The 115343-nt window shown below is 50.1% G+C and carries 113 protein-coding genes, 3 tRNA genes, 4 riboswitches and 1 other annotated feature (2 of these 121 cut by a window edge); of the genes, 100 read left to right on the plus strand and 16 right to left on the minus strand.

Translation table 11 applies throughout. From position 1 onward, the window contains the following. Nucleotides 1–423, plus strand: partial view of a 16S rRNA (adenine(1518)-N(6)/adenine(1519)-N(6))-dimethyltransferase RsmA gene (gene rsmA, locus DXB70_RS00795; protein ID WP_118522242.1) — the 3' end only. It extends 435 nt beyond the left edge of the window; the window shows 423 of its 858 coding nt (coding positions 436–858); the start codon falls outside the window, past its left edge; it ends in the stop codon at nt 421–423. 92 nt (nt 424–515) lie between these two features. Here the strand turns inward: rsmA and DXB70_RS00800 are convergent, their stop codons facing one another. The 3 genes from DXB70_RS00800 to DXB70_RS00810 all read right to left on the minus strand — a co-directional run bounded on the left by DXB70_RS00800 (nt 516) and on the right by DXB70_RS00810 (nt 3445). After that, entirely contained in the window at nt 516–1316 is an 801-nt protein-coding gene (locus DXB70_RS00800) for an ATP-binding cassette domain-containing protein (protein ID WP_118672503.1), read from the minus strand. After that, nucleotides 1310–2230, minus strand: coding sequence for a branched-chain amino acid ABC transporter permease (locus tag DXB70_RS00805; RefSeq protein WP_022358461.1), 921 nt, complete (start codon nt 2228–2230; stop codon nt 1310–1312). The genes DXB70_RS00800 and DXB70_RS00805 overlap by 7 nt, the downstream gene beginning before the upstream one ends. A 168-nt stretch (nt 2231–2398) precedes the next feature. Next, nucleotides 2399–3445, minus strand: coding sequence for an ABC transporter substrate-binding protein (locus tag DXB70_RS00810; protein ID WP_118672504.1), 1047 nt, complete (start codon nt 3443–3445; stop codon nt 2399–2401). Nucleotides 3446–3634: 189 nt separating this feature from the next. Beyond that, nucleotides 3635–3885: a binding site (T-box leader), on the minus strand. A gap of 294 nt (nt 3886–4179) precedes the next feature. Between DXB70_RS00810 and DXB70_RS00815 the strand changes: the two genes are divergently transcribed. Together DXB70_RS00815 and DXB70_RS00820 are read left to right on the plus strand one after the other, a co-directional pair. Continuing rightward, nucleotides 4180–4252, plus strand: a tRNA-Phe gene (locus DXB70_RS00815). Nucleotides 4253–4274: 22 nt separating this feature from the next. After that, a tRNA-Gly gene (locus DXB70_RS00820) sits at nt 4275–4345 on the plus strand. A 183-nt stretch (nt 4346–4528) separates the two neighbouring features. Here the strand turns inward: DXB70_RS00820 and DXB70_RS00825 are convergent. From DXB70_RS00825 to DXB70_RS00835, 3 genes are all read right to left on the minus strand, one after another. Next, nucleotides 4529–5662 (minus strand): SLC13 family permease, encoded by a 1134-nt coding sequence (locus tag DXB70_RS00825; RefSeq protein ID WP_118672505.1) that lies wholly within the window; start codon nt 5660–5662, stop codon nt 4529–4531. A gap of 102 nt (nt 5663–5764) precedes the next feature. Next, nucleotides 5765–5837, minus strand: a tRNA-Gly gene (locus tag DXB70_RS00830). A 150-nt stretch (nt 5838–5987) separates the two neighbouring features. Then, nucleotides 5988–6620 (minus strand): YitT family protein, encoded by a 633-nt coding sequence (locus DXB70_RS00835; protein WP_243099867.1) that lies wholly within the window; start codon nt 6618–6620, stop codon nt 5988–5990. Between the two features lie 276 nt (nt 6621–6896). On the opposite strand from DXB70_RS00835, the gene DXB70_RS00840 reads away from it, so the two are divergent. Further along, the gene (locus tag DXB70_RS00840; protein ID WP_118672506.1) at nt 6897–7838 is read left to right on the plus strand and encodes a DMT family transporter; all 942 of its coding nucleotides are present in this window, start codon (nt 6897–6899) and stop codon (nt 7836–7838) included. 206 nt (nt 7839–8044) lie between these two features. Next, nucleotides 8045–8854, plus strand: coding sequence for a hypothetical protein (locus tag DXB70_RS00850; RefSeq protein ID WP_118672507.1), 810 nt, complete (start codon nt 8045–8047; stop codon nt 8852–8854). A gap of 297 nt (nt 8855–9151) precedes the next feature. Here the strand turns inward: DXB70_RS00850 and DXB70_RS00855 are convergent, their stop codons facing one another. Next, nucleotides 9152–9862 carry a response regulator gene (locus DXB70_RS00855; RefSeq protein ID WP_118469028.1) on the minus strand — a complete coding sequence of 237 codons (711 nt, stop codon included), beginning with the start codon at nt 9860–9862 and terminating at the stop codon, nt 9152–9154. 1 nt (nt 9863) lies between these two features. Beyond that, nucleotides 9864–11129, minus strand: a complete 1266-nt coding sequence (locus DXB70_RS00860) for a DUF4118 domain-containing protein (protein ID WP_118672508.1) — start codon at nt 11127–11129, stop codon at nt 9864–9866. A gap of 295 nt (nt 11130–11424) precedes the next feature. Between DXB70_RS00860 and DXB70_RS00865 the strand changes: the two genes are divergently transcribed. From DXB70_RS00865 to DXB70_RS00955, 19 genes are all read left to right on the plus strand, one after another. Further along, a complete protein-coding gene (locus DXB70_RS00865) occupies nt 11425–12297 on the plus strand; it encodes a methionyl aminopeptidase (protein WP_118672509.1) in 873 nt (290 codons plus the stop codon). Between the two features lie 424 nt (nt 12298–12721). After that, nucleotides 12722–13663, plus strand: coding sequence for an AEC family transporter (locus tag DXB70_RS00870; RefSeq protein ID WP_117796527.1), 942 nt, complete (start codon nt 12722–12724; stop codon nt 13661–13663). Between the two features lie 303 nt (nt 13664–13966). Beyond that, nucleotides 13967–14308: a hypothetical protein gene (locus DXB70_RS00875; RefSeq protein WP_147354031.1), complete on the plus strand. Its 342-nt coding sequence runs from the start codon at nt 13967–13969 to the stop codon at nt 14306–14308. 19 nt (nt 14309–14327) lie between these two features. Further along, the gene (locus tag DXB70_RS00880) at nt 14328–16343 is read left to right on the plus strand and encodes a V-type ATP synthase subunit I (RefSeq protein WP_118493581.1); all 2016 of its coding nucleotides are present in this window, start codon (nt 14328–14330) and stop codon (nt 16341–16343) included. A 2-nt stretch (nt 16344–16345) separates the two neighbouring features. Continuing rightward, complete coding sequence (locus tag DXB70_RS00885; protein WP_022358667.1) at nt 16346–16813, plus strand: V-type ATP synthase subunit K; 468 nt, start codon at nt 16346–16348, stop codon at nt 16811–16813. 45 nt (nt 16814–16858) lie between these two features. After that, complete coding sequence (locus DXB70_RS00890; protein WP_118493578.1) at nt 16859–17452, plus strand: V-type ATP synthase subunit E; 594 nt, start codon at nt 16859–16861, stop codon at nt 17450–17452. Between the two features lie 27 nt (nt 17453–17479). Beyond that, complete coding sequence (locus DXB70_RS00895) at nt 17480–18454, plus strand: V-type ATPase subunit (RefSeq protein WP_107000827.1); 975 nt, start codon at nt 17480–17482, stop codon at nt 18452–18454. Next, a complete protein-coding gene (locus DXB70_RS00900) occupies nt 18447–18767 on the plus strand; it encodes a V-type ATP synthase subunit F (protein WP_107000826.1) in 321 nt (106 codons plus the stop codon). Before DXB70_RS00895 ends, DXB70_RS00900 begins: the two co-directional genes overlap by 8 nt. A gap of 24 nt (nt 18768–18791) precedes the next feature. After that, on the plus strand, nt 18792–20561 hold the full coding sequence (locus DXB70_RS00905; RefSeq protein ID WP_118493575.1) for a V-type ATP synthase subunit A: 1770 nt from the start codon (nt 18792–18794) through the stop codon (nt 20559–20561). Then, the gene (locus tag DXB70_RS00910) at nt 20562–21935 is read left to right on the plus strand and encodes a V-type ATP synthase subunit B (protein ID WP_118637748.1); all 1374 of its coding nucleotides are present in this window, start codon (nt 20562–20564) and stop codon (nt 21933–21935) included. It begins immediately after the preceding gene. Nucleotides 21936–22048: 113 nt separating this feature from the next. Further along, on the plus strand, nt 22049–22720 hold the full coding sequence (locus DXB70_RS00915) for a V-type ATP synthase subunit D (RefSeq protein ID WP_118637750.1): 672 nt from the start codon (nt 22049–22051) through the stop codon (nt 22718–22720). A gap of 331 nt (nt 22721–23051) precedes the next feature. After that, a complete protein-coding gene (locus tag DXB70_RS00920; protein ID WP_118672510.1) occupies nt 23052–24293 on the plus strand; it encodes a family 10 glycosylhydrolase in 1242 nt (413 codons plus the stop codon). A 215-nt stretch (nt 24294–24508) separates the two neighbouring features. Continuing rightward, a complete protein-coding gene (locus tag DXB70_RS00925; RefSeq protein WP_118672511.1) occupies nt 24509–25429 on the plus strand; it encodes an NTP transferase domain-containing protein in 921 nt (306 codons plus the stop codon). Between the two features lie 195 nt (nt 25430–25624). Then, entirely contained in the window at nt 25625–26272 is a 648-nt protein-coding gene (locus tag DXB70_RS00930) for a hypothetical protein (protein ID WP_118672512.1), read from the plus strand. Between the two features lie 335 nt (nt 26273–26607). After that, nucleotides 26608–29088, plus strand: coding sequence for a hypothetical protein (locus DXB70_RS00935; RefSeq protein ID WP_118672513.1), 2481 nt, complete (start codon nt 26608–26610; stop codon nt 29086–29088). A 290-nt stretch (nt 29089–29378) separates the two neighbouring features. Then, a complete protein-coding gene (locus DXB70_RS00940; RefSeq protein ID WP_022359474.1) occupies nt 29379–30671 on the plus strand; it encodes a UDP-N-acetylglucosamine 1-carboxyvinyltransferase in 1293 nt (430 codons plus the stop codon). A gap of 96 nt (nt 30672–30767) precedes the next feature. Then, a riboswitch (SAM riboswitch) is annotated at nt 30768–30911 on the plus strand. Between the two features lie 78 nt (nt 30912–30989). Then, on the plus strand, nt 30990–32177 hold the full coding sequence (gene metK / locus DXB70_RS00945) for a methionine adenosyltransferase (RefSeq protein WP_022359473.1): 1188 nt from the start codon (nt 30990–30992) through the stop codon (nt 32175–32177). A gap of 268 nt (nt 32178–32445) precedes the next feature. Next, nucleotides 32446–33921 (plus strand): HAMP domain-containing sensor histidine kinase, encoded by a 1476-nt coding sequence (locus tag DXB70_RS00950; RefSeq protein ID WP_118492943.1) that lies wholly within the window; start codon nt 32446–32448, stop codon nt 33919–33921. 49 nt (nt 33922–33970) lie between these two features. Then, the gene (locus DXB70_RS00955) at nt 33971–34660 is read left to right on the plus strand and encodes a response regulator transcription factor (RefSeq protein ID WP_022359471.1); all 690 of its coding nucleotides are present in this window, start codon (nt 33971–33973) and stop codon (nt 34658–34660) included. Nucleotides 34661–34855: 195 nt separating this feature from the next. On the opposite strand, the gene DXB70_RS00960 is transcribed toward DXB70_RS00955, so the two are convergent. Then, nucleotides 34856–35668 carry a radical SAM protein gene (locus DXB70_RS00960; protein ID WP_107000820.1) on the minus strand — a complete coding sequence of 271 codons (813 nt, stop codon included), beginning with the start codon at nt 35666–35668 and terminating at the stop codon, nt 34856–34858. A gap of 2 nt (nt 35669–35670) precedes the next feature. Further along, on the minus strand, nt 35671–37965 hold the full coding sequence (gene pflB, locus DXB70_RS00965; RefSeq protein WP_118672602.1) for a formate C-acetyltransferase: 2295 nt from the start codon (nt 37963–37965) through the stop codon (nt 35671–35673). A gap of 93 nt (nt 37966–38058) precedes the next feature. Then, a riboswitch (ZMP/ZTP riboswitch) is annotated at nt 38059–38138 on the minus strand. Nucleotides 38139–38452: 314 nt separating this feature from the next. On the opposite strand from pflB, the gene DXB70_RS00970 reads away from it, so the two are divergent. Next, nucleotides 38453–40051, plus strand: a complete 1599-nt coding sequence (locus tag DXB70_RS00970) for a hypothetical protein (protein ID WP_146143916.1) — start codon at nt 38453–38455, stop codon at nt 40049–40051. Between the two features lie 96 nt (nt 40052–40147). Here DXB70_RS00970 and DXB70_RS00975 read toward each other — a convergent pair whose 3' ends face one another. Then, the gene (locus DXB70_RS00975) at nt 40148–40960 is read right to left on the minus strand and encodes an amidohydrolase family protein (RefSeq protein WP_022359467.1); all 813 of its coding nucleotides are present in this window, start codon (nt 40958–40960) and stop codon (nt 40148–40150) included. A 411-nt stretch (nt 40961–41371) separates the two neighbouring features. On the opposite strand from DXB70_RS00975, the gene DXB70_RS00980 reads away from it, so the two are divergent. Next, on the plus strand, nt 41372–43018 hold the full coding sequence (locus tag DXB70_RS00980) for a DEAD/DEAH box helicase (protein ID WP_107000818.1): 1647 nt from the start codon (nt 41372–41374) through the stop codon (nt 43016–43018). Between the two features lie 387 nt (nt 43019–43405). Here DXB70_RS00980 and DXB70_RS00990 read toward each other — a convergent pair whose 3' ends face one another. Both DXB70_RS00990 and lepB read right to left on the minus strand, forming a co-directional pair. Then, nucleotides 43406–44725, minus strand: coding sequence for an aspartate kinase (locus tag DXB70_RS00990; RefSeq protein ID WP_107000817.1), 1320 nt, complete (start codon nt 44723–44725; stop codon nt 43406–43408). Nucleotides 44726–44760: 35 nt separating this feature from the next. Further along, nucleotides 44761–45273 carry a signal peptidase I gene (gene lepB, locus DXB70_RS00995; protein ID WP_227589452.1) on the minus strand — a complete coding sequence of 171 codons (513 nt, stop codon included), beginning with the start codon at nt 45271–45273 and terminating at the stop codon, nt 44761–44763. Between the two features lie 549 nt (nt 45274–45822). Here lepB and glgB point away from each other — a divergent pair. The 13 genes from glgB to DXB70_RS01060 all read left to right on the plus strand — a co-directional run bounded on the left by glgB (nt 45823) and on the right by DXB70_RS01060 (nt 60534). Beyond that, nucleotides 45823–48345, plus strand: coding sequence for a 1,4-alpha-glucan branching protein GlgB (gene glgB, locus DXB70_RS01000; RefSeq protein WP_243099870.1), 2523 nt, complete (start codon nt 45823–45825; stop codon nt 48343–48345). A 21-nt stretch (nt 48346–48366) separates the two neighbouring features. Then, nucleotides 48367–49257, plus strand: a complete 891-nt coding sequence (locus DXB70_RS01005; protein WP_118469049.1) for a mechanosensitive ion channel family protein — start codon at nt 48367–48369, stop codon at nt 49255–49257. A 43-nt stretch (nt 49258–49300) separates the two neighbouring features. Further along, nucleotides 49301–49864, plus strand: coding sequence for an HD domain-containing protein (locus tag DXB70_RS01010; protein ID WP_118672514.1), 564 nt, complete (start codon nt 49301–49303; stop codon nt 49862–49864). 146 nt (nt 49865–50010) lie between these two features. Beyond that, the gene (gene cysE, locus DXB70_RS01015; protein WP_022359459.1) at nt 50011–50691 is read left to right on the plus strand and encodes a serine O-acetyltransferase; all 681 of its coding nucleotides are present in this window, start codon (nt 50011–50013) and stop codon (nt 50689–50691) included. Between the two features lie 82 nt (nt 50692–50773). Beyond that, nucleotides 50774–52345, plus strand: coding sequence for an SPOCS domain-containing protein (locus DXB70_RS01020; RefSeq protein WP_118672515.1), 1572 nt, complete (start codon nt 50774–50776; stop codon nt 52343–52345). A 467-nt stretch (nt 52346–52812) separates the two neighbouring features. Continuing rightward, complete coding sequence (locus DXB70_RS01025) at nt 52813–53085, plus strand: GIY-YIG nuclease family protein (protein ID WP_022359457.1); 273 nt, start codon at nt 52813–52815, stop codon at nt 53083–53085. 157 nt (nt 53086–53242) lie between these two features. Further along, nucleotides 53243–54697: a metallophosphoesterase gene (locus tag DXB70_RS01030; RefSeq protein ID WP_118672516.1), complete on the plus strand. Its 1455-nt coding sequence runs from the start codon at nt 53243–53245 to the stop codon at nt 54695–54697. A 24-nt stretch (nt 54698–54721) separates the two neighbouring features. Then, nucleotides 54722–55219, plus strand: a complete 498-nt coding sequence (locus tag DXB70_RS01035) for an 8-oxo-dGTP diphosphatase (protein ID WP_107000811.1) — start codon at nt 54722–54724, stop codon at nt 55217–55219. Nucleotides 55220–55597: 378 nt separating this feature from the next. After that, nucleotides 55598–56614: a LysR family transcriptional regulator gene (locus DXB70_RS01040; RefSeq protein WP_118672517.1), complete on the plus strand. Its 1017-nt coding sequence runs from the start codon at nt 55598–55600 to the stop codon at nt 56612–56614. Continuing rightward, the gene (locus DXB70_RS01045) at nt 56614–57111 is read left to right on the plus strand and encodes a pyridoxamine 5'-phosphate oxidase family protein (RefSeq protein WP_107000809.1); all 498 of its coding nucleotides are present in this window, start codon (nt 56614–56616) and stop codon (nt 57109–57111) included. The genes DXB70_RS01040 and DXB70_RS01045 overlap by 1 nt, the downstream gene beginning before the upstream one ends. Beyond that, nucleotides 57108–58829, plus strand: coding sequence for a metallophosphoesterase (locus DXB70_RS01050; protein WP_118672518.1), 1722 nt, complete (start codon nt 57108–57110; stop codon nt 58827–58829). The genes DXB70_RS01045 and DXB70_RS01050 overlap by 4 nt, the downstream gene beginning before the upstream one ends. Further along, on the plus strand, nt 58792–59670 hold the full coding sequence (locus DXB70_RS01055; RefSeq protein ID WP_117796508.1) for a radical SAM protein: 879 nt from the start codon (nt 58792–58794) through the stop codon (nt 59668–59670). The genes DXB70_RS01050 and DXB70_RS01055 overlap by 38 nt, the downstream gene beginning before the upstream one ends. A gap of 6 nt (nt 59671–59676) precedes the next feature. Further along, nucleotides 59677–60534, plus strand: coding sequence for an EamA family transporter (locus DXB70_RS01060; RefSeq protein WP_118672519.1), 858 nt, complete (start codon nt 59677–59679; stop codon nt 60532–60534). On the opposite strand, the gene DXB70_RS01065 is transcribed toward DXB70_RS01060, so the two are convergent. Then, entirely contained in the window at nt 60531–61478 is a 948-nt protein-coding gene (locus DXB70_RS01065; protein ID WP_118672520.1) for a DNA glycosylase, read from the minus strand. The genes DXB70_RS01060 and DXB70_RS01065 overlap by 4 nt on opposite strands. A 410-nt stretch (nt 61479–61888) precedes the next feature. On the opposite strand from DXB70_RS01065, the gene DXB70_RS01070 reads away from it, so the two are divergent. From DXB70_RS01070 to DXB70_RS01100, 7 genes are all read left to right on the plus strand, one after another. Then, nucleotides 61889–62362, plus strand: coding sequence for a zinc ribbon domain-containing protein (locus DXB70_RS01070; protein ID WP_337636500.1), 474 nt, complete (start codon nt 61889–61891; stop codon nt 62360–62362). A 120-nt stretch (nt 62363–62482) separates the two neighbouring features. After that, nucleotides 62483–62872: a thioesterase family protein gene (locus DXB70_RS01075; RefSeq protein WP_022360593.1), complete on the plus strand. Its 390-nt coding sequence runs from the start codon at nt 62483–62485 to the stop codon at nt 62870–62872. Between the two features lie 238 nt (nt 62873–63110). Continuing rightward, the gene (locus DXB70_RS01080; RefSeq protein ID WP_118522228.1) at nt 63111–63827 is read left to right on the plus strand and encodes an MBL fold metallo-hydrolase; all 717 of its coding nucleotides are present in this window, start codon (nt 63111–63113) and stop codon (nt 63825–63827) included. Next, entirely contained in the window at nt 63824–64201 is a 378-nt protein-coding gene (locus DXB70_RS01085) for a VOC family protein (RefSeq protein ID WP_022360591.1), read from the plus strand. Before DXB70_RS01080 ends, DXB70_RS01085 begins: the two co-directional genes overlap by 4 nt. An 89-nt stretch (nt 64202–64290) precedes the next feature. Next, nucleotides 64291–65601, plus strand: coding sequence for a dihydroorotase (locus tag DXB70_RS01090; protein ID WP_118672521.1), 1311 nt, complete (start codon nt 64291–64293; stop codon nt 65599–65601). A gap of 14 nt (nt 65602–65615) precedes the next feature. After that, nucleotides 65616–67115 (plus strand): 4-alpha-glucanotransferase, encoded by a 1500-nt coding sequence (gene malQ / locus DXB70_RS01095; RefSeq protein WP_118672522.1) that lies wholly within the window; start codon nt 65616–65618, stop codon nt 67113–67115. 142 nt (nt 67116–67257) lie between these two features. Then, nucleotides 67258–68895 (plus strand): ATP-binding cassette domain-containing protein, encoded by a 1638-nt coding sequence (locus DXB70_RS01100; RefSeq protein WP_118672523.1) that lies wholly within the window; start codon nt 67258–67260, stop codon nt 68893–68895. 127 nt (nt 68896–69022) lie between these two features. On the opposite strand, the gene DXB70_RS01105 is transcribed toward DXB70_RS01100, so the two are convergent. Beyond that, entirely contained in the window at nt 69023–69385 is a 363-nt protein-coding gene (locus tag DXB70_RS01105) for a helix-turn-helix transcriptional regulator (RefSeq protein WP_022360587.1), read from the minus strand. 286 nt (nt 69386–69671) lie between these two features. On the opposite strand from DXB70_RS01105, the gene DXB70_RS01110 reads away from it, so the two are divergent. The 8 genes from DXB70_RS01110 to DXB70_RS01145 all read left to right on the plus strand — a co-directional run bounded on the left by DXB70_RS01110 (nt 69672) and on the right by DXB70_RS01145 (nt 80594). Further along, entirely contained in the window at nt 69672–70598 is a 927-nt protein-coding gene (locus tag DXB70_RS01110; RefSeq protein WP_118469111.1) for a sugar phosphate nucleotidyltransferase, read from the plus strand. A gap of 36 nt (nt 70599–70634) precedes the next feature. Continuing rightward, nucleotides 70635–71825: a dicarboxylate/amino acid:cation symporter gene (locus DXB70_RS01115; RefSeq protein ID WP_118672524.1), complete on the plus strand. Its 1191-nt coding sequence runs from the start codon at nt 70635–70637 to the stop codon at nt 71823–71825. Between the two features lie 273 nt (nt 71826–72098). Beyond that, complete coding sequence (locus tag DXB70_RS01120; RefSeq protein WP_118672525.1) at nt 72099–72869, plus strand: exodeoxyribonuclease III; 771 nt, start codon at nt 72099–72101, stop codon at nt 72867–72869. Beyond that, complete coding sequence (locus DXB70_RS01125; protein ID WP_118672526.1) at nt 72866–74734, plus strand: ABC-F family ATP-binding cassette domain-containing protein; 1869 nt, start codon at nt 72866–72868, stop codon at nt 74732–74734. The genes DXB70_RS01120 and DXB70_RS01125 overlap by 4 nt, the downstream gene beginning before the upstream one ends. Before the next feature lie 469 nt (nt 74735–75203). After that, a complete protein-coding gene (locus tag DXB70_RS01130) occupies nt 75204–77225 on the plus strand; it encodes an alpha amylase C-terminal domain-containing protein (protein WP_243099872.1) in 2022 nt (673 codons plus the stop codon). A 28-nt stretch (nt 77226–77253) separates the two neighbouring features. Then, a complete protein-coding gene (locus DXB70_RS01135; protein ID WP_243099874.1) occupies nt 77254–78435 on the plus strand; it encodes a S8 family peptidase in 1182 nt (393 codons plus the stop codon). Between the two features lie 271 nt (nt 78436–78706). Then, nucleotides 78707–78824, plus strand: a riboswitch (FMN riboswitch). Between the two features lie 181 nt (nt 78825–79005). Further along, nucleotides 79006–79617 carry an ECF transporter S component gene (locus DXB70_RS01140; protein WP_022360580.1) on the plus strand — a complete coding sequence of 204 codons (612 nt, stop codon included), beginning with the start codon at nt 79006–79008 and terminating at the stop codon, nt 79615–79617. Nucleotides 79618–79799: 182 nt separating this feature from the next. Then, complete coding sequence (locus DXB70_RS01145) at nt 79800–80594, plus strand: creatininase family protein (protein WP_118492926.1); 795 nt, start codon at nt 79800–79802, stop codon at nt 80592–80594. A gap of 46 nt (nt 80595–80640) precedes the next feature. Here DXB70_RS01145 and DXB70_RS01150 read toward each other — a convergent pair whose 3' ends face one another. Beyond that, the gene (locus DXB70_RS01150) at nt 80641–81507 is read right to left on the minus strand and encodes a class I SAM-dependent methyltransferase (RefSeq protein ID WP_117796499.1); all 867 of its coding nucleotides are present in this window, start codon (nt 81505–81507) and stop codon (nt 80641–80643) included. Between the two features lie 555 nt (nt 81508–82062). Here DXB70_RS01150 and DXB70_RS01155 point away from each other — a divergent pair. From DXB70_RS01155 to opp1B, 46 genes are all read left to right on the plus strand, one after another. Then, nucleotides 82063–83451 carry a cell wall-binding protein gene (locus DXB70_RS01155; RefSeq protein ID WP_107000795.1) on the plus strand — a complete coding sequence of 463 codons (1389 nt, stop codon included), beginning with the start codon at nt 82063–82065 and terminating at the stop codon, nt 83449–83451. A gap of 423 nt (nt 83452–83874) precedes the next feature. Further along, nucleotides 83875–84192: a 30S ribosomal protein S10 gene (rpsJ, locus tag DXB70_RS01160; protein WP_022360576.1), complete on the plus strand. Its 318-nt coding sequence runs from the start codon at nt 83875–83877 to the stop codon at nt 84190–84192. A 105-nt stretch (nt 84193–84297) separates the two neighbouring features. Continuing rightward, the gene (gene rplC, locus DXB70_RS01165) at nt 84298–84933 is read left to right on the plus strand and encodes a 50S ribosomal protein L3 (protein ID WP_022360575.1); all 636 of its coding nucleotides are present in this window, start codon (nt 84298–84300) and stop codon (nt 84931–84933) included. Between the two features lie 29 nt (nt 84934–84962). Next, the gene (gene rplD / locus DXB70_RS01170) at nt 84963–85583 is read left to right on the plus strand and encodes a 50S ribosomal protein L4 (protein ID WP_022360574.1); all 621 of its coding nucleotides are present in this window, start codon (nt 84963–84965) and stop codon (nt 85581–85583) included. Next, complete coding sequence (rplW, locus tag DXB70_RS01175; protein ID WP_022360573.1) at nt 85583–85882, plus strand: 50S ribosomal protein L23; 300 nt, start codon at nt 85583–85585, stop codon at nt 85880–85882. Before rplD ends, rplW begins: the two co-directional genes overlap by 1 nt. Nucleotides 85883–85973: 91 nt before the next feature. Then, entirely contained in the window at nt 85974–86813 is an 840-nt protein-coding gene (gene rplB / locus DXB70_RS01180; RefSeq protein WP_022360572.1) for a 50S ribosomal protein L2, read from the plus strand. Between the two features lie 14 nt (nt 86814–86827). Beyond that, nucleotides 86828–87109: a 30S ribosomal protein S19 gene (gene rpsS, locus DXB70_RS01185; protein ID WP_022360571.1), complete on the plus strand. Its 282-nt coding sequence runs from the start codon at nt 86828–86830 to the stop codon at nt 87107–87109. Nucleotides 87110–87135: 26 nt separating this feature from the next. Then, complete coding sequence (gene rplV / locus DXB70_RS01190) at nt 87136–87522, plus strand: 50S ribosomal protein L22 (protein WP_022360570.1); 387 nt, start codon at nt 87136–87138, stop codon at nt 87520–87522. Nucleotides 87523–87534: 12 nt separating this feature from the next. Further along, nucleotides 87535–88191 carry a 30S ribosomal protein S3 gene (gene rpsC, locus DXB70_RS01195; protein WP_022360569.1) on the plus strand — a complete coding sequence of 219 codons (657 nt, stop codon included), beginning with the start codon at nt 87535–87537 and terminating at the stop codon, nt 88189–88191. Then, complete coding sequence (rplP, locus tag DXB70_RS01200; RefSeq protein ID WP_022360568.1) at nt 88191–88628, plus strand: 50S ribosomal protein L16; 438 nt, start codon at nt 88191–88193, stop codon at nt 88626–88628. The genes rpsC and rplP overlap by 1 nt, the downstream gene beginning before the upstream one ends. Continuing rightward, on the plus strand, nt 88618–88818 hold the full coding sequence (gene rpmC / locus DXB70_RS01205) for a 50S ribosomal protein L29 (RefSeq protein WP_022360567.1): 201 nt from the start codon (nt 88618–88620) through the stop codon (nt 88816–88818). Before rplP ends, rpmC begins: the two co-directional genes overlap by 11 nt. Before the next feature lie 39 nt (nt 88819–88857). Next, nucleotides 88858–89112, plus strand: a complete 255-nt coding sequence (gene rpsQ, locus DXB70_RS01210; protein WP_107000794.1) for a 30S ribosomal protein S17 — start codon at nt 88858–88860, stop codon at nt 89110–89112. Nucleotides 89113–89139: 27 nt separating this feature from the next. After that, nucleotides 89140–89508, plus strand: coding sequence for a 50S ribosomal protein L14 (gene rplN, locus DXB70_RS01215; RefSeq protein ID WP_022360565.1), 369 nt, complete (start codon nt 89140–89142; stop codon nt 89506–89508). 12 nt (nt 89509–89520) lie between these two features. Next, the gene (gene rplX, locus DXB70_RS01220; RefSeq protein WP_022360564.1) at nt 89521–89826 is read left to right on the plus strand and encodes a 50S ribosomal protein L24; all 306 of its coding nucleotides are present in this window, start codon (nt 89521–89523) and stop codon (nt 89824–89826) included. Between the two features lie 23 nt (nt 89827–89849). Beyond that, complete coding sequence (rplE, locus tag DXB70_RS01225) at nt 89850–90389, plus strand: 50S ribosomal protein L5 (RefSeq protein ID WP_022360563.1); 540 nt, start codon at nt 89850–89852, stop codon at nt 90387–90389. 14 nt (nt 90390–90403) lie between these two features. Continuing rightward, nucleotides 90404–90589 (plus strand): type Z 30S ribosomal protein S14, encoded by a 186-nt coding sequence (locus DXB70_RS01230; protein WP_022345134.1) that lies wholly within the window; start codon nt 90404–90406, stop codon nt 90587–90589. A gap of 284 nt (nt 90590–90873) precedes the next feature. Further along, nucleotides 90874–91275 (plus strand): 30S ribosomal protein S8, encoded by a 402-nt coding sequence (rpsH, locus tag DXB70_RS01235; protein ID WP_022360562.1) that lies wholly within the window; start codon nt 90874–90876, stop codon nt 91273–91275. A gap of 178 nt (nt 91276–91453) precedes the next feature. Beyond that, a complete protein-coding gene (rplF, locus tag DXB70_RS01240; RefSeq protein ID WP_022360561.1) occupies nt 91454–91996 on the plus strand; it encodes a 50S ribosomal protein L6 in 543 nt (180 codons plus the stop codon). A 17-nt stretch (nt 91997–92013) separates the two neighbouring features. After that, nucleotides 92014–92382, plus strand: coding sequence for a 50S ribosomal protein L18 (rplR, locus tag DXB70_RS01245; RefSeq protein ID WP_022360560.1), 369 nt, complete (start codon nt 92014–92016; stop codon nt 92380–92382). A 19-nt stretch (nt 92383–92401) separates the two neighbouring features. Then, on the plus strand, nt 92402–92911 hold the full coding sequence (rpsE, locus tag DXB70_RS01250) for a 30S ribosomal protein S5 (protein WP_022360559.1): 510 nt from the start codon (nt 92402–92404) through the stop codon (nt 92909–92911). A gap of 15 nt (nt 92912–92926) precedes the next feature. Beyond that, nucleotides 92927–93109, plus strand: a complete 183-nt coding sequence (gene rpmD, locus DXB70_RS01255; RefSeq protein ID WP_022360558.1) for a 50S ribosomal protein L30 — start codon at nt 92927–92929, stop codon at nt 93107–93109. A gap of 23 nt (nt 93110–93132) precedes the next feature. Further along, on the plus strand, nt 93133–93573 hold the full coding sequence (gene rplO, locus DXB70_RS01260) for a 50S ribosomal protein L15 (protein ID WP_022360557.1): 441 nt from the start codon (nt 93133–93135) through the stop codon (nt 93571–93573). Between the two features lies 1 nt (nt 93574). Continuing rightward, a complete protein-coding gene (gene secY / locus DXB70_RS01265) occupies nt 93575–94891 on the plus strand; it encodes a preprotein translocase subunit SecY (RefSeq protein WP_107000793.1) in 1317 nt (438 codons plus the stop codon). Between the two features lie 108 nt (nt 94892–94999). Beyond that, a complete protein-coding gene (locus DXB70_RS01270; RefSeq protein WP_022360555.1) occupies nt 95000–95644 on the plus strand; it encodes an adenylate kinase in 645 nt (214 codons plus the stop codon). Between the two features lie 3 nt (nt 95645–95647). After that, a complete protein-coding gene (gene map / locus DXB70_RS01275; RefSeq protein WP_117796496.1) occupies nt 95648–96397 on the plus strand; it encodes a type I methionyl aminopeptidase in 750 nt (249 codons plus the stop codon). A 253-nt stretch (nt 96398–96650) separates the two neighbouring features. Beyond that, nucleotides 96651–96923, plus strand: a complete 273-nt coding sequence (locus DXB70_RS01280; RefSeq protein ID WP_117796495.1) for a hypothetical protein — start codon at nt 96651–96653, stop codon at nt 96921–96923. 1 nt (nt 96924) lies between these two features. After that, nucleotides 96925–97143: a translation initiation factor IF-1 gene (infA, locus tag DXB70_RS01285; RefSeq protein WP_022360552.1), complete on the plus strand. Its 219-nt coding sequence runs from the start codon at nt 96925–96927 to the stop codon at nt 97141–97143. A gap of 249 nt (nt 97144–97392) precedes the next feature. Further along, nucleotides 97393–97506, plus strand: a complete 114-nt coding sequence (gene rpmJ, locus DXB70_RS01290) for a 50S ribosomal protein L36 (RefSeq protein WP_003497809.1) — start codon at nt 97393–97395, stop codon at nt 97504–97506. A gap of 131 nt (nt 97507–97637) precedes the next feature. After that, nucleotides 97638–98006 (plus strand): 30S ribosomal protein S13, encoded by a 369-nt coding sequence (gene rpsM / locus DXB70_RS01295; RefSeq protein WP_022360551.1) that lies wholly within the window; start codon nt 97638–97640, stop codon nt 98004–98006. Nucleotides 98007–98081: 75 nt separating this feature from the next. After that, nucleotides 98082–98483, plus strand: coding sequence for a 30S ribosomal protein S11 (gene rpsK / locus DXB70_RS01300; RefSeq protein WP_022360550.1), 402 nt, complete (start codon nt 98082–98084; stop codon nt 98481–98483). A gap of 18 nt (nt 98484–98501) precedes the next feature. After that, nucleotides 98502–99095 (plus strand): 30S ribosomal protein S4, encoded by a 594-nt coding sequence (gene rpsD / locus DXB70_RS01305; RefSeq protein ID WP_107000789.1) that lies wholly within the window; start codon nt 98502–98504, stop codon nt 99093–99095. A 126-nt stretch (nt 99096–99221) separates the two neighbouring features. Then, nucleotides 99222–100184: a DNA-directed RNA polymerase subunit alpha gene (locus tag DXB70_RS01310; protein ID WP_107000788.1), complete on the plus strand. Its 963-nt coding sequence runs from the start codon at nt 99222–99224 to the stop codon at nt 100182–100184. A 178-nt stretch (nt 100185–100362) separates the two neighbouring features. Next, complete coding sequence (locus DXB70_RS01315; RefSeq protein ID WP_022360547.1) at nt 100363–100899, plus strand: L17 family ribosomal protein; 537 nt, start codon at nt 100363–100365, stop codon at nt 100897–100899. A 380-nt stretch (nt 100900–101279) separates the two neighbouring features. After that, nucleotides 101280–102587, plus strand: a complete 1308-nt coding sequence (spoIVB, locus tag DXB70_RS01320) for a SpoIVB peptidase (protein WP_347559573.1) — start codon at nt 101280–101282, stop codon at nt 102585–102587. A gap of 214 nt (nt 102588–102801) precedes the next feature. Next, nucleotides 102802–102877, plus strand: a riboswitch (cyclic di-GMP riboswitch). A gap of 428 nt (nt 102878–103305) precedes the next feature. After that, nucleotides 103306–104112, plus strand: a complete 807-nt coding sequence (gene spo0A / locus DXB70_RS01330; protein WP_118672527.1) for a sporulation transcription factor Spo0A — start codon at nt 103306–103308, stop codon at nt 104110–104112. Nucleotides 104113–104319: 207 nt separating this feature from the next. After that, a complete protein-coding gene (locus DXB70_RS01335) occupies nt 104320–104988 on the plus strand; it encodes a hydrolase (protein ID WP_107000785.1) in 669 nt (222 codons plus the stop codon). 233 nt (nt 104989–105221) lie between these two features. Further along, the gene (gene glgA, locus DXB70_RS01340; RefSeq protein WP_022358456.1) at nt 105222–106667 is read left to right on the plus strand and encodes a glycogen synthase GlgA; all 1446 of its coding nucleotides are present in this window, start codon (nt 105222–105224) and stop codon (nt 106665–106667) included. Nucleotides 106668–106744: 77 nt separating this feature from the next. Beyond that, nucleotides 106745–107206, plus strand: a complete 462-nt coding sequence (locus DXB70_RS01345) for a divergent PAP2 family protein (protein ID WP_117796491.1) — start codon at nt 106745–106747, stop codon at nt 107204–107206. Between the two features lie 99 nt (nt 107207–107305). Further along, entirely contained in the window at nt 107306–107962 is a 657-nt protein-coding gene (locus DXB70_RS01350) for a Maf family protein (protein WP_118469080.1), read from the plus strand. A gap of 393 nt (nt 107963–108355) precedes the next feature. Then, complete coding sequence (locus tag DXB70_RS01355) at nt 108356–109351, plus strand: peptidylprolyl isomerase (protein WP_107000783.1); 996 nt, start codon at nt 108356–108358, stop codon at nt 109349–109351. A gap of 149 nt (nt 109352–109500) precedes the next feature. Next, the gene (locus tag DXB70_RS01360) at nt 109501–110361 is read left to right on the plus strand and encodes an energy-coupling factor transporter ATPase (RefSeq protein ID WP_107001012.1); all 861 of its coding nucleotides are present in this window, start codon (nt 109501–109503) and stop codon (nt 110359–110361) included. Between the two features lie 2 nt (nt 110362–110363). Further along, nucleotides 110364–111227, plus strand: a complete 864-nt coding sequence (locus tag DXB70_RS01365) for an energy-coupling factor transporter ATPase (protein ID WP_107000782.1) — start codon at nt 110364–110366, stop codon at nt 111225–111227. After that, nucleotides 111224–112024: an energy-coupling factor transporter transmembrane component T gene (locus tag DXB70_RS01370; protein ID WP_118471526.1), complete on the plus strand. Its 801-nt coding sequence runs from the start codon at nt 111224–111226 to the stop codon at nt 112022–112024. Before DXB70_RS01365 ends, DXB70_RS01370 begins: the two co-directional genes overlap by 4 nt. Nucleotides 112025–112174: 150 nt before the next feature. Beyond that, entirely contained in the window at nt 112175–113077 is a 903-nt protein-coding gene (locus tag DXB70_RS01375) for a LysR family transcriptional regulator (RefSeq protein ID WP_118672528.1), read from the plus strand. A gap of 170 nt (nt 113078–113247) precedes the next feature. Further along, nucleotides 113248–114873 (plus strand): nickel ABC transporter substrate-binding protein, encoded by a 1626-nt coding sequence (gene nikA, locus DXB70_RS01380; RefSeq protein WP_118481853.1) that lies wholly within the window; start codon nt 113248–113250, stop codon nt 114871–114873. An 11-nt stretch (nt 114874–114884) separates the two neighbouring features. Beyond that, nucleotides 114885–115343 carry the beginning of a nickel/cobalt ABC transporter permease gene (gene opp1B, locus DXB70_RS01385; RefSeq protein ID WP_117796486.1) on the plus strand. 483 nt of this gene lie beyond the right edge of the window, so the window shows 459 of its 942 coding nt (coding positions 1–459); it begins with the start codon at nt 114885–114887; the stop codon falls past the right edge of the window.

Genomic DNA, 115343 nt, shown 5'->3' on the forward strand with positions numbered 1-115343 from the left:
AATATTACGGTTATGGTGCAGAAAGAGGTCGCAGACCGGATGCAGGTTGGTCCGGGCTCGAAGGATTACGGCGCGCTGTCGCTGGCGGTTCAGTATTATGCCGAGCCATACATCGTGGCAAATGTGCCGCCGAACTGTTTCATTCCGCGTCCGAATGTCGGCTCAGCGGTCATCCGTCTGACCCGCCATGCGAAGCCGCCGGTGGAGGTAAAGGATAAAGATTTAATGTTCCGTCTCATCCGTGCGTCCTTCAACCAGCGCCGGAAAACCCTGCAGAACGGGCTTTCCAACGCGCAGGATCTCTCCTTTAGCAAGGAAGAGATCGCAGCCGCAATCGAGTCGCTGGGACTTTCCCCGTCCGTGCGCGGCGAGACGCTGACGCTGGCGCAGTTTGCAGCGCTTTCGGATGTGCTTGGGAAATAGAAATTGGATAAGAGAAATATAAAAAAGTCCCATCCTTATGCAGATTCAAATCTGAAAGGATGGGACTTTTTGAATTTTTTGCTTTTTTAAAATTATTCCGACAATAAAATCCGGTCATTATCCAGCGCGTGGCCTGCGCCGGTCTTGAAGCGGGCGATCAGATCCTCGACAGTCATGGAAGCGCGCTCTGCGCCGCCGACGTCGAGCACGATATTTCCGTTTGCCATCATGAGCGTGCGGTTTCCGAGCTCCAGAGTCTGGTTCATATTGTGGGTGATCATCAGGCAGGTGATTTTCTCCTCAGCAACGATATTTTTCGTCAGCTCCAGTACTTTTTCAGCTGTTCCCGGATCGAGGGCGGCAGTGTGCTCATCGAGCAGCAGAAGCTTCGGCGTGATGAGGGTTGCCATGAGCAGGGTGAGCGCCTGGCGCTGACCGCCGGAGAGAAGTCCGACCGGCTGGGTCATCCGGTCTTCAAGCCCCATATTTAAGAGGGAGAGGCGTTCGCGGAACGCATCCTTATCTTTCTTGGAAATGCGGGAAAATGGCGATTTCCCCTTTGCGGTCCGCAGATAGGCGAGGGCAAGATTTTCTTCGATCGTCATGCCCGGCGCCGTTCCCTTTAACGGGTCCTGGAAGAGGCGGCCGACCATCAGGCTGCGCTTGTGCTCCGGCATATAGGTGATGTCCTCGCCGTCCAGCTCGATAAAGCCGTCATCGACGTAGAAGCTGCCGGCAATCGCATTGAACAGGGTCGATTTTCCGGCGCCGTTGGAACCGATGATTGTCACGAAATCGCCGTGATCCAGATGCAGGGACAGCCCGGAGAGCGCCTGTTTGGCGTTGACAGTTCCCGGATTAAAGGTTTTTGATATCGACTGAATATTTAACATGCTCCGTGTCCTCCCTTCCGGCGTGCCGCTGCATTTTTACGTGTCTGGAATGCCGCCCATTTCCGGATCGTCGGAAATGCGATTGCCAGCGCTACGATCACAGCGGTGACCAGTTTCAGCCCCTGTACAGGCATGATTTTTGTATACAGGACGATAGCGTAGATAAAACGGTAAATAATCGAACCGATGACGGTGGCGATGACACCTCTTGCCACGCCGCGGCGTCCGAGGACGGTTTCACCGATGATCAGGCAGGCAAGACCGATCACGACGATACCCGTGCCGCCGTTGATGTCGGCGGTATTCTGGTACTGACCGACCATTGCGCCGGAGAGTGCGGTCAGCGCATTGGCGATGCATAAGCCGACCGTAATGGTAAATGTCGGGTTGATCGAGGAGGCGCGCACCATGTCAATGTTGTTGCCGGTTGCCCGGATGGAGAGTCCCAGACGGGTACCGAGAAAATAGACGAGCAGTGCGCCCGCAAGCACAGTTACGCAGATTGCCAGAAGTGCTTCATACCAGTCACCCCCGATACCGGTTTTCTGAAGCAGGGAAAAGATGGTCTCTGTCTTTAAAAGACTCACGTTGGCACTCCAGCCCATTACCATCAGATTGATGGTGTAGAGTCCCATATTGGTGATGATACCGGCGAGAATGGACGGCACGCCGAGACGGGTCTGCTGAAATGCGGTGACAAATCCGGCGCAGATGCCTGCAAGCATGGCAGCCGGAACCGCGAGAAATGGATGCCCTGCCGCAGCCATTGTGACGGATACCGCTGTGCCGAGGACGAAACAGCCGTCCGTCGTCATATCCGCGATGTCCAGTATGCGGAAACTCAAGAACAGCGCCATCGGCACCAGCGCATACAGAAATCCCAGTTCCAGAGCGGTTTGTAAAATATGAAGCATGGGAAATTACCTCCGTAGAATGATCGGTACTCCCAGAACGTTCATAAGGCAGATGCGCCAGCCGCGTGGTAAGCGGGGGATACGGCTGGCGTCTGGTCTGTCTTACGGTTCTGAGAGTACATGAAAGTCAGTCAAATGAAAATCAAAGTGCTGCCGGATGAGGGTGTATTAGTCCTCAGTGGTCCTAACCTCTACAACATCGCCAAAGTCTTTGAATACAGCTGTGTCAATATTCAGGGCTTTGGCAGTCTCGGTATTTACGGTTACGATGCCGCCTTCTGCGGTGTAGTAGTCTTCCATGCTGTCCATGCCTTTGGTGATTGCCTGATAAGCAAGGTCAGCGGTCTGTGTACCAAGAGCCGTGTAGTTGACGCCGCAGGTGGCAAATGCGCCATTGCGGACGAAGGAATCAGCGCCGGCATAGTGCGGGATGCCTGCATCGGCCAGATCCTTGAAGATAGCCAGTTCAGCTGCCATGATGACATTGTCGGTAGGAGTGAAGACAGCGTCTACTTTGTCAGCAACCAGGGAGGAGGCAGCGGTAATTACTTCGTCGTTGGTATTTGCAGTCTGCTCGGTGTAGGAGATGCCTTTTTCATCTAAGTATGCCTTTGCATCCGCGATCGGTTTGGTTGAGTTTGCCTCGGATAAGGAATATAAAAGCCCCACATTTTTAACATCTGGGTTTGCGGCAAAAATCATATCCATGATTTTCTCGGTGTTCAGCGCATCGCTGGTACCGGTTACATAGTCGATGCCGGTCAGCTCAGCGGCTTCCGGATCGGAAACAGCGGCGTAGACAACCGGTGTCTGGGTCTGCTGTGCGGATACGGTCGCTACCTGTGCAGCCAGGGTTGCAATCGGGATGATGGCGTCAACGCCGTCAGCAACCGCCTGATCACCAATCTGCTTTAAGGTTGTCTGGTCATTCTGGCCGGAGTACAGTTCGTAGTAAATGGCTACATTGTTATCCTCGGCGATTTTATCTAACTCTGCCTCGACTGCATTTGCAATCTCATCGAGGGAAGCGTGGTCGAGCTGTTTGACAATCGCTACATTATAAATTTTTTTGTCCGCGGAAGCTTCCTGAGAGGTTTCGGCGGTGGTGTCTGCTTCGGAAGCGTTGCTGGATGTGCTGGAAGAGCATCCTGCGGTTGTCAGTGTCAGGGCTGCGGTGCATCCAAGTGCAAATAATTTTTTCAGATTCTTTTTCATAGTCATTTTCTCCATTCTTTATTCTTATTTTGATATTTGTTTTGGATGGCAGATGTATCAGTCTGCCTTGCCGGAGCAGAGTAAAGAATGTGTCTGGAAAGAAGATTCTCTTTGGTTTGGCGCCGCGCGCCGTGATGAAAGATTTTACTGAGAATGTTTCCAGAAACTAAAAAACGCCTCTGTCCCCATACATGGGACAAAAGCGTAAACTTCTGCGATACCACCCAAATTGACATTTGTGAAAATGTCCACTCGCTTACACGTACCATCATACGTGCCCCGATGGATAACGGGTGGGGTCCCGTCAGCCTCTACTGAAGCAATCGTTCAAGGCTGCCCTCGGAAGTCCATTCACTGACGGTAAGGCGTTCCGTTTCCACCATCCGGAACTCTCTGTGGCGATACATAGGTCAGATACTCCTCTTCCTCATCGGTTTATCTGTGTTCTTCGTTACATGCATTATAAACACACCCAAAAGGATTTGTCAACCATCAAAATCAAAAAGATGCAGGAAAATGAAAAAAGGTCGGTTTTTTTCATTGTTTACGGAAAATTTGGAGATGAAGATGTGGACGCTGGCTGTGCGGCAGGAACAGCAAGTTGAAAAAGTTTTTGAAAAAATTTAGAAAAGTAGAAAAAAACAGTTGACATTTAAAAGTCTCTCTAGTATAATAACACATGTCGCTGAACAAAAGGCGAAAGCGAACATGAGAATCACAGGATTCCTCAGGATGCCCAGATAGCTCAGTTGGTAGAGCAGAGGACTGAAAATCCTCGTGTCACTGGTTCGATTCCGGTTCTGGGCATTACAATTTCATAATTTATCATGCGGGTGTAGTTCAATGGTAGAACACCAGCCTTCCAAGCTGGATACGTGGGTTCGATTCCCATCACCCGCTTTTTTGTTGTCTAAAATTAAGAAAGCCCCCAGAGTTGCCGCTCTGGGGGCTTTCTTGTTTCATAGGAAATTACGTCCTATGAAACAAAAAACGCTCCGCGAGGATGTGCACTCGCGCGAAGCAGAAACATGTCGCAAGCGACCGCGCGAGACGCCCGGATGTGCCAAGGCACATTCTTTTTTATCAGATGCTATAAAAAACCAGAAAATATACCGCCATCAGGACTGCTAGAAATCCCGCATTTGCAATCGTGAACCAGCGGAAGTAGATTCCTTTTTTCTCTGGGCAGGAGCGGACGATATATTTGTAAGAAATAAGACTCGCCATGGATGCGATCAGGGTGCCGAGACCGCCGAGGTTAGTTCCGATCAGAAGGGAAACTCCTTTTTCGGTAAATCCGGACAACAGGATGGCGGCCGGAACGTTGCTGATTACCTGGCTGGCCAGAACGGAGACTATCACTTCGTGTCCCATGATCATACTGGAAAGTAGGGAGCTTACCGCAGGAATGTGTTTCAGATTCCCGATGAAGATGAAGAATCCGATAAAAGTCAGGATGAGAGAGTAATCTACCTGACAGAAGATCTTCGGGTCTGCCAGACAGCCAATCGCCAGAATGCAGATAAACAGGATTGGAAGAGGCAGAAGACCGGCTACGGTGCAAAGGCACAGGAAAAACATTCCCAGACAGCAGAAAAGGCAGCGTTTAGGAAAGGTCTCATCGGAGGTTGTATCTCTACCGGCTGTATCTAGTGAGATAGTCTCCCTTGGTGTAAACATTGTGACGAGCAGCAGCAAAACCAATGAAAGCAGCGAAAATGGACCGATGCTCCGGATAAATGTATCAAGTGAAAGCTCAAAGTGGGAATACAGATACAGATTCTGGGGATTCCCCACCGGAGTTGTCATGCTGCCGAGGTTGGCTGCCAGTGTCTGGCAGACGACAACCGGAACGATCCGGTCTTTGCGGTTTACCATCCGCAGTAGTTCCAGAGCGAATGGAACGAAGGTAATTAAGGCCACATCGTTGGTGATCAGCATGCTGGAAAAGAAACACAGAAGAATCAGAAGCTGTTCCAGCTGCCTGAGTGAATGGATTCGAAGCAGTAGTAATTCCCCGAGCTGTCGAAAGAAACCGATGTTTTGGAGACCTGTGGTTGCTGTCATCAGGCCAAAGAGCAGGATCAGTGTGTGCAGATCCAGATATTTCAGGTATCCGGCAGACGGTGGTATGATAAACATGGAAAGGACAGCCAGAGCTAGGGCGATGGTTAAAACGGTATCCTTTTTGAGAAAAGAACTTACTTTTTGTATCATGGTAAAATACTCCCTTGAAAAGAAAAAGTGTAACTGCGACCAGTAACGAAAATAGCGGAAACCCTCATGAAAATGAAAAGGTTTCCGCTATAAAATAAAAAGAGCGCGAGACGGGACTCGAACCCGCGGCCTCGACCTTGGCAAGGTCGCGCTCCACCAACTGAGCCACTCGCGCATTTCTGAAGCATCGCTTCAACGAGTTATATAATATCATAGGTCGGTTGATTTGGCAAGGGTTTTTTTGAAAAAAATCAAAAAATATAGAAAATTCTTGTTGCTCTATAGATCAGGTACTTTTGGAACCAAGAGAGCCGTATGAAACCGATCAAGTTTCCATATTGTTCACTGGATGTGTTCCCACGGTTTGCACAAACCCGATGATCTGTCCGGACAGAAGCACAGTGAGGATGGAGTATGCCATGCGGTTTAACGGAATGTAGCTCAGTGAAAGCCCCAGTACAGCAAAATCGGACAGGAGGTAGATCCACTGGATTTTGATGTGCGTCACGTGGGAAAGGCTCATCGCAAGCGCATCGTCCCCGCCCGGGGCACCGCCGATCCGCACGCAGAGCCCGGCACCGACTCCGACGAAGACCGCGCCGAGCAGGGATGCGGCAAGCGGCATATCGGCAAGCTGCGGCCACAGGGGCGGAAACTGCTCACAGATCCGGTAAGACAGGGAGAAGCTGGCGCTGGAAAGAATGGAGTAGGCGATGAACTGCCGTCCCAGAAGCTTCCATCCCATCGCGTAGCAGGCGAGGTTCATGACGAAGCCAGATACGGATGGGGAGATATGGAACCAGTGATCAAGCAGAAGCGTCATTCCTAAGACACCGCCCTCGGTGACACCGGAAAAGGAATGGACATGGTACAGCCCAAATGCCAGAAATGCACTGCCAAACAGTGCAATCAGGCAGGATTTTAGTTTTAAATCGAGGGAATGGAATAATTTCAGCAAAATAACAGGCTCCTTGTGAATAATTTACTAATTTACATATAAGTAAAGGTTTTTCTATTCTAGTATGGAAACGGATTTGTGTCAAGATGGGCGGACTCTCTGCAGAAATGATGCAAAACGGGAGAAAGCAAAAAAAACATGTGGATTTACGGTTTCCATGAGCGTGAACAGCAGCCGTGTGAAATGTGAAAACGAAAAAATCCGGGGGGATTCATAGACAAAAATGTGGGATGTGCGTATACTGGAAGATAGGAAGACGGAAAGGGGAATGAAAACATGGTAGAAAATCATTCGGACATCCGGAAGCAGGAATACCGCGGAATTGCCTGCCTGGTGCTGTCTGCGTTCTGTTTTGCGCTGATGAGTATGTTTGTACATTTGGCGGGCGATCTGCCGTCGATGCAGAAGAGTTTTTTTCGCAATCTTGTGGCGGCGCTGTCAGCGGTTGTTTTGCTTTTGCGGGCGGGAGAGCCGTTTCGTATCCGCAGGGAAAATCTGCCGTATTTTCTGATGCGGTCAATTTTCGGCACGATGGGAGTGCTGTGTAACTTTTATGCGGTGGATCATCTGGTGCTGGCGGACGCATCGATTCTAAATAAAATGTCGCCGTTTTTTACAGTGCTGTTCAGCTGGCTGATCTTAAAGGAAAAAGTTATGCCAATTCAGCTTTCGCTGATCTTCGGTGCATTTCTCGGCAGTATATTCGTGGTAAAGCCGACATTCTCCAATCTGGCACTTGTGCCGTCGCTGCTGGGCTTTTTCGGCGGCATCTGCGCGGGCGCGGCGTACACGATGGTGCGGAAACTGGGAGAGGCAGGAGAAAAGGGACCGGTGATCGTGCTGTTTTTCTCGGTATTTTCCTGTGTGGTTGTGCTGCCGTGGCTGATTTTTGACTATCATCCGATGACCTGGCAGCAGATGGGGATCCTGCTTTTGGCGGGCTGCGCGGCGGCGGGCGGACAGTTTGCGATCACGGCGGCATACCGCTATGCCCCGGCGAGCCGTATTTCCATCTACGATTATTCGCAGCTGATCTTCTCGACGATGCTCGGTTTCTTCATCTTCGGGCAGGTGCCGGACGGCTGGAGTTTCCTCGGATATGGAATTATCTGCCTGATGGCAATTTTCATGTTTATATATAATAACCGGAAAAGAAAGAATACTCAAAAGCAGGCACTTTTGGAATCGAAAGAGCCGTCAGATGTAATAAAAATGTAAGGGAAAGTATCCGCCGATATGGTTTACAAGCGATGCCAAATTATATATACTGAAGATAAAGTCGGAGTGGTTTTCGTGTCCAGAAACGTGAATTTCAGGAACAAAAGCTGGGTTGCCGACACAGCTCGAAAATGGGTTATAGATAGGGCAGAAAGTTATATAGGGAAATACGACATAAGCCCGGCAGCAGACAGGAGGAAACAGGGATGAAAAAATTAGCAACCGCACTTGTGAGTGCAGCAGCCATTATGACGATGTCAACAACCGCATTTGCAGCCGAAAATCCGGCGGAGGTATTTGACCGGGTGATGGAGAAGAACAATACGATTCAGTCCGCGGAGATTCAGAGCGGCGTCCATTCGGTCATACTTGCAAAGGATGTCATTCCGGACGGTCAGATGAAAGTTGATATGGCGATGCATGCAGAGATGGATATGCAGGATACCACCGATCTCAAGTATCTGGCACAGGTCGCTTCCTCGATTCTGGGACAGGACAGCTATTCACAGGTTTTTTATACGGACGGCTACTATTACGTAGATGCCAACGGTGTCAAACTGAAATACCCGATGCCATTAGAGCAGATCATATCCTCCGTCCAGACCGGAGTCAACACCAGCAATATGGAATCCAGCTATATGAAGGGCATTTCCTTAAACGAGGTCAATGGAAAACGTGTGCTGGCATATGAGGCAAATCCAAAGAAGCTAAACAAGAACGTCAAAGAAGCCCTCGGAACCGTGATGAACACACTCGGCACCGATGTCAATCTGGACATGAACATCCAGGAAATGAAAGGCGCTTACGTGCTGGATGACAACGATTACATTATCTATATGACAAACTATATCGCATACAACATGGAAGTCCTCGACCAGCCGATGACCTGCATTACTCTGATGGAGACCGAAGTCCAGAACCCGGGCGAGCCGGTCGTAGTGACACTTCCATCCACGGATGGCTATGAAGACTTAATTGGTTTATACGATGGAGTCATTGAAAGCGAAGTAGAATAAAAAACAGACAAAAACAAAAATAGACAATCAAAAGCCAGCCGAGCAAAGCAAAGGCTGGCAGGCAAAAGCGATCCATAACATAACAAGAGGAAAGTGGCGTCCGGGAATCTGTAGAGCCAGCGTTCCAATTATCGATTGTACGCATCCCACGCCAGCTGTCCGGCTGGGGCGGACATTTTTGTCCGATCCAGACGAACAGATGTAGCGAAAGCAAGCGAACAATGATAATTGGAGACGCAGGCGGCGCAGATTCCCGGACGCCTCTTTTTGCATCACGACAATCAATCAATCTATCTATTACTGCATCTCATCCTCAATCATCCGATACCCAATCCCGATCTCCGTAAACACATACTGCGGTTCCGCTGGATTCTGCTCCAGTTTCCTTCGAATATGTGCCATATTCACGCGCAGAATACTGTTATCATCGTCCGCATACGGCCCCCAGATATTCGAAATAATCGTATCATACGTCATGACTCTGCCGGAATTCTGTGCCAGCAGGGAGATAATCTTAAACTCGATCTGCGTCAGATGGACATCCCTTCCATCAACCGATACCAGATGTTTTTCAAAATCGATCGTCAGTCCCTTTGCATGGAATGGGCGCTTATAAAGCGGAGAAGCTGTGTTTAAGCGGTTGCTGTGGCGCAGGGCAGTCCGGATGCGCGCGAGAAGCTCGGAGGTGCCGATCGGCTTGGTCAGATAATCATCCGCGCCAAGGTCGAGCGCACGTACCTTTTCCTGTTCCTGCGTGCGGGCGGAGAGGACGATGATCGGGACGCTGGACCAGGTGCGGACCTGGCGGATGATCTCTATGCCGTCCATGTCTGGAAGCCCCAGGTCGAGGAGAATCAGATCCGGGCACTGGGACGTGATGATCGGAAGTGCTTCTTTTCCCGTGTGTGCGGTGGAAATGCGGTAATCCTGTGCGGACAGGGAGGTGGAGATGAAGTCGCAGATGTTTTTTTCATCTTCTACTAATAAAATAGAAAGTTTATGTGTCATGTTATTTGTCCTCCTTTGGAAGGGTAAAGTAAAATTCGGCACCGCGCGTGTGGTTGATTGCCTTGATTTCGCCGCCGTGGGCGAGAATGATCGTTTTACAGATGGAAAGCCCGATTCCCATGCCCTTTCGTCCATCCGGCGAAGTGCTGGTCGTCGAAGAAGAGCCGTCAAAGATGGTTGCCAGCTTCTCCGGCGGGATGCCGACGCCGTAATCGCGCACGTGGAAAATCGCATAGTCGGAAAGTGATTCCACATAGCACTCGATCGGCTCGGTGCTTTCAGCATGGACAACGGCATTTTCCAGCAGGTTGATGAGAACCTGTTCGATGAGGACGGCGTCCATCGGGACCATCAGGAATTCCTCCGGCACGCGCACATGGATATTGGCATCTGGAAGTCTCTTTTTTAAGCGGATCATCGCCTCGGAGAGAACTTCCTCGACCGGTTCCGAGGTCTTAGTTACCTTTGCCGTCTCATTGTTGATACGCGTGACGGAGAGCAGGTTTTCAACCATGTTTAAGAGCCAGTTAGAGTCCTCAAGAATATGGCGCACCAGTGCATTTTTCTCAACCTCCGGGAGGCTGCTGCCATTTTCCAGATATACGGTACTGGAACCGATGATGCTGGTAAGCGGGGTGCGGAGGTCGTGGGAGATTGCCCGCAGCAGGTTCGCCCGCATCTTTTCCTTTTCCGCTTCCATCAGCATCTTTTCACGTTCTGCCAGCACGCGCGCCTGTGTTTTCATGTTGCTTGTGATGGCGCTTGTAATGCTGGAAATTGAAAACATTGCCACGAAGGTAATCGGATAGCCGGTCATCGTGAAATCCAGCGCGAAATACGGATACGTGAACAGAAAATTGACGCAGACAACGCCGACAAAGGAGGAGAACAGGCCGAAGCTGTATCCGTCTGTAAAACGCGCTACCAAAAAGACAGCCAGAATGTAGGTTAGCGCGATGTTGGCAGTCGGATTTTTGAGCGCATGAAAAAAGCAGAACGCGATGATCGTGGCGGTACCCATGAAAAACAGGGTAAGTCCCCAGCTCTGTATGTATGCCGGAAGCGCACAGAATTTTTCAACGATCGGGCGGGTCCGGAACCAATTTTTTAAGGCGTCAATTTTGGATGGATGTGTTTTGCCGCCATTGGAAATGCTGGTATCCGGAGAGCTGGGTTCGGCTGAACCTTGAAGGCTGCTGGCTGATTCTGTTTTCAGGAAAGTTTCATTGGAAGTTCCAGAAACAGAAGGTTTACTTGAATGTTTCATTTAAATAAAGAAAGTCTCCTTTCAAAAAATTCATATGGATGCTTCTATTATACAATGTTTCTTCTGAAAAATAGAGAGGAAGACTGTTAAAAAGTTGAAAAAATCGTGAAAATTTGGGATAAAAACAGTAACACAATTATTGAGAATCTGGCTGGATAAGGGCGATTTCATTGCATTTTCAGCGTCAGTGTGTTAAACTCCAAACAGTCTCCCGATTGAGGGAAGCAGGCTGACCCGCCTGTTAGAGAGTGACAAACGGGCTGCCGGAGTGCAGGGCGAAAGGAATGAAAATAAGATGAAAAAATTAGGAAGAAATGATCTGTGCTGGTGTGGAAGTGGAAAGAAGTACAAACATTGCCATGAGGCATTTGATGAGAAGCTGATGGAGGCGGCGGATGCCGGATATCAGATCCCGGATCACGACATGATCAAGACCCCGGAGCAGATCGAGGGGATCCGCGAGAGCTGCAAGATCAATGTGGCAGTTCTGGACTATGTGGCTGAGCATATCAAAGCTGGCGTCACAACCGAGGAGATCGATCAGTGGGTATACAATGAGACGACCCGCATGGGCGGAATTCCGGCGCCGCTTGGCTATGAAGGATTCCCGAAGAGCGTGTGCACATCCATCAATGACCAGGTCTGCCATGGCATTCCGTCAGCGGATGTCGTATTAAAGGATGGCGATATCATCAACGTGGATGTTTCGACCATTTATCACGGCTATTATGCGGATTCTTCCCGTATGTTCTGCATCGGAAATGTCAGCCCGGAACATAAAAAACTGGTGGATGTTGTCAAAGAGTGTGTGGAATTAGGTCTGGAGCAGGTAAAACCGTGGGGCTTCATGGGCGATATGGCGGAAGCGGTCCAGAAGCATGCGGAAGAAAATGGCTATTCTGTGGTTCGTGAGATTGGCGGTCACGGCGTCGGCATCGAGTTCCATGAGGATCCGTGGGTTGGATATATTGGCCAGAGAGGCACCGGCATGATGTTTGCACCGGGCATGATGTTCACGATCGAGCCGATGATCAATGAGGGAACCGAGGAAGTATTCGTGGACGGCGATGACGACTGGAGTGTATACACGAAGGATGGAAAAGCATCCGCCCAGTGGGAGATTCAGGTGCTGGTAACCGAGGATGGCCATGAGGTGCTTTCCTGGTAGTTTGCAGAGTACATAAAAAGAGACGGCGTCAAACCGTCTCTTTTTTGTACCCAAGGTGGGGGTTCTTCACAGCCGAAGGGGGATAAAAGACTGCGAAGAAATATCTATATAAAGGAAATTGTTGTTAGTCGAGCCAGATAACGATTGCGCGCATCTTGTAGTGTCATCTGCCTCATTGATGTTATGCCATTATAATACTGGATAATTGTGTCCATATTTTGACCAATATCTAAAATAAATCTAAACGAGTATTACATAATTCGAAACTTTTTCGGAACTGTTTATGAGGCTGGCACGCTTGAATTTTTCTTGTCGATTTCTTGGATGGGGTATATAATAAATCTGGTGATTAAAGGGGTGCGGCCTGACTGGATAGAAACCGCGTCCAGAACAAAGCAATTAAGAAGAAAGTGGCAGGAATTATATGGAAAATTTTTTATTTGCACTTAATACAGTCCTTCCGTTTCTGCTCTATATCGCATTTGGATATGGAGTCAGGATGTCGGGGCTGGCGGATGAGGATTTTATGAAGCGCCTGAATAAGGTGATCTTTCAGGCATTCTTTCCGATTCTGATGTTTAACAACCTGTATTCCATTCCGGAGGGAATGACATTAAATCTGCGCCTGGTGGCAGTCGCCATTATCAGCGTGCTGCTTTTGCAGGCGGTTCTGCTTGCTGTGGTTCCGCGTCTGGTAAAGGAAAATGAGCGGCGCGGCGTTATCATCCAGGCGATTTACCGCAGCAATTTCGTCCTGTTCGGCATTCCGCTGGCAACCAGCGTGTTCGGTGAGGAGGGAACACTGCTGGCGACGATGATGGTGGCGATCGTGATTCCGGTCTACAACATAACGGCGGTCGTGATTCTGGAATTGTTCCGGGGCGGCAAGGTCCCGGTTTCTGTTTTGATTAAGAATATCCTGAAAAATCCGATGATCCGCGGCGCGCTCCTGGGCTTTATCTTCCATATATTAGGAATTAAACTTCCGGTTTCCGTGGAAGGACCGATCAAGCAGTTTGCCAATCTGACAACGCCGCTGGCACTGTTCGTACTGGGCGGAACGCTGCATTTCAATGCGATCGGCGGCAATCTGAAATATGTGGTTCCGTCGATGACCTTCAAGATGGTGATCCTGCCGGCAGTGATTCTGGCGGTTGCGACGCTGCTCGGCTTTTCCGGTGTGGAACGTTTTGTTTACTTTGAAATGTACGCGACTCCGGTTGCGACGGCGTCCTATGCGATGGCGCAGAACATGGGCGGCGACGGCGAGCTGGCGGGACAGTTTGTCGTGTTGAGCACGGTCGCCTCGGTTGTGACGATCTTTTTGTGGGTCTATTTCCTTAATTCGATCGGGTGGCTCGCATAAAAATAAATATATAATAGGGGACTGCCAGACAGTGGTTTGTGGAAGAGCAACAATTGTCTGGCAGCTTTTTTTGTGGAAACAAACACTGTTTTTCATGAGAACCGAAATTTTTTTTCATAAATTAAGATGTATGTATAATCTTTTCAAAATTAAAACATTTAATAGACAAAACTGATTGAAAAAGTTATAATAGTATACAAATGCGAGAAAACTTATTTATTTTCCATGTGCTTTTGATGCTTCGAATCAGCGAATTGTATGGAATGGGAGGATGTGAAACATAATAAGGATATTGCATTATTGTTGAAAAAAATTAGGGGAAAAGGTGGTGGTTCAATGATCAAGGAGACGATCCAGGCGGTCGAGGACGCAGAGGCGAAGGCATCGGAACTGGTCGCGCAGGCTTCGGAGGATGCACGCCGCGTTAAGGCGGAGGCGGAGGCAGAAGCGGATCGAATGCTCGCAGATGCACAGAAAAGGGGGAAAGAAGCAGCTGTGAAGCAGGAAGAAGAACTGACTCTCAGAGGGAAGGAGTACGTAAAACAGGCACTGGCAGAAGCTGAGGCGGAGTGTCAGACGCTCAGAGAGACGGCGGACAGACGGAAACCGGAGGTGGTTGACCGGCTCATAGCGGAACTGGTCTAGTGAATGGAGGGATGTAGATATGGCAGTATTGCAGATGCAAAAGCTATGTATCTGTGCCCTGAAGAAGGACCGTAAGTCCCTGATGGAGTTTCTGCAGGCTGCCGGAGTGCTGGAGCTCTCTGCGGAGGCGGAGCCGGACGAGGTATTTAAGCGGACGGACACGCTGGAGGATCGGCAGAAGTTTGAGCGGAATGCGGCGACGGCGGATCGCGCATTGGAAGTGCTTGCCGCGGTGGTTCCGGAGGAAACATCGATGCTTGCTGGGCTTGCCGGAAAGCCGCTTGCAAAGGCAGGCGCGTACCGGGAGACGGAGGCGAACGCAGAGGCGCTTTTAGGTCAGGCGGAACGCATTTTGAACCTGCAAAAGCAGATCACGGAGGAAAAGACTGCGGCGCTTAGACTGCTGGCGGAGGCGGAAAGCCTGAAACCGTGGCAGAAGCTGGAGATTCCACTTGCGTATCAGGAGACGAAACGGTGTGCTATCTTAGCTGGCGCGGTCGGCGGAGGCGCTTATACGCAGGAAGAAATTTACGCTTCGGTGGCAAAACAGGAGCCGCAGCTTGAAAAATGGGAGCTGGAGGTTGTCGGAAGCGATGCCGACCAGACCTGCATTGCGGTAATTTGCCTGAAAGAGGACGAGGAGAAGCTGGAGACAGCACTCCGGTCGATTGGATTTGCCCGTCCGGCGCGTCCGGTGGAGGAAGTTCCGGCAGCTTACGCTAAGAAACTCAAAGCGCAAGCGGCAGAGCATGAGGGACGCGCGGCGGCGACGGAAGAAGAACTGAAACAGTGCGCTCCGGCGAGGGAAGATTTGAAACTGTTATCCGACTATTACCGCCTGCGGGCACAGAAGTATGAGGCGCTCGGCGAGATCTTACAGTCGGAAAAAACGTGTATGATCACGGGATTTATCCCGAAGCGCGATGCGAAAGGACTGGAGGAGAAGCTGAATAGCCGGTTTGAACTTGCAGTGGAAAGTTCGGATGTGCCGGAGGATGAGGAAGCACCGGTGCTTCTCTCCAACGGAACCTTCGCGGCGTCGGCGGAGGGCGTGACCGCGTCCTTTGGCTTACCGGCGAAGGGGGAGATGGACCCGACCGGCATCATGGCAGCGTGCTATGTATTTTTGTTTGGTCTGATGCTTTCAGATGCGGCATACGGATTTATTGTATTTTTGATGTGCTTCCTGGCACTTAAGAAATTCCCAAGGATGGAAGAAAACCTGCGGAAATCACTGCGGCTCTTTATGTACTGCGGACTTTCGACCCTGTTCTGGGGCGTCATGTTCGGCGGTTATTTCGGAGATGCGGTGGACATCGTGAGCCGGACATATTTTGGACATACGGTGACGATACCGGCGCTCTGGTTTGTCCCGCTAAATGACCCGATGAAGCTTTTGGTTTATTCGATGTTATTTGGCGTGATTCACTTATTCCTGGGGCTGGGACTGAAAGGATATATGCTCTTAAAGGATGGCAAGGTTGTGGATTTTATCTGCGACGTGGTACTCTGGTACCTCCTGCTTCTGGGGCTGATCCTGATGCTGCTTCCGACGGAACTGTTTGGTTCCATCGCGCAGATGAATATCGTATTCCCGCCGGTGCTTAATTCGCTGGCAAAGGGAATGGCGATCGTGGGCGCGCTGGGAATTCTGGTGATGTCGGCGCGCGACAAGAAGAATCCGCTCCTGCGGCTGGCGCTTGGCGCATATGATTTGTACAATATTACCGGATGGGTGTCGGATGTGCTTTCCTACTCGCGCCTTCTGGCGCTCGGACTGGCAACCGGCGTTATCGCATCGGTTATCAACCAGATGGGAAGTATGGTTGGAAATAATGTATTTGGCGTGATTGTATTTATACTGGTATTCTGCTTCGGACACCTGTTTAACCTGGCGATCAACCTGCTCGGCGCGTATGTGCATACCTGCCGTCTGCAGTACGTCGAGTTTTTCGGAAAGTTCTATGAGGGTGGCGGAAAGGCGTTCCGTCCGTTTAAGCAGATAACAAAATACGTGGAAATCAAGGAGGATTAAATATGAGCGGAATTGTATTTGCATTGTTGGGAGTTGCAGTGGCGGTTATTCTTGCAGGTATGGGTTCAGCCTACGGCGTAGGCGTGGCAGGTCAGGCAGCAGCCGGAGTCGTAACCGAGGATCCGGATAAATTCGCGAAGGTGCTTCTGCTCCAGCTGCTTCCGGGTACCCAGGGTATCTACGGTCTGCTGGTTGGTTTCATCGCTCTTTCTAAGATTGGTCTTCTTGGCGGCGGCGCTGACATGAGCATGTCGATCTCCCAGGGACTCTTATATCTGGCAGCATGCCTTCCGATCGGCGTGGTTGGTCTGGTATCGGCGAGACATCAGGGAAGAACGTCGGTTGCTTCCATCGGTATCGTAGCGAAGAAACCGGAACAGTTTGGTAAAGCGATGCTGTTCCCGGCGATGGTTGAGACCTATGCGATTCTGGCACTTCTGGTTTCGATTCTGGCAATCAATGCACTGTAATCTGGCACGGCGGAAAGAATCAAAATCAGTTAAGGAGTGAAGCGTATGAATGGATTAGATAAGATTATTGCTCAGATCCTTGACGATGCAAAGCAGGAATCGCTTGCGATTCGGGAAAAAGCAGCCGGTGAAGCGGAGACGACTCTTGCGGCAGCCGGTGAAAAGGTAAAAAAGCTGGAGGAAGAGCAGGCGAAATCGGCGGCGCAGCGTGAAAAAAGCTATGAGGAACGGCTTCGTTCTTCGGCGGCGCTAAAGAAGCGCCAGGCGATCCTTGCGGAAAAGCAGGCGATCATCGAGGAAATGCTTGCGGCGGCACACAAGGAGCTGCTGGCAAAGCCGGATGAGGCGTATTTTGCATGGATGGAGCAGCTTCTTTCCCGGTTCGTGACGGATCGGGCAGGAGAAATCTATGTTTCAAAACGTGATTTAGAGCGGATGCCGGATGATTTTCCGGCAAAGATAGAGAAGGCAGCGCAGGAAAAGGGCGGAAGCCTGGTACTGAAAAAAGAACCGAGGGAGATCGACGGGGGCTTTGTTCTGGTGTATGGCGGTGTCGAGGAAAATTGTTCTGCCGGGGCGTTGTTTGCGTCGCAGCGGGATGAGCTGGCGGACAAGGTACATGCGATGCTGTTTGGATAACGGCGGGAGAAGGTAAGGAGGGCTTATATGTCTGATACAAAATATGCCTACGCGGTCGCCCGGATCCGGGCACTGGAAAATGGGCTTTTTTCCTCCGCACAGATTGAACAGCTGCTGTCCGTAAAAAGCTACGAGGGGGCGCTGCGTTTCCTGACCGAACACGGCTGGGGGGATGCAGATACACCGCTCAGCGCGGAGGCGATCCTGACCCGGGAGAAGGCGAAATCCTGGGAGACGGTCCGCGACCTTTTGAAGGGCGACGACGCGATCCTGGCAGTGCTTTCCTACGGGGATCTCTACCACAATTTAAAGGCGGCGATCAAGGATGCAGCGGCGCCGGGCAGCCACGGCAATGTCTATTTTGACGACTGCGAGGTGGACGGCGCGCGGATGTCGAAGATCGTGGCGGAGAAGGACTGGCAGGCGCTTCCGGCACATATGCGGGAGGCGGCGAAGGAAGCCAGCGAGACATTTCTGCACACGGGCGACGGGCAGCTCTGCGATATCATTGTTGACCGGTCGGCGCTCGCAGCTATCTATGAGTGCGGAAAGAATGCGTCCGACGCGATCATCCGCGATTATGCCGAGACAACGGTCGCGGTGGCGGATATCAAGATAGCGGTGCGCTCCCAGAAGACGGGAAAACATCTGGATTTTATGCGGCGCGCGATGGCACCGTGCGATAGCTTGAATATCGAGCGCCTGTCACAGGCGGCTCTTGGCGGTGTCGGCGCGATCTGCGAGTATCTGGAAGGAACCCGCTATGGGGGCGGCGCGCAGGCATTAAAGGAATCGCCGTCGGCGTTTGAGCGGTGGTGTGACAATCAGCTGATCGAGACGATCAAGCCGCAGAAATACAACCCGTTTACGGCGGGACCGCTGGTTGCCTATATACTGGCGAAGGAAAATGAGATCAAAACGGTCCGTATCATCCTGACCGCCCGTCTGAACGGTCTTGAGGAGGAACAGATTCGGGAAAGGATAAGGGAGATGTATGTATAAGGTTGCAGTAGTCGGAGATTACGACAGCATCTACGGATTTGCGGCGCTGGGACTGGAGACATTTCCGGTGTCCGATGTAAATGAGACGGAGAAAGTATTTCTGGAACTGGCTTCTGGTTCCTACGCGGTGATCTATATCACCGAGGCGGCGGCTGCCGGGATTGAGACAGCCATCGACCGCTACCGGGAACAGCCGCTTCCGTCCGTGATCCTGATTCCGGGGATTTCCGGGAATACGGGAAAAGGCGTGGAGTCGGTCAAGCATTCGGTGGAACAGGCAGTTGGATCGGATATTCTGTTTGGAGATGCATGATAGAAAGGTGGGTGAAACCTTCCAATGAGCAAAGGAACGATAAAGAAGGTAGCAGGACCGCTGGTTATCGCCAGCGGGATGCGGGATGCCAATATGTTTGACGTCGTCCGCGTCAGCGACGAACGTCTGATTGGCGAGATCATAGAGATTCACGGAGATGAAGCGTCGATTCAGGTATATGAGGAGACTTCCGGTTTAGGACCTGGCGAGCCGGTAGAGTCGATGGATGTGCCGCTTTCGGTTGAACTGGGACCGGGACTCCTGACGAGTATCTACGATGGAATCCAGCGACCGCTGGACGATATCATGAAGGAGACGGGCAGCAACAACTTAAAGCGCGGCGTTGAGGTTCCGTCCTTAAAGCGTGATAAGAAATGGCAGTTTGTGCCGACCGTGAAAGCGGGCGACAGCGTGGAAGCAGGCGACATCATCGGTACCGTGCAGGAGACGCTGATCATTGAGCATAAAATTATGGTGCCGTATGGTGTAAAAGGTACGGTCAAAGAGATCAAGAGCGGTGAATTTACGGTGGAGGAAACCGTAGCGCTCATTGAGACGGAAAACGGCGAAAAAGAGCTTACGATGATGCAGAAATGGCCGGTTCGGCGCGGACGTCCGTACCAGACGAAGCTGCCGCCGATAAAACCGCTGATCACCGGACAGCGTGTCGTTGACGCATTTTTCCCGATCGCCAAGGGCGGCGTGGCAGCGGTGCCGGGACCGTTCGGAAGCGGCAAGACCGTCATCCAGCATCAGTTAGCGAAATGGGCAGAGGCGGACATTGTTGTTTACATCGGCTGCGGTGAGCGCGGCAACGAGATGACGGATGTTTTAAATGAGTTCCCGGAGTTAAAGGATCCAAAGACCGGGCACTCCCTGATGCAGCGGACTGTGCTGATTGCCAATACTTCGGATATGCCGGTAGCAGCCCGCGAGGCATCAATTTACACGGGTATTACGATCGCAGAGTATTTCCGCGACATGGGTTATTCGGTGGCACTGATGGCGGATTCCACCTCCCGATGGGCGGAGGCGCTGCGAGAGATGTCGGGCCGTCTGGAAGAGATGCCAGGCGAGGAAGGTTATCCGGCCTACTTAGGAAGCCGTCTGGCACAGTTCTATGAGCGTGCAGGTCATGTCATCTGCCTTGGCAGGGACGGACGCGAGGGCGCCCTGTCCGCAATCGGAGCCGTATCCCCGCCAGGCGGCGATATTTCCGAGCCGGTTTCCCAGGCGACGCTGCGTATCGTCAAGGTATTCTGGGGACTCGATTCAGCGCTGGCATACAAGCGCCATTTCCCGGCGATCAACTGGCTGACCAGCTATTCCCTGTATGTGGACAATCTGGGAAAATGGTTTGATGAGAATGTATCGGATGAGTGGATGAGCTGCCGCCAGGGTCTTATGAGCCTTCTGCAGGAAGAGGCAGAGCTGGAGGAGATCGTAAAGATGGTCGGCATGGATGCATTGTCCCCGATCGACCGCCTGAAAATGGAAGCGGCGCGCTCGATCCGTGAGGATTTCCTGCATCAGAACTCCTTCCATGAGATTGACACGTATACACCATTGCAGAAACAGTTCCGCATGATGAAGCTGGTGCTGGCGTTCTATGAGCAGTCGAAGAAAGCGCTGGAAGGCGGCGCTTCCATCCAGAATCTCATCAAGATGCCGGTGCGCGAGCAGATCGGACGTTTTAAATATACGAAAGCAGAAGACGTGGAGAAAGAGTATCAGGCGGTCCTCGATGAACTTGCGAAAGAGGTTGCCGATGCGGCTGGAAAGGGGGCATTCTAAATGCCGAAAGAATATAGAACCATACAGGAGGTTGCAGGTCCTCTGATGCTGGTGCAGGGCGTGGAAAATGTTACCTATGACGAGTTGGGCGAGATCGAGCTGGCGAGCGGCGAAAAGAGACGCTGCAAGGTGCTGGAGATCGACGGCGGCAATGCGCTGGTACAGCTTTTTGAGAGTTCCACGGGTATCAACCTTTCAAATAGTAAGGTGCGTTTTTTAGGAAGAACGATGGAACTTGGCGTATCGGAGGATATGCTGGGACGCGTCTTTGACGGTCTGGGCAATCCAATCGACGGCGGTCCGGAGATCCTGCCGGAGGAACGCCGCGATATCAATGGTCTGCCGATGAATCCGGCGGCGAGAAGCTATCCGCAGGAGTTTATCCAGACGGGTGTTTCCGCGATCGATGGTCTGAATACACTGGTCCGCGGTCAGAAACTGCCGATTTTCTCGGCGTCCGGTCTGCCGCATGCGAATCTGGCAGCCCAGATTGCGAGACAGGCGAAGGTGCGCGGCACGGACGAACCGTTTGCCGTTGTCTTTGCGGCGATGGGTATCACCTTTGAGGAAGCGCATTTCTTTACTGAGAGCTTTAAGGAGACGGGCGCGATCGACCGTACCGTCCTGTTTATCAACCTGGCAAACGATCCGGCGGTTGAGCGTATCGCGACCCCGCGTATGGCGCTGACGGCTGCCGAGTATCTGGCATTTGAGAAAAATATGCACGTTCTCGTTATCCTGACGGATATCACGAACTACGCGGATGCACTGCGAGAAATTTCGGCTGCCCGCAAGGAAGTTCCGGGACGCCGTGGTTATCCGGGATATATGTACACGGATCTTGCATCCCTGTATGAGAGAGCCGGACGCCAGAGAGGCAAGAATGGTTCGATCACGATGATTCCGATCTTAACCATGCCGGAGGATGACAAGACGCACCCGATCCCGGACTTAACCGGATATATCACCGAGGGACAGATTATCTTAAGCCGTGATCTGTACCGTAAGGGCATCACACCGCCGATTGACGTACTTCCGTCGCTGTCCCGTCTGAAAGATAAGGGAATCGGCGAGGGCAAGACGCGTGCCGACCATTCGAACACCTTAAACCAGCTCTTTGCGGCGTATGCGCGCGGCAAGGAAGCGAAGGAACTCATGGTGATCCTGGGCGAGGCGGCATTGTCCGATGTTGACTTAATCTATGCAAAATTTGCGGACGCCTTTGAAAAAGAATATGTTTCACAGGGCTACAATATGGACCGCGATATCGAGGAGACGCTGCGGATTGGCTGGAAACTGCTTTCCATCCTGCCGAGAAGCGAGCTGAAACGTATCGATGAGAAGTATCTGGATCTGTATTATGGGAAAGAGTAAAAATGCCTGTGCATGGCGGATGCGCTTGAAAACGAAAGTGGCGTGTCATAACGCGGCTGCGGGAGCTGGCGGATCTGTCGTGACAAAGTGATTGCAGGAGAGAGGTGGTACGCATGGCATCGACACAGGTCAACCCGACCCGAATGGAGCTTACGAGGCTGAAAAAGAAGCTGGCGACAGCCACGCGGGGACATAAACTGCTGAAGGATAAGCGGGATGAGCTGATGCGCCAGTTCCTGGATCTGGTCCGGGAAAATATGGCGCTGCGCCAGAAAGTGGAGTCGGGCATCCGGAGTGCGAATGTGAATTTCGTCATCGCTAAAGCCGGGATGTCCGAGCAGGCGTTAAATACCGCGCTTGCCGCGCCGAAACAGGCGGTTTATCTGGAAGCAGACAAGAAAAACGTAATGAGCGTCGATATTCCGGTGTTCCATTATAAGACCCGGACGGCGGATGAGAACGATATTTACTCGTATGGATTTGCGTTTACTTCGAGCGATCTGGACGGGGCAGTCAAGTCGCTGGCGGACATTCTGCCGGATATGCTGCGGCTGTCTGAGACAGAGAAAGCCTGCCAGCTCATGGCAGCCGAGATCGAGAAAACGCGCCGGAGAGTCAATGCGCTGGAACACGTAATTATTCCGGAGGCGCGCAAAAATATCAAATATATCACGATGAAGCTGGATGAAAATGAGAGAAGCACGCAGATCCGCCTGATGAAGGTGAAGGATATGATGCTGGAGGAGAAGCATCATTATAAGGAGAAGCGGGAGCTTTGTTCGTGATGATGAAAATGCCTCTTCTGGCGGCTTTAGGGCTGTCAGGGGAGGCTTTTTGCACATAGTTGTGAAAATGACGGGACGAGCCCACGAGGTTCGAACCGCCCTTTCGATATACCTTTGTTCGCTTGCTTTCACTACAGATGTTCGCCCATGACGGACTGCGTCCGTCCTGTTCGGACACCTGTGTTCAAGATGCGTACAAAGATATATGAAAGGCGGTTCGGACCTCGCGGGCTCGTCCCTGTGTATTGGAAAAATAAAAGAGACAGAAAAAAGTAAAGTATTTATTGGAAATATTTGGTAGAATAGGAGGAAATGAGGGGAGGAATTTTGCATGGCAAAGCAGGTACAGAGGGCGATCGGCTGGGTGGCAGCATTTCTTTTGGCGGTGGGGATGTTGTTCCTGCCGGTTTCGAAGGCGTATGCGGGTCCGGTATCGGGCGGCAGTCCTGGAAGTGGAGAGATGAGAGGTGTCTGGGTTTCGTATCTGGACTGGAATGGATGGGCGAAGGATGAGGCTGGATATAAGAAAGCGATGGATCAGACACTGGACCTCTGTGTACAGAAGGGGTTAAATGCGGTTTTCCTACAGGTTCGCCCGGATGGAGATGCGATGTATCCGTCACAGTATTTCCCGTGGTCGAAATTTGCCTCTGGAAAACAGGGAAAGAATCCGGGGTATGATCCGCTGGCATATGCGGTGCAGGCGGCGCATCAGCGGGGCTTGCAGCTTCATGCGTGGATCAATCCGTACCGGATCACGGGGTATCTGAACCGTTATTCGGATCTGTGTGCGTCAAATCCGGCGATCGCGTGGGCGAAGGACGGGGACAGTTCGAATGACCGGTGGGTATTGTGCCAGAATGGTGAGTATTATTACAATCCGGCGATTCCGCAGGTGCGCCAGCTGATTATTGACGGTGTGAAAGAGATCGTGACGAATTATGAGGTGGACGGCATCCATTTTGATGATTATTTCTATCCGAATCTCGATGACAGCAAGGCGGAAACATGGTTTGATTATCCAGAGTACCAGGCGGGCGGCACATCGCTGAGTGTGGCGGCGTGGAGACGGAATAATGTCAATGAGCTGGTAAGGGGCGTTTATAGTGCGGTCAAGTCGATCCGTCCGCATGCATTGTTCGGTATCAGCCCGGAGGGATATTTACAGAACCTCCGAAAAGATACCCGCCAGTTTACAGATGTGGATGCGTGGATGACCCAGAGCGGCTATGTGGATTACCTGATGCCGCAGATTTACTGGGGATTTGAGGCGAAGCAGAACGGCCAGGCAGCGGGCTATGCGTTTGCAAACTGCCTGAATGAGTGGGTGACGCTGAAAAAGAAGGGCAATGTGAAGCTGTATGTCGGTCTGGCGCTCTATAAGACCGGAACAGATGCAGTGGACGGCAACGAGGTGCCGGAGTGGCAGCGGTATCATGATATCATGAAGCGCGAGGTGCAGGCTGGACGGGCAACCGGACAGGTGAGCGGTTACTGCTTCTATGATTTATCGTCCCTGACGCGTGCGGCGGCAGCGGAGGAAGTGGCGAACGTGACGGCGCTGTTCCATTAAGCGCTCCATGATAGCTTGTTGTGGAAATGGCAACAAAAATGTTGCCGGTCATGTGTGCGAACCGTAAAACAGAAATGATTGAAGAAAATGGGAACCCCTGTGGATGATTGCAACCACAGGGGTTCTGTGCTATACTAGATATACGATTGCAGTAAAAATGTTGTTGTTCACATAATGTTCAGATGGCAGCAAATATACGGACGAGGAGAGGGAAGATGAAAAAAACAGCACTTGTCATTATGGCAGCCGGAATCGGAAGCCGTTTTGGCGGAGGGATCAAACAGCTGGAGCCGGTGGGTCCGAATGGGGAGATCATTATGGATTACTCCATCCATGACGCGCTGGAAGCGGGATTTGACCGGATTATCTTTGTGATCCGCCATGATTTGGAGGAGGACTTCAAAGAAGTGATCGGGAACCGGATTGAGAAGATTGCGCCGGTGACATACGCATTTCAGGAGCTTTCGGATGTACCGGAGGGATTCAGTGTCCCGGCAGATCGGAAAAAACCGTGGGGAACCGGACAGGCGATTTTGAGCATCCGCGGACTGGTCGAAGAGCCATTTCTGGTGATCAATGCGGATGATTATTATGGAAAAGAAGTGTTCCGAAAGATTCATACATACATGGTGAAACAGATGGACGTGAACGCACCGGTGTATGATATCTGTATGGGTGGCTTTATTCTGGCAAATACGCTCAGCGAGAACGGCGGCGTGACACGCGGCGTCTGTGAGGTGGGTGAGGGAGAGATTTTAAAACGCGTAACCGAAACCTACAATATCCAGAAGACAGCGGACGGCATGACGGCGACGGACAAAGAGGGAAATCCGGTTTCGGTTCAGGAGAACCAGCATGTATCGATGAATATGTGGGGACTCACACCGGGCTTTGTGGAGGAGCTGGAAAAAGGATTTCCAGAGTTTCTTGCGGGGCTGAAAGAGGGCGACGTGAAGTCGGAGTACCTGCTTCCGACGATTATCGATCAGATGATCCACGACGGGCGCGCAAGGGTGAAACTTCTGGAGACGCACGACTGCTGGTTTGGTGTGACCTACCGTGAGGATAAGGAGAGCGTGACGGAGTCGATCCGGGCGCTGATCCGTGATGGCGTGTACCCGGAAAAACTGTTTTGATAATTTGAGGAACAGTTTAAAGAAACAGAATTATTTGAAAAGATAAAACATCATGAGAACGATACTGCGAAATGGTGCAGCTGATTCGGCTGTGCAGAGGATAACGTGAAAAACGGTACGTGAGAATAACATGATACGCATAAATCCTGCATAGGATACCATGTAAGCCTTGAATTAAGGGGGAATGGCAGTCCGATGCAGGATTTTGCATATTTTAAGAGTCTTTATCCGGCTGCATGTAAGCAGATGCAGCTTTGCGTGGAAGCGGTCTGTGATGAGCTGGAGTATGAGGGGAGTCCCATCTATGATGAATATCCGGATCGGATCTTTCTGGAAAAACTGACAAAACGGGCACTGGAAAAATGGCAGAAGGTTTATCTGGCTGGAACGGAAAGGACGGATACACTGACGACCTATATAAAGGCGGCGGACGTGGGCACCGTATCCACAGAAGAAGGAACGGCGATGGTGGAAAATTCCCTGAAAATAGATTCTCCTGGTGGAGAAAGAGAAGAGAATCTGGCGGGAACCAGCATACAGCCGCATCTTCCTGGAAATGATGTATGGTATGGACCACTTCGGGGCGAACAGAAGGGCGGAAACGCTGGATATATGGTGTGGGAGGCGGATGAGCCGAATCTGACCGCGCAGGAGCGCCGTCCATGGAGTCCGCCGCCGGGACCGCGCCCGGGGGGACCGGGGAATCCGTGGGGACCGCCGCCCCCGCCGCCGGGATCGCGCCCGGGGAGACCGGGGAATCCGTGGGGAGCGCCGCTTCAGGATTTTCTTCAGGTTTTATTAATGAATGAGCTGCAGGAGCGAAGACGGTGTCGGAAGTGCTGAAATTGCAATTTTCAGGTGTAAATTTTTTGAATTAAAATGCGGTAACATCCAGTTGTGACAACGAATTTTACCGATTTGGAAAAAGAACAATCGGGTTACTGGGCACGTATGTGTGAACAGTAACACAATCGGAGTTCTTACAAATCATAGAAATTCTGGAATTTGAAGCCTGCTTGTGTTATACTAAAACAAAGGCTGCCGCCGGGACAGATGGGTGCCTGCGGCAGTTTTTGGCGTGCATGACAAAACGGAAACAGTTCGGCGGGTAGATTTTCCTGTACCTGTGAAGATACGGAACTGGTATGGTGGAGCGATAAAAGGAATTGATTTGATATATGAAGAAAAACCTGAAAAAGATACTGATTTTACTGATCTTATTTGTGCTGGCAGCAGCCGGTTATTTTACCTGGTCCTGGATGCAGCTGCGGGAGGATGGGGCAGTCTATACTTCGATTGAGGACGCGAACCTTCCAGTCGCTTATGTGAATATTCTGGGGCGGCGGATGAACGAGCTGGACGGTTTCGTGGAGGACAGCCAGAAAGCGGCTGGACGCGGGGATCTGACGCTGCTTCCGGCAGACCGGAAACTGTCGGTGACGATCGACAAGCTGGACTCCCAGATTACGGGGATGCAGTATGAGATCCGCAGTCTGGACGGCGAACGTCTGGTAGAACGGACAACGCTTGACCACTGGGAACAGTCAGGGGAAGAGGTTTCTGCGGAGCTTCCGATCCAGAACCTTCTGACGGAGGAAAGCGAATACCGCTTAACGATTGCGATCGCGACGGAAAAGCACCCGGCGATCTATTTTTACACGCGCGTGATGTGGCAGCAGGAGAGCCGTGTGCAGGAGATGGTCGATCTGGCGGTGTCCTTTTCTGAAAAGACGTTTGATTATGATTCAGCGAGGGAGCTGACGACCTATCTGGAGACGGATCCGAATGCGGACAACAGTTCGTTGGGACATGTGACGTTAAAAAGCGATTTCAGCCAGCTGACCTGGAAAGGGCTTTCGATGGAGCGGGTCAGCGAACCGGAAATTCATCTGCGGGAGCTGCAAGGCATCATTGGGACGATCGATTTAAAGTATGTTGTAAGTGAGATGAAGGATGGCAAGGCGGCTGCTTATTACGATGTGATCGAGAGCTTCACGATGAAGCTGGGCGCACAGCGCATCTACATGATGAATTATGACCGCCGCGCGGACCAGATTTTTACGGGGGAGAGCAGCGCCTATTCTGGCGACCGGATTCAGCTGGGGGTTTCGGATGCGGAGGATCTGCAGTCGATGCAGGATGAAGCGGGAAAATACCGTGCCTTTGTGGCAAACCGGGCGCTCTGGATTTATGATACAGGAAAAAAAGAGAGCACAAAGGTATTTGCGTTCCGCAAGAGCGAGAATGATACGAGGGTCAATTATGATACCTACGGAATCAAGATTCTGGATGTGAGCGAGGCAGGTCAGATTGATTTTGCCGTGTACGGCTATATGAGCCGCGGTAACCACGAGGGAACGACGGGAATCGCGCTGTACCGCTATGAGAGTGCGGGAAATGCCCTGACAGAGCGGCTGTATCTGCCGGCATCGACCGATTACGGCAACCTGCGCCAGGATATCAACCAGCTGTGCTACTTAAGCGGCGGGCAGACGCTGTATGTGCTGATGAACCATGCGGTTTACAGTGTCGATCTGACGGGAAAAGAGTACATGGTGGTGGCAGATGGCCTGACGGAGGAAAATTTTGCAGTCAGCACGGATGCCTCCCGGATTGCGTGGCAGGATGGGGCGGATATTTACCGTTCGACCAAGCTGCATGTCATGAATCTGGAGACAGGCAAGAAGGATGAGATTTCCTTCCAGGAGCAGACCGTGATCCGGCTGATCGGATTTGTCGGAACCGACTTAGTCTACGGGCTTGCCCATCCGAACGAGCAGCTTACGATGGACGGACGCGTGACGGGGCTTCCGCTGTATGCGGTCGAGATCGTCGGCAGCAATATGGAGATGGAGACCCGCTATGAGAAGCCGGGTGTCAGCCTGGTGGATGTGCGGATTCAGGACAGCCGGGTTCATCTGTCACGGATGCACCAGATAGGAAGCGGCTATCAGCCGATGGACGAGGACACGCTGGTCTGTAATGAGGAAGTGTCGAAAGATCCACTGGATGGAATCGCTACGTTAAATGACAGCGCAAAGGGGCGTCTCTACTGCGTCAAGCTGGATGCAGGCAAGACGGCACGGAGCACGAAGGTGCATGTTCCGAAGCAGGTGGCAGCAGAAGAAAATGATGTGATTGTGCTTCAGAACAATGGCGCGGCTGCACAGCGGATTTACAGTGCCTACAGCGAGGGACGCCTGAAAGGCTCGTATGCGGAATTTTCCAGCGCGGTGCAGGCAGCTTACGATGGCATGGGACTCGTAACGGATGAAAATGACCGGGTTGTCTGGGTGAGAGCAAACCGGAGCGACGCGAAGACGATCCGCAACGTCCAGAATATGGCGGGAACCGTCAGCCGCTATCTGTCGGATATGGCGGACGGAAAGACGACCTCCTCGGATGGCACAGAGTTAATCGACGCACGCGGGCTGACGCTGAACCAGATCCTCTACTTTGTCTACGCGGGCATGCCGGTGGTGGCATATCTGGGAGACGGAAGCTATGGTTTGATCTGTGGATACGACGCGTACAACATCTCCTGTCTCTGGTATCCGGGCACGGAATTTGCCTACACGGATAAGATGGGACTCAACGATGCAGCGGCATTTTTCGAGGGAAACGGAGGCAATGATTTCATTTGTTTCCTTTCCAATTAAGGGAAAAACGGAAATTACTGTTCACGGGTAGGCACTTTTGGAACCGAAAGTGCCGTAAGAAAACGTGGTGGCAGCAGGAATTTGCCGTATTAAAATGCGAAGCCACGGCAAATTCCATTACTGGGCACATATGCGTGAACAGTAATAAACGGAAAGCCAGTGCTTTACAAATTGAGATGTTATGATATAATCATGTAGATAACATGATATAAATTTAAGAAAATATTAAAGATTTGAGGCGCCGTCTGGCGCGTGTAAGTATCGTAAGATAATAGATTTTGAGGTGCAGAATGGAACAATTTATTATGAAGGGCGGAAATCCGCTGGTAGGCGAAGTGACTATCAGCGGAGCGAAGAATGCGGCGCTGGGAATCTTGGCGGCATCGATTCTGACGGACGAGGATGTTTTAATAGAAAATCTGCCGGACGTGCGTGATATCAACGTGTTTCTGGAGGCTGTTTCGGAGATTGGCGCGATGGTAGACCGGATTGACCGGCACACTGTCCGCATCAATGCGAAGGGGATTCATGCGATCCATGTGGATGACGAGTACATCCGCCGGATCCGAGCTTCCTACTATTTTATTGGCGCCCTGCTTGGCAAGTATAAAAGCGCACAGGTTCCGCTTCCGGGCGGATGCAACATCGGCAGCCGTCCGATCGACCAGCATTTAAAGGGCTTCCGTGCCCTCGGTGCGAAGGTACAGGTGGAAAATGGCGCGGTGCTCGCACATGCGATTGATTTAGTTGGTACCCATATTTATCTGGATATGGTGTCGGTCGGCGCGACGATCAATATCATGATGGCAGCGACGCTGGCAGAGGGCGAGACGATCATCGAGAATCCGGCGAAAGAACCGCATGTCGTCGATGTGGCGAACTTCTTAAACAGCATGGGAGCCAATGTCAAGGGTGCCGGAACCGACGTGATCCGCATCCGCGGCGTCCACAAGCTGCATGGAACCGAATATTCGATCATCCCGGACCAGATCGAGGCAGGTACATTTATGTGTGCGGCAGCGATCACCCGCGGCGACGTGATGGTACAGAATGTCATTCCGAAGCATCTGGAAGCAATTTCTGCGAAGCTTATCGAGATGGGCTGTGAGGTGACGGAGTTTGATGAGGCGGTTCGTGTTGTGGGACGCCCGAGCCATGTGCATACCGATATCAAGACACTTCCGTATCCGGGATTTCCGACTGATATGCAGCCGCAGATCACTGTGACACTGGCACTGGCAGAGGGAACCAGTGTGGTGACTGAGAGTATTTTTGAAAACCGTTTTAAATATGTGGACGAACTTGCCCGTATGGGTGGACGCATCAAGGTTGAGGGCAATACCGCGATCATTACCGGCGTGAAGAAGCTGACTGGAGCACAGGTGGAGGCACCAGATCTGCGCGCAGGCGCTGCCCTGGTCATTGCGGGGCTGGCAGCGGAAGGATATACGACTGTCGATGAGATCGGTTATATCCAGAGAGGCTATGAGCATTTTGAGAAGAAGCTGCAGGGACTTGGCGCGGTGATCGAGAAAGTCGATTCCGAGAAAGAGGCGCAGAAGTTCAGACTCAAAGTGGGCTGATAAAAAAGAATGCGGTGTCACATATTGCTTGACAGACACCGCGGAGTATGTTATCGTACTGTTGAAACTTTTAACAATTAAAAAGTTCGTATATATCCCTTATTCAGAGTGATGGAGATACAAAGGATCTATGAAGTCACGGCAACCCCGTTACATGGGACTGAAAATTGGTCTCAGCAGGGAACGGAAGGTGCCAGCCTGAGCGAGGAACCGGGAGATCGGTTTATCGAGCAATAAGAGGATTTGATCGAGATAATCAAGTCCGTGTTGCTGCGGACTTTTTTTATGTCTTACGACAAACTTATCAAAGGAGGAAATATGGAGAGATTACTTTTTACATCTGAATCAGTAACCGAAGGACATCCGGATAAAATGTGTGATCAGATTTCCGATGCGATTCTGGACGCGCTCTTAGAGCAGGATCCGATGAGCCGTGTGGCTTGTGAGACGGCGACGACAACCGGTCTGGTTATGGTTATGGGCGAGATCACAACGAAAGGCTATGTGGATATCCAGAAGGTAGTCCGCAATACCGTCCGTGAGATCGGTTATGACCGTGCGAAATACGGTTTTGACTGTGATACTTGCGGCGTGATCGTGGCACTGGATGAGCAGTCCCCGGATATCGCGATGGGAGTTGATAAAGCGCTGGAGGCAAAAGAGAACAAGATGACCGACGAGGAGCTGGAGGCAATCGGTGCCGGCGATCAGGGTATGATGTTTGGTTATGCGACCAACGAAACGGATGAATATATGCCATATCCGATTTATCTGGCACACAAACTGGCACGCCAGCTGACCAAGGTCCGCAAAGACGGAACCCTGCGATACCTGCGCCCGGACGGCAAGACACAGGTAACCGTAGAGTACGATGAGAACGGCAAACCATCCCGTCTGGATGCAGTGGTTCTTTCCACCCAGCATGACGAGGAAGTAACCCAGGAGCAGATCCATAAGGATATTAAAAAATATGTATTTGACGAGATTCTGCCGGCAGAGATGGTTGATGAGAATACAAAATTCTTTATCAATCCGACCGGACGTTTCGTTATCGGCGGTCCGCACGGAGACAGCGGCCTGACCGGACGTAAGATCATTGTGGACACCTACGGCGGCATGGCGCGTCACGGCGGCGGCGCATTCTCCGGAAAAGACTGCACAAAAGTGGATCGTTCTGCTGCATACGCAGCCCGCTATGTTGCGAAAAACATCGTAGCAGCCGGACTGGCAGACAGATGTGAGATTCAGCTTTCCTATGCGATCGGTGTTGCACAGCCGACCTCCATCATGGTAGATACATTCGGAACCAGCAAGTTGCGTGAGGATCAGCTGGTTGAGATGATCCGCAAGCACTTTGACCTGCGTCCGGCTGGCATCATCAAGATGCTTGACCTGCGCCGCCCGATCTACAAACAGACGGCTGCATACGGACATTTCGGCCGCGACGATCTGGATCTTCCGTGGGAGAAGCTGGATAAGGTGGATGAATTAAAGGCGTATCTGTAAGAGTAGGAAACGCTGCTGGGATATCTGCCCGTAAAAAATCATAAGATCAGAACGAGGGGGCTGCCGCTTTTGCGGCAGTCTCTTTTATTACACAAAAAGGCACATGCTTTTTTATTTATAATACTTTTAGAAACGTAATCTGCAAAATATGATACACTATTTGTGGAAGATATCAGGAGCAAAAGCGCAGAAGTCCGACGCAGTTTTGCGGGAGGATTTTTGTAGGGGCAATCTGGTATCAGACCGGGCAATGACTGGAGGAAATAGGATGAAGATACGCACACGTCTGGCGATTGCTTTTGTGACGATTACGGTCGTTCCGATTGTGCTCATATTTGTGGCGGCGTTCGGACTCGTAAACTATCAGGAGCATCTGTTTCAGAAAACATACGGGCTGTCGGAGCAGATCGATCTGCTCTCCGGCAATCAGACACAGGTGTTTAACCGGCTGACGCAGGGAATCCAGGAGGAGATCCGCGAGGCGGTCGGGGAAAATACAGATTTATTTGAAGAACCGGCTTATTTGAGCAAGGTCAATGAAGAACTGCGCGATAAATATTCGTATCTGGTCATCCGCAAGGGCAAGGACATCACATTCTGCGGAAGCGAGGATGGACGCGAGCTCTGCGAACGGCTGGCGCCGTACGGTGATCAGGGAAGTATGGCAGGCAGTATTTACATGGATGGCGAGGAACAGCATCTGGTCAAACAGATCGATTTCCGGTTTTCAGATGATTCACAGGGCAGTGTGTTCATCGTGACGAACGTCGGGGATTATGTGCCGGAGATCAAGGCGCTGCTCGGAGAGATGCTGCTTCTTGGCGTGCTGATCATCAGTTTTATGGGCGGTCTGCTGATCATGTGGATCTACCGTTCTCTGCTGCGTCCGCTGCACAAGCTGCAGGAGGCGACCAAGCAGATCCGGGATGGAAATCTGGACTTTACGCTCGATGTGGATGATGAAGATGAGATCGGAATGCTCTGCCAGGATTTCGAGGAGATGCGTCTGCGTCTCAAGGAATCGCAGGAAGAAAAACTCCAGTACGACAAGGAGAGCAAAGAGCTGATCAGCAATATTTCCCATGATCTGAAGACTCCGATCACGGCGATCAAGGGGTATGTGGAAGGCATTCAGGATGGCGTGGCTTCTTCACCTGAGAAATTGAATAAATATATTCGGACGATTTATAATAAAGCAAACGATATGGATCGACTGATTGACGAGCTGACGTTCTATTCGAAGATTGATACGAACAAGATTCCGTACAACTTTTCAAAGATCAATGTGGCGGAATATTTTGGTGATTGTGTTGAGGAAGTTGGTCTGGATATGGAGACGCGCGGCATCGAGCTGGGATATTTCAACTATGTGGACGAGGATGTGGTCGTGATCGCGGACGCGGAGCAGATGAAGCGAGTGATCAACAACATTATCGGAAATTCGCTCAAATATCTGGACAAGAAAAAGGGTATTTTAAATATCCGCATCAAGGATGACGGCGATTTTATCCAGGTCATCATCGAGGACAACGGAAAGGGAATCGCGGCGAAAGATCTGCCGTATATTTTCGACCGTTTCTACCGGACGGACTCGTCGAGAAATTCGTCCAAGGGCGGCAGCGGCATCGGGCTTTCGATCGTAAAGAAGATTATCGAAGATCACGGCGGACGCATCTGGGCGACCAGCAAGGAAGGCATCGGAACGGAGATCCATTTCGTTTTGCGCAAGTATGTCGGGGCATAGTGATTTGAAGTTTGGTCGTTTAAATAAAAACAGCAGGAGGAATTCACAGATGAGCAGAATATTAATCGTAGAAGACGAGGAGAGTATTGCAGAGCTGGAAAAAGACTATCTGGAGCTTTCTGGTTTTGAGGTTGAGATAGAAAATAATGGAGAAACGGGACTGAAACGCGGCATGGAGGAAGATTTTGACCTTCTGATTCTTGATCTGATGCTGCCAGGGGTCGATGGCTTCGAGATCTGCAAGAAGATCCGGGAAGTAAAAAACACACCGATCATCATGGTATCTGCGAAAAAGGACGATATTGACAAGATCCGCGGTCTGGGACTGGGCGCGGACGATTATATCACGAAACCATTCAGTCCGAGCGAGATGGTGGCGCGTGTCAAGGCGCATCTGGCGCGTTATGAGCGCCTGATCGGCAGCGGTATGCCGGAAAACGAGATCATCGAGATCCGGGGACTCAAGATTGATAAGACTGCCCGCCGCGTTTACATCAACGGCGAGGAGAAGAACTTCACGACGAAGGAATTTGACCTGCTGACCTTTTTAGCACAGAACCCGAACCATGTATTTACCAAGGAAGAACTCTTCCGCGAGATCTGGGATATGGAGTCGTTGGGAGATATCGCGACGGTTACCGTGCATATTAAGAAGATCCGTGAGAAGATCGAGTTCAACACGGCGAAACCGCAGTATATTGAGACGATATGGGGCGTTGGATACCGGTTTAAAGTCTGATGACTGGATAAGCCACATAAAAACGACCCTTGGGAAACGCAAACAGGAGCGCTTTCCAAGGGCCGTTTTATATTTCATAGGAAATTGCGTCCTATGAAATATAAAATGCTCCGCGAGGATGCGCACTCGCGCGAAGCAGAAACATGTCGCAAGCGACCGCGCGAGACGCCCGAATGTGCCAAGGCACATTCTTTTTCATCCCAACAGGATTTGGTCTGCCTGTTTCAGATCGTTCTCGTCCGGGATACGGATGCCGGACAGGGAATAGGGAATGCCAAGCGTTTCCCATTTATAGATGCCGAGCGTGTGGTAGGGGAGAATTTCTACCTTTTCCACATTTGAAAGTGTGTCCAGAAATGCACGGATTCCATGCAGGTTGGCTGGATCATCGGTAATGCCGGGGACTAAAACATGCCGGACCCACATGGGCTTATGAATCTGGTCTAAAAACCGGGCAAAGGAAAGAATGGATTCGTTGGAGTGCCCAGTCAGAAGACGATGTTTTTCTGGATCGATGTGTTTCAGATCCAGAATAACAAGATCGGTGTGCTCTAAAAGCGTGGTCAGGCGGGAAAAGAAAGGTTCGGCGGTGGTAAATGGCTGTCCCGCGGTGTCCAGTGTGGTGTGAATGTGCTGTTCTTTGGCAAGCTGGAAAAATTCACACAAAAAGTCAGCTTGAAGGAGCGGTTCTCCGCCGCTGACGGTGATGCCGCCGCCCCCGCGCCAGTAACTCCGGTAGCGGAGTGCCTGGCGAAGAAGTGCTTCCGGGATGATTTCCTGCGAACTGGTGTGTTTAGATGGACAAGAAACACCTTCGGAAAGAGCGGATGCGCCGGAAGTGCGGGTGGAGGCGTCCGGGAGGGAAAGTCCCTTTGGCAGTACCCATGTATCCGGATTGTGGCAGTAGCGGCAGCGCATGAGACAGCCCTGCATGAATACCACGAAGCGGACACCGGGACCGTCTACGGAGCCGAAGGTATCGATGGAATGAATATAACCGGTATGCATCGTTACAGCACCTCATGGCAGGTACGGGCGATCACGTCGAGCTGCTGTTCTCTGGTCAGATTGATAAATTTAACGGCATATCCGGAAACACGGATGGTGAAGTTGGCATATTCCGGTTTTTCCGGGTGTTCCATCGCGTCTTTCAGTTTTTCGATTCCAAAGACATTTACATTTAAATGATGCGCGCCCTGATCAAAATATCCGTCCAGGACGTGAACCAGGTTGTTTTTCCGTTCTGTCTCGGAGTGACCGAGCGCCCCCGGTGCAATCGTTTCTGTGTTGGAGATGCCGTCGAGCGCATATTCATATGGAAGCTTTGCGACCGAGTTTAAAGAAGCGAGCAGACCGTTCTGCTCTGCGCCGTAGGAAGGAGTTGCGCCTGGGGCAAACGGGGTGAATGCCGGCCGTCCGTCCGGAAGTGCGCCGGTTGCCTTACCATATACAACATTGGAGGTAATCGTGAGGATGGAGGTGGTTGCCTCGGAATTCCGGTAGGTGTGGTATTTTTTTACTTTATGTAAAAAGGTTTTTAACAGCCATACGGCAATCTCATCGGCGCGGTCGTCATCATTTCCGTAGCGTGGGAAATCGCCCTCTGTCTCAAACTTGCGGGCGATGCCGTATTCATCACGGATGACCTTCACTTTTGCATACCGGATCGCGGAGAGAGAATCGACCACGTGGGAGAAACCGGCGATTCCGGTGGCAAAGGTACGCCGGACATCCGTGTCGATCAACGCCATCTCAGCGGATTCATAGTAATATTTATCGTGCATATAGTGAATCAAATTGAGGATATTCACATAAATGCCCGCCAGCCAGTCCAGCATCTGATCGTATTTATGCATGACTTCCTGATAATCGAGGTATTCGGATGTGATCGGCGCATACGCCGGACCAACCTGCATCGGGCGTCCGTCTTTGGTAGTGTATTTCTCGTCTCTGCCTCCGTTGATGGCATAGAGAAGGCATTTGGCAAGATTGGCACGGGCACCGAACAACTGCATTTCCTTGCCTGTCTGGGTGGCGGAGACGCAGCAGCAGATACTGTAGTCGTCCCCCCAGATGGGACGCATGACATCGTCGTTTTCATACTGGATCGAGGATGTGTTGATGGAGATTTTGGCAGCATATTTCTTAAATGCCTCTGGCAGGCGGGAAGAGTAAAGGACGGTCAGGTTTGGTTCCGGGGACGGTCCCATATTTTCCAGCGTATGTAAAAAGCGGAAATCGTTTTTCGTTACCATCGGACGCCCGTCTTGTCCCAGACCGGCAACCTCCAGCGTTGCCCAGACCGGATCGCCGGAGAAAAGTTGGTTGTAGGATGGAATCCGGGCAAATTTTACCATGCGGAATTTCATTGTCATATGGTCGATTAATTCCTGTGCCTCGGCTTCGGTCAGTGTTTTTTCTGTTAAATCCCGGTTGATGTAGATATCAAGGAAGGTGGAAACGCGTCCGACACTCATGGCGGCACCGTTCTGGGTCTTAACGGCAGCGAGGTAACCGAAGTAGAGCCACTGGACGGCTTCTTTGGCATTGGAAGCCGGACGGGAGATATCAAAACCATAGATGGCAGCCATCTCCTGAATGCCCTTTAGAGCGCGGATCTGCTCGGCGAGCTCTTCCCGCTGGCGGATGATGTCATCAAACATGGCACCATTTCCGCAGCGTTCCAGATCCTTTTTCTTTTCCTGAATTAGGAAATCGATTCCGTACAGGGCGATCCGGCGGTAGTCGCCTACGATTCGGCCGCGTCCGTAGGTATCCGGAAGCCCGGTGACAATATGGCAGTGGCGGGCGGCTTTCATTTCCGGGGTATATGCATCGAAGACGGCCTGGTTGTGGGTTTTGTGGTATTCGGTAAAGATTTTATGAAATTTTGGATTGACATGGTAGCCGTAGGTTTTGGCGGCTTCCTCCGCCATCTTGATTCCGCCGAATGGCATAAATGCCCGCTTGAGTGGTTTGTCGGTCTGAAGTCCGACGATGCGTTCCAGATCTTTAAGCTCCGGATCGATATATCCCGGACCGTAGGCGGTCAGGCTGGATACGATTTCAGTTTCGCATTCGAGCACACCGCCCTTTTCGTGCTCTTCCTTCTGAAGCTTTTGAAGGCGTTCCCAGAGCAGATGAGTGGCACTGGTCGGGGCAGCGAGAAAGCTTTCATCGCCATCATATTGCGTATAGTTGTTCTGGATGAAATCGCGGACGTTCACTTCGTCGGTCCATTTGGAGCCCAGAAAATCTCTCCAGGCCGTTTGGAAGATAGGTGTGTTTTGGAATGTTTGATACATAGCAGACATGTGTTTCCCTCCTGGTTGAAAAATTTCGATCCCAGCAGAGACAGTGAGAGTGAAAAAAAGTAAAAAAAATACCCACGGTCTGTGCTGTGACGCCCAGACGGTCGGCAATTTCCAGTCATACTTCATGTGGTTAATCCACTTATCCGTCAGTTGTATGACTGCTATGTTTAAGATATATCAGAACCGAAGAGGAATGTCAAGCTATATTTTGGGGAAGAGGTAACGGTTCAAATCCGTAGCTGTTCATAGTAACAAAAAGAGTGCCGGAAAGAGTGGACATTTGGCAAATGACTTGATAAAATGAGTAAAGTTTTAGGGCAGATGGGAATGAAAAAGGGATAAAAAGTTGCTGGGCACGATGCTTGAACAGTAATGATGAAACCTGAATTTGACAGAAATGACAGAAGTGAGGAAGAAAATGCTGGAAAAATTTTGTGTCGGGCTGGTGCGGATTTTGTTGGGAGGAATTCTTTTTTTCATGACACTGCTCAGCGCGGTTGTGACCTGCCGGGTCTATGGAGGTTCTGAGATTGTACAGTATGGAAGGGACAGTCTGTTTCTGCACCTGTTTTTTGGTGCGGGTGTGATTGGACTGACGGTGTTTTACAGGCGGAGAAAGGAACGAAAGTGCCGGAAGAACCAGTGGCTTCTTTTAGCGGCTGCTGCCTATCTTTTTTGGATTCTCCTTGTCCCGTCCTGGGGCGGTTCTGACTCCCATCAGTGTATGGCGTCCGCGCAAGGACTTCTGCAGGGCGATTTCAGCGCCTGGGAGCCGGTGGCGTATTCATATGGGACAGCGGAAGGACCGCTTGGGTATGCGTACACTTACCCGTCTCAGAACGGGCTGATTCTCTATATGGCAGTGCTGGCATTTTTCTTTGGAGATGCGGCGTATGTAGTTTTCCAGATTTTAAATATCGGATTTTTTATTCTGGGAATCGTGAGCCTGCAGCGGATGACGGTCTGGGGAAACGAAAGGTGCAGCTTGCTTTTGTGGATGGCGTGCTGTCTGCCATTTTCTTTCTATATCCTCTTCGTGTACGGCACGATGCCAGGATTTGGACTTTCGTGTCTGGCGATGGAACGTCTGGTGCGGTATGTGGAAGAGGGGCGGGGAAGAGACTTCTGGATTGGCGCGGCAGCAGTAGCGGCGGCGGTGATCCTCAAGTCGAATTATGAGATTGTGCTGGTGGCGCTGTTTTTGTATCTGGCATCCTCGGGAGTCTTTCGAAGGAAAGCACGCCTGCTGGTGGCAGCGGTGCTTCTGATTACAGTGTATGTGATTGGAAACCGGGGGATTCAAACAGGAATTTCTTCTGTGACCGGACGCACGGTATCGGACGGTGCGCCGATGATTGCCTGGGTGCAGATGGGACTGGAGGAGAGCAAACGTGGACCGGGCTGGTACAATGGCTATCAGGTAAAACTCTTTCAGAAGGCAGATGGGGATGCGGATCTGGCGGCCGCATGGGCGCAGGCAGATTTGCGGAAAACGATTTCAGATATGGCAGAGGAACCGGCGAAAGCCGCTGATTTCTTTGTTCGGAAGATCGAGTCAATCTGGGCGGAACCGACCTTTCAGAGTCTCTGGATCCAGGAGGTGGGAAATACCTCCTGGGCGGAGGGAAGCCCGCCATGGGAGCTTTTCAAGGAAGAAGGGGGTCTGAACCGGCTCTATGTTTTTGCGGCGAATCTGGTGCAGACGTTTGTGTATGCGATGGCATGTGTATGGGTGATTGCCGGGATGAGTGCCAAAGGAAGCCGAAGTAAGCATGTCCTGATGAACCGAACATGGGAAAAGAGGATAGAAGCAGAAAAGGCAGAAAAAACTGTGAAAGCTGTGAAAAAACAGGGAATGGAAACGGTCTGGGAGAGGCAGGAACGTGGAGAAACGGACAGATGGGGGATGCTGCTTCCGGGAATCGTGTTTATTGGGGGATTCCTGTTCCATCTGGTCTGGGAGGCAAAGGGGCAGTATTCGGTGGTGTATTTTATGCTGCTGCTGCCGTATGCGTATCTGGGGATGGAAAGAGTGGCGGATGTATTTTTAGATGTGACAGGTGCCGGGAAAGAATGATGTTTTGAGATAAAAAAGATACTGGGAACAGCCTGAAATAAGCCGTTTTCAGTATCTTTTTTATGGTTTAAAAGAGCTATGATTTCTAAAAATCCATTAAAAATTGCAATGATAAATCCGCTCCGCCGCCTGATAGAACACAGTTTCCCAGTATTTTTCCGGAATCAGCCGTTTCGTAATTTCGATGTAATCTTCATAGTTGGCGAGCGGCCAGTCGGTGCCGAACATGAGCTTATCATAGTCGCGGATGTAGGCAAGCCAGGTTTTCAGGGTGCTGATATACCCGCTCTGCTCTTCCAGAAACTCCGGAATGTCAAATTTGCCCTCTAAAAGCCCAGAGAGGTCGGCGGCGACATTTTCATTTTTCTCGACAACGGCGGCGGCATCCATCAGCCACGGGTTGCCGAAGTGGCACATGACGAACTGGACATCCGGATGGCGGACGGCGGCTTCATCGAGGGTCAGCGGATGGCTGTATTTGATGAATGCTTTGGAACCGGCGGTCTGTCCGGTGTGGATGGCAACCGGCTTTTTATACGCCTTGGCGAGGTCGTAGATCGGTTCGAAGCGCTCGTCGGTAACGTAGATGGAATCATATCCCGGATAGAGTTTGATGCCGACGCAGGTATTCCGTTTTAAGTTTTCTTCGACAAGATCGCATGTCTTCTGAATCTTTTCCGGCGTCAGTTTTCGTGCTTCGACGCCGACGCAATAGCGCAGAAAATCCGGGTATGTGTGATTATCCGGGTGAACGCCGCGGTTTCCCATGACGATGCCGCCGACGATATTATATTTCTGAAAGCATTCCCGCAGATGCTCTTCATTATTGATATGACCGGCTTCGATGGCAATCTCATCGAAATGCGGGTAACCGGGACAAAAGTGCAAATGTGAATCAATGATTTTCATAATGATAACAGGCGCCTGTATCAAAAACCTTTTGGAAAAAGAACGGCGCTGTCCTCCTTTCTGCTGTGATGTATGTCTGGAAGTTTTGAGAAAATCCGGTGCAACAAAACTTCGGGTGTATATAAATAAGAAATGCAGTGACAGTCCGGCAGGTTCATAGAGCATGCAGCAACTGTATGAAATCAACTGTTAGTGTAGTCCCAAATGGGGTGGATGTCAAATTTTTCTCCATCTGTTTGACATCCACACTATGATCTGGTATAGTGATAGCTATGCGTATTGCAAAGGGGCAAACTGCCTCTTTCTTTTTTTGTAAATATTCCGGAAGAATGCAAAAAAGATAACTAATATGATATATGAAATGTATCTCCGGAATGTGCAGACCGTTAATCAGACAATGAAAGGAATAGAATGGAAACAATCAGATTTGAAGATTTAGAGTTAGATGCAAAGATCATGCGTGCGATCACCGATATGGGGTTCGAGGCGGCTTCTCCGATTCAGGGACAGGCGATTCCGCTGGAACTGCAGGGACTGGATATCATCGGACAGGCACAGACCGGTACCGGTAAGACGGCTGCGTTTGGTATTCCGCTGTTACAGAAGATCGATCCGAAGAATAAGAAGCCGCAGGCGATCATTCTCTGCCCGACCCGTGAACTTGCCATCCAGGTATCTGAGGAGATCCGCCGCCTGGCAAAATACATGCACGGTGTCAAGGTTCTGCCGATCTACGGCGGACAGGAGATCGGACGTCAGATCCGTTCCCTCAAGGATGGTGTGCAGGTTATCATCGGTACGCCGGGGCGTGTGATGGATCACATGCGCCGCAAAACCGTCAAGATGGATCAGATCCACACGGTTGTCCTCGACGAGGCGGACGAGATGCTGAACATGGGCTTTTTAGAGGATATGGAAACCATCTTAAGCGCACTGCCGGAGGAGAGACAGACGCTGATGTTCTCAGCGACGATGCCGCAGGCGATTCAGCGGATCGCGACGAACTTCCAGAAAGATCCGCAGATTGTGCGCGTGGTCAAGAAAGAGCTGACCGTTCCGAAGGTAACCCAGTATTATTATGAAGTAAAACCGAAGAATAAGCTGGAGGTTATGTGCCGTCTGCTGGATCTCTATGATCCGAAGCTCTCAGTGGTATTTTGCAACACGAAAAAGCAGGTCGATGAGCTGGTACAGGGCTTACAGGGACGCGGTTATTTTGCAGAAGGACTTCACGGCGATCTGAAACAGGAGCAGCGTGACCGTGTCATGCGTGCATTCCGTACCGGACGGACGGACATTCTGGTGGCAACGGATGTGGCAGCCCGCGGTATCGACGTCGATGATGTTGAGGCGGTATTCAACTATGATGTACCGCAGGATGACGAGTATTATGTACATCGCATCGGACGTACCGGCCGTGCCGGACGCGAGGGCAAGGCGTTTAACCTCGTAGTCGGCAAAGAGGTTTACAAGCTGCGCGAGATCCAGCGCTACTGCAAGACCCGCATCATTCCGCAGGCGATTCCGTCTCTGGACGATGTGACCTCCATCAAGGCAGATAAGATTCTCGACCAGGTGGGCGAGGTGCTGCAGGACAGCGATCTGAGCAAGGTGATCGATATTGTAGAAAAACGTGTGCTGGAAGAGGACTACACGACGCTCGATCTGGCAGCAGCGCTGCTCAAAATGATGATGGGCGAAGAGGGCGAGGAGCTCTTAGAGGAGAACCGCCCGCTGCGTGAGCTGGAGGATCTCGAGGATGAGAGCCGCCGCAGCCGTGGTGGAAGAAACGGCAGAGGAAGCCGTGGCAGAAATGAGGACGTAGCGCGTCTCTTCATCAACATCGGAAAGAACCAGGGCATCCGTCCGGGCGATATCCTCGGTGCGATCGCCGGAGAATCCGGCATGCCGGGACGTATGGTCGGAAGTATTGATATGTTCGATAATTACACATTCGTCGAGGTGCCGAGAGAGCATGCGGACGTTGTACTGCAGGCGATGCGCGGTGCGAAGATCAAGGGCAAGAACGTGCATATGGAGAAGGCGAACCGGAAGTAAAGAGCATATTGAAATTATATTTGGCATATGCTATAATGCCATTAGGCGAAAAGACAAAAGTGTTCAAAGTGGCACAAAAACAAATCCCTCAGGTGCGGGCACACCTGAGGGATTTTATTCCATTTGGGCGAGGTGGCTTAAGCCTCTGGCTGACTACCTAACGATGTCCGTCCAACCACTTGCATATGTAATAGGCGATTACACTTGCCACGACGGACACAAGAAAAGACAGAAATATATTCAAAATGGCACACCCCCTTTCTGCACCTGTCTAGGGGTGGTAGCTGTATTAGTATATCATAAAGATAAAATTATAAAAAGTCATCTTTGAGATGTTTTGTTTGTCTCAAAGATGACTTTTTATCTTAATAACTTTAAAATTTGCTCTTACAGCTCCGCCGTAATAAAAATATCATAAATCGCTTTCACAGCCGCCTCGAAATCTGCGTTCTTCACGCCGATGATGATGTTGAGTTCACTGGAACCCTGGTCGATCATCTTGACGTTGATGCGGGCGTGTGCCAGAGCGGAGAAGATGCGTCCGGCAGTGCCGCGGGTGGACTTCATGCCGCGTCCTACGACGGCGATGAGTGCTAAATCGGACTCAAGCTCGATGGAATCCGGCTGTACCGCGCGGTGGATGTTGGAGATAACGAACTGCTCATGCTGTTCGAATTCGGACTGGTGTACGAAGATGGTCATCGTGTCGATTCCGGACGGCATATGCTCGAAGGAAATACCGCAGTCCTCGAAGACACCCAGAACTTTTCTCCCAAACCCAATTTCGGAGTTCATCATCGCTTTCTCGATGGTAACAGAGCAGAAACCAGTCTTTCCGGCGATACCGGTGATGGTGTATTTCGGCTTCCGGCAGGTATTCTCGACGATGAGTGTACCCGGATCCTCCGGCTTGTTGGTGTTGCGGATGTTGATCGGGATGCCCTCGCGGCGTACCGGGAAGATGGCATCCTCATGAAGGACGCTGGCACCCATGTAAGCCAGTTCACGCAGTTCTTTGTAGGTGATGGTCTCGATCGGAACCGGATTTTCCACGATGCGCGGGTCGGTTACCAGGAAACCGGATACATCGGTCCAGTTCTCGTAGAGGTCTGCGTGAATCGCGCGGGCTACGATGGAGCCAGTGATATCCGAACCACCGCGGGAGAAGGTGTGTATCGTGCCGTCCGGATTGGACCCGTAGAAGCCTGGGATGACGGCGCGCTCAGTGTGCGCGAGGCGTTCGGACAGCTCTTCATTGGTTTTCTCGGACAGGAATGTACCATTCTCGTCAAAGAAGATTACCTCGGCTGCATCGATGAACTCATAGCCCAGGTAATGGGACATGATGATACCGTTTAAATACTCACCGCGGGAAGCTGCGTAATCGCTGCCTTTTTTTGCGATAAAGTTTTCCTCGATGGTCTTGAACTCATAATCGAGGTTTAAATTCAACTCCAGACCGTCGATGATCTGCTCATAGCGCTCTTTGATGGCGGAGAGAAGCTTGCCGTAGCTTGCGCCGGTGGAAGCTGCCTCGTAGCAGGCATAGAGCATATCGGTTACTTTGGTGTCATTTTTGTTGCGTTTGCCCGGAGCAGACGGTACAACGTAGCGTCTGGATTTATCAGCACGGATAATATCTCCGACTTTTTTGAACTGTTTTGCGCTGGCGAGGGAACTTCCGCCAAACTTTACTACTTTCTTCATGATGTTCTTTGTTCCTTCCTAAAGTAAATATTGGGTTAATTCAGTTTCTGGATCTTCGGAAAATACTGGAACAGTACCTTGGCAACCAGTTTGTCGCGCTTGACGTATTTGTGCGTCCAGCGGCGGGCGTCGTTGGAATAGTTCCGGTTGTCGCCCAGCATGAAATAGCAGCCATCCGGCACTTCGTAGTGCTGCGGTTCCTCCGGTTCCATCGGTTCATGCAGATACGGTTCGTCGAGCGGTGTATCGGAACCATTTAAGTATACCTTGCCGTCTACGATGTCGATCGTGTCGCCCGGCATACCAATGATACGTTTGACATAGTACGTTTTGATGCCTTTCGCTTCATCATCCGGATAAATGAAAATGGCGATGTCACCCCGCTGCGGATCTCCGAATTTGTAGCTTAACCGTGAGCCGATGACGCGGTCGCCAGCCATGATGGTCGTTTCCATCGAGCTGGTCGGGACTTCGCTGTTGGCGATGATGAAATGGTTGACGCAGAATGCGATAATAGCGGCGGCAACCAGGACCTGAATCCAGCTTATGACCTCGTCCTTGAGATTGAAGCCTTCCTTGCGGCTCTTGCCCTTCTTGGATTTTGCGGCATTTCCGGTACCTGAAGCGTTGTCGTTCTCTTCGGGCGTATCTTCCAAATCGTGTTCCGAAGAGTTCTGGCCTGGCTGGTTGATGCCGATTTTTCCGGCGCGGAGTTCATCGAGCATCTCATCCAGTTCCTGATCGGAACGCCCGGAGAAATTGCTTCGGGACGAAATATGGTCTCTATCTTGATCTTCCATATATATCTCCTCTCTCTGCTGTTGCTGTCTGTGTGACGTTATCTTATGGCACTTTCAGTTCCAAAGGTGTCTGCTACGGCAGTAACGTTTGTGCAACGCATGAGCAGTAATAGGCTACTGTAAATGGTAACCTTCTGCCATAATAGTGTATATGAGATGCCTTGATTTATCAAGTTTTTTCACGAAATTTCGGGAAAATTCATAAATGTTTTGAAGTGTATGATTGTATTATTGGGCGCGGGATGCTAAAATGAAGCTAAAACCAAAAACCACAAAGGAACGCAAGGGGGCGTATGTATGGATAAAACATTATACGATCTGATGGACTGGGCTGGAATTGAAGAAATTGTCTATTCGGAAGCGGCAAACCCGCACCGGATGCTGGGAGCCCATATGACGCCGGAGGGAATGCTGGTACAGGCGTTTATTCCGACGGCGCGCGATATTACGGTCAAACTTTCGGCAACCGGCAAGCAGTACCAGATGGAGATGGCGGACGAGACTGGCTTTTTTGCGGCGCTGATTCCGCGCAAGACTCTGGCGGATTATACCCTCCTTGTGTTTTATGATAATGGTACGTTAAGCGAGATACACGATCCGTATTCCTTTGCACCGCAGTTTACGGAATCGGATTTGAAGAAATTTGAGGCGGGCGTCCACTACAGCATTTATAATAAGATGGGCGCGCATCCGATGACGGTCAAAGGTGTGAGCGGCGTCTATTTTGCAGTCTGGGCGCCGGAAGCGATGCGCGTGAGTGTTGTCGGTGATTTCAACCTGTGGGATGGCAGACGCAGCCAGATGCGGCGGTTGGGAGATTCGGGCGTGTTTGAGATTTTTATCCCGGAGCTAAAAAAGGGCGCTGTTTATAAATATGAAATTAAGTTCAAGAACGGCGACCCGGCGCTGAAGGCGGATCCGTATGCGAACTATGCGGAACTTAGACCGAACACGGCATCCATCGTCTGGGATCTGGACGAATATAAATGGAACGATCAGGACTGGATGAAGAAACGGGCGGCGCTCGACACGAAGACGGCGCCGATGTCGATCTATGAGGTGCATCTCGGTTCCTGGATGCGAAAACCGACCGAGGTGGATAAGAGAGGACGCGAGATTGTCGGATCAGAGTTTTACAATTACCGTGAGATCGCGGTCAAGCTGGCGGAATATGTGAAGGAAATGGGGTATACCCATGTGGAACTTCTGCCGGTCATGGAACATCCGCTGGATGCTTCGTGGGGCTATCAGGTGACGGGATATTACGCACCGACCAGCCGCTTCGGCACACCGGATGATTTCATGTATTTTATGGATTACCTGCACGGACAGGGGATTGGCGTTATCCTTGACTGGGTTCCGGCACATTTCCCACGTGATGCATGGGGCATGGCGCAGTTTGACGGAAGCTGCCTCTATGAGCACAAGGATCCGAGACAGGGGGCGCATCCGCACTGGGGTACGCTGATCTACAACTACGGTAGACCGGGGGTTTCAAACTTCCTGATTGCGAATGCGATGTTCTGGGCGGACCGCTATCACGCGGACGGCATCCGGTTTGATGCGGTGGCGTCGATGCTGTATCTGGATTATGGCAAGAATCCGGGTGAATGGATTGCCAATATGTACGGCGGTCATGAGAATCTGGAGGCGGTTGAGTTCTTAAAGCATCTGAACTCTGTCTTCAGGGGACGCAAGGACGGCGCGATTCTGATTGCCGAGGAATCGACGGCATGGCCGAAGGTTACCGGTGACGTGAAGAACGGCGGTCTTGGCTTTGATTATAAATGGAACATGGGCTGGATGAACGATTTTCTGGGCTATATGGAGCAGGATCCATATTTCCGGTGCCACCACTACAATGAGCTGACCTTCAGCATGATTTACGCCTACAGTGAAAATTTCGTCCTCGTCTTCTCACACGACGAGGTGGTTCACGGAAAAGGTTCCCTGGTCAATAAGATGCCGGGACAGACGTTTGAGGACAAGTTTGCGAACCTGCGGGCGGCATACGGTTTTATGATGGGACATCCGGGCAAGAAACTCCTCTTCATGGGACAGGATTTCGCCCAGATGGATGAGTGGAATGAGAATGCATCGATCGAGTGGGAGCTGCTGCAGTATCCGATCCACAGCCAGATGAAGGAGTATGTGAAGGAGTTAAATCACTTTTATACCAGCCATCCGGCACTCTATCAGAAAGATTATCAGACGGAAGGCTTCGAGTGGATCAACTGCATGGATGCAGCGGACAATATCATTGCATTTCTCCGGCGCGGCGCGGATGAGACACTGCTCTTTGTCTGCAACTTTGCCCCGCAGCTGCATGAGAAGCTGACGGTCGGCGTACCGTTTAAGGGAAAATACAAAGAGATTTTCAACAGCGATGCGGAGAAGTTCGGCGGAAGCGGAAAGGTCAATCCGCGTATGAAGTCCTCGAAGGCAGAGGAATGTGATGGAAAGGAAAATTCCATCACGATCCAGCTGGCGCCGCTTGGCATCAGCGTCTTCAACTGCACGCCGACGGAGCCGGAGAAGAAAGAAAAACCGGCGAAGACGAAAAAGACGACCCACAGCACTAAGAGTGTAAAAGAAAAGGCTGAAACCGATCTCCAGAGCATGATGGCGGATGCAGCGGCGGCATTCAATGGAAAAGCCGGGGGGACAGCTGCTGCGGCAGCAGAACGCCTGGCGGGTATTTCAGATAAGCTGGCAGAGGCGAAGGCGGGGCTTTCCTCCAAGATTATCAGTCTGTCCTCGATTGCGAGACGACAGGCGGGATTGGAAGAAGGTCTGGATAAAAAGGTGGGAAAAGAGTAAGTACAGGAAGGAATGAAATAGATGGCAACAGCGGCAGAGCTGACAGGCGAGGAGATCGCGGCGGTAGCAGAGTCACTATCGGATCCGGCAAATTTGAACGTGGATACGATGGCTGCGATCATGCACCGGATTGGCCCGGGGCTTATGGCATTGGGACAGAAGGTACTGGTGGCGCTCATCATTTTCCTGATTGGACGTAAGGTCATTTCGATGATCGAGAAGATGCTGTCCCGCTCGATGGAGCATGCCGGTATGGATGTGGGTGTGACTCGTTTCCTGCGGGCGCTGACCCAGTTTGTGATGAATGTATTCCTGCTTTTTATGATTGCAGGGCAGCTTGGCATGGACAGCGCCTCGATTGTGGCGGTTCTTGGCGCGGCAGGTCTTGCGCTGAGTTTGGCGCTCCAGCAGAGTCTTGGAAACTTTGCGGGCGGACTCTTGATTTTAATTATGAAACCGTTCCGGGTGGGGGATTATATCATTTCCCCGTCCGGGGAGGGAAGGGTTTCGATGGTCGGGCTGGTTTACACGACTATCCTGACAACCGACAATAAAGCAATTACCATCCCGAATGGCACCCTTTCAAACTCAACCGTGACCAACGTGACGGCGATGGACAAGCGGATGCTGGAACTCAAGGTCGGTATCGCCTATGAGGCAGATATCCGGACGGCAAAGGCGGTGTTAGAGCGCGTTTACAGGGAACATCCGATGGTGAAGAAGGACGAGGACATCAAGGTATTTGTGGACAGCCTGGGCGACAGCAGCGTGGTGCTTGGTATCCGGGGCTGGGTAGAGACGTCCGATTACTGGCAGACGAGATGGGACATTCTGGAACGGATCAAGCTGTCATTTGACGAGGCGGGCATCGAAATTCCATACAACAAGATGGATGTACATTTAAAACAGTAGCAATCGTTTAAACAGTATAAGCAATATAGACAGAGGAACAACCATGATTGACAGGGCGGCAAAATTCGCAGAACAGGCGCATAAGGGCGCACACCGGAAGGGAACCAGAATTCCGTATATCGTTCATCCGCTGGAGACGGCGCTGATTGCGTCGATGCTGACGAACGATGAGGAGATACTGGCAGCGGCACTTCTGCATGATACGATCGAGGACACGGGTGTGACCTACGAGGATTTGAAACAGGAGTTTGGCACCCGGGTTGCGGATCTGGTCTTGGCGGAGAGCGAGGATAAGTCCAAAACCTGGATTGAGCGCAAGGGGCACACGCTGGAACATCTGAAAACAGCGAGCCAGGCGGAGAAGATCCTGACGATGGCGGACAAGCTGAGCAATATCCGCAGCATGGCGCGTGACTATCTGTTGGTCGGGGAGGAGCTCTGGCAGCGGTTTAATATGAAGGACAGAGAGAAACAGGCGTGGTATTACACGTCGATGATAGACCTTTTGAAGGATTTGAATGAGACACCGGAATATCAGGAATATGTGCGTCTCTGCGTCAAGGTATTTGGCGGGATCGCAGGGTGTTGTAGTTTACAAAAAATATGAACGGCAGCATAAAAACAACATAGGATGACAATGAGAAACTGCAGCAGCCAATCAGAAAGAATGGCTGTCGGAGAAGAGAAGGACGATAGGTTCTGGGATTTTGCGGAAACGGAAAGGTCATTCAGTTCAGTAAAAGGGGAAGAGACATGATTTTAAAAGATATTTGGATGGATGTAAAAGCGGTTCAGGAGCGAGATCCGGCTGCGAGAAATGCATTGGAGGTACTACTTTTATATCAGGGCGTACATGCCCTGATCTGGCACCGGGTGGCGCACTGGTTTTATGAGCACCATATGTTTTTCATTGCGCGCCTGATTTCACAGGTGGCACGTTTCTTTACATTGATTGAGATTCATCCGGGTGCACAGCTCGGACACGGTATTCTGATTGACCACGGCTGCGGCGTTGTCATCGGTGAGACGGCGGTGGTCGGCGACAACTGTACGATTTACCAGGGTGTGACGCTGGGCGGTGTCGGAACACAGAAGGGTAAACGTCATCCGACGCTGGGAAATAATGTGACGGTCGGTTCCGGCGCAAAGATTCTCGGTTCTTTCGAGGTCGGTGATAACTGTTCCGTAGCGGCAAATGCGGTTCTGCTCCGCCCGCTCGAGGAAAATACCACGGCTGTCGGCATTCCGGCGCGTCCGGTCAAGAAGGACGGCGTGGCGCTGCCGAAGAAGCAGAAGATGATCATCGGCGAGGACGATCAGCGTATTTTAGAGCAGATCGACGCGCTCCGGAAAGAGCTTCAGGAACTTAGAGAAGAGTCGGCAAATCTGCGGAAGGAACTGGAGGCAGTGCGGGCAGGACAGGAGAAAGCCTGACACAAAATTATTCATAACGCCCCTTTCGGCTGCATAAATTTCTTTGAGAGAAATGCGTGCGGTTTGGAAAGGGGCGTTTTTTATGATAGAGCTGATCAAAAAAGAGATACATATGAACCGGCAGAGGGGGACGGCGGTGTCGCAGCTGACGCTGGATGATGATTTTATTGTGCCGGATGCGCTGGATGATGCGGTGCAGATACTACTGTCAGACGGGGAGGTTCAGATAGAGAATTCACGGATTCAGGGAGAAAAGGTGCTGATCCGGGGAAAGCTTGTGTTCCGGGTGCTGTACCGCCGGGAGTCGGGCGGGCTGCAGGCGATGGGCGGGGAGATCCCATTTGAGGAAACGGTCAATGTGCCGGAGCTTTCGGAGCGCGACTATACGCAGATCGTATGGAATATCGAAGATTTGAATATTACCATGATTCATTCGCGCAAGCTGAGCGCCAAAGCGGTGCTGACGCTTACGGTGCGGGCGGAAAGCCGCGTCGATGCGCAGGCTGCCGCGGACGTCGAGACGGATGATGTGGGGCTGCAAGTCCTGAAGAGAAGCGTTCCGGCAGCGACGCTTGCAGTGCGGCGCAAAGATATCTACCGGGTCCGGGAGGAAGTAAGCGTATCGGCAAATAAGCCGAATATTGAGACGATTCTCTGGCAGGAGATGCGTCTTCGGGATGTTTCGGTGCGCCCGTTGGATGGAAAACTGCACCTGGACGGTGAATTGTCGGTGTTCCTGATTTACAGCGGCGAGGGCGAGCACACGCCGGTTCAGTGGTTGGAGGAGAGTATTCCGTTTTCCGGTGAGGTGGAACTCTCGGAGGCGGTGGAGGAGATGATCCCGGCGGTCGGGGTCCGGATTCTTCATGCAGAGGCGGGCAAAAAGCCGGACAGCGATGGGGAGATGCGCGAAGTGGAAGTGGAGGCGGTGCTGGAGCTGGACATCCGCCTTTATAAAGAAGAATCAGTGGAACTTTTAAGCGATCTCTATTCGACCGGCTGCGAGGTCGTGAGCGAGCAGGGGGAGGTGTGCTTTGACCGGCTTTTGACGCGCAACAGCTGCAAAATGCGGGTGGGGGGAAGCGTTTCTTTTCAGAAACCGGAGCGAATTCTGCAGATTTGCCACAGCAGTGGGATTGTCCGGCTGGATGAGAGCCGCCCGTCAGAAAACGGTCTGGCGATCGAGGGAGTGCTGGAAGTCAGTCTCCTGTATCTGACGGATGATGACGCGGCGCCGGTCGGGGCAATTTCTGAGGTTCTGCCATTTTCCGGCACGGTCGAGGCGGAGGGGATCCGGGAAGACTGCGTCTGGCAGTTGAATCTGGGGCTGGAACAGCTCGGCGCGGTGATGCTGGGCGGTGGTGAGGCGGAGGTCAAGGCGCAGCTCACGGTGGAACTGCTTGTATTCCAGCCGATGCAGGAAGAGGTGGTTACATCCGTGCAGACACAGCCGTTCGATTTAAAGCGCTGGGAGCAGCAGCCAGGGATTGTGGGTTATATTGTGCAGCCGGGGGATTCTCTGTGGAAAATTGCAAAAAAATTCCACACGACGGTGGATCAGGTGCGGGAAATGAATGAAATCGACGGGGAGGAAGCCGGTGCAGGGGCGCGGCTGCTTCTGATCAAAGAGGTAACGGCGGGTAACTGTTCATAGGTAGAAATTTTAGAGAGAAAAAATCGTTTCTGTTCACGGGTGAGCACTTTTGAGACCGAAAGTGCCGTAAGGAAACGTGGTGGCAGCAGGAATTTGCCGTATTGAAATTCGAAGCCACGGCAAATTCCGTTACTGGACACGTATGCGTGTACAGTAACAAAAAATCCAGCCGGAATGGTTGCATTTGGGGGAAAACTTTATATACTATTATTGTAACGGTTCAATATCTTTACAGTTACAAGCAAAAATCCATGCAGATTTGACTTTGACAAAGGATTTTTGCCTTGTAAGCCAGGAAAACGCATCCGGCCGGTGCTTGATGATAGATCCGGGGAAGGAGTTTCCCGAACCGGGCGGTGTCCGTGCATTGCAAGGCGCGGCGCCGTTTACATAGGGCATCCGGATGCGTTTTCCTGTGTACTGAGAAATTTTTGTCGGGAGTGCGAACCATAAAGGCAGGATGAGACATGAATTATACATATCTTTTGCGCTGCGCGGACGGAACCTTGTACTGCGGGTGGACGAACCATCTGGCAGCGCGGGTGGCGGCGCACAATGCCGGGAAAGGTGCAAAATACACGAAAACCCGCCGTCCGGTAGTGCTGGCATACTATGAAGAATATGCGACGCGCAGCGAGGCGATGCGCCGGGAGGCAGCGATCAAGAAACTGACCAAAAAGGAAAAAGAGGCGATGGCAGCGCTGGGACGGACGGAGCTTCCGGTGGATGACGAGACGTAGATATATCGCGCCGGGGCAGATTATGTACGAAGAATTGGTACAAACCATAGCGGTAAAGGCAAGAAACAGCAGTGAAAATAGAAATTGAAAGATGGAGAGAAAACAGGAGCGGATAGGTACAGTGAGAAAAGGTAGAAGAAACAAAGGATGTATAGTGATGGCAACAGTCCTTCTGGCAGCGCTGCTTGGCGGCTGTTCGTTTCTATCGAAGGAGGCAGACGCGACGGAGGTTTCCAGCGAGGCGGAAACGGAAAGTCCGGGTGCCACACAGGAGTCGGAGACTGAGACAGCTGAGACAGAGGAGACACAGGAGAGCCATGAGGCTGCCGAAGACGAAGAAAGCGGGGAAGAGGAAACCGAGGACCATTTCGTGGAAAAGAAGATCGTGGTGGCAACGGATATGCACTATTTTGCCGAGAAACTGGCAGGAAACCGCTGTGATTCCTTTGTCGGAATGGCGAGGGGCGGAGACGGGCGTGTGCTGGAGTACGGCTGGGAGGTCATGGACGCCTTTCTCGATGATATGAAGAAGGAAGATCCAGACCTCCTGATTCTGAGCGGAGATCTGACGCTGGACGGAGAGAAAGCGAGCCATGAGGAACTGGCAGAACTTCTGGAAGGACTCAGCGAGGCGGGAATTGAGGTCGCGGTTATACCGGGAAACCACGATATCAATAACCCGGATGCCCGCCGCTATACGGCGGATGGAGCGGAAAAGGTGGAGTCCATCACAGCGGACGAGTTCCGGGATATCTATGCTGATTTTGGCTATGTAGCGGCGGACAGCCGGGATCCGGCATCGCTGAGTTATCTTTATAAGATAGACAGTGCAAACTGGGTGCTGATGCTGGATTCCTGTCAGTATGAACCGAAAAATGAGGTCGGCGGCATGATCCGCCGGGAAACGTATGAGTGGATGGAGCCGATTCTGGAAGAGGCGGAGCGGGAAGGCGCCCGCGTGATATCCGTCAGCCATCATAACCTGCTGGATGAGAGCGGAGTGAGCCGGACCTTTTATGACAACTGTACGATCGAGCACAACGAGGAACTGGTGCGGATGCTGTCGGATCATGGCGTGCGCCTGCACTTGAGCGGACATCTGCATATCCAGCATTATAAGGAAGACGAGGACACGGGCATCTATGAGGTTGTGACGGGTTCCATGGTGATGGCTCCGTGCCATTACGGGATTGTCCGCATCTGGAACGACGGGACCTACCAGTATGATGCGAAACCTGTCGATGTGGACGGCTGGGCGATACGCCACTCGTACCACAACCGAGATCTGGCAGATTTTACGGCTTATTCGGAGTCGATCCTGCGTCGGGCGGCAATCCGCGATGCAATTCGGGATCTGAATCGCCATATCGAGGATCGCCATGCATTTTTTACGGACGAGAAGAAACAGGAAATGGCTTCGTACTACGCGGATCTGTGCGTGAATTATTATGAAGGACGGATGTACCAGATCGAGGAAGCCGCAAAGGAAAATCCAGTGCTGGAAGATTGGAACAAGATCGGCTATGTCAGCGAACTGAGCGATTTTCTGCAGAATATCCTGGAGGACGAGGCGAAGGACTACGGGCATCTGAAGATTCCGAGCGTACATTAAATAAAAATGGAGGTACCAGGAGGCATGGGAGAGACAAAAAAACAGCGTTCGCCGCTGACAACGCTCTGCTACATTGAAAAAGACGATTCATATCTGATGCTGCACCGCATTAAGAAGAAACAGGATGTGAATGAAGGAAAATGGATTGGCGTCGGCGGACATTTTGAGGAGAATGAAAGCCCGGAGAACTGCCTGTTGCGCGAAGTGAAGGAGGAGACAGGGCTGACTCTGACTTCCTGGCGCTTCCGCGGAATCGTGACGTTTATCGCGAAAGGCTGGCCGACGGAATATATGTGCCTGTACACGGCGGATGGATTTGAGGGAACGCTTCGCGAATGTGACGAGGGCGAGCTTGCCTGGGTGGCGAAAAAGGATGTATCGGCTCTGCGGCTCTGGGATGGCGATCGGATCTTTTTGAAGCTTCTGATTGAAAGGGATACGTTTTTTTCATTGAAATTGTCATATGATGGGGACGAGCTGATAGAAACTGAGCTGGACGGGGTAAAAATTACATACAAATAAGCACGCAACTGCGGGTTGGTTGGGGAACGAGGGTTCTGCAGTGCGTGCTCATGAGGAATAATCAATATATGGGAACCGATTTTGGGGAAAATCGGGGTGGTTGGTTATGCCAGAAAGATAAGAAGATGAATTATTTTCTCTTGTTCCTTATCTTTAACTTGATTATATATCATTCATCGTATATAATCAAATATAAATAAGAAGATAATTATTATAAATTTTTTGTTATAGAATCATAAGTGGACAAAAGTGCCGGAAACCCTGTAGATAAAGGGGAAAGAATGGAACAGAATGAGAATGTTCACGGGCGGGAAGTTTCGGGATGAAATATCCCGCAGGATGCAGCGATGAGAAAAAGCAGGGTACATAGGAGGAAACATGTTCGACGGAAAAGAGTATGTATACGCGGTCTACGAGGAAAAGAGTTTTTCGAAGGCGGCGCAGAAACTGTATATTACGCAGCCGGCGTTAAGCACGGCGATCAAGAAGGTGGAGAAAAAGATAGGAACTCCGATTTTTGACCGGAGCACCTCTCCGATCGGACTGACGCCGGGCGGTGAAGTTTATATCGACGCGATCGAAAAGCTGTTTGCGCTGGAACAGAACACGCTCAATCAACTGAATAACTTAAATGGGCTTCTGGCGGGCAAGCTGTCGGTTGGCGGAACGATCTTTTTTACCTCGTTTGTACTTCCGGGCGTGTTGAGCGAGTTTTCCCATCGGTATCCGCAGATCAAGATTGATCTGCAGGAGGGCACGACCACACAGCTGACCGATAAGCTGGTTGCCGAGGAACTGGATCTTTTGATCGATAACTCGGAACTGGATGACAAAAATTATGAAAAGTATTATTATAGCACGGAGAGAATTATTCTGGCTGTTCCGAAGAATTTTCCGATCAATGAGGAGCTGACCCAGTATCAGCTTACCGCGGAAGATATCCGGGCAGGACGCCACAGTCAGGCGGAGTTTCCGGTACTGCCGTTGCCGCTCTTAAAGAGTACTCCGTTTATCTTCGTCAAAGAGGAAAACAGCATTTACAAGCGCAGCATGAAAATGTGCAGCCGCCAGAATTATTCGCCGAATATTATCATGAAACCGGACCAGGTTGTCTCTGCGTTCAACATGGCAGGACGGGGCGTGGGCGCGACCTTCATCCCGGATGGCCTGATCGTCAATCTTCCATATGAAGTGCCGCTGTGCTTTTACAAGATGAATGAAGAGCTGGCGGTCCGTTACGTTTATTTGTACAAGAAGAGAAATAAGTATCTCACGAAGGCGATGGAGGAGTTTATCCGCGTGGCAGTTGGCGACGAGGCGTTCCAGAAGGTACGGGAGCAACGGGAGAAAGAGAATCAGGAGAAGAAAGGTTCGGATAAGAAGGGGGATAAATAATGCGAAGAGGAGAACGTGCGATTGAGTCGAAAGACGGGCAGAAAGCCATTTTGGAACACTGCCGGGTGTGTAGTCTCGCCTTTTCTGGGGATGAATACCCGTATGTGATCCCGTTAAATTATGGTTTTGTGTGGAACGAAGACCAGGAGATGCCGGTGCTGTATTTCCACGGCGCTCCGGTGGGAACGAAGATTGAGCATATGGAGCGCGACAACCGGGTGGCATTCTGTGTGCAGAATGAAAAAGAGATAAAGATTCTGGAACCGGCATGCAGAAGCACGATGATTTATGAGAGTGTCTGCGGGACTGGACGGTTATCCCGTGTGGCTGCTCCTGGGGAGAAAGGAGAGGCACTGACAAGGATCATGCAGCAGTATGACCCGGAGGGCGGACCGTATGAGTTTGCTCCGGAGGTAGCGGCGAGAACCACCGTCCTCTGCCTGCGTGTGGAAACTCTGACAGGTAAGAGCAATGCGCCGAAACCGGAGCAGCCATGAAACAGTTAAGACAGATGTCGATTCTGGTGCGGGGGGCACAGCTTCTGCTGCTGGTCCTCGCACTTTTTCTGGTTGTATGGCTGGTGCCGGATGCAGGGAAAAAGCATGCATCCGGGACGGAAGCTTCGGAAGCTGAGACAGATGGCGGCGATGTGGCGGAGAATGAAAAAAATAGAGCCGCCGGGAATCTGGAGGAGGATGAATCATCCGCCGGGGAAGTGATACAGGATGATGCAGATGAGAACGCTTCGGATGGAGAAACGGCTTTAAAGCGCCGGACTTCCCGGAAACAGCTGTATAAAAGAAAAAAAGAGCCCCAGAAGGCACAGGAAGAGACAGTTTATATGCCGCCGACCATTTGGCTGGCGACGGATCTTCACTATCAGTCCCCGCAGATGACAGATTTCCAGTCGGCGTTTGATACCTATACGATGGGAAATGATGGGACGATCGTGCCGTATCTGGATGAGATTACGGAGGCATTTCTGGAGGAGGTGCGGACGGCGCATCCATCGGCACTGGTTTTGAGTGGAGATCTCTCCCAGAATGGTGAGAAAGCAAACCATGAAGCGCTTGCAGAGAAGCTAGAGCGGGTGCAGGCAGCGGGAATTCCGGTGCTGGTGATTCCGGGCAACCATGATATTAACCACCCGTGGGCGGCAACGTATTTTGATGATCAGGTATCCCCGGCAGAGGGAACAAGTTCGGAAGAGTTTTACCAGATTTACCATAAGTTTGGCTATGATCAGGCGGTGTCCCGGGCTTCGGATTCGCTGAGTTATGTTTACCGCCTGGATGAAAAATATTGGCTGATGATGCTGGACAGCTGCATATGTGAACCGGTCCATGAGACGGGCGGAAAGCTAAGCGAAGAGACGGTTGCGTGGATGAAAACGCAGCTGGAGGAGGCGAAAAAACAGGGTGTGACGGTCATTCCGGTTTCACACCACAATCTGTTGGATGAGAGTACACTCTATCCGGAGGAATGCACGATTGAAAATACGAAAGAAGTGACCGCGCTTCTGGAAACATATGGAGTTCCGGTGTATTTGAGCGGGCATCTGCATTTGCAGAGAATCAAGAAGCATACGTCAAATTTGAACACACCGGGCGGATATGGAATCCGGGAGATAGTGACTTCCCCGCTTCCAATGGCGCCGTGCCAGTACAGTATCCTAAACTGGCAGGCGGATGGCAGTCTGTCCTACCATACAAAAAAGGTAGACATAGCAGGCTGGGCGCAGCGCTACGGGGAAGAAGACGAGAATCTTCTCAATTTTGATGCTTATGCGGATCAGTTTCTGGTAGATGTGATTTCGGAACAGGCGTTTAAGGCGCTGCAGTCGGCATCAAAGGATATCAAAGAAGAGATGGCAAGGCTCTATGCCGATATGAACCGTGATTATTGTTCGGGCACGAAGATTGATGTGGCAAAGATCAGAAAAAGCGAGGCATATCAGTACTGGATCCGTTACAGCGGCAATGATTTCTGGCTGGCAAGGCTGCAGGCGATCCTGCACGATGCCCGGACGGACAACACGGTGCTGGAGCTGAAAGCGGGTGTGGATTTCCCGCTGCCGGGGGAGACGATAGAAAACCCGGAGAATGCAGAAAAAGAGGAAACTGTCGGAGCAGATGCGGGCAGTCCGGCAGAGGAGATACAGAAAAAGGAGGAATCATATGGACTACGAGGGAATTGTATACAGACCGCCGAGTGAGGCGCGCAGCCTGATCATTCAGGTGACGATCGGATGTGCACACAACACCTGCGGCTTTTGCAATATGTATAAAGAAAAGAAGTTCCGGATCCGGAGCCTGGCGGAGATTCTGGCAGATTTGACGGAGGTTTCGCACAATCCGTATGCGCCGTATATCGAGAAGGTATTTTTGGCGGACGGCGATGCGCTGGTTATGAAAACAGAGGATCTTCTGGTAATTCTGGATGCGATCCACCGCCTGTATCCGGGCGTGAAGCGGGTGGCTTCCTACGGAACGGCACAGGATATTTTGCGGAAATCGGAAGAAGAGCTGATCCGCCTGCGCGAGGCGGGACTCGGAATCGTCTATGTGGGCGCGGAATCCGGCGACAATGAGATTTTAAAATATATCAATAAAGGCGTGACGGCGGAACAGACCATTGAGGCAGGGCAGAAGCTGAAACGCTGCGGCATCGCGACCTCAGTGACGCTGATTTCGGGGCTTGGCGGACGCAGCAAGGTGGAAGAACATGCCCTGTCCTGTGCGAAGCTCATCACGGCGATGAACCCGGAGTACGCATCCTTCCTGACGCTGCGCCTGTACGAGGGCACGCCGATGTATGCAGATGTCGTGGAAGGGCGGTTCCAGCGGATAACCCCGGATGAAATTGTGGATGAAATGGAAATTTTCCTGAAAAATGTGGATTCTCCGGGCACTGTATTCCGGACGAACCATGCGTCGAACTACGTGATTCTGGCGGGAACCTTAAACGGGGATATCCCGGCCATGCTTAAAAAACTGGAGGAGGCAAAGAGAACGCATCATTACCGGAAATTCCGGGAGACTGGCGATCTCTTATAAGTAGGTATGATTTATCTGATTTTTGCGATTCTTTTCAGCGCGTCCCTGGCGCTGGCGCTGCGGATCAGTGAGACGTTCAGCGATAACCGATATGGGATTTTGGTTGGAAATTATGTGACCTGCCTGGTGGTGGCGTTTGTTCTGCTTCCAGATAAAAATATCTTTGCGGCAGGCAGCCGGACGGCGGTTCTTACGGGAATCGTGAATGGATTTTTGTTTACAGGAAATCTGGTTCTAATGCAGAAATGCATCCGTGAAAATGGGGCAGTTCTGTCGTCGGCATTTGCGAAGCTTGGTATCGTGATTCCGGTCACGGCGAGTATCCTGTTTTTAGGTGAGATCCCGACGCTGTTCCAGCTGGTGGGAATTGTGCTGGTTATTGTGGCGATCTGGGTCATCAACAGCGAGGGGGACCGCGGCTGCGGACGCAGACGGAGGATGGGTTCGGCGGGACTTCTGCTCGTTTTATTTGTCGTCAGCGGTATGGCAGACGGGATGTCCAAGGTAACGGAGAGGATCGGCGAGAGACGGTTTGATGCGCTGTTTCTGTTCTATACGTTCCTGACCGCACTGGTTCTGACTGTGGTTCTGGCATTTCTCGAGCAGCAGAGAACCCGCCGCAAGATTGGAAAGATGGACTTTTTGAGTGGTGTGGCAGTCGGATTTCCAAACTATTTTTCAACCTCGCTGCTGCTGGCGAGTGTGTCGAGACTGCCGGCGTTTATCGTGTATCCGAGCTTTAGTGTCGGTACGATCCTGGTGGTCAGCCTTGTGAGCGTGCTGGTGCTCGGGGATCCAATCAGCCGGAGACAGATTGGGGGATGCGGGATTATTTTGGTGGCGTTGGCGCTGCTGAATCTTTAGAATTTTCCGTTTCGGATGCTGCGCTCATAATAAAAGATATACTGCTGCATTACCCCTGCGTATCCTTTATAGCTTCCAAAAAAATCCTGGATAATAGTAGTGTACAGGCGGCTTTTTGGAAGGCGGCGGTAGCGGATGGGGTGTTTGGGAAGGTATTCTTTGGTCAGGATCTGTTCGATCCAGGTATCGACGGGGAAGGCGTCGATGTGGTGGAGTCCGAAGAGGCAGACGCAGTTGGCGACCTTGGGACCGATGCCATAGAGGCTGGTAAGTGCGGTCATGGCTTCGTCCGGCGGCAGGGCTGCGAGGGATTCTAAGGATACGGTTCCGGCGAGGACATCCTGGATGAGGCGGTGGATGTATTTGGCGCGGTAGCCGAGTTTTAAGGTTAATAGGTCGTCCAGGCTGGCAGATGCCAGTTCTTCGGGCGAGGGAAAAGAATAGTAGGTGCGGATGGAACCGTCGGACAGGGCGGCGGTTCTCTTCGCACCGTATTTTTTTGCCAGGGCTTCGACGGCTTCGCGGATCTTTGGGATGGTTTTCTGCTGGGAGATCAGGAAGGTGATCATCATTTCCCAGAGATCCTGACGGAGAATCCGGATGCCGGAACCGGCGTCTGCCGCCGCCGCGAGGTAGGCATCGTCTGCGCGGATGGAGGCGATGAAAGAGCCGTAATCGGTGCCGAGATCGAAGTATTGTTTCCAGAAAGGAAGCGCTTCGTCCGGGCAGTCGAAGAAGAAACCGTCCGGCGTCCCGGAAATTTCCAGATAGTGTGTCCCGCTGATGAGTGACCAGATCCCCGGTTTTTCCGGAACCGGAAGCATACGGAAACATTGACCGGAGGCGGCGATCTGGGCGAGGTTCAGGTTCAGGCAGGAGATGATGTGGGAGTTGGGAAAATTGTGCTTTTCGATTGCAGGCAGGTTTGTTGTATGTGTGTTCATGGCAGGGCATCCTCTTTTTTTAAAATATTCGTAACTGTTCAGTACCTTCACAGTCACGCGCAAAAATTCATTAAAAATTGCCTACGGCAATGGAATTTTTGCCTGCTGACCTATGTTTTCGTACGGTCAGCGCAGTAAATGCGCAGACCTACTGAAGAGTTACAAATATTCTTTGCTTATATCAATGGAATATCAAGTTATAAAACCTTGAATCATAAAGTATCAAATCATGTAATTCTTATGAGACGTATCATAGCATAGAAGACCTTTGACTGCAAACGGTTACCTTTTATCAGAAAGGAATTACATCAGAATTGCATCAGAATTGCATCAGAGCGTAAAAAAATCTTGCGAAAGACGCGCTACTTAGGTATGATGTATATATGTGCGCACTCGCGCGAAGAGGAATCATGTCGCAAGCGACCGCGCTCGGCGCGAGAATGTGCCAGGGCACATTCTTTGTTCTATGGCAGGAGGGGAGACGGATGTTTTTTATCGGTGGCATCAGTTCCGGCGTAAAGCCGCTGGAGTACCTGAAAACAGTGATCTGCGGGCGCTGCGGCGCTTATGGGCGGTATCAGGTGTACATGACCTATATGTATTTTAGTTTCTTTTTTATCCCGATTTTTAAATGGAACCGGCGCTTTTTCGTAGAAATGTCGTGCTGCGGTGCGGTCTATGAGCTGGATCCGGAGGTGGGAAAGAGGCTGCTTCGGGGCGAGGAGGTCGAGATCACGGAAAGCGATCTGACACTTCGGCAGGATGGAAATGGAAATCCGTGGACGGGAAGTGATGCATCACACCGTCATAAGGTCTGTCCGTCCTGTGGATTTGAGACGGATGAGGATTTTTCGTACTGTCCAAAGTGCGGCAAACCGCTGTAAGGCGGGAAAATACAGACGGATACCGCTAAAAGAGTGATGGCGGCTGTGGAAGCACGGGACGGTTACAAAAATTTGATACAGCGCAGATTTTGGCGCAAAAAAGAAAGAGAGGCAGACAATATGTTAGAAGCTGGTATCAAGGGAAGACAGGAAGTTATGGTTACGGATGAAAATTCCGCAGCAGCAGTGGGAAGCGGTCTGTTACCGGTGTTTGCAACTCCGGCGATGGTTGCACTGATGGAGAAAACCGCGTGGATGAGCGTGGCTCCGTACTTAAACGACGGTGAGGGAACCGTTGGTACAAAGCTGGAAATTGCCCATAATGCAGCGACCCCGGTCGGCATGCAGGTTTGGTGCGAGAGTGAGCTGGTAGAAGTAGACGGCAGACGTCTCGTATTTAAGGTAGAGGCATTTGACGCGAAAGGTTCCATCGGCGGCGGCACACATGAGCGTTTCATCATCAAAAATGAGAAATTCTTAGCAAAAGCACAGAGCAAGAAAGAAAACTAAAGGTTGCGAAGAGAGCACAGCCGGCTGAAAGCGCTGCGAGTATCGTATGCGGGATACTTTTGGCTGGCTGTTGTTTCGTGTAATAGGAAATTCCTTGAAATTTCCTATTACACAAAAAGGCACTAACGTGCCAATGATGCGCACTCGCGCGAAGCAGAAACATGTCGCAAGCGACCGCGCTCGGCGCGAGAATGTGCCAAGGCACATTCTTTTTCATTATAGAAGGGAATTAATTCGTTTGAAAATCACATATATTCATCACAGCTCGTTTTCAGTTGAGCTTGAAAATGCCGTGATTCTGTTTGATTATTTTAAGGGAACTCTCCCGGAGTTCCCGGCAGGGAAGCCCCTCTTTATCTTTGCGAGCCATTTCCATGCCGATCATTATGCTCCGGTAATCTTTCAGCTGGGAGAGAAACGGGAAAATGTTTTTTATATTCTCTCAAAAGAGATTGGGAAAAAGATACCGGAGGAATATCGTAAACGATATAAAGACAGGATACGGCTGGTAAAGGCAGGAGAAAGATTTTGCCTGAATATTTCTGAAGAAAGCCTTATCGTCGAGACGTTCCATTCCACCGACGAGGGCGTCGCCTTCTGGCTCTCCTGCGAAGGAAAGGAGATTTATCACGCCGGTGACTTAAATAACTGGTGGTGGGAAGGCGAAGATATGGCATGGAACCGGAATATGGCGGCTTCTTATAAACAGGAGATGAAAAAGCTTTCCGGGCGCACGGCGGATCTGGCATTTATCCCGGTCGATCCGAGGCAGGAGCAGTGGTTTTATCTGGGCGCTGCCGGTTTTATGGAGCAGGCGGACACAAAATGGATTTTCCCGATGCATTTCTGGGAAGATTATACGATTATACCAAAATTAATCGAACATCCATCCAGTGAAGGCTGGCGGGATCGGATTGTAGAGATTCACAAGGAAGGAGAGGAGTTTATCCGATGAAATTTACATTTGCACACAACAATTTCAATGTCATCGATCTGGACAAGTCACTGAAATTTTATGAGGAAGCACTGGGACTTAAGGAGGTACGCCGCAAGGAGGCGGCAGACGGAAGCTTTATACTCGTTTATCTGGGCGACGCCACGACCGGCTACCAGCTGGAGCTGACCTGGCTGCGCGACTGGGAGAAGGACTCCTACAACCTGGGCGACAATGAGTTCCATCTGGCATTTGAGACGGAAGACATGGAGGCGGCACATGCCAAACATAAGGAAATGGGATGCATCTGTTTTGAAAATCCGGCGATGGGTATTTATTTCATTAACGATCCGGATGGATATTGGCTGGAGATCGTGCCGGCAAAGAGGAGTTAAGGGCTGAGTTTGTCTGAAAAAATGTTTTGACGTGACTGTGAAAGTACTGAACAGTTACGTTTTAACATATGAGTTAAAAAGGGGTTAGAATGGTAAAAATAATTAAAAACGGCAGAGTCATCGATCCGGAGAGCAGATTCGACGGAAGGGCAGATTTGTGGATTGAAAATGGGAAAATCCAGAAAATCGTGAAAAAAGATACAAAAGCAGAATCAGATGGGGCATCTGACGCACCGTCCATCCCGGCAGATGCCGAGGTGCTGGACGCAGAAGGGCTGATCGTCGCGCCGGGACTGGTGGACGTCCACGTGCATTTCCGCGATCCGGGTCTGACCTACAAGGAGGACATCGAGACGGGCGCGGCGGCTGCAAAGGCGGGCGGCTTTACGACGGTGGTCTGTATGGCAAACACGAAACCGGTTGCCGATACGCCGGAGATTGTCCGGTATATTCTGGAAAAGGGCGCGAAAACGGGAATTCATGTGGAAACCTGCGCGGCAGTCTCAAAGGGATTTCAGGGAAAAGAACTGACCGATATGGACGCCCTCAAAGAGGCGGGTGCGATCGGATTTACGGATGACGGAATCCCGCTGATGAGCGAAAAATTGGTCAAAGAGGCGATGGAGACGGCGAAACGCCTCAATGTGCCGCTCAGCTTCCATGAAGAGGATCCGGCATTTATTTTCAACAACGGCATCAACCGCGGTCCGGTGTCCGAGCAGCTGGGAATCGGTGGTTCCCCGGCGCTGGCGGAGGATTCGATGGTGGCGCGCGACTGCATGATCGCGCTTCACACGGGCGCAGATGTGGATATCCAGCACATCAGTTCCCGTAATGCGGTGCAGATGGTCGGTCTGGCGAAAAAGCTGGGCGCGCATGTCTGGGCGGAGGTGACACCGCATCATTTTACACTGGACGAGACGGCGGTTCTGGAGTACGGAACACTGGCGAAAATGAATCCGCCGCTGCGGAGTGCTGCGGATCGCGAGGCGTTGATTGAGGCAATCAAGGACGGCACGATTGATATGATTGCGACGGATCATGCACCGCACAGCGCCGAGGAGAAGGCAAAACCGCTGACCGAGGCGCCGAGCGGCATCATCGGGCTGGAAACCTCCCTGTCATTGGCGGTTACCAGGCTGGTAAAAGCTGGTCACATTGATTATCTGACTCTGTTTGAGAAAATGAGCCTGAATCCGGCGAAACTGTACCGGATGAAGGAGGCGGGACGCATCCGTGAGGGCGGCATGGCGGATCTGGTTCTTTTTGACGACCAGACACCATATACCGTAGAAAAATTCCATTCCAAGGCGTCTAACTCCCCGTTTGTGGGAGCGAAGCTCTATGGAAAGGTTCACTATACCATCTGCAGCGGTGAGACAGTATATCGGGCAGAATAGGAGGAAACGAAGCGATGAAGACAATGTTAAAACGCGGCGCAGGCGTGCTGATGCCGATTTTCAGCCTGCCGTCGCCGTATGGAATCGGTACGTTCGGACGGGCGGCGTATGAGTTTATTGATCAGTTAAAACGCGGACGCCAGACGTACTGGCAGGTGCTTCCGATGGGACCGACCTGCTACGGGGACAGCCCGTACCAGTCCTACTCTGCATTTGCGGGAAATCCGTATTTTATTGATCTGGATACGCTGAAAGACGAGAAACTTCTGACCCAGGATGAGATAGACGCCTGCTGGTGGTGCGACAAGCAGGATCAGGTCAAATATGACGCGCTGTATTATTACCGTTTTCCGCTTCTGCGCAAGGCGTATGAGCGGAGCAGCCATAAGGAAAGTGTGGAATATCAGGCATTTCTGGAAGAAAATGAAGAATGGCTAGACGACTATGCGCTCTACATGGCAGTCAAGGGTAAATATGAAGGAAAAGGCTGGATGGACTGGGACGAGGACATCCGGTTCCGCCGTCCGGAGGCGCTTTCGGCATGCCGCGAAGAGCTGGCAGAAGAAATAAATTACTGGAAGTTCTTACAGTTTAAGTTTTTTGAACAGTGGAAAAAATTAAAACAGTATGCAAAAGAAAAAGAACTTCGGATCGTCGGCGATATTCCGATTTACGTGGCGCTCGACAGCGCGGATGTCTGGAGCCACCCGGAGCTGTTCCAGCTCGACGAGGAAAATCTGACGCCGCTCAAGGTATCGGGTGTGCCGCCGGATGCATTTTCAGAGGATGGACAGCTCTGGGGCAACCCGCTTTACGACTGGGAGAAAATGGAACAAACCGATTTTGCCTGGTGGCGAAGCCGGATGAAAGCGTCCGCGAAGCTCTACGATGCGGTGCGAATCGACCATTTCATCGGCGTGGTGCAGTATTATGCAATCCCGTATGGCGCTGTGACTGCGAAAGACGGCGAGTGGGAGAAAGGTCCGGGCAAAAAGCTGACCGACGCACTTGACGAGGCGGCAGGCGAGACGAAGATCATCGCGGAGGATCTGGGTGTCTTCTGTCAGGAGGTCAAGGATCTGCTGGCAGAGACGGGCTATCCGGGCATGAAGATCATTGAGTTTGCGTTCAGTGGCGACCGTTTCAACGAGCATCTGCCGCACTGCTATGACCCGAACTCCGTAGTCTACGGTGGAACGCACGACAATGAGACGCTGGCGGGGTATTTCAAACCGGAAAAACGTCAGTGGTGGGAACTTCAGTACATTGCCGATTACCTCGGTGCAGCACACCAGAGTGAGGTGGTAGACCGCGTGTTCCGCGCGGCATACGGTTCAGTCGCGAGCGTTGCCATTTTCCAGATGCAGGATGTGTTGAAGCTCGATAACTGGGCGCGCATGAATACGCCGGGAACCCTCGGGGAAAACTGGCGCTGGCGTCTGGTTCCGGGGCAGTTTACGGATGAGCGGGCAGATTATTTGTCCTGGCTGGTGGATACGTTCGGAAGATTTTAGTTTTTGGCGGATGGGAATAAAAACCCGTAAAATGCTTGCAAATTCGGGAAAAACCTGTAAAATATACATGGATTGCACCCGCCCGGGGCAAAGATGCACCTGGGGAGTATGAACGATTTGAACAGTATGAAAGGAAATTGCCATGATTAGTACAAGCAATGTAACACTGCGAGTAGGAAAGAAGGCGTTATTTGAGGACGTAAGCATTAAATTTATTGAGGGAAACTGCTACGGACTCATCGGTGCCAACGGTGCCGGAAAGTCTACCTTTTTACGAATCCTGTCCGGACAGCTGGAACCGACCAATGGTGAGGTTATCATCACACCGGGACAGAGACTTTCATTCTTACAGCAGGATCACTTTAAATATGACGCATATCCGGTACTTGATACCGTTATTATGGGAAATGCGAGACTCTACGAGAACATGAAAGAGAAGGAAGCTATCTACATGAAGGAAGACTTCTCCGAGGAGGACGGCGTCAAGGCTGCCGAGCTGGAGGGCGAGTTCGCCACGATGAACGGCTGGGAGGCAGAGTCCGACGCGGCGAACCTTTTAAATGGTCTGGGAATCGAGACGGATCTCCACTACAAACAGATGGCAGATCTGACCGGTGCCCAGAAGGTCAAAGTTCTTCTGGCACAGGCACTGTTCGGAAACCCGGACATCCTGCTTCTCGACGAGCCGACAAACCACTTGGATCTCGATGCGATCGCATGGCTCGAGGAGTTCTTGATCAACTTTGAGAATACGGTTATCGTGGTATCCCATGACCGTTACTTCTTAAATAAAGTCTGCACCCAGATCGCAGATATCGACTATGGCAAGATTCAGCTCTATGCCGGAAACTACGATTTCTGGTACGAGTCCAGCCAGCTGATGATCAAGCAGATGAAGGAAGCCAACAAGAAGAAGGAAGAGAAGATCAAGGAGCTGCAGGAGTTCATCCAGCGATTTTCTGCCAATGCTTCCAAGTCTAAGCAGGCAACCTCCAGAAAACGTGCTCTGGAGAAGATTGAGTTAGATGAGATCAAACCGTCCAGCCGTAAGTATCCGTACATCGACTTCCGCCCGGAGCGCGAGATCGGTAATGAGGTATTAAGCGTTGAGAATCTCTCCAAGACAATCGACGGTGTGAAGGTTCTTGATAATATTTCCTTCATTCTCGGACGCGAGGACAAGGTTGCGTTTGTAGGACCGAACGAGCAGGCAAAGACCGTTCTCTTCAAGATTCTTTCCGGCGAGATGGAGCCGGATGAGGGATCCTATAAATGGGGTCTGACCACCAGTCAGGCATATTTCCCGAAGGACAATTCGAAAGAGTTCGATAACGACGACACGATCGTAGACTGGCTGACCCAGTACTCTCCGGTTAAGGATGTGACCTATGTCCGCGGATTCTTAGGACGCATGCTGTTTGCCGGTGAGGACGGCGTGAAGAAGGTCCGCGTTCTTTCTGGTGGTGAGAAGGTGCGCTGCATGCTTTCTAAGATGATGATCTCCGGTTCCAATGTCCTGATTCTGGACGAGCCGACCGACCATCTGGATATGGAGTCCATTACCGCTCTGAACAACGGTATGATCAAGTTCCCGGGCGTGCTGTTATTCTCCTCCCGTGACCACCAAATCGTTGAGACGACCGCAAACCGTATCATGGAAATCGTAAACGGCAAGCTGATCGATAAGATTACTACTTACGATGAGTATCTGGCAAACGATGAGATGGCGAGAAAACGTCAGGTATTTACTGTTACGGATAGTGAGGAAGAGGACGACTAAGAGCTGGAATCAAAGTGATTTAGACAAAAGTCTGAAAGATAAAAGACAGCCCCAGACGCTGCATGTGAGCGATGCCTGGAGCTGTCTTTTGCACATCTATGGTGTCAATGTCCCGTTTTTAGCGCGATCAATCCTTCTTATGGCGTGATTCCAGATAAACCAGGTAATTGATGTATTCGATCAACTGCTTTTTCGTGGAAGTCTGGAAGGATGAGATACGCCCATTGACCTCTCCATAGGTGACATTTTTAAGAAATGGTTTCGCCATTTCGGGCGGATTCTTCGGGTAGGAGGTTCGACCGAGAATATAATCGGCGCTGACCTGGTAATAATCTGCCAGTTTTATCAGATGCCGAAGAGGCAGATCCGTCCGGTTTGTTTCATAGCGGGAATAGATTTGCTGAGTTGTACCCAGCAGACTGGAAATTTCCGCCTGCGTTTTTCCTTTGTCCTCCCGTAAATCACGGAGCCGGTCACCAGCAGCAATCATTTAAAGCACCTCCCGCATACATCAAATATTTGTGAAAACAATCTATCATACAAGTATGCGCAGAACTAAAAGATACAATTAACTGGTGTAGAAACAGTAAAAAATACATTTATAAAAATGTAAACAAAAAAGAATATCCGCTCTATGGAATAAAACGGCAGCCGGGTTTTTGTTTTACTGTTTACAGTCTGCCCGAATTAGTTTAAAATAAAAGGAAACAGGCAATTCTGCTTTGAATGAAAACGGCAGGATTGTGGATAAGAAACAGAAAGCGAGGACAATTTTCATGAGTCAGAAGCCAGTTCTGGTGATCATGGCGGCTGGTATGGGCAGCCGGTACGGCGGCTTGAAGCAGATTGATCCGGTCGATCGGGAAGGAGATCTGATCATCGATTTTTCGATCTTCGACGCAGTCGAGGCTGGATTCGAAAAGGTCGTATTTATTATCAAGAAATCGATTGAGAAAGAGTTTAAGGAACATATCGGAAACCGCATGGAAAAGCACGTGCAGGTGGAGTATGTGTATCAGGAAAATGACCGTCTTCCGGATGGGTTTGAGGTTCCGGAGGGACGCGTCAAACCGTGGGGAACCGGTCATGCGATTCTCTGCTGCAGCGAGGTGATCGACGGACCGTTTGCGGTGATCAACGCGGATGATTACTATGGAAAATCGGCATTCAAGGCGATCTATGATCGTCTGGCATCCTGCGGTGATGATGACAAATATCAGTATGCGATGGTTGCCTATCATCTCTACAACACATTGACGGAAAACGGTCATGTGGCGCGCGGCGTCTGTACAGTGGATGCGGATGGACATCTGGCGGATATCCACGAGAGAACGCGCATCGAGAAGCACGGCGATCAGGCGGAATATACCGAGGATGACGGCGCAACCTGGGAGCAGCTGGGGGAGGATACGCTTGTATCGATGAACCTCTGGGGCTTTACTTCCAGCATCTTAAAGGAGTTAAAGGCGCGCTTTGTTCCATTTTTGGAGAAAAACCTGTCGGTAAATCCACTCAAATGTGAGTATTTCCTCCCGTTTGTGGTGGATGAACTTTTGAAAGAGGGGAAAGCCGAGGTGACTGTGTTAAAGAGCGTGGATCGCTGGTATGGCGTGACCTACAAGGAAGATAAGAAGATGGTGACAGACGCGATCCAGGGAATGAAGGACAGCGGTCTGTATCCGAAAAAACTTTGGGAAGAGTAAGAATGAAGTGATAGGTATTAGGAGGGAAAACTGGGGATGAGCAAGTTGATGAAAAGCCTGCCGTTTCGGCTGGTGCTGGGTGTAGCGATCGGTATTATTGCCGGTCTTATAGCAAATGAAAGTTTTATGAATCTCGTTGTAACGCTGAATTATATTTTTGGGCAGATTATATCGTTCTGTGTACCGCTGATCGTCATCGGCTTTATTGCCCCGTCGATCACGAAGCTTGGAAAGAATGCCTCCAGATTGCTCGGAGTAGCGCTGGTTCTGGCGTATACATCGTCTCTTGGCGCGGCGCTGTTTTCGATGGCTGCCGGATATACGCTGATTCCGCACATGTCGATTCAGTCGGCAGTCGATGGATTGCGCAGTCTGCCGGAGGTTGTCTTTAAAATGGACATTCCGCCGATCATGGGCGTCATGAGTGCGCTGGTATTTTCCGTTATGATTGGTCTGGCAGCGACCTGGACCAAGGCAGTGACAGTAACGAAACTGTTAGACGAGTTCCAGAAGATCGTTCTGGAGATTGTACAGAAGATTGTCATTCCGATTCTTCCGGTTTACATCGCATTTACGTTCTGTTCTCTGGCCTATGAGGGAACCATCACAAAACAGGCTCCGATCTTCATTTCGGTTATCCTGATTGTTATGGCAGGTCACTATATCTGGATGGCTCTGCTGTATACACTGGCTGGTATTTACTCTGGCCGTGACCCGAGAGGCGTTATCAAGCATTATGGTCCGGCATATCTGACGGCAGTCGGTACGATGTCGTCTGCGGCAACCCTGGCAGTGGCGCTTAGCTGTGCCAAAAAGGCGGAGCCGCTTCGTGACGATATGGTTGATTTCGGTATTCCGCTGTTTGCGAATATCCATCTGTGCGGTTCGGTTCTGACCGAGGTATTCTTTGTCATGACGGTATCCAAGATTTTGTACGGCGCCCTCCCGGATATGATGACGATGGTTCTGTTTTGTGTTCTTTTAGGTGTATTTGCCGTAGGTGCACCGGGTGTCCCGGGCGGTACGGTTATGGCGTCCCTGGGACTGATCACCGGTGTCCTCGGTTTCGATGCCACCGGAACGGCGCTGATGCTGACGATCTTTGCGCTTCAGGACAGTTTTGGTACTGCCTGCAATGTAACGGGCGATGGCGCGCTGACCCTGATGCTGACGGGATATGTGGAGAGACATGGGATTAAACATCAGGATTTACACGTAGATTTATAAAAATGAGAGAGGTGGGGCAGGCAGCAGCCGCCCCGAAACAGGTCTGTGAATGCCGCTGGCTCTTCGCACTATCGTTGCCCGCTTGCTTTCACTACACTTGTTCGTCTGTGTCGGACTTGCGTCCGCCCCATTCGGACAAGCGTGTTCAAGATGCGTACAACTGATAGGCGAAAGCCTGCTCTGCATCCACAGACCAGTTTCGGAGCGTCTGCCACCTGCCTGCTGTCTTTTTATGTATCGGAAAAACCTTATTTGATAAAAAGGAGAGATAGAATGAAAAAAATGATTTCCTGGAACGTAAACGGATTGCGGGCGTGTGTGGGAAAGGGATTTCTGGATGTATTTCATGAGCTGGATGCGGATATTTTCTGTATTCAGGAAAGCAAGCTGCAGGAAGGGCAGATTGATCTGGAGCTTCCGGGGTATTATCAGTATTGGAGCTATGCGGAGAAGAAAGGATATTCGGGAACAGCGTTGTTTTCGAAGGAGGAGCCGCTTAGCGTGAGCTACGGTCTTGGCATTGAGAAGCACGATCATGAAGGGCGCGTCATTACGGCGGAGTACCCGGATTATTATGTGGTGACCTGCTATACGCCGAACTCCCAGAATGAGTTGGCGAGACTTCCGTACCGGATGCAGTGGGAGGATGATTTCCGCCAGTTTTTGAAGAAGCTGGAGGAGAAAAAGCCGGTCATTTTCTGTGGGGATCTGAATGTGGCACACACGGAGATTGACCTGAAAAATCCAAAGACGAACCGGAAAAATGCCGGATTTACGGATGAGGAGAGAAACAAGTTTACGGAGCTTCTGGACTCTGGATATATCGACACGTACCGATATTTTTACCCGGATAAAGAGGGCGTTTATTCCTGGTGGTCGTACCGGTTTAAGGCGCGCGAGAAGAATGCTGGGTGGCGGATTGATTATTTCTGTGTTTCCAAGAGCCTGAAGGACCGGCTGGCGGGCACACAGATTCATACGGAGATACTGGGTTCGGATCACTGCCCGGTAGAATTACAGATAAAGGATCGGGATGAGGCATGAATTTACTGACAGCAGAACATCTGAAAAAATCATATACGGAACGGCTGCTTTTTGATGACGTGGCATTTTCCATCGGTGAAGGTGATAAGATTGGTCTCATCGGCATCAACGGAACCGGAAAATCTACTCTTCTAAAGATTGTAGCCGGTCTGGAAGAGCCGGATGAGGGTACGGTAGTAAAGGGACGAAATCTCTATATCCGTTATCTGCCTCAGAATCCGGAGTTTGAAGCGGGACGGACCGTCTTAGACTGCGTGATCCGGGAAAATATGGCGTATGAGCACGCCTGGGATCTCGAGGGCGATGCGAAATCCATGCTGAATAAGCTTGGAATCACCGATTATAGTGCCAAGGTGGAGACACTTTCGGGCGGACAGAGAAAGCGCGTTGCCCTCGCAGCGGTGCTGTTATCGACGGCGGATCTGTTGATTTTAGACGAGCCGACGAACCATCTGGACAGTGCGATGGCGGACTGGCTGGAAGAGTACCTGAAAAAATTCCGCGGCGCGCTTCTGATGATCACGCACGACCGGTATTTCCTTGATAACGTGACGAACCGCATCGTCGAACTGGACAAGGGAAAGCTGTACAGTTATCAGTCCGGCTATGAGGGCTATCTGGAATTAAAGGCAGAGCGCGAGGCAATGGCGGTGAGCTCGGAGCAGAAACGCCAGAATATCCTGCGGACGGAGCTGGCGTGGATCCGACGCGGCGCACAGGCACGCAGCACGAAGCAGAAAGGGCGTATTCAGCGCTTCGAGGCGTTGAGTGCGGTGGAAGCGCCGAAAGTAGATGGAAATGTGGAGATGAGCTCGATTTCCAGCCGTCTCGGACGAACCACGGTCGAGGCACACCATCTTCATAAGGCGTATGGTGACCGCCTCCTGATCGATGATTTTTCCTATATCTTCTTGAAGGATGACCGCATCGGCATCATCGGACCGAACGGTAGCGGAAAATCGACGCTGATGAAGATGATTACCGGCTGGGTGAAACCGGATTCGGGCGAGACGATCATCGGCCAGACCGTAAAAATGGGTTATTTTTCACAGGAAAACGAAGATATGGATCAGTCGATGCGCGTGATCGACTACATTAAAAATGTGGCAGAGTACGTGCGGACGGCGGACGGGCTGGTATCGGCATCCCAGATGTTGGAACGGTTCCTGTTCCCGTCCCATATGCAGTACACGCTGATCGGCAAGCTATCGGGCGGCGAGCGGCGCAGACTCTATCTGCTCCATATCCTGATGGGCGCGCCAAACGTCCTTCTGCTCGACGAGCCGACCAACGACCTGGATATCAGCACGCTGACGATTCTGGAGGATTATCTTGATCATTTCCAGGGGATCGTGATTACGGTATCGCATGACCGGTATTTCCTTGACCGCGTAGTGCGCCGGATCTTCGCCTTTGAGGGCGGCGGCGCGATCCGTCAGTATGAGGGCGGCTATACCGACTATCAGGCAGCCTGTGGGGAACGCATAGCGGCAGAGATGGAGGAATCCGGTCAGGAACACGGCAGAGGCCAGAAGATCGGAGGCGCTTCTGGTGCGGGAACGTCAGATGCAGCGGAGACGGCAAAGGATAAAAACCGCGGCCGCCAGCGCGAGAAAAAGCTCAAATTCAGTTATATGGAGCAGAAAGAGTGGGAGACGATCGAGGATGATATCGCGGCGCTGGAAGAGGCAATCGCGGATCTGGAGCAGCAGATGCAGGACTCTGCCCGCGATTATACGGCTCTGAACGGCATCATAAAGGAAAAAGAGGAAAAAGAAGCTCTTTTGGAAGAAAAGATGGACCGCTGGATGTATCTGAATGATCTGGCGGAGAAAATAGAAGCGCAGGCGGCTGCTCACAAATAGGCACTCTTGGAACCGAAAGTGCCGTATGAAAACGTGGAGGGAGCAGATTTTGCCGATTTGGAATGCGAAGCATCGGCAAAATCCTGTTACAGTCTGCATATGGGTGGACTGTAACAGGCGCAGGCGGCTGCTCACAAGTAGGCACTTTTGGAACCGAAAGCGCCGTATGAAAACGTGGAGGTGGCGGATTTTCCGATTTGGAATGCGAAGCATCGGCAAAATCCTGTTACAGTCTGCATATGGGTGGACTGTAACAGGCGCAGGCGGCTGCTCACAAGTAGGCACTTTTGGAACCGAAAGCGCCGTATGAAAACGTGGAGGTGGCGGATTTTCCGATTTGGAATGCGAAGCATCGGCAAAATCCTGTTACAGTCTGCATATGGGTGGACTGTAACAGGCGCAGGCGGCTGCTCACAAGTAGGCACTTTTGGAACCGAAAGTGCCGTATGAAAACGTGGAGGGGATACAGGTGAAAGCAGAAAAAATCGTGAGACAGAAGATAAGAACCCCTGATTTTACACCGGGAATCAAGCGGACAGAGACGGGAATGCACTTGTGCGTTGAGGCACCGGGGACATTCTGCCATCTGGCAATTTATGAGACAGGTAAAAAACAGGGTGTCCGGATCCCATTTTCCCCGGAAGAACGGGTGGGGGATCTCTGGATGATGGAGCTTGCGGGCGATGATTTTTCGGGACTGGAATACACGATCGAGACTGAGCAGGGGGAGCTGCCGGATCCGTGCGGGCGCATCTATACAGGACATGAGCGCTGGGGCGATTTAAAAGCGGCGCTCCGTCCGGTGCGCTGCCGTTTCCCGGAAGAAACGTATGACTGGGAAATGGATCAGCCGCTGAAACATCCGTATGATGAGACGATCCTGTACCGGCTGCATGTGCGCGGATTTACCCGTCATACTTCTTCCGGCACCGGGGAGCGGGGAACGTTCCGTGCGCTGACGGAGAAAATTCCCTATTTAAAGGAATTGGGTATCACAGCAGTTGAATTAATGATGCCGAATGAATTTCAGGAAGTGATGATGGAGGATGGGGCAGACGGGAATCCGTATGCGACCGGGACACCGACCGGACGGCTCAATTACTGGGGCTATGGGGCGGGATACCTGTTTGCGCCAAAAGCTTCGTACACATCCGGGAAAGAGAAAGAACCGGAGCGGGAATTTAAGGATCTGGTGAAAGAATTTCATAAAAATGATATCGAAGTGCTGGTTGAGCTTTATTTTACCGGCGAGGAGAGCGCGGCACTGGCGCAGGAGGCGGTTCGTTTCTGGGTTTACGAGTATCATGTGGATGGCGTGCACCTGTCCGGGTTTGCGCCGGCCGAACTGCTGGCGTCGGATCCGCTGTTAGCTGATACGAAGCTATTAGCTGGTTCCTGGGATGGCGTGCGTGTGCCAAAAACGGCAGCGGCACCGAAGCTGCGGGAGCGCCGCTGGCATCTGGGCGAGTACAATGAAGGATTTTTGATCGATATGCGCCGGGTATTAAAGGGCGATGAGGATCAGGTCGGCCGTCTCATTTACCAGACACGCCGGAATCCGGACGCGTATGGCGTGATCAACTATATGGCGGCGACAAATGGCTTTACGATGATGGATATGGTTTCCTGTGAGCAGAAGCACAACGAAGCGAACGGGGAGAATAACCGGGACGGAAGCGATTATAATTATACGTGGAACTGTGGCGTCGAGGGCACGACGCGGAAAAAGAAGATTGTGCAGATGCGGAAAAAACAGCTCCGCAACGCATTTTTGCTGCTCTTTCTGAGCCAGGGAACGCCGATGTTTTTAGCGGGCGATGAGTTCGGCAATTCCCAGAACGGCAACAATAATGCTTACTGTCAGGACAATGAGATTTCCTGGCTCAACTGGCATCAGCTGGAGACGAACCGGGATATTTACGAATTTGTAAAATATATGATAGCGTTCCGCAAAGCGCATCCAGTGTTCCATCTGCCGGTGGAGCCGAAAAATATTGATTACCTGGTCTGCGGACACCCGGATGTTTCCTACCACGGCGTCAAAACATGGTGCCCGGAGTTTGAAAACTTCCGCCGCCAGCTCGGCATTCTCTACTGCGGCGAGTACGGACGAAGAGCGGACGGCACCAGCGATGACTATTTCTTTGTCGCCTACAATATGCACTGGGAGCCGCATGAATTTGATCTTCCGAAACTTCCGAAGGGAATGCAGTGGACTCTGTGCATCAACACAGACGACGCAGACAATAACGGAATCTGTCCGCCGGAAAGCCTGGAGGCAGGGCAGGAGCCGCAGGAAGAGCTTCGCCAGTATATGGTTCCGCCGCGGAGTATTCTGGTATTTCGCGGCTTTAAGCCAATTTCCGGTCCGGCATCCGAAAAGGATGGCAAAAAAGTTGGGAAAGTGGTAAAATCGGTAAAACGGCAGAATGTCAGAAAAGAACCGGCAAAGGAAGCGGAGACTGTGGTTGCGGCAGCGCGCGAACTGTAAGAACGGAATTGAAAGAGGATAAAGCAAGTTGAAAAAGAAACTTTTTAGAGGGCTGGCAGCCGCCCTGTGTGCTGCCATGATGGCAGGGAGCGCGGCGCTTCCGGCATATGCGGCGGGTCCGTCACGGGAGTCGGTTCCCTATGCGGATTCCTATGCCTCCTATCAGTGGGCTTTTTTAAATACAGGTGAACTGCGTCTGGTGCCGAGCCATACGGCGGCGGTGGATGCGGCGATTGGGGCGATTACCGGCAGCCCGGCGCTCTCAGCAGATGGAACGGTCCGTTCTCTGGAAGGGATCGATATGAATATTGTCCCGGCATGGAAGAAATATGACGCGAAAAGTGGAAAACGTCAGGTGATTGTGGCGCTGATTGATACAGGGGTTGACATAACTCACCCGGAGCTTAGCGGTTCGATCTGGACGAATACGGGGGAAATCCCGGGCGATGGCATTGACAATGACGGAAATGGTTATATCGATGACGTTTACGGCTGGAATTTCTATGATAATAATGCCCAGGTATTTACCGGGACGGATGACAATCATGGTACCCACTCGGCGGGCACGATCGCGGCGGCGAGAAATGGAGTCGGAACGGTTGGAATCTGCGATCCGGCGTATGTGAAGATCATGGTGATCAAGACGCTTGGAACATCGTCCGGTGTCGGAACCGTCAGCAACGTGGTTAAGGCGATCCGGTATGCGCAGGCGAACGGCGCGTCGATCTGCAATCTGAGCTTTGGCACGATGAAATATAGCGAGGAGCTGTATCAGGCGATCAAGGATTCGGGGATGCTGTTTATTGTGGCGGCTGGAAACGGTGACGCCTCCGGCAATGGCTACAGCATCGATGAGCAGCCGATGTACCCGGCAAGCTTTGAACTGGACAATATCATTTCCGTGGCAAACCTGCGCTTTGACGGTCAGCTCGACCGTGCGTCTAATTACGGGGTGAGAAGCGTGGATCTGGCAGCGCCGGGCAATTATATCCTGAGCACGATCACGGGCAATGACTATGCCTACATGAGCGGCACATCGATGGCGGCGCCGATGGTGACCGGAACGGCGGCGATGCTGTACTCCTGCGATGCGTCCCTGTCGCTTATGGATGTGAGAAACCGTATTCTGCAGTCGGCGCGGCCGATTGAGAGTCTGTCCGGCAAGGTGGCAACCGGAGGTATGCTGGATGCCGGGGCGGCAATGCCGTAGATGGGAAGTTACTGTTCGCAGGTAGGCACTTTTGGAACCGAAAGTGCCGTAAGAAAACGGGGTGGCAGCAGGAATTTGCCGTATTTAAATGCGAAGCCACGGCAAATTCCGTTACTGGGCACGTATGCGTGAACAGTAACGATGGGAAAAATGAAAAGAAAGATTGTTAAAAAAATATTGAAATTCTTGTTTGTATATGATACTATGAACGGGTGAGATAATTGCCCCGCAGATTCATATGTTTATATGTATGAAGACGGAGTAATTACCATGATTTCTTCGGGGCAGGGCGAAATTCCCTACCGGCGGTATAGTCCGCGAACCGCGACGGCGGCCGATTCGGTGAGATTCCGAAACCGACAGTATAGTCTGGATGAGAGAAGAGGCAGGAGTCAGAGAGTGTACCGTTTGAGCGTAAGCAGGCTGGTGTACATCGGCTAAGTTGCGATTTATTATCCCAGGTCCCGAACAACCTGGGATTTTTTTAGTTTTACAAATGCAGCTAGTCCGGCACTTGATTCATACTCCTCCTTCGGAGAAATGAGTTTTAAAACCGAAAGGAGATTTAAGATGAAGACAGGAAAATGGAGTATTCAAAAATTGATTTATACGGCGATGCTGGCAGCGGTTGCTGGCGTGCTGATGTCATTGGAATTTTCGGTTCCGATGATGCCGCCGTTTTATAAGGTAGATTTCAGTGATGTACCGTCTGTGATTGCCGTGTTTCTGATGGGACCGGTATCCGGTATCTGTGTAGAAGTCATCAAGCTGTTAATCAAGCTGATTACTGTCGGAACTAACACGATGTACGTCGGTGAGCTGGCCAACCTGATTGCGGCGTTCCTGTTCGTATGGCCGCTGTGGTTCCTCTATCAGAAGCTGGGCGCTAACCGTAAGGCAGCTGTAGAAGCACTTCTGCTCAGTATCGTGATCCGCACCGCGTGTGCATGCTTTATCAATGCGAACATTACGCTTCCGTTATATGCGAAAGCGATGAGCCTGCCGCTGGATGAAGTGATCCGCATGGTAGCGTCGGTCAACCCGGCGATCAAAGACCTGAATGGATTTATCATCCTGGCGACGATCCCATTCAACGTATTGAAAGTGGGACTCAACTATATCGTTGGACAGCTTTTGTTTGTACGCCTGCGTGCGGCGAAGATTGTGCCGAAAGCAGTATAAAATGAAATAAGAGGAATGGTTTGACGGATTTGGCTGTTTGCTGTGAAACGGCAGAACCATTTCATAGAAAGGATTGTCGGGAAACCGCTGGGAAAGCTGCCTGGGGGAAGAATCCCGGACAATCCTTTTTGTTTGATGGAACGTGCAAAGACATATCTGTTTTTATAAGAGGAGGAGATACTATGATACGTAACTATAGAGATTTGACAAGATGGGAAATGGAGCAGGTGGACCGTGAGAACACGATTATCCTGATTCCGCTCGGGGCGCTGGAACAGCACGGCAATCAGGCACCACTGGGAACGGATGATATTATCGCGGAGGCGATGAGTCAGGAGATCAAAAAGGCACTGGAGGCAGAGGGGGAAGAAGACTTCCCGATGCTGCTGTTTCCGGTGATTCCGGTGGGCTTAAGTACAGAGCATAAGAATTTCTGCGGTTCGGTCACAGTCCGGCCGGACACTTACTATCATCTCTTATATGATATATGCGTCAGCCTGGCGCATCACGGTTTTAAAAAGCTGGCTTTTTTGGTATGCCATGGTGGGAATGCGCCGATAGCGCAGGTTTTAAGCCGGGAACTTCGGAGTGAGCTGGGGATTGCACCGTTTATCCTTTCATCGGGGGCATTTGGTCATCCGGATGTAAAAGCAACGATTTCAAAGGGGAATATCTGGGATTTCCACGGTGGAGAGATGGAGACATCGATGGTAATGGCGGTCGATGAGAGTCTTGTGAAGCTGGAACTTTCGGAAGCGGGAGAGCCGACGGCGTTTGAGAAGACCCGCGCCCTGAAGCCATACGGTCCGGTTTCGATCGGCTGGGTGTCGGAGGATTGGAAAACAAAAGACGGATCGCCGATTGGAATTGGAGGAGATCCGTCTGGTGCAAGCGCCGAGAAGGGGCGAATTATATTAGAGACGAGTGCGCGGGAACTGGTCCCGGGGCTGTTAGATATCCGGGATTGGAATGAATAGGAATCAAACTTAAAAATGGGGTGTCTATGTCATCCGAATACCAGTGTTATTTACCAGATTCCCAGCGTCCGGATGCACCGCATGGTAATACCAGTCCGGTGCGGGTAACCGGAAGTCCCAGCTCGTCCGATTTCACTGTGCCGCCGTGGGTGGAGGCAACTTCGGTTGAGAGCATATAGGTCAGGACGGACGGCGCCAGCCCGGTGGTGTAGGAGTTGATGAGGAAGAAGAGCGGGTTGTCCGATAACAGTTTCGTACAGAGCTGCACGAACGGGTAAATCGAAGTTTCGATCTTCCAGATCTCGCCTTTCGGTCCGCGGCCGTAGGACGGCGGGTCCATGATGATTCCGTCGTAATGGTTGCCGCGGCGGATCTCACGCTCAACAAATTTCACACAGTCATCGACGATCCAGCGGATGGGTGCATTTTCCAGCCCGGAGGAACGGGAGTTTTCCTTCGCCCAGGCTACCATGCCCTTGGAGGCGTCCACATGGGTCACGCTGGCGCCGGCTGCGGCTGCCGCCAGGGTAGCGCCGCCTGTGTAGGCAAAGAGGTTTAAAACCTTGATTGGGCGTCCGGCATTGCGGATGCGGTCACCGAACCAGTCCCAGTTTGCCGCCTGCTCCGGGAAGAGACCTGTGTGCTTGAAGCTGAACGGTTTTAAGTTAAAGGTCAGTTCTTTGTAATGGATCGACCACTGCTCCGGCAGGTCGAAAAATTCCCATTCGCCGCCGCCCTTGGAGCTTCTGTGGTAGTGTCCGTTCATCTTTTTCCAGCCGCGGTGTGTCTTGGGGGTGTTCCAGATAACCTGCGGGTCCGGGCGAACCAGAAGATAGTCGCCCCACCGCTCCAGTTTCTCTCCTTCGGAGCAGTCAATCACTTCATAATCGTTCCATCCATCTGCAATCCACATAAAATTTTATCCTTTCAAAAAAATGAGGCGCAAACCCCGGAAAAGGGTATCTGCCGCCTTTATAATCGGTGTTATCCATAAGCCATTTCCATCCAAATGGCATAAATGGTTACTGTTCCCGGGTAGGCACTTTTGGAACCGAAAGTGCCGTAAGAAAACGAGGTGACAGCAGGAATTTGCCGTATTTAAAGGCGAAGCCACGGCAAATTCCGTTACTGGGCACGATGCGTGCACAGTAACCATAAACGCAGTCTGTCTGACCGGAAAAACGGTTCAGTTGAAATGCATACCTAATTATATCGGTCATTGATTGGCGTGTCAAACCTTTTGAACGGCTTCCTGCCAAAAAAAGTAAATAAATTGAAAGATAAATCTCCTTGAAGATTCCTATATCTCCTGTTAAAATGTATATTAGGTAAAAGATAGATTGCACGTATCTGGAACAAAACAAGGCGTTATAAGCATCTGATGCAGTCTCCACACGACGGGAAGTGTGCGAATGCGCAGCAGGTGGGAGAATAGACGTTATCAATCGTGAACTGGGAGGGCATGTATATGAAGAAACAGAAACTGGCAGTCTGCGTCCTTTCCGCAGCGCTGATGATAGGGGCGGCGACCCTGACATCTTACGCGGCAGAAGGCTGGCAGCAGTCTGGAAACAGCTGGATATATGTGGACAACAATGGCAACAAGGTGACGAATACCTGGAAGAAGGGAGCAGACAATCTCTGGCGCTATCTCGATTCCCAGGGCAACATCGCGTCGAACTGCTGGGTGGACGACGAATACTTTGTCGAGAGTACCGGCATCATGGCGACTGACAAGTGGCTGAAACTGCCGAAGCGCAATCCGGCATGGAACGAGACTTCCGCTACGACGGTCTGGTACTATTTCTCCACCAGCGGAAAGATGGTATCCGACGGCTGGTCCAAGATCGGAGGCAAGTACTATTACTTCGACGGTGATGGAGCGATGCAGACGGGCTGGGTGGATGATGACACCTACTACACGAATGCAGATGGTGTCATGCAGATCGGCTGGGCATATCTGGAAGATCCGGATGATACCAAAAAGGACGATGATGAAGTGAAACCCGGCGACGACGATGAGGATCATCATTGGTACTACTTTCAGAGTTCGGGAAAGAAATATGTGCCTTCTTTAGGCAGTGCCAAATATAAACAATATAAGATTGACGGAACCTACTACTGCTTCGACGAAAACGGAGCGATGCAGACCGGCTGGGTCGATATGGGAAATTCCTCTGGATTTGAAAATTACCGTTATTATCAGAGCAACGGTCAGGTACAGACTGGCTGGCTCTCCACGACTCCGCCGGAGGATGATGATTACAATCTGGATCTCGGCAGCGATGTACAGTGGTATTATTTTTCAAGCAACGGCGAGCCGAAGGTGGGTCCGAAGATTTCTGACGCTTCGACGAGCAACCTGGTCCGCATCAACAATATTACCTACTTATTTAATGAGAAGGGCAACCCGGTCTATGGTCTGAGACGTCTGGAGGTAGGAACGAGCGGTCAGTATGCCTGCTATTTCTTCGGCGCGGACAAGGCGACCAGCTCAGTCGTAAAAGGCAAGGGAAATGTAGTAGAGGGCGACGGAACGACCGGACAGTTCTATTTCACTGACAGCGGCAACAAGGCTGGACGCGGCTACTCAGGTGTGGAGGATGGATTCCTGTACTACATGGGTAAGCTTCAGAAGGCAGACAGCGGTACTAAGTATGAAGTCATTGAAGTCAATGACAAAAACTATCTGGTAACGACGAGCGGCAAGGTAGTGAAATCCAGCACCGTGAAGGATGCGAACGGCACAAAGTTTAAGACAAGCTCTGCGGGTGTTGTCACAGAGGTGGACGGCACAAGCGACGATGGCAGCGACGAGGCTAGAACCCCGGTGGAACCGACGTATTGGGAGGATTAATTAAAAAAGCTGGGAGTCTTCTCGACTGAGATAAAATTTCTGCATGGAAATATATTCTTGTGGATAAACAGGAGTTTCTTCTATATAAAAGGTGTAATTACCCACCGGAAGAAGAAACTCCTGTTTTTTCTTGAAAAATATAGATTTTTTCTTAAAAAAACACTTGCATTTCCCGGAAAGCTGTGTTATTATAACGAAGCTGTGGCATGATAGCGATGAAACGAGAGGTTGCTGCTTATGATAAGCAGGTTATTCCGCGGAGCGAATGTCAAGTTAGGAAACTGGCGACAAGTCACTGTACAAGAATAGAGTATCCTGAAGACAAATGACGGATTTGGTGTGTGGACTGCGAGGACACACACGGGTATGTGTACAGTCACCGCTTGTCGTGCTTAATAGTACGAAAAGGAGGCGACTTTTTTTATGGCAAGTCAAGTAATGAGAATCACACTGAAAGCTTATGATCATCAGCTGGTAGATACATCCGCTGCAAAAATCATTGAGACTGTAAAGAAAAACGGATCAAAGGTGAGTGGACCGGTGCCGCTGCCAACTAAGAAAGAGGTAGTAACCATTCTGCGAGCAGTTCATAAGTACAAAGATTCCAGAGAGCAGTTCGAGCAGAGAACTCATAAGAGACTCATCGATATCATTGCTCCGAGCCAGAAGACAGTTGATGCACTGCAGAGACTGGAAATGCCGGCTGGCGTGTCCATCAACGTAAAGATGAAAAACAAATAATTAAGAATCCTATACTAGTTTAGATAGAGACATCTGGACAGTTCTAGGATGAACGCGGGAGTTTGACGAACGCGTTCCGCTGTAGAAAAACAGGAGGTCAGATTAATGAAGAAAGCGATTTTAGCTACCAAAGTCGGAATGACTCAAATCTTCAACGAAGACGGAGTTTTAACTCCAGTAACCGTTCTTCAGGCTGGACCGTGTGTTGTTACACAGGTTAAGACAGAAGAGAACGATGGCTACAAAGCAGTACAGGTTGGTTTTGTAGACAAGAGAGAAAAACTTGTGACAAAGCCGGTTAAGGGTCATTTTGACAAGGCAGGCGTTGCTTACAAGAGATATGTAAGAGAGTTCCGCTTAGAGAATGCTGAAGAGTATTCTGTAAAAGACGAAATCAAGGCAGACATCTTCGCAGCAGGCGATAAAATTGATGCAACTGCTATTTCCAAAGGTAAAGGTTTCCAGGGTGCCATCAAGAGACACGGCCAGCACAGAGGACCGATGGCTCACGGTTCCAAGTTCCATCGTCATCAGGGTTCCAACGGTTCTGCAACCACACCGGGACGCGTATTTAAGGGCAAAGGAATGCCGGGTCACATGGGCAGCGTAAAAGTAACTGTTCAGAACCTGGAGGTTGTTAAGGTTGATACTGAGAACAACTTACTCCTTGTTAAAGGCTCTGTACCGGGACCGAAGAAATCCTTAGTAACAATCAAAGAGACAGTAAAGGTCGCTAGATAAGGCTTTTACGGGAAAGGAGGAACATACAGATGGCAAACGTATCTGTTTTCAATTTAGAAGGCAACGAAGTTGGCACATTAGAACTGAATGATGCTGTATTCGGTGTAGAAGTAAATGAACATCTGGTTCACATGGCAGTTGTAGCACAGCTTGCTAACAAACGTCAGGGAACTCAGAAAGCAAAAACCCGTTCCGAAGTTTCCGGCGGTGGTAAGAAACCGTGGAGACAGAAAGGTACCGGACATGCAAGACAGGGTTCAACAAGAGCTCCGCAGTGGACGGGCGGCGGCGTAGTATTCGCTCCGACACCACGTGATTATACAATCCGTTTAAATAAGAAAGAGAAGAGAGCTGCTCTTAAATCTGCTCTGACAAGCCGTGTAAACGAGAACAAGTTCATCGTAGTTGAGGCTATGAACTTCGACGAGATCAAGACAAAGAAATTTGTTGAGGTTATGAACAACCTGAAAGTAAACAAAGCTTTAGTTGTTCTGGATGAGGCTTGTGACAAGGCTGTATTATCCGCTAGAAACGTGGCAGACGTTAAGACTGCTTCCGTAAGCACCATCAACGTTTACGATATCCTGAAATACAACACAGTAGTAGCAACCAAGGCTGCTGTAGCTTCTATCGAGGAGGTATATGCATAATGGCAAACGTACAGTACTATGACGTAATCCTCAAACCGGTTGTAACTGAGAAGAGTATGAATGCTATGACAGACAAGAAATACACCTTCCTGGTACACACCGAGGCAAACAAAACTATGATCAAAGAAGCCGTTGAGAAGATGTTCCCGGGCACCAAAGTTAAGAGTGTCAACACCATGAACATGGACGGCAAGACAAAGAGAAGAGGCATGACCTTCGGTAAGACAGCTGCAACAAAGAAAGCTATCGTTCAGCTGACCGAGGACAGCAAAGAGATCGAGATCTTCGCTGGTTTATAATTCATCCTCAATAGACAATTATACGACGAACACTATGTCGTGAAAAACATGAAGAAACGCCAGGAGGCGTTGAACGAAAGGAGTCAAAGTCATGGGAATTAAATCTTACAGCCCATATACACCTTCCAGAAGACATATGACCGGCTCTGATTTCTCTGAGATTACAAAATCCACACCGGAGAAATCCTTAGTAGTTTCTTTAAAGAAGAACGCAGGTCGTAACAACCAGGGTAAAATCACCGTTCGTCACAGAGGCGGCGGTTCCAGAAGAAAATATAGAATCATCGACTTCAAGAGAAATGCAAAAGACGGTATCGCAGCAACCGTACTTGGTATCGAGTACGATCCGAACCGTACAGCAAACATCGCTCTGATCTGCTACGCAGACGGCGAGAAAGCTTATATCCTTGCTCCGGCTGGTTTACAGGTTGGACAGAAGGTTATGAGCGGTGCAGAGGCTGAGGCAAAAGTTGGTAACTGCTTACCGCTTTCTGAAATCCCGGTTGGTGCACAGATTCACAACATCGAGCTTCTTCCGGGCAAGGGTGGTCAGCTGGTTCGTTCCGCTGGTAACTCTGCTCAGTTAATGGCTAAAGAAGGCAAATATGCAACCCTTAGATTACCGTCCGGAGAGATGAGAATGGTTCCGATCAGCTGCCGCGCTACTATCGGTGTAGTTGGCAACGGCGACCACAACCTGATCAATATCGGTAAGGCTGGTAGAAAACGTCACATGGGTATTCGTCCGACTGTCCGCGGTTCTGTTATGAACCCGAATGACCATCCGCATGGTGGTGGTGAGGGCAAGACCAGTATCGGTCGTCCAGGTCCTTGCACACCTTGGGGCAAACCGGCACTCGGCCTGAAGACCAGAAAGAAAAACAAACAGTCTAATAAGTTAATCGTAAGAAGAAGAAACGGTAAACAGTAATAGGAGGTATACTAATGGGTCGTTCATTAAAAAAAGGACCATTTGCAGATGCTCATCTTTTAAAGAAAGTAGATGAGATGAACGCAGCAGGACAGAAACAGGTTATCAAAACCTGGTCCCGCCGTTCCACAATCTTCCCGCAGATGGTTGGACATACAATCGCAGTTCACGATGGTAGAAAACATGTTCCGGTATACGTGACAGAGGACATGGTTGGACATAAACTCGGTGAGTTCGTAGCCACTAGAACTTACAGAGGCCACGGAAAAGACGAGAAGAAAGCAGGACGTAAGTAAGTTACGCTTGAAAGGAGGTTTCACCAATGGCTAAAGGACATAGATCCCAGATTAAAAGAGAAAGAAATGCTAATAAGGATACGAGACCGTCGGCTAAGCTGTCTTACGCCAGAGTATCCGTTCAGAAAGCATGCTTCGTATTAGATGCCATCAGAGGCAAAGATGTGAAGACAGCGCTTGGTATTGTAACATACAATCCTAGATATGCTTCTACTTTAATTAAAAAATTACTCGAGTCTGCTGTTGCTAACGCAGAGAACAACAACCAGATGAATCCGGAGAACCTGTACGTTGCAGAATGCTTCGCTAACAAGGGACCGACAATGAAGAGAGTAAAACCGAGAGCACAGGGCCGCGCTTACAGAATCGAAAAGAGAATGAGCCACATCACAATCGTGCTTGATGAGAAATAAGAGGAGGCAATTATGGGACAGAAAGTTAATCCGCACGGCTTAAGAGTCGGTGTTATTAAAGACTGGGATTCCAGATGGTATGCGGAAGCTGATTTTGCAGATAACCTGGTAGAGGATCACAAAATCAGAACCTTCCTTAAGAAGAAATTATACAGCGCCGGTGTTTCCAAAATCGAAATCGAGCGCGCTTCTGATAAAGTAAAAATTATTCTTTACACTGCTAAACCGGGCGTTGTTATCGGTAAGGGCGGCGCAGAGATCGAGAAGACAAAAGCTCAGGTTCAGAAATTAACTGACAAGAAAGTTTTTGTAGACATCAAAGAAGTTAAGAGACCAGACAGAGACGCTCAGCTCGTTGCAGAGAACATCGCTCAGCAGCTTGAGAACCGTATTTCCTTCCGTCGTGCGATGAAGTCCGCTATGGGCAGAACCATGAAGGCTGGAGCTAAGGGTATCAAGGCTTCCGTATCCGGACGTCTTGGCGGTGCTGATATGGCTCGTACAGAGTTCTACAGCGAGGGCACTATCCCGCTTCAGACATTAAGAGCAGATATTGACTACGGTTTCGCTGAGGCAAACACAACATACGGCAAGACCGGTGTTAAGGTTTGGATCTACAAAGGCGAGGTACTTCCTGCGAAAGGAAATAAGGAAGGGAGCGATAAATAATGTTAATGCCGAAAAGAGTAAAGCGTCGTAAACAGTTCCGTGGTACCATGGCCGGCAAGGCGCTTAGAGGAAATGTAATCAACTACGGTGAGTACGGTTTAGTCGCTACAGAACCGTGCTGGATCAAATCCAACCAGATCGAGGCAGCCCGTGTTGCCATGACCCGTTACATCAAACGTGGTGGTAAAGTTTGGATTAAGATTTTCCCGGATAAACCAGTAACTGCTAAACCGGCTGAGACTCGTATGGGTTCCGGTAAAGGCGCACTTGAGTACTGGGTAGCAGTAGTAAAACCAGGCCGCGTAATGTTCGAGATCGCGGGTGTACCAGAGGAGACAGCGAGAGAAGCGCTTCGTCTTGCTATGCACAAACTTCCGTGCAAGTGCAAGATTGCTTCTAAAGCAGATTTAGAAGGCGGTGATAACAGTGAAAATTAATAAGTATGTAGAAGATTTAAAAGCTAAGACATCTGCAGAATTAAACGAAGAATTAGTAGCTGCTAAGAAGGAACTCTTCAACTTAAGATTCCAGAACGCTACCAACCAGCTGGATAATACAAGCAGAATTAAAGAAGTTCGCAGAAACATCGCTCGTATTCAGACTGTTATTACAGAGAAAGCGAACTAATTATCATAGATTCCTAAAATAGGAAAGGAGATATCTACCGTGGAAAGAAATCTTAGAAAAACACGTACCGGTAAGGTAGTAAGCAACAAGATGGACAAAACAATCGTAGTTGCTATCGAAAACCACGTAAAACATCCTTTAATCGGTAAGATTGTTAAGAGAACTTATAAATTAAAAGCACACGACGAGAACAACGAGTGCGGTATCGGTGATACTGTAAAGGTAATGGAAACAAGACCGTTATCCAAGGATAAGAGATGGAGACTCGTCGAAATTATCGAGAAAGCGAGATAATTTCTAAATCAGAAAGGAGTATTGGGCATGATTCAGCAGGAGACCAGATTAAAGGTTGCCGACAATACCGGTGCGAAAGAATTACTCTGTATCCGCGTTATGGGCGGCTCTACTAGAAGATATGCAAATATTGGCGATGTAATCGTTGCCAGCGTTAAAGATGCAACACCAGGCGGTGTTGTAAAGAAAGGCGATGTAGTGAAGGCCGTTGTTGTACGTACCGTTAAGGGCGCACGCCGTAAAGATGGTTCCTACATCAAATTTGATGAGAACGCAGCCGTTATCATCAAAGACGACAAGAACCCGAGAGGAACCCGTATTTTTGGGCCGGTTGCCAGAGAGCTTCGTGAGAAACAGTTTATGAAGATTGTTTCCCTGGCTCCGGAAGTACTGTAGGAGGTGTCAGCTGTGCATAAAATTAAAAAAGGCGACCTGGTAAAGGTTATCACAGGTAAAGACAAAGACAAAACCGGAAAAGTTCTTTCCGTTAATGTAAAGAAGAATACAGTCCTGGTTGAGGGATGCAACATGGTAACAAAGCATACCAAACCGTCTGCAGCTAATCAGCAGGGCGGCATCATCCATCAGGAAGGCGCGCTTGACATTTCCAACGTTATGCTGGTAGTGGATGGCAAGGCTACGAGAGTTGGCTTCAAAGTAGAAGACGGCAAGAAAGTCCGTGTTGCTAAGGCAACCGGTAAAGTAATTGACTAATACAGAGAGGAGGAACGTTAAAATTGGCTAGATTAAAAGAAATGTATCAGAGCGAAATCGTAGACGCTATGATCAAAAAATTCGGATATAAAAATATCATGGAAGTGCCGAAGCTGGACAAGATTGTTATCAACATGGGCGTTGGCGAGGCAAAAGAAAATGCTAAAGTTCTGGACTCTGCTGTAAGAGATATGGAAATCATCACTGGCCAGAAGGCAGTTCTTACAAAAGCGAAAAAATCGGTCGCTAACTTCAAACTTAGAGAGGGTATGGCTATCGGCTGTAAAGTTACCCTGCGTGGCGAGAAGATGTATGAGTTCGCTGATCGTCTGATCAACCTGGCTCTTCCGCGAGTAAGAGACTTCCGCGGTGTAAATCCGAACGCATTTGACGGCAGAGGCAACTACGCTCTGGGTATCAAAGAGCAGCTTATCTTCCCGGAGATCGAGTACGATAAAGTAGATAAGGTAAGAGGTATGGATATCATCTTCGTTACCACTGCTAAGACCGACGAAGAAGCACGTGAGCTGTTAACTCAGTTCAACATGCCATTTGCTAAATAATAGGAGGATTTATCATGGCTAAAACTTCAATGAAGATTAAACAGCAGCGTCCGGCAAAATTCTCCACCAGAGAATATAACCGCTGCAGAATCTGCGGTCGTCCGCATGCATATTTAAGAAAATACGGCATCTGCAGAGTTTGCTTCCGTGAATTAGCTTACAAGGGCGAAATTCCGGGCGTAAAGAAAGCAAGCTGGTAAGCCGAAAGCAACTTAGTGAGCGCAGCAAGCGCGAACTTAGTGCGAGGCTCATCGCGAACCTTGATGAAGCGTAAGCTGAATCTAGTTGAGCGATGCGTCACGGCAAGAGGTTGCCTGAAAAGGCAGCCCGTCCCGAGACTTAGTGAGTCAGAGTCGAAGACGATAGACGAGCTTAGTCGAGTGGACGATGCCTATATTATAGAGGACACATCCTAGTGTTCCCAAAACCCACCGAAACCCACTTACAGTAAGTGGTAGTCAAATTATAAGGAGGCACACTCAAAATGACAATGAGCGATCCGATTGCAGATATGCTTACAAGAATCCGTAATGCTAACACTGCAAAACATGATACAGTAGATGTTCCGTCTTCCAAGATGAAATTAGCAATCGCTGACATCCTGGTAAAGGAAGGTTTCATCAAGAAATATGACGTTGTTGAGGACGGCAATTTCAAGACTATCCGTATTACCTTAAAGTACGGTAAAGACAAAAACGAGAAAATCATCTCCGGCATCAAGAGAATTTCCAAACCGGGTCTGCGTATCTACGCAAACAAGGAAGATATGCCGAAGGTACTGGGCGGTTTAGGTGTAGCTATCATCTCCACCAACCAGGGCGTTATCACTGACAAGCAGGCAAGAGAACTCGGCGTAGGCGGAGAAGTTCTTGCATTTGTTTGGTAGGCATTGAGCACTTTACGAGGTCTTTTCGAGTTTAGTGCGAAAGCCCGTCCCGAGCCTTAGTGAGTCAGAGTCGAAGACGATAGACGAACTTAGTCGAGTGGACGAAACATTATAGATACAACTGAAAACAGAGAAGCCGCTCAGGCTTCTCCGAAAATCTAAGTAGGAGGTAAAAGGCATGTCACGTATCGGAAGAATGCCAGTTGCGATTCCGGCGGGCGTAACCGTAACAATCGCAGAGAACAATTTAGTGACTGTAAAAGGTCCGAAGGGAACTCTTGAGAGAGAACTCCCGGTTGAGATGAACATCAAAGAAGAGGATGGTCATATCGTAGTTACCAGACCGAACGACTTAAAGAAAATGAAATCTTTACACGGTCTGACAAGAACCTTAATTAACAACATGATTCATGGTGTAACAGAAGGCTATGAGAAAGTCCTGGAAGTTAACGGTGTTGGTTACAGAGCAGCGAAGCAGGGCAAGAAACTGGTTCTCAGCCTTGGTTACTCCCATCCGGTAGAGATGGAAGATCCGGAAGGCATTGAGACTGTTCTGGAAGGACAGAACAAGATCACTGTTAAAGGTATCAGCAAAGAAAAAGTTGGCCAGTATGCAGCTGAGATTCGGGATAAGAGAAGACCTGAGCCGTACAAGGGCAAAGGTATTAAGTATGCCGATGAGGTTATCAGACGTAAAGTTGGTAAGACTGGTAAGAAATAATTAAGGAGAGTGTGAAGATGGTTAGCAAACAGTCAAGAAGCGAAATTCGCGTTAAAAAACACGTTAGATTACGCAACCGTTTTTCTGGCACAGCCGAGAGACCGCGTTTAGCAGTGTTTAGAAGTAATAATCATATGTATGCTCAGATCATTGATGATACAGTTGGAAAAACTTTAGTAGCAGCTTCCACTGCCGAGAAGGAAGTTAAAGCTGAACTGGAGAAGACGAACGATGTTGCAGCAGCAGCTCACGTTGGAACTGTAATCGCTAAGAGAGCGCTTGAAAAAGGTATTAAAGAAGTTGTCTTCGATAGAGGCGGATTTATTTACCACGGAAAAGTTCAGGCATTAGCAGATGCAGCCCGCGAGGCTGGTCTGGAATTCTAGTAGGAAGGAGAACATACACATGAAACGTACAAAAATTGATGCCAACCAGTTCGAGTTAGAGGATACTGTAGTGGCAATCAAACGTGTATCCAAGACCGTTAAGGGCGGACGTACAATGCGTTTTTCCGCTTTAGTAGTAGTTGGAGATAAAAACGGCCACGTTGGTGCTGGTATGGGAAAAGCTGCTGAGGTTCCGGAAGCAATCCGCAAGGGCAAAGAGGCAGCTGCCAGAAACCTGATGGAGGTTCCGTTCGATGAGAACAATAGCATCCCGCACGATTTCCTCGGCAAATTCGGAAGCGCTAACGTACTTCTGAAGAAGGCTCCGGAAGGTACCGGTATTATCGCTGGTGGTCCGGCTCGTGCCGTACTGGATCTGGCTGGTTACAAGAACATCCGTACAAAATCCCTTGGTTCTAATAACAAGGCAAACGTAGTTCTTGCTACCCTGGCAGGCTTAGGTTCTTTAAAGACTCCGGAAGAGGTTGCAAAACTTCGCGGTAAGTCTGTAGAAGAAATTCTGAACTAATAGGAGGAGATAAAAATGGCAGAGAAATTAAAAATCACATTGGTTAAGTCTCCTATTGGCGCTATCCCGAAGCAGAAAGCAACGGTTGCAGCTCTTGGTTTAAACAAGACTGGCAAGACAGTTGAGCAGCCGGACAACGCCGCTATCAGAGGCATGATCCAGAATGTTAGACATTTAGTTAAAGTAGAGGAAATCTAAGATATTTGCAAGGAGGTGCAGTCATGGATTTATCCAATTTAAAGCCGGCGGTAGGCTCTAAGCACAGCGACAGCTTCAGAAGAGGTCGTGGTCACGCATCAGGCAACGGTAAGACTGCTGGTAAGGGACATAAGGGACAGAAAGCTCGTTCCGGCGCTCCGAGACCAGGATTTGAAGGCGGTCAGATGCCGTTATATAGACGTCTCCCGAAGAGAGGCTTCACAAACAGAAATTCTAAGACCATCGTTGGTATCAATGTAAGCGCTCTTGAGAGATTCGAGAACGACACAGTTGTTACGGTTGAAACATTAATCGAAGCAGGCATCGTAAAGAACCCGCGTGACGGCGTTAAGATCCTCGGCAATGGCGAGCTGACCAAAAAGCTGAACGTAAAGGTTGATGCGGTAAGTGAAGGCGCGAAAGCTAAGATCGAGGCCGTTGGCGGAACCTGCGAGGTGATCTAATATGTTAAAAACGCTCCAGAATGCATTTAAGATAAAAGAGGTCAGAGAAAAACTCCTCTATACGTTCTTTATGCTGGTTGTGACCCGTATCGGATCGCAGCTGCCGATTCCCGGAGTTAATACAACATTTTTCCAGGAACTGTTTACAAGACAGTCCAATGATGCGTTTGGTTTCTTCAATACGATTACCGGCGGTTCGTTCACGAACATGTCGGTATTCGCATTGAGTATTACCCCGTACATCACTTCTTCCATTATCATGCAGCTTCTGACAATTGCAATTCCGAAATTAGAGGAAATGCAGCAGGAGGGCGAGGACGGAAGAAAGAAGATTGCGGAATATACGCGTTACCTTACGGTTGCACTGGCGCTGATGCAGTCCGTCGCTATGGCGATCGGTTTCGGCGGCAAGGGACTTTTAGTTGAGTTTACTGCCCTGAATGTGATTGTCGCTATTGTGACAATGACAGCCGGAAGTGCCATGCTGATGTGGATCGGTGAGCGAATCACCGAGAACGGCGTCGGAAACGGTATTTCTATCGTGCTTCTGTTCAATATCATTTCAACCATGCCAAGCGATATGATTACGCTCTATGAGCGTTTCCTGCAGGGCAAGATCGTGGCGGTTGCAGTTGTAACAGCCGTGATTATCGTAGCGGTTATCGTAGCGATGGTTGTATTTGTTATCATTTTACAGGATGCAGAGCGGAGAATTCCGGTTCAGTATTCTAAAAAGATGCAGGGACGTAAGATGGTTGGCGGTCAGTCCACAAGCATCCCGTTAAAAGTAAATACAGCAGGTGTTATTCCTGTTATCTTTGCTTCATCCCTGATGTCTTTCCCGGTGGTAATTGCTGGATTTTTCCAGGTTAATTATGACACCATCGGAGGAAAGATTCTTCTGGCTCTGAATTCCAGCTCCTGGTTTAATCCAGAGCGTCCGGCTTATTCAGTTGGTTTAATTGTCTACATCGCGTTGATTATTGTGTTTGCGTATTTCTACACATCCATTACATTCAACCCGCTTGAAGTAGCAAACAACATGAAGAAATCCGGCGGCTTCATCCCGGGCATTCGTCCAGGAAAGCCAACATCCGATTACCTGGATGGAATTCTGGAGTATATTATACTGATTGGTGCCTGCGGACTGATCATTGTCTGCCTGGTTCCGATTATTGTCTCTGGACTGTTCTCAGTGAGCCGTCTCTCCTTCGGAGGTACTTCTCTTATCATTATCGTAGGTGTAGTACTTGAGACAATCAAAGCAGTCGAATCACAGATGCTGGTTCGCAACTATAAAGGATTCTTAAACGACTAAGACAACTCGCTTTCTGGGCGGGAGCTTGCTTACTTTACGGCTGGAGGTGGCCGGAGACAGCTCCTGCCTGGAGGCGATTCTGTTGTATATAGGGAGATTGTAACCATTATGAAGATTGTTATGTTAGGAGCACCGGGAGCCGGAAAAGGAACACAGGCTCAGAGAATTGCAGAAAAATACGGCATTCCGCACATTTCTACCGGAGATATTTTCCGTTCCAATATCAAGGCAGGCACAGAGCTTGGTAAAAAAGCAAAATCGTTCATCGATCAGGGCCTTTTAGTACCGGACGAGGTAACGATCGGCATGCTTCTTGACCGGATCCATGAGGCTGACTGCAAGAACGGCTATATTCTGGATGGATTCCCAAGAACGATCCCGCAGGCTGAGAGTCTGACAGAGGCACTGGCAGCAAACGGCGAGGCGATTGATTTCGCGCTCAACGTAGATGTGCCGGATGCAAACATCGTAAACCGCATGGCAGGACGCCGTGCGTGCTTAAAGTGCGGCGCTACCTACCACATCCAGTTCGCAGCACCGAAAAAAGAAGGAATCTGCGACAAGTGCGGTTCTGAGCTGGTGCTTCGTGATGATGACAAGCCGGAGACTGTACAGAAACGTCTGGAAATATACCATGACCAGACACACCCGCTGATCGAGTACTATGAGAAGAAGGGCGTTCTTCATACGGTAGACGGTACACAGACCATGGAAGACGTATTCAAGAACATTACGGATATTTTGGGAGCTTAAAACATGGCAGTGACGATAAAATCTCCCAGGGAGATTGAACTGATGCGTGAGGCGGGAAGAATTCTCGCCAAAACGCATGAGGAACTGGCGAAGAATCTTCGGCCGGGTATGTCCACCTGGGATATTGATCATATGGGAGAGGAAATCATCCGGAGTTACGGCTGCATTCCCTCGTTCAAAAATTACAACGGCTATCCCGCATCGATCTGCGTCTCTGTCAATGATGAGGTTGTACATGGAATCCCGCACAAGGAACATTTCCTCGATGAGGGAGACATCGTCAGTCTGGATGCAGGAGTGATCTACAAAGGATACCACTCAGACGCAGCCCGGACTTACGGCATCGGAGAGATCGACGATGATGCCAAAAAACTGATTGAAGTTACCAGACAGAGCTTCTTTGAGGGAATTAAATTTGCCAAAGCTGGCAATCATCTCAATGACATCTCTGCAGCGATCCAGAAATATGCCGAAAGTTTCGGTTTTGGTGTTGTCAGGGATCTGGTTGGTCATGGAATCGGTTCCCATCTGCATGAGGATCCGGAGATTCCGAATTTTGCAAGAAAAAGAAAAGGAATTCTCTTACAGCCCGGCATGACGCTCGCGATCGAGCCGATGATTACCGAGGGCAGCTACGAAGTAGTCTGGCTCGATGATGACTGGACCGTCATGACGGAAGATGGCGGCTGGGCTGCTCATTATGAAAATACGATTCTTATTACAGAGGGCGAACCTGAGATCCTTTCCTTATAAAGAAGAAGTAAGCTGGGGAAGTTTTTACGAAGACCTAAGCAGGCTTTCCGATTACAGTATGTACGCATCTTGAGGCAGATGTCCGAGCCGATCAATAAGGCGGGCAATGGCAAAAATTCTTTGTCGAAGACAAATCTGCATGAATTTTTGCCCTGTTTGCGAGCTAAGTGAGCAAATAGGCAAGCGAACAAACTGTAATCTGAGAAGCCTGCGGCGAGAGCGGAAACACCTGTCTACAGAAACGGAGATCAGAATGACGGAATATGGAACTGGCTGTCTGGTCCGCTCACTTGCGGGCCACGACAAAGGCACTTATTATATTATAGTCAGAGAAGATGCACGCTACGTGTATCTGGCAGACGGACGCACTAAAACCGCCGCCAAGCCGAAACGCAAGAAGAGAAAGCACGTGCAGTTCTCCCACAAATGGGATGAGGCGCTGGCAGCCCAGTTTGCGGACGGCGCGGCAGTCCAGGATGAAGCGATCCGCTATTTCATTCAGAAATCATTGCAGGGAGGTATATAGAATGTCGAAAGCAGATGTAATTGAGATTGAGGGCGTAGTAGCAGAGAAGCTGCCGAACGCTATGTTTAAGGTAGAACTGGAAAACGGACACATCGTACTTGCTACGATCAGCGGAAAACTCCGTATGAACTACATCCGTATTCTGCCGGGCGATAAGGTTACAATGGAAATGTCGCCATACGATCTCTCTAAGGGAAGAATCATTTGGAGAGATAAATAAAGACCAATCCATTTTTCTCAATAAAAATATTGAGAGAAGTGTAAATTTCGCTTGCATTATAGGATTTTAAATGTTATAATGCTTTAGCGAACTTTGTTGAAGCATCAGGTAAGATCCGCCCTTTTGTCCTCTCACGGCAGGGGGATGGAACGAGTCTGTTGTACCTGTAAGTCCGACACAGGACTACAATAGGTTATAAAAAATTGTATGTCCGAGATTGGACGGACTATTACGGAAAGGAGAATTGCTGTGAAGGTTAGATCATCGGTTAAACCAATTTGCGAAAAGTGCAAGATCATCAAGAGAAAAGGCAGTATCAGAGTAATCTGTGAGAATCCGAAGCACAAACAAAGACAGGGCTAATTTGATTTAGCACCTATTTTTTCGCGCGGCTTTCTATTATGAACCACTCGGATGAGTTGTTCAGTAGTTTAAGCAAATTTATACATTATCAACGAAGAAGTAAGAAAAACTAATGGAGGTGTACTACACACATGGCTCGTATTTCAGGTGTCGATTTACCAAGAGAGAAACGCGTAGAGATCGGCTTGACTTACATCTACGGTATCGGTAGAGCAAGTGCAGCCCGTATCCTGGCCGAAGCTGAAGTTAATCCTGACACTCGTGTTAAGGACTTAACTGACGACGAAGTTAAGAAGCTTGCGGCAATCATCGCTGACAGTCAGGTGGTTGAGGGTGATCTGAGAAGAGAGATCGCTATGAACATCAAGAGACTGCAGGAGATTGGATGCTACAGAGGCATCCGTCATAGAAAGAGCCTTCCGGTTCGTGGTCAGAAGACAAAGACCAACGCTAGAACTCGTAAGGGTCCGAGAAAGACAGTAGCAAACAAGAAGAAATAATTAAGTAACAAGGAAACTGAATCAGGTTAGGTTTAGCAACAGGATTCAATATTTGAGAAAGTAGGTTAGTTTAAAATGGCTAAAAAAGTGTCCACTGGCAAGAAAGTGACAAAAAAGCGTGTAAAGAAAAACGTTGAACGCGGACAGGCGCACATCCAGTCATCTTTTAATAACACAATCGTTACTTTAACAGATGCACAGGGTAATGCCTTATCATGGGCAAGTGCAGGCGGTCTGGGATTTAGAGGTTCAAGGAAATCTACTCCATATGCAGCTCAGATGGCTGCAGAAACTGCAACGAAGGCAGCTCTTATCCATGGCTTAAAGTCTGTAGACGTTATGGTAAAAGGTCCGGGATCAGGTCGTGAAGCAGCAATCCGTGCTCTTCAGGCATGTGGTCTGGAAGTAACAAGCATTAAGGACGTAACTCCGGTTCCGCATAACGGATGCCGTCCGCCGAAACGTAGAAGAGTCTAATTAGGAGGTGCAAGTAAAGTGGCAGTAGATAGAGTTCCTGTACTTAAAAGATGTAGATCTCTTGACCTTGATCCGGTTTATTTAGGAATCGACAAGAAATCAACGAGAAAATTAACGAGAGCCAACAGAAAGATGAGCGAGTATGCACTCCAGCTGAGAGAGAAGCAGAAAGCAAAATTCATCTACGGTGTGTTAGAGAAACCGTTTAGAAATTACTATGCAAAAGCATCCAGAATGAATGGTCAGGTCGGTGCTAACCTGATGATCCTTCTGGAGTGCAGACTGGATAATGTATTATTCAGAATGGGCTTTGGCCGTACAAGAAAAGAGACACGTCAGATCGTAGATCACAAGCACGTTCTCGTAAACGGCAAGAGCGTAAACATCCCGTCCTACTTAGTTAAGGCTGGCGATGTAATCGAGATCAAAGAGAAGTACAAATCTTCACAGAGATATAAAGATATCGCTGAGGTAACCGGCGGAAGAATGGTACCGGCATGGCTGGAAGTTGACGCTGAGAACCTGAAAGGTACTGTTAAAGAGTTACCGAGCAGAGACGAAATTGACGTTCCTGTAAACGAAGTGCTTATCGTCGAGCTGTACTCCAAATAATAAGAAGTATTACTATTATGTTAGTCCAGAATCTCCCATGTATCTGCTTTGGCAGCTGCTTGGGAGATTCCGAGACTACAAGAGTATGGCAGACCCTCAAAAATGTTCCCAAAAGGAGGGGCTATCGTGTTCGATTTTGAAAAACCAAAAATTGAAATTGCTGAGATTTCCGAAGACAAAAGATATGGCAAATTTGTGGTTGAACCGCTGGAAAGAGGCTATGGTACCACATTAGGCAATTCTTTAAGAAGAATTATGCTTTCCTCTTTGCCTGGTGCAGCAGTAAGTCAAGTGAAAATCGACGGCGTTTTGCATGAGTTCAGTTCTATCCCTGGTGTAAAAGAGGATGTAACTGAAATTATCATGAACATCAAGAGTCTGGCGATCAAAAACAGCAGCGAGACGAATGAGCCGAAGACGGCTTATATCGAGTTCGAGGGCGAAGGCGTCATCACAGCAGCTGACATTCACGCTGATTCTGACATTGAGATTTTGAATCCGGACCAGGTCATCGCTACATTAAGCGGCGGCGCGGACAGCAAATTCTACATGGAGCTGACGATCACGAAGGGCCGCGGCTACATCAGCGCAGATAAGAACAAGAGTGAAGATCTTCCGATCGGAGTTCTGGCTGTTGATTCTATCTACACACCGGTGGAGCGTGTCAATATGACCGTTGAGAACACCCGTGTGGGTCAGGTGACAGATTATGATAAGCTGACATTAGATGTATACACAAATGGAACGCTGGCACCAGACGAAGCTGTCAGCCTGGCAGCAAAGGTTCTGAGCGAGCATCTGAACCTCTTCATTGACCTTTCCGAGAATGCCAAGACCGCAGAGGTTATGGTAGAGAAGGAAGACAACGAGAAAGAGAAAGTGCTTGAGATGAACATCGACGAGCTGGAGTTATCCGTTCGTTCTTACAACTGTTTAAAGAGAGCCGGAATCAATACAGTGGAGGAGCTGTGCAACCGCACACCGGAAGATATGATGAAAGTCAGAAATCTGGGCCGCAAATCCCTGGAAGAGGTTCTTGCAAAACTGAAAGAATTAGGCCTGCAGCTCAACCCGAGCGAAGAGGCTTAAGATACCGCGTGGGTGGACGTGCTTTGCAGTGCGTCCCTTTCATGCAGATACGGGGACGGGTAAGTCCGAATGGCACAGGTCCCTGCATAACCATCAAACAATTATATTTTATATAGCAGACATTCAGTAAGTCCAAAGGGCATGAGTGCCGGCTTCCGCAAATGGAGGAGAAAGAATCATGGCAGGATATAGAAAACTTGGAAGAACTTCCAGTCAGAGAAAAGCAATGCTGCGCAGCCTGGTAACCGCACTGTTATTCAACGGCAAGATCGTTACCACTGAGGCAAGAGCAAAAGAAGTGAAGAAGATCGCTGAGGGTCTGATCGCTCTGGCAGTAAAAGAGAAAGATAACTTCGAGACCGTTAAAGTTACCGCTAAGGTAGCTCGCAAAGACGAGAACGGCAAGAGAGTAAAAGAAGTTGTTGACGGCAAGAAAGTTACCGTTTACGACGAAGTAGAGAAAGAGATCAAGAAAGATAAAGCTTCCAGACTTCACGCTAGAAGACAGATGCTGAAGGTTCTCTACGATGTAACAGACGTTCCGACTGCAAGAGCAGGCAAGAAGAAAAACACTAAGAAGGTAGATATGCCGGCTAAGCTGTTTGATGAGCTTGCACCGAAGTACGCTAACCGCAATGGTGGTTACAGCCGTATCGTTAAGATCGGTCAGCGTAAGGGCGACGGCGCTATGGAAGTTCTGTTAGAGCTGGTATAATTTAGATAGATTCGTTTGTTTAAGTTGTATCAAATCTTCGTTCTTTTACGCAAGTCTTGAATCGCAAGATGATTTTATACCCCGGTTTGGGAGACAGAGAAATCTGTCTTCTGAGCCGGGGTTTTTTGACGTTAGAATGGAATTTTTGTAACTGTTTACCATGAGAAAAAGCCAGGGTTTTAATTGAATGAAAAAAATAGAAAGAATGGCGCAAAAATAGCAGACTGAATTTTACGGTTTTCCGCATACTAGGATTAAACGATTTTATGGAACAATTTCTTGGATTCAAACAGAGTGTACATCTGCATTTCGTTGAAATTCGCCGCAGGGTGGAATCTACGGAACGGGGGAAGTACATAGGAGTAGAAGGAGGAAAAAACGTGCGAAAAAACCCTAGTATGTGGAAAACAACAAGTCGGAAGGAAAAACTTCGCCGTGTTCTGCTGATAATCTTTGGTGCGGGGGTCATTGCGCTTGCCGGCGTATCTTATCAATATGTGAAGAACGCGGTTCCCGACCGCATCAATGTGGTGGTGGACCGGCAGGAGCAAGTTCGCTTTGGGCTGCCGTTTCGGGCATTGCTGGAAAGTGAGAGCGAGGAGGTGCTTCTAAACGGCAACTCTAAAATTCCATCCGACCAGATCCATCTGCAGCTCAACCAGCCCTTTTCCATCTATTCTGAACAGGAGGGAACGTACCGTTTAAGTCTCAAACTCTTTGGAATATGGAAATTAAAGGATATCGAGGTAGATGTGTCGGACGTCCAGTATGCGGTTCCCTGTGGGCTGCCGGTGGGTATTTACATGAAATCCGACGGACTGATGGTGATCGGAACCGGAAGGGTGACAGCACAGACGGGGGAGGTGATGGATCCGGCGGACGGAATCCTGCGTTCTGGAGACTATATCGAGGCAATCAACGGGACGCCGGCGACGGACAAGAAAGATATGATACGGGCAGTCAAGGAAGCGGGAAATATGGCTCTGACACTTTCAGTGCGCCGCGAGGGAGAGACGATGGATGTACAGATGACGCCGGTACAGACGCAGGAGGGAGACTATAAGCTGGGGCTGTGGATCCGCGACGATACGCAGGGCATCGGTACGATGACCTATGTATGTGCTAACGGCGCGTTTGGAGCGCTGGGACACGGTATCAGCGATGGCGACACGGGACTTCTGGTGCAGACCTCCGGCGGCGAACTATACGATACGGAGATTCTGGGCGTGGAGAAGGGAAGTTTCGGAAAGCCGGGCGTGATGTCGGGCGTTATCTACTATGGAAATCAGTCGCGGCTGGGAAGTGTGGAGGCCAATACGGATCAGGGCATTTTCGGGACGGCAAATCCGCGCTTTTTAAGCCGGGTAAAGAACCCTGCAATTCCGATCGGTTACCGTCAGGACGTCAAAAAAGGCCGTGCCTGCATCCGTAGCAGCGTGTCCGGGGAATTGAAAGACTACGAGATTGAGATTCAGAAAATAGACCACTCCTCCAACCGCCACAACAAGGACATGGTCATTCGCGTAACCGATCCGGAACTTCTGTCCCTGACCGGCGGGATCGTCCAGGGCATGAGCGGCAGCCCCATCATCCAGAACGGAAAACTCATCGGAGCAGTTACGCACGTTTTTATTCAGGATTCGACGCGTGGGTATGGGATTCTGGTGGAGAATATGCTGGGACATTGAATCTGGATGCAAAGTAACTGTTTACGGGTGGGAATTTTCTGAACTTAAAATTCCATATGATACAGTTCTGGCAGCAGATTTTGCCGATTTTGAATGCGCAGCATCGGCAAAATCCTGTTGCTGGGCACACGTGTGTGAACAGTAACATGCAAAGTACAAAGTTTTTGCTCTCTTTATTGACAGGATATAAAAAAAGCGTATATAATAGAGCAAATTACATATTTGGCAAAACAGTTGAAAAGCTGCGACGCAAAGCTATAGGGCCTGTAAAATGGCAGCCAGTTGCATTAACACGATAACAGAGTATGTTATAGTTGTATGGCTATGGCGTAACTCTGTTTTTTTATAGGAATTTATCGAAACTTGATCTGCAAAGATGGAATTTTCATGTTCAGAAACCGGTCGTGGAGGCTTTTTAATTGCGTGTATTTTGTGTGTCTTTCGACCGGAATCGGTAAAACGTGGTGATAAGGGATCGTTAGATAGGCGTATGGCGGCTGGGCGGTAGAAGGTTTATAGCGGAATCTTAACAGATACGGTTAGCTACAATACATGCTTATATATAGTTTGCATCTTGTGTAATTTATTTTGCATCAAAAGAATTGATAGACAAAATGAGCGTTGAGTGTCGAACTGCGCGATCAAAACGAGTTGAAACTTGTTAAAAAAAGAATTTATAATTATTTTAATCATCACAGGTGCCGAGGAGGAGAATATTATGGCAGAAATGAAGATTGCGATCGCAGAGGATAATCGTCAGGCATTGGATATGCTTGGAAATATACTGGAAAGTGATAAGGAGATTCAGGTGGTCGGAAAAGCGGAAAACGGAACCGATGCCTATAATATGATCGTAAAGACAAAGCCGGATATTGTATTTCTGGACGTAGTGATGCCGGGAATGGATGGAATTTCGGTTATGGAGCGCATCAAGACAAATCAAGACTGTTCAGCTGACATTTCCTTTGTTATGATTACAGCTGCGAGCAGCGAGAATCTGACAGCGGATGCTTTTCGGATGGGCGCCTGTTATTACATAGTAAAGCCATTTTCGAAGGAGGCGGTTTTAGACAAGGTACATCGCCTGAAGAATTACAGGAACCGCGCTTCGACCCTGGCGGGCAACCGGAAGGTGGAGCCGTATATGGTGTCGGCGGAATATGAAAGACAGAATCTGGAGAGCGATGTGACGCAGATTCTGCATGAGATTGGGATTCCGGCTCATATTAAGGGATATCAGTACCTGCGGGATGCGATTATTTTGTCAGTCAGTGATAAAGAAATGCTCGGTTCTGTGACGAAAATCCTGTACCCGACCATCGCCAAGAAGCGCCAGACCACTTCAAGCCGTGTCGAGCGGGCAATCCGCCACGCGATTGAGGTCGCATGGAGCCGCGGCAAGATGGACACGATCAACGATCTATTTGGATATACCGTCAGCACAGGGAAAGGAAAGCCGACCAATTCGGAATTTATCGCATTGATTGTTGATAAGATTTGCCTGGATTATAAGCGGGATGTATAAAATCGTGCGGTGCTTTTTGGAGCCGAAAGTGCTGTAAGCCTTTTTAACACGATTGTAACACATTTATGAAAGTGACTGATTGCATGGGTAAATGTGTGTATGATAAGATAAAGGGGAAATAAAAGATGCAGGACTGAAAAACTGCCCCTGTATAAAACAGCTGGACAGAGAGGTCAGGAAAGCAGCTAAAAGAACGGAGAATTGCCTATGAAAAAAAAAGTACCGGCGTACAATGGAACCCTGCGGGATCACACGATTATGTGTCCGTATTGTATCAGTGAATGTTCAGGAATCCGCATCTTTGGAAAGCGTATCAAATCGATCGCCTTCTCAACGGATGTGGCAATCATCAAAAATATCAACGCGGATGCGATCATCGCAGTTTATCCGTTTACTCCGCAGGCAGCTATCTCACAGTCGATCATCAGCATCTCGGATGTGCCGGTGTTTGTCGGGGTCGGCGGCGGTCTGACCGGAGGAAAGCGTTCCGTCCGTCTGGCGCTTCAGGCAGAACATCAGGGAGCTTACGGTGTAGTGGTCAACGCGCCGATCGCGGATGAGGTCATCACGGAGATCAAGCAGGTGGTCGATATTCCGGTCATTGCGACGATTGCTTCGGTTCACACGGATGTCCGCCGCAAACTGAAGGCGGGAGCCGATATTTTAAATGTATCAGGCGCTGCCGCCACCGCATCGATGGTAGCCGAGATCCGGAAGGAGTATCCGGACGTTGCCATTATCGCGACCGGAGGACCGACTAACGAATCGATTTTGGAGACGATCGAGGCAGGAGCCAATGCGATCACGTACACGCCGCCGTCCAACGGCGAGCTGTTTGCGCGGACGATGAAGAAATACAGGGAGATCAATCCCTGATTATACAAAAGGCGGGATCGAAGAGAAAACATAATTTTCTTTTCGGCTCCGCCTTTTATCTCATACTATGAAAAACATCCAATTCAGAAAATACAGTCTGCAAATCGGAACTATTTGTCATATATTTCCCGATTTTTTTCTCTGTCGCCTACTTTCTAATTCCCTGATTCTATTGTATAATAATTTTAATAGGGTGCCAGATCGCGAGCGGGCACGGTTGGGAGGTAGTAGCTATGAAGAATATTCTGTTTATTGCATCGGAGGCGGTTCCATTTATCAAAACAGGAGGTTTGGCAGACGTTGTCGGATCCCTTCCAAAATGTTTTGATAAGCAGTATTTTGATGTGCGTGTCATGATCCCGAAGTATCTGTGCATCAAAGAGTCATTCCGCAATGAAATGAAGTATGTGAACCATTTTTATATGGATTATCTGGGACAGAACCGGTATGTGGGCATCCTGGAATATGAATATGAGGGCGTGACCTTCTATTTTATTGATAATGAGAGTTATTTCTGGGGTGATCGCCCGTATGGGGACTGGTATTACGATCTGGAGAAGTTTTCTTTCTTCTGCAAGGCGGCTCTCTCATCCCTGCCGGTGATCGGCTTCAAGCCGGATGTCATCCACTGCCACGACTGGCAGACGGGACTTATCCCGGTGCATCTCAAGGACAAATTCCACGGCGGCGAGTTCTTCCGGGATATCAAGTCCGTCATGACGATCCACAACCTGAAATTCCAGGGTGTGTGGGATGTGAAGACAATCCAGCATTTCTCTGAGCTGCCGGACTACTATTTTACACCGGATAAGCTGGAAGCTTACAAAGACGGCAATATGTTAAAAGGCGGCATCGTATACGCGGATGCGATCACGACGGTCAGCAACACCTACGCGGAGGAGATTAAGACTCCGTTCTACGGCGAGGGACTGGACGGTCTGATGCGTGCGAGAAGCAACAGTCTGCGCGGTATCTTAAATGGTATTGATTACGATGAATTTAATCCGGAGACAGATAAACGGATCGTACAAAATTATAACGCAAAGACATTCCGCAAGGAGAAATCCAAGAATAAAAAGGCGCTGCAGGCGGAGCTGGGACTGGCGCAGGACGAGAAAAAGTTCATGATCGGTATCGTCTCCCGTCTGACCGACCAGAAGGGACTTGACCTGGTACAGTGTGTGATGGATGAGATCTGTACGGAAGATGTACAGCTGGTTGTGCTGGGAACCGGAGATGAACGGTATGAAAATATGTTCCGCCACTATGACTGGAAGTACAATGATCGTGTTTCCGCTAATATTTATTATTCGGAAGATATGTCGCATAAGGTATATGCAGCCTGTGACGCATTCCTGATGCCGTCGCTGTTTGAACCATGTGGGCTGAGCCAGCTCATGGCGCTTCGCTACGGAACCGTGCCGATCGTGCGTGAGACGGGTGGCCTCAAGGATACTGTATGGCCATACAATGAATACGATGGAACCGGAACAGGATTTTCCTTTGCTAACTACAATGCACATGAGATGCTCGACTGCATCCGCTATGCAAAATACATCTATTATAATAAGAAGCGCGAGTGGAACAAGATCGTAGACCGCGGCATGGCGGCTGATTTTTCCTGGCAGACATCGGCTGGAAAATATCAGGAATTGTATGACTGGCTGATAGGATATTAATGACGAACCGAGTGATTTAGGACAGTGGCATATGTGTGGAAGAAAACAGAGGAATTAAGATAGTACAGGAGAGAAACATGACTTTTTTTCAGGAATTGACATCAAACCAGACGCTGATGACCGGCGTGACCGGGTGGGTGGTCGCCCAGGTGCTCAAGACGATTCTGGACATCGGGCTGAACCATTCGTTCAACCCGGAGCGTCTGATTGGATCCGGCGGTATGCCGAGTTCCCACTCATCCACTGTATGTTCGCTGGCAACGGCGGCGGCGCTGCGGTACGGAGTGGGAAGCTTTGAATTTTCCATCAGCTTTATTCTGGCGATGGTTGTTATGTATGACGCGATCGGTGTCCGGCAGGAGACAGGAAAGCAGGCAAGAGTTCTGAACCGCCTGCTTTTCGATGATTTCCTCAAGCTGGACGGCGTGGTATTACAGGAAAAATTGAAGGAATACGTGGGGCATACGCCGATACAGGTAGCAGCAGGCGCGATTTTAGGCATTTTGATTGCATTTATTCTCGATCCGATGTTCATATAACGAACATCGGATCTTTTCATTTTGGCTGATAGATGGTATAAATATAGGGATAACGTGTATTTAAGCGTTAAATGAAACTGAGGAAATGAGAACAGAACAATGGAACAGAGAAGAGACATAGAAAATATCAAACCAGCCTGCCGGTTAATTCTGGCGAGTGCGTCTCCGCGCCGCAGGGAGCTTTTGGAGCGGATTGGGCTGAAACCGGAGATTCATCCGAGCACTTTGGAGGAAAATCCGCTCTGTACGGAACCGGCGCAGGTTGTGATGGAACTGGCGGGACAGAAGGCGCGCGATGTGATGGCGCAGGTGCGTGAGGAGGCGCGGACGACGGGAATCCTATTTTCCGGGATTATCATTGGTTCCGATACCGTTGTCAGTGTGGATGACGAGATTTTAGGAAAACCGGCGGATCGGGATGAGGCGCTTGAGATGATCGGACGGATCCAGGGGCGCAGCCACAGTGTATACACGGGCGTGGCGATCCTGACTGAGGATCGGGAGAGCTGCTTTGCGGTTGAGACGCGGGTGGATGTATATCCGATGAGCGATGCGGAGATCGAGGCGTATGTAGACTGCGGCGAGTCGATGGACAAGGCGGGTGCATACGGCATTCAGGGAAGTTTTGCCGCGCATATCCGCGGAATCGATGGTTCTTACACGAATGTGATGGGGCTGCCGGTCGGAAGGCTCTATCAGGAATTGAAGCGGATCTGCCCGGAGAAGATAGAAGATCTGCTCAAGCATACGGCCTGAGGTGGATGGCTGATGGAAAGAAAGTTACTGTTCACGGGTAGGCACTTTTGGAACCGAAAGTGCCGTAAGAAAACGTGGTGGCAGACCGTGAACCAGAGTGGAAGGATTGACAGAACGCAGCGCTGCTGGTCATATGTGTGAACAGTATTCAAGTCGAACGTCCGTGAGACTTGGCGCGTGATTCTGGTCAGCGTAAGCTGACATATTCTTTACAGAATCACTGCGCATCCTCGCGGAGCGTTTATCTCAGTCGGAGACCCAACTCCCACTGAGACAAATTTGCTATTACTCACCACCTGAAGAGGTGGGAGTCTTCTCGACTGAGATAAATCAGCCGCTCAGAGAGAATATGTGACAGGAATTGCTAAAATATGCAGGAGAAAGGGAGTATCCATGCAGAAACAGAAAAGGAAGACAAACCATATCCACCGGGCGGCGTGTGCCCTGCTTGCGGGGCTGGCGCTCAGCCTGGGGCTTTTGACTGGATGCGGCTCGGACGGCAGCACGATCGTGGTGGGAAAGAAGAATGAAAAGGGTTATTCCCGCGCGGAAGTGATGGTGATTGCCATGACGGAGAAAAAACGCTATGAGGAGGTCTGTACGGATCAGATCTGGGGCGTTTCAGTTGGAGAAAAGGGCGATGATTTTGAAACGTATCTAAAAAAACAGATCCGTTCGTTTATGGATGAGCTGAAAATCATGAACCTGCTGGCAGCCGATCGGGGGATTTCCCTGACTTCAGAGGAGCGGGCGGCGATGGACCGGGCAGCAGCCGAGTATTTTGGGCGTCTGCCGCAGTCGGCGATTGACTCGATGGGCGTGACAGAGGCGGATGTCCAGCATATCTATGAGGATTATGGTCTGGCGGAGAAGCTGGCGGGACAGCTCACGGACAATGTGGCGCTGGAGGTCAGCGACAGTGAGGCAAAGGTGATCCATGTCAGTCAGATAAAGACATCGGATGAGAGCGAGGCAGACGCCTTCCAGCGGGCGGCATCGCAGGAAGATGCCGATTTCCAGTCCTGTGCCGAGGAGGCGGGGCTGACGGTGAGTGACCGGGTGCTGGGGCGCGGTGATGAGTCGGATGCCTATGAGAAAGAGGCATTTTCCCTTGCCGAGGGCGCAGTCAGCCAGGTGATCCATGCGGACGACGCGTACTATGTGCTCAAATGTACGGACGATTATGACGAGGACGAGACGGCGGCGCGCAAGGAGCGCATCTACGAGGAGCGGAAAAAACGCGCCTTTCAGGAGATCTACGACCGGTTCAGCAATACGATCTCCGTTTCTTACAGCAGCGGGCTCTGGGACAGTCTGGATCTGACCTCGGAGTTCGAGAAAAATGACGCGGATTTCTTTGAGATTTACGCGGAATATGCGATCAAATAGGTAGTCTGTACCTGGGGCGGGTGGATAAAAAGTAAACTTATTTTAAAAAAAGGATAACAATTCGGAACAACCGCTTGACTACCGGGGAAAATTCTTCTACAATGAACGGTAATGTCCGGTCAGGCGGACATACTGTGGAGGAAAAATACATGAATATCATAAAAGCGGTCAATCTTGTATTTGATTATATAAGACGCGATGAAGAGGGGCAGGTAGAGGAAGTAAAGCGCGCCCTGGATCATGTGAATCTGGAGATTGAGAAAGGCAGCTTTGTGGCAATCCTGGGACACAATGGTTCCGGCAAGTCCACATTTGCCAAGCAGATCAATGGCATTTTGAGCCCGACTGACGGTACGCTTTTTGTATCGGAGATGGATACGAGGGACGAGGCGCATCTGTGGGATATCCGCAAAAATGCGGGCATGGTCTTTCAGAACCCGGATAACCAGATCATAGGAAATATAGTGGAAGAGGACGTCGGATTCGGTCCGGAAAATATCGGAGTTCCGACCGAGGAGATCTGGAAGCGAGTGGATGAGAGCTTAAAGGCAGTCGGGATGACGATGTACCGCAAGCAGTCCCCGAACCATCTGTCCGGCGGACAGAAGCAGCGTGTGGCGATCGCGGGCGTCATGGCGATGAAACCAGAATGTATCGTGCTCGATGAGCCGACGGCGATGCTCGATCCGAACGGACGCAAGGAGGTTATCCGCACCGTCCATGAGTTAAACCGGGTGGAAGGAATCACGATGGTGCTGATCACCCATTATATGGAAGAGGTGGTCGATGCAGACCGCGTGATCGTCATGGATGACGGTCATATCGTGATGGACGGCACGCCGAAGGAGATTTTCTCCCGCGTGGAGGAACTAAAACAATACCGGATGGATGTGCCGCAGGTGACGGAGCTTGCGTGGGAGCTTAAGAAAAAGGGAATTCCGCTTCCAGATGGAATCCTTCGTAAATCGGAGCTTCTGGACGCACTGGTACCGCTTTTGAAAGAGGAATAGAGATGGCAATACAGGTAGAAGATTTGTGCTACACCTACGGCGAGGGCACGGCGTTAGAGCGCCAGGCATTAAAGCACGTGAGTTTTGAGATTCAGGACGGCGAATTTGTCGGTCTGATTGGTCACACTGGATCGGGAAAATCAACCCTGATCCAGCATTTAAACGGTCTGATCAAGCCGACCAGCGGCGACATTAAGTATCAGGGTGTCAGCATTTACAGCCAGGGTTATAAATTAAAGGATCTGCGGAGTAAAGTGGGGCTGGTGTTCCAGTATCCGGAGTACCAGCTCTTTGAGGCAGATATTTTTACAGACGTCTGTTTCGGACCGAAAAATCTGGGGCTTCCGCAGGAAGAGGTGGAAAAACGTGCCCGCCATGCCTTAAAGCTGGTCGGCATGGATGAAAAATTTTATAAGCAGTCCCCGTTTGAACTTTCCGGCGGACAGAAACGCCGCGTCGCGATCGCGGGTGTACTGGCGATGCGTCCGGAGATGATGATCCTCGACGAGCCGACGGCGGGACTCGATCCGCAAGGGCGCGATGAGATTTTAGGTCAGATCGAGCGCCTGAACCGGGAGCACGGGCTGACGATTTTGGTGGTTTCCCACAGCATGGAGGACATGGCGCGCTACGTGGACCGCATCATGGTCATGAACGACGGCGTGAAGATGTTTGACGATACGCCGAAGGAGGTATTCCGCCATTACAAGGAGTTAGAGGCGATCGGTCTTGCCGCGCCGCAGATCACTTATGTGGTGCAGGGACTTCGGGAGCGCGGGATTCCGATCGACGACACGATCACGACGGTAGAAGAGGCGCGGGAGGCGATTCTGGCGCTGTATAACAAGCGGAGGGAGAAACAATGATACGGGATATCACAATCGGACAGTATTATCCGGTCGAATCAGTGGTTCACCGGCTGGATCCGCGTACCAAGCTGTTTGGAACGCTGATCTACATTATTTCATTATTTTTCGCGGACAACCTGCTCTGCTATGCAGTGGCAACCGTATTTCTGGCGATGGCGGTCCGCACCTCACGCGTACCATTTAAATTTATTGTGCGGGGACTTAGGGCGATCGTGTTCCTGTTACTTATCAGTATCAGCTTTAACCTGTTTTTGACGAGCGGACGGGTTATTTTCCAGATTGGATTTTTAAAAGTGACGCATGAGGGCTTGCGGCTGGCAGTTTTCATGGGTCTGCGCCTGATGTATCTGGTGATTGGTTCCTCTGTCATGACGCTGACGACGACCCCGAACCAGCTTACGGACGGCTTGGAGCGGAGTCTGGGATGCTTGAACCGTCTCCATGTGCCGGTGCATGAGATCTCGATGATGATGTCGATCGCGCTGCGCTTTATCCCGATTCTGATTGAGGAGACGGATAAGATCATGAAGGCACAGATGGCGAGAGGCGCTGATTTTGAATCTGGCAATCTCGTACAGCGGGCAAAGAGCATGATCCCGATTCTGGTACCGCTTTTCGTATCGGCGTTCCGCCGCGCGACGGATCTGGCGATGGCGATGGAGGCGCGCTGCTACCGGGGCGGAAGTGGTCGGACCAAGATGAAGCCGCTGCATTATGAGAGGAGAGACCGGATTACCTACTTGATTCTTCTGGCTTATCTGGGAATTGTGATTGTACTGCGGATCGTTTTTTAGCGAAAAAGGGGTTACTGTCCGCGGGTAGGCACTTTTGGAACCGAAAGAGAGGTGCATAGGCTGTGCAAGCTGTGTGCCTCTTGATTTTTGTATTTTGGTTAGTTACAGCTAACATAAGGTGGAATGGAGAACAACAGAAGGAGGACTTCAATGGAATTAAAACAGCTTGAATATTTTATGGTTGCCTGTGAAAAAGGTAGTTTTAATCAGGCAGCAGAATGCCTATACACATCCCAACCGAATGTCAGCAAGGTGATCGGGATGCTGGAACAGGAGCTGGGGCGTGCGTTATTTGAGCGGACAAGCAGAGGGCTCAGGGTTACCCCATATGGAGAAACGGTCCGGGAGTATGCACACAATATTTTAAATCATGTGAGTCTTATTAACTCGCTGGCAGAAGATACGCAGGAACGGAAATTTACCGTTTCTACCTACCCGAGCAACATGATTGCGAGGCTTCTGACAGATTTTTATAAGAAATATGGCTGCGAGTGCCAGATTTCCCACCGGGAAGGCAGTGTGGAGGAGATTAGTGATCAGGTATCCCAGGGAATTTCGGAGTTGGGGATTGTGTATGTAGCACAGAAACAGGTTCCGGCATTCCGGCATATTTTGTCCCACAAAAAATTGTCTTTTCAGGAACTGGATGTCAAACCTGCCTGTGTTTATGTGGGACCAAATCATCCGCGTTATGGGGATGAGAGTATCGATTTTACCGAGCTTCCGCAGTTAAAATTCGTCAGCGGAATCCGGGATTTTTTCTCAATGGAGCATCATTTAAACCATGTGAGCCTGGGAGCGATCAGCACGGATATGCTGAATACGGTTGTACATACCAATAGCGATCATATGACAATGAATCTCCTGATGCAGAGCGATATCTGCAGCCTGGGAATTGATTTTTTATATGAGGATTATAAACAATATCCAATCCGTAATCTGAAGATCCGGAATAGTGAACCATTTCTGGTAATCGGATATATTTACCAGAATGAAGAAAAGCTGAGTGCGGAGGCAGCGTGGTTTTTAGAACATTTCAAAAAAATGCTTTAATTGTTTAGATATAACAAATCGTTATAGCAATCCCCCTGTAAAACGATAGTGGTTAGTTGTGCGTAACTATGTTATCCTTTTATCTGCCGGTAAAAACGAATTGTTTTAACAAAGTAGATAAAAGAGATGCAGGCTTTCAAACCTGCGTCAGGCATAACAGGAGGACATATATGAAAAAAAGTAAAAGACTCATAGCGGCAGCTGGTGTTCTTTCCGTGGCTGTCTTGGCTGGATGTGGCGGAAACGCTTCAAACAGTACAGAAGGGACAAAATCAGAGCAGAGTGCATCGGCAGAGAGCACGAAGGATGAACTGGTATTTGTTAATTACCGGGATATCCGTGATCTGAATCCACATCTGTATGCAGGTGAAATGTATGCACAGGAAATGCTCTACGAGACCTTAGTCAATATTACAGAAAATGGGTATGAGGGCTGCCTGGCAGAGAGCTGGGATATCAGTGAAGATGGAAAGACCTACACGTTCCACATCCGTGATGGAGTGAAATTTTCGGACGGAGAGGTGTGTGACGCCAACGCGATCAAGGCAAACTTTGATGCAATCATTGAAAACAAAGATCGTCACACTTGGCTGGAAATGATGAATCTTCTGGTTGGGGTTTCGGCTCCGGATGATAAAACCTTTGTGATCGAACTGTCGGAGCCGTACTATCCTCTGCTGACAGAGTTGGGAGTTACCCGTCCGTTTGCAATGATTTCTCCGAAGGCGATGAAGGACGGAAGCACAAAGGATGGCGTAAACGAATACATTGGAACAGGTCCATATGTCCTGACCGATTTTGTGACAGATGAGTATGCAGTATTTGAAGCAAACGAAAACTATTGGGGGGAGCAGCCGTCCATCAAAAAGATTACGGTAAAAGTAATACCGGATAATCAGACGCGTATCATGGCACTGGAAAAAGGGGAAATTGATCTGATTTTCGGTAAAAATATGATTGATGCGGATGCAATTAACCAGTATACGGGAAATGACAATTTTACGGTTGCGTTATCGGATCCGACCTCGACCCGGCAGATTGTACTGAATACAACCCGTGATATTCTGGATGAGAAGGAAGTGCGTAAGGCACTTCAGCATGCGACAAACAAAGCAGCGATTTCAGAAGGTATTTTTTATGGTCTGGAACAGCCGGCGGATACACTGTTTGCATCTACCGTTCCTTACTGCGATATCAATCTGACCCCATATGAGTATGATGTGGAAGAAGCAACGAAGATGCTGGAGGAAGCAGGCTGGACGTTGGCTGGAGACGGCGTACGTGAAAAAGACGGCCAGAAAATGGAACTGGAGCTGCTTTATAACAGCGATAGTGTGACGGAAAAAGCGATTGCGGAGTACCTCCAGAGCGAATACCAGAAGCTGGGTGTCTCCCTGAACATTCATGGAGAGGAAGAACAGTCTTACCGTGATAGTATGAAGGCTGGAAACTTTGACATGGTATTTAATATCTGCTGGGGAACTCCGTATGACCCGCAGTCCTCCCTGGCGGCGATGCGCGCTCCGGTTTATGGAGATTTTGCGGCACAGCAGGGACTGGAAGATAAGGCAGATATCGATGATGCGATTACAGAGATCCTGGTTTCCACGGATGAAGAGCGCCGTCAGGAGCTGTATACATTTGTGCTGACCCGTCTGCATGAGGATGCGGTCTATATTCCGCTTACTTATGAGTGCAATAAGGCAATCTACCGTTCGGATCTGCAGGGCTTCCATTTTACGCAGACTCAGTATGAGGTTCCGTTCGCTGATTTCTATTTTGGAGAGAAGAAATAAAGGAAAAATAAATGAAACAATATATCATAAAACGAATCCTGTCGGCAATTCCGCTTCTTATTATCATTTCGTTTGTGTGTTTTGTGTTTATTAACCTGATACCATCCGATCCGGCGGAGGTGGCACTGCGCATCCGCCAGGTACCGATTATTACAGAAGAAGCGGTGGCACAGGTAAGGGCGGAACTTGGATTGGACAAACCATATCTGATACGATATATTTCCTGGCTGGCTGACTGTCTGAGGGGAGATTTTGGAATCAGTTACGTCAATCCGAGCCGTACAGTTGCGGGCGAACTGATGCGCTGTCTTCCGGCGACTCTGCAGCTTGCGGGTGTATCGTTTGTGATGGTTCTGGTACTGAGCATTCCGATTGGAGTGCTCTGTGCCGTTTATAAGGATGGTGTGTTTGACCGCATCATGCGGGCGATTGTTTTTATGACAACGGCGATGCCTGCATACTGGGTAGGG

This window comes from Clostridium sp. OM05-5BH, from assembly GCF_003481505.1.
Taxonomy (GTDB): Bacteria; Bacillota; Clostridia; order Lachnospirales; family Lachnospiraceae; genus Otoolea; species Otoolea fessa.

Bases quoted from the DNA above. Each gene is read 5' to 3' on its own strand.
- DXB70_RS01070 (WP_337636500.1), top strand. From the start codon at position 61,889: ATGTCGCAAGCGACCGCGCTCGGCGCGAGAATGTGCCAGGGCACATTC.
- DXB70_RS01125 (WP_118672526.1), top strand. From the start codon at position 72,866: ATGAATTTACTGACAGCAGAACATCTGAAAAAATCATATACGGAACGG.
- rplN (WP_022360565.1), top strand. From the start codon at position 89,140: ATGATTCAGCAGGAGACCAGATTAAAGGTTGCCGACAATACCGGTGCG.
- DXB70_RS01045 (WP_107000809.1), top strand. From the start codon at position 56,614: ATGCGAAGAGGAGAACGTGCGATTGAGTCGAAAGACGGGCAGAAAGCC.
- pflB (WP_118672602.1), bottom strand. From the start codon at position 37,965: ATGTATCAAACATTCCAAAACACACCTATCTTCCAAACGGCCTGGAGA.
- DXB70_RS01110 (WP_118469111.1), top strand. From the start codon at position 69,672: ATGAGTCAGAAGCCAGTTCTGGTGATCATGGCGGCTGGTATGGGCAGC.
- DXB70_RS01360 (WP_107001012.1), top strand. From the start codon at position 109,501: ATGAATATCATAAAAGCGGTCAATCTTGTATTTGATTATATAAGACGC.
- DXB70_RS00885 (WP_022358667.1), top strand. From the start codon at position 16,346: ATGAGCGGAATTGTATTTGCATTGTTGGGAGTTGCAGTGGCGGTTATT.
- cysE (WP_022359459.1), top strand. From the start codon at position 50,011: ATGATTTTAAAAGATATTTGGATGGATGTAAAAGCGGTTCAGGAGCGA.
- DXB70_RS00970 (WP_146143916.1), top strand. From the start codon at position 38,453: ATGACACTGCTCAGCGCGGTTGTGACCTGCCGGGTCTATGGAGGTTCT.
- DXB70_RS00950 (WP_118492943.1), top strand. From the start codon at position 32,446: ATGAAGATACGCACACGTCTGGCGATTGCTTTTGTGACGATTACGGTC.
- DXB70_RS00935 (WP_118672513.1), top strand. From the start codon at position 26,608: ATGAAGAAAAACCTGAAAAAGATACTGATTTTACTGATCTTATTTGTG.
- rplV (WP_022360570.1), top strand. From the start codon at position 87,136: ATGGCTAAAGGACATAGATCCCAGATTAAAAGAGAAAGAAATGCTAAT.
- DXB70_RS01335 (WP_107000785.1), top strand. From the start codon at position 104,320: ATGAAAAAAAAAGTACCGGCGTACAATGGAACCCTGCGGGATCACACG.
- DXB70_RS00880 (WP_118493581.1), top strand. From the start codon at position 14,328: ATGGCAGTATTGCAGATGCAAAAGCTATGTATCTGTGCCCTGAAGAAG.
- DXB70_RS01020 (WP_118672515.1), top strand. From the start codon at position 50,774: ATGATAGAGCTGATCAAAAAAGAGATACATATGAACCGGCAGAGGGGG.
- DXB70_RS01230 (WP_022345134.1), top strand. From the start codon at position 90,404: ATGGCTAAAACTTCAATGAAGATTAAACAGCAGCGTCCGGCAAAATTC.
- DXB70_RS00990 (WP_107000817.1), bottom strand. From the start codon at position 44,725: ATGAAGAAAGTAGTAAAGTTTGGCGGAAGTTCCCTCGCCAGCGCAAAA.
- DXB70_RS01100 (WP_118672523.1), top strand. From the start codon at position 67,258: ATGATTAGTACAAGCAATGTAACACTGCGAGTAGGAAAGAAGGCGTTA.
- DXB70_RS00840 (WP_118672506.1), top strand. From the start codon at position 6,897: ATGGTAGAAAATCATTCGGACATCCGGAAGCAGGAATACCGCGGAATT.
- infA (WP_022360552.1), top strand. From the start codon at position 96,925: ATGTCGAAAGCAGATGTAATTGAGATTGAGGGCGTAGTAGCAGAGAAG.
- DXB70_RS01065 (WP_118672520.1), bottom strand. From the start codon at position 61,478: ATGAACACACATACAACAAACCTGCCTGCAATCGAAAAGCACAATTTT.
- DXB70_RS00955 (WP_022359471.1), top strand. From the start codon at position 33,971: ATGAGCAGAATATTAATCGTAGAAGACGAGGAGAGTATTGCAGAGCTG.
- DXB70_RS01120 (WP_118672525.1), top strand. From the start codon at position 72,099: ATGAAAAAAATGATTTCCTGGAACGTAAACGGATTGCGGGCGTGTGTG.
- rpsH (WP_022360562.1), top strand. From the start codon at position 90,874: ATGACAATGAGCGATCCGATTGCAGATATGCTTACAAGAATCCGTAAT.
- DXB70_RS00860 (WP_118672508.1), bottom strand. From the start codon at position 11,129: ATGAAACATTCAAGTAAACCTTCTGTTTCTGGAACTTCCAATGAAACT.
- DXB70_RS01075 (WP_022360593.1), top strand. From the start codon at position 62,483: ATGTTAGAAGCTGGTATCAAGGGAAGACAGGAAGTTATGGTTACGGAT.
- DXB70_RS01085 (WP_022360591.1), top strand. From the start codon at position 63,824: ATGAAATTTACATTTGCACACAACAATTTCAATGTCATCGATCTGGAC.
- DXB70_RS00930 (WP_118672512.1), top strand. From the start codon at position 25,625: ATGCAGGATTTTGCATATTTTAAGAGTCTTTATCCGGCTGCATGTAAG.
- DXB70_RS01105 (WP_022360587.1), bottom strand. From the start codon at position 69,385: ATGATTGCTGCTGGTGACCGGCTCCGTGATTTACGGGAGGACAAAGGA.
- glgA (WP_022358456.1), top strand. From the start codon at position 105,222: ATGAAGAATATTCTGTTTATTGCATCGGAGGCGGTTCCATTTATCAAA.
- DXB70_RS01090 (WP_118672521.1), top strand. From the start codon at position 64,291: ATGGTAAAAATAATTAAAAACGGCAGAGTCATCGATCCGGAGAGCAGA.
- rpsC (WP_022360569.1), top strand. From the start codon at position 87,535: ATGGGACAGAAAGTTAATCCGCACGGCTTAAGAGTCGGTGTTATTAAA.
- DXB70_RS00865 (WP_118672509.1), top strand. From the start codon at position 11,425: ATGAAAAAATTAGGAAGAAATGATCTGTGCTGGTGTGGAAGTGGAAAG.
- DXB70_RS01040 (WP_118672517.1), top strand. From the start codon at position 55,598: ATGTTCGACGGAAAAGAGTATGTATACGCGGTCTACGAGGAAAAGAGT.
- DXB70_RS01345 (WP_117796491.1), top strand. From the start codon at position 106,745: ATGACTTTTTTTCAGGAATTGACATCAAACCAGACGCTGATGACCGGC.
- DXB70_RS01150 (WP_117796499.1), bottom strand. From the start codon at position 81,507: ATGTGGATTGCAGATGGATGGAACGATTATGAAGTGATTGACTGCTCC.
- spo0A (WP_118672527.1), top strand. From the start codon at position 103,306: ATGGCAGAAATGAAGATTGCGATCGCAGAGGATAATCGTCAGGCATTG.
- rpsS (WP_022360571.1), top strand. From the start codon at position 86,828: ATGGGTCGTTCATTAAAAAAAGGACCATTTGCAGATGCTCATCTTTTA.
- DXB70_RS01035 (WP_107000811.1), top strand. From the start codon at position 54,722: ATGGGAGAGACAAAAAAACAGCGTTCGCCGCTGACAACGCTCTGCTAC.
- glgB (WP_243099870.1), top strand. From the start codon at position 45,823: ATGGATAAAACATTATACGATCTGATGGACTGGGCTGGAATTGAAGAA.
- DXB70_RS00890 (WP_118493578.1), top strand. From the start codon at position 16,859: ATGAATGGATTAGATAAGATTATTGCTCAGATCCTTGACGATGCAAAG.
- DXB70_RS00960 (WP_107000820.1), bottom strand. From the start codon at position 35,668: ATGCATACCGGTTATATTCATTCCATCGATACCTTCGGCTCCGTAGAC.
- DXB70_RS00910 (WP_118637748.1), top strand. From the start codon at position 20,562: ATGCCGAAAGAATATAGAACCATACAGGAGGTTGCAGGTCCTCTGATG.
- DXB70_RS00975 (WP_022359467.1), bottom strand. From the start codon at position 40,960: ATGAAAATCATTGATTCACATTTGCACTTTTGTCCCGGTTACCCGCAT.
- DXB70_RS00855 (WP_118469028.1), bottom strand. From the start codon at position 9,862: ATGACACATAAACTTTCTATTTTATTAGTAGAAGATGAAAAAAACATC.
- rplC (WP_022360575.1), top strand. From the start codon at position 84,298: ATGAAGAAAGCGATTTTAGCTACCAAAGTCGGAATGACTCAAATCTTC.
- rplO (WP_022360557.1), top strand. From the start codon at position 93,133: ATGGATTTATCCAATTTAAAGCCGGCGGTAGGCTCTAAGCACAGCGAC.
- metK (WP_022359473.1), top strand. From the start codon at position 30,990: ATGGAGAGATTACTTTTTACATCTGAATCAGTAACCGAAGGACATCCG.
- DXB70_RS01350 (WP_118469080.1), top strand. From the start codon at position 107,306: ATGGAACAGAGAAGAGACATAGAAAATATCAAACCAGCCTGCCGGTTA.
- DXB70_RS01030 (WP_118672516.1), top strand. From the start codon at position 53,243: ATGGCAACAGTCCTTCTGGCAGCGCTGCTTGGCGGCTGTTCGTTTCTA.
- DXB70_RS01370 (WP_118471526.1), top strand. From the start codon at position 111,224: ATGATACGGGATATCACAATCGGACAGTATTATCCGGTCGAATCAGTG.
- rpsJ (WP_022360576.1), top strand. From the start codon at position 83,875: ATGGCAAGTCAAGTAATGAGAATCACACTGAAAGCTTATGATCATCAG.
- rplP (WP_022360568.1), top strand. From the start codon at position 88,191: ATGTTAATGCCGAAAAGAGTAAAGCGTCGTAAACAGTTCCGTGGTACC.
- rpsK (WP_022360550.1), top strand. From the start codon at position 98,082: ATGGCTAAAAAAGTGTCCACTGGCAAGAAAGTGACAAAAAAGCGTGTA.
- DXB70_RS01060 (WP_118672519.1), top strand. From the start codon at position 59,677: ATGATTTATCTGATTTTTGCGATTCTTTTCAGCGCGTCCCTGGCGCTG.
- DXB70_RS01355 (WP_107000783.1), top strand. From the start codon at position 108,356: ATGCAGAAACAGAAAAGGAAGACAAACCATATCCACCGGGCGGCGTGT.
- DXB70_RS01280 (WP_117796495.1), top strand. From the start codon at position 96,651: ATGACGGAATATGGAACTGGCTGTCTGGTCCGCTCACTTGCGGGCCAC.
- DXB70_RS00805 (WP_022358461.1), bottom strand. From the start codon at position 2,230: ATGCTTCATATTTTACAAACCGCTCTGGAACTGGGATTTCTGTATGCG.
- rplF (WP_022360561.1), top strand. From the start codon at position 91,454: ATGTCACGTATCGGAAGAATGCCAGTTGCGATTCCGGCGGGCGTAACC.
- DXB70_RS01010 (WP_118672514.1), top strand. From the start codon at position 49,301: ATGATTGACAGGGCGGCAAAATTCGCAGAACAGGCGCATAAGGGCGCA.
- DXB70_RS01145 (WP_118492926.1), top strand. From the start codon at position 79,800: ATGATACGTAACTATAGAGATTTGACAAGATGGGAAATGGAGCAGGTG.
- DXB70_RS00800 (WP_118672503.1), bottom strand. From the start codon at position 1,316: ATGTTAAATATTCAGTCGATATCAAAAACCTTTAATCCGGGAACTGTC.
- DXB70_RS01155 (WP_107000795.1), top strand. From the start codon at position 82,063: ATGAAGAAACAGAAACTGGCAGTCTGCGTCCTTTCCGCAGCGCTGATG.
- secY (WP_107000793.1), top strand. From the start codon at position 93,575: ATGTTAAAAACGCTCCAGAATGCATTTAAGATAAAAGAGGTCAGAGAA.
- rpsM (WP_022360551.1), top strand. From the start codon at position 97,638: ATGGCTCGTATTTCAGGTGTCGATTTACCAAGAGAGAAACGCGTAGAG.
- DXB70_RS00870 (WP_117796527.1), top strand. From the start codon at position 12,722: ATGGAAAATTTTTTATTTGCACTTAATACAGTCCTTCCGTTTCTGCTC.
- DXB70_RS01315 (WP_022360547.1), top strand. From the start codon at position 100,363: ATGGCAGGATATAGAAAACTTGGAAGAACTTCCAGTCAGAGAAAAGCA.
- rpsE (WP_022360559.1), top strand. From the start codon at position 92,402: ATGAAACGTACAAAAATTGATGCCAACCAGTTCGAGTTAGAGGATACT.
- DXB70_RS00980 (WP_107000818.1), top strand. From the start codon at position 41,372: ATGGAAACAATCAGATTTGAAGATTTAGAGTTAGATGCAAAGATCATG.
- map (WP_117796496.1), top strand. From the start codon at position 95,648: ATGGCAGTGACGATAAAATCTCCCAGGGAGATTGAACTGATGCGTGAG.
- DXB70_RS01055 (WP_117796508.1), top strand. From the start codon at position 58,792: ATGGACTACGAGGGAATTGTATACAGACCGCCGAGTGAGGCGCGCAGC.
- DXB70_RS01140 (WP_022360580.1), top strand. From the start codon at position 79,006: ATGAAGACAGGAAAATGGAGTATTCAAAAATTGATTTATACGGCGATG.
- malQ (WP_118672522.1), top strand. From the start codon at position 65,616: ATGAAGACAATGTTAAAACGCGGCGCAGGCGTGCTGATGCCGATTTTC.
- rplW (WP_022360573.1), top strand. From the start codon at position 85,583: ATGGCAAACGTACAGTACTATGACGTAATCCTCAAACCGGTTGTAACT.
- DXB70_RS00920 (WP_118672510.1), top strand. From the start codon at position 23,052: ATGGCAAAGCAGGTACAGAGGGCGATCGGCTGGGTGGCAGCATTTCTT.
- DXB70_RS01115 (WP_118672524.1), top strand. From the start codon at position 70,635: ATGAGCAAGTTGATGAAAAGCCTGCCGTTTCGGCTGGTGCTGGGTGTA.
- DXB70_RS01025 (WP_022359457.1), top strand. From the start codon at position 52,813: ATGAATTATACATATCTTTTGCGCTGCGCGGACGGAACCTTGTACTGC.
- DXB70_RS00825 (WP_118672505.1), bottom strand. From the start codon at position 5,662: ATGATACAAAAAGTAAGTTCTTTTCTCAAAAAGGATACCGTTTTAACC.
- DXB70_RS00915 (WP_118637750.1), top strand. From the start codon at position 22,049: ATGGCATCGACACAGGTCAACCCGACCCGAATGGAGCTTACGAGGCTG.
- DXB70_RS01270 (WP_022360555.1), top strand. From the start codon at position 95,000: ATGAAGATTGTTATGTTAGGAGCACCGGGAGCCGGAAAAGGAACACAG.
- DXB70_RS01365 (WP_107000782.1), top strand. From the start codon at position 110,364: ATGGCAATACAGGTAGAAGATTTGTGCTACACCTACGGCGAGGGCACG.
- DXB70_RS00905 (WP_118493575.1), top strand. From the start codon at position 18,792: ATGAGCAAAGGAACGATAAAGAAGGTAGCAGGACCGCTGGTTATCGCC.
- DXB70_RS01005 (WP_118469049.1), top strand. From the start codon at position 48,367: ATGGCAACAGCGGCAGAGCTGACAGGCGAGGAGATCGCGGCGGTAGCA.
- rplR (WP_022360560.1), top strand. From the start codon at position 92,014: ATGGTTAGCAAACAGTCAAGAAGCGAAATTCGCGTTAAAAAACACGTT.
- DXB70_RS00900 (WP_107000826.1), top strand. From the start codon at position 18,447: ATGTATAAGGTTGCAGTAGTCGGAGATTACGACAGCATCTACGGATTT.
- DXB70_RS01050 (WP_118672518.1), top strand. From the start codon at position 57,108: ATGAAACAGTTAAGACAGATGTCGATTCTGGTGCGGGGGGCACAGCTT.
- rpmD (WP_022360558.1), top strand. From the start codon at position 92,927: ATGGCAGAGAAATTAAAAATCACATTGGTTAAGTCTCCTATTGGCGCT.
- DXB70_RS00810 (WP_118672504.1), bottom strand. From the start codon at position 3,445: ATGAAAAAGAATCTGAAAAAATTATTTGCACTTGGATGCACCGCAGCC.
- DXB70_RS00925 (WP_118672511.1), top strand. From the start codon at position 24,509: ATGAAAAAAACAGCACTTGTCATTATGGCAGCCGGAATCGGAAGCCGT.
- DXB70_RS00850 (WP_118672507.1), top strand. From the start codon at position 8,045: ATGAAAAAATTAGCAACCGCACTTGTGAGTGCAGCAGCCATTATGACG.
- rplD (WP_022360574.1), top strand. From the start codon at position 84,963: ATGGCAAACGTATCTGTTTTCAATTTAGAAGGCAACGAAGTTGGCACA.
- DXB70_RS00895 (WP_107000827.1), top strand. From the start codon at position 17,480: ATGTCTGATACAAAATATGCCTACGCGGTCGCCCGGATCCGGGCACTG.
- rplB (WP_022360572.1), top strand. From the start codon at position 85,974: ATGGGAATTAAATCTTACAGCCCATATACACCTTCCAGAAGACATATG.
- DXB70_RS01375 (WP_118672528.1), top strand. From the start codon at position 112,175: ATGGAATTAAAACAGCTTGAATATTTTATGGTTGCCTGTGAAAAAGGT.
- DXB70_RS00940 (WP_022359474.1), top strand. From the start codon at position 29,379: ATGGAACAATTTATTATGAAGGGCGGAAATCCGCTGGTAGGCGAAGTG.
- nikA (WP_118481853.1), top strand. From the start codon at position 113,248: ATGAAAAAAAGTAAAAGACTCATAGCGGCAGCTGGTGTTCTTTCCGTG.